We start from the raw sequence: 113285 nt of genomic DNA on the forward strand, positions 1-113285 counted from the left end.
GCATCGGTCTCGATACGCTCAGAGACTGGATCACAAACGTCCCTCAAGCAGCAGCCAAAGCGTGGGCCAAAAAGACCCACCAGAAAACACTCAAGCCCTTAACTCATGCATGAGTCGTGTACTGTGAACGGACTCACCGTCATTTCTCTATCCTTTTGATTTTACGCATTTCCGGACGCAAAACCGCTTCACACTTTTGCTGGAAATGCTCTAACGCCGGACGGCCGGCGCGACGAGCTTGCGGTAAAGATGCCAGGTCGAATGCCCGAGAACCGGCATGACGACGGCAAGGCCGGCAAAGATCGGGATCGTCCCGATCACCAGCAGCGCAGCGACAATGAGCCCCCAGAGCGCCACCGGCACCGGATTGGCGAGTGTCGCGCGAACGCTCGTGTCGATCGCCGCGGCGGCGCCTGCGTCCCGGTCGAGCAGCAAGGGAAAGGCGACGACCGTCGTTGCCAGCACGACGACGGCAAACCCGAAACCGGCGAGATTGCCCCAGAGGATCAGGCGCGTGCCTTCCGGCGTCGTCAGCACATCCGACAGGAAGGACGAGACGGAGGCCGGCACGGTTTCACCGAAATAGGCCGTATAGATCGACTGCGCGACGAGCAGCCAGGCGATGAACAGTGCGAACAGGAAGGCGCCGACGGCGACGATGGACGGCAAGGCCGGAGAATCGAGCACCGTCAGCGCATGTCGCCAGGACGTGTCCTCGCCGTTCTCGCGGCGGCGGCTGATCTCGTAAAGACCGATGGCGGCGACCGGCCCCAGCAGGGCGAATCCGGACATCAGCGGGAACAGCAGCGGAAGCAGGTTGGCGCCGGAACTCCAGACCATAAGGAAGACGCCGGCCAGCGGATACATGAGGCACAGGAAGACGTAGTGCGACGGCTTCTCGCGAAAATCGTTCAATCCGAGTCTCAGGGCATCGACGACATCGGCACTGCCGATCTTTCGGACGACCGGGCGCACAAAACCGCTGTCTGCGCCGGCCATGACATGAAATGCGGTCATAGCGTTTCTCCTCCACGACTTTGTCCATTGCCGCGTCGGCGCGCCTGGAACGCAATCGCGCGGCTTTGGCATCGATCCCTCCCTCCCCGTCAATCAGGCGGGTCGGCGGGCAAGAGCGGCCGGGGCGCGAACATGCGGCGAAAGAAGGAGCCGACACACAAGGGCAAACCGGCACGGGCGGAACTCTAGCAAATTTTGCCGCACCTGTCGCCTTTTCCCTTGACTTGGGCAACGCCGCCTCTCACATCGGCGCCATCATGAAAGCATCCGAAGCCGATATCCTGATCATACCCGGCTATACCAATTCCGGACCGAACCACTGGCAGACGCGCTGGGAGGCGAAGCTTGCGACTGCCCGGCGCGTGGAACAGGCGGAATGGTCGAAACCCGTCCGGGAGGACTGGGTGACGCGGGTCGCCGAAGAGGTGAACGCCTCCTTCCGCCCCGTGATCCTGATCGCTCATTCCCTCGGCATCCCGTCGGCGATCCACGCCATCCCGCAGTTCAGGAAGCGGGTGATCGGCGCCTTCTTCGTCGCACCACCGGAAGTGGAGAATCCGTCGATACGCCCCAAGCACCTGATGACCTTCGGGCCTTATCCGCGCGATCCCCTGCCCTTTCCCTCCCTGACGGTCGCCAGCCGCAACGATCCCTTCGGCTCATTCGAGCATGCCGACGATATCGCGTCCGCGTGGGGCTCGCTGCTTGTCGACGCGGGAGAAGCGGGCCACATCAACACGGAATCCGGACATGGCCCCTGGCCGGAAGGCACCATGGTCTTCGCGCAATTCCTGAGCCGCCTGAAACCCTGAGACGATCGGCACCCCCAAGAATGGAGAGTGCAGCAATTCGAACGGCAATTTTAAGCTGAACTTAATTGGAAATTGCTAAATTGCTTGCTCGTTTAGCAGTGAGCCAAGCCGCCCGATGCCGTCAAACGTCCTCTCACGCCCTCTTGAGCCCGGCCCCGGGAGCGACGTGGGTGTGCTGGCGGCAATCCTGGATGCGTTTCCCTTTCCGCTGGCGATCGTGGATTCCCTTGGCGCGCTTGTGCTGGCAAACGAGCCCTTTCAACGCGACTGGACCGGCAATTTTTCACTACCTGCCACTTTTTCAGCGCTGTTTCACGCCGATGACAGGAAAGAGCTCGACGGCAGGCTGCAGCGGCTGAGCAGCGGATCGTCCTCCGAACTTGCCGAATTGCGCATGACCGGCCCGGACGGGTCGGGGCGATGGGTGCTGGCCCTGCTGGCCCCGGTTGGCGGGCACGCGAAAAGCCGGACTTTCTTCTCCGCTCACCTTACCGATATCACCGGGCGGAGACGTCAATTCGAAGAATTGGCGGAGCGCGAGAGCCGCTGGAACAATGCGCTCGTCAGCTCCGTCTCCGGCGTCTGGGATCACAATTACGCGACGGGCCAGAAATACTACTCGCCGGTGTGGCGGCAAATCCGCGGGATGTCCCCCGAAGATCCGCTGGCGGCAACCACGGAAGAGTGGCTGGAGCTCGTGCACCCGGACGACCGGAACCACGTCTTTCATGCAATCGAACGGCAGAACGCCGGCGATCCCGCCTATGCCGTCTTCGAATATCGGGAGCGACACAAGCAGGGCCACTGGATCTGGATCGAGTGCCGCGGCGCCTGTGTCGAATGGGACGGAAGCGGCAAGGCGACCCGCGTCGTCGGCACGGATACCGACATCACAGCCCGCAAGGCGGCCGAGGAGGCCATGGCGAAGATGTCACGCCGTCTCGACATGGCGCTCGAAATCTCCGGCATCGGCGTCTACGAATCCGATTTCACCACGGGTGAAGTGGATTGGGACGAGCGGATGTTCCGGATCTACGGGCTGGAGAAGAGCGAAACGGTCGTCATCGGTGGCCTGTGGGAGAGTTTCCTGCATCCCGACGACGCCGAACGCGTACAGGCCAATGTGCAGACGCACATCCGGAACAGCGAGCGCTTCTCCGACGAATATCGCGTTGTCCTGCGCGACGGCTCCGAGAGGATCGTCCGCACCCGTACCATGCCTTTCGTCGACGGAAACGGTCATCAAAAGATGGTCGGCGCCAACTGGGACGTCACCGCCGACGTGATGCTGCATCGCGAACTCGAGAGAGCCAAGACGCTTGCGGAAGCGCGCAATCGCGAACTCGAAGCGGCGCGCAGCCGCATCGAGCATACCGCGATGCACGATTACCTGACCGATCTGCCGAACAGGCGTTATCTCGACGAGATGCTGGACCGGGTCGCCGCCGAGTGCGCCCGCGACGGACAGGGTATCGCGATCCTGCACATCGATCTCGACCGGTTCAAGCAGATCAACGACACGCTCGGCCACAGCGCCGGCGACATGATGCTGAAGCATGCCGCGAAAGTCCTCAGGGGCACGACCCGCAAGGACGATTTCGTGGCGCGCATCGGCGGCGACGAATTCGTCATCCTTTCAAAATTCCAGGGGGAGCCGCGGAAGCTTTCCAATCTGGCGGAGCGGATCATCAAGGAGTTGCGCAAGCCGGTTTCCTACGAGGGCCATGACTGCCGCTTCGGCGCCAGCATCGGCATCGCCTGTGCGACCGGGACAGGTCCCGACGCACGGCAGCTTCTGCTCAACGCCGATATCGCGCTCTACCGCGCCAAGAATCACGGCCGCAACCGGCACGAGTTCTTTTCGGAAGAGATCCATAACGAGATCATCAGCACCAAACGGATATCCGACGAGATCCTGCTCGGGCTGGAGCGCAGGGAGTTCGTGCCGTTCTACCAGCTGCAGTTCGATGCGCGGAGCCTCGACATCACGGGGGTGGAAACGCTCGCGCGCTGGCGGCATCCGGAACACGGCATGCTGTCCCCGGACAAATTCCTGCAGACCGCCGAGGAACTGGACGCGGTTCCGGCGATCGACGGGATGATCCTCCGCAAGGCTCTGGCCGATTTCCGGGAATGGGCCGGACAGGGCCTCCCGATCCCGAAACTCTCGGTCAACGTCTCCTACCGCCGCCTCCACGACGCGGCGCTGTTGCGCAAGCTGAAGGCCCTGAGGATCGAACCGGGCACGGTCTCCTTCGAACTTCTCGAATCGATCTTTCTCGATGACTGCGATGATCAGGTGCGGAAAAATCTCGAACGGCTCGGAAAACTCGGTATCGATATCGAAATCGACGATTTCGGCACCGGACACGCTTCCGTCGTCAGCCTTCTCAAGCTCAATCCGCGGGCGCTCAAGATCGATGGGGAACTGGTGCGTCTCGTCTCGCAATCCCGCGAACAGAGGAAGCTGGTCGGCTCCATCATCGAGATCGGCAAGACCTTGAACATCCGGGTCGTGGCCGAGGGTGTCGAAACCGTCGAACAGATCCGCATCCTGCGCGATCTCGGCTGCGACGTCCTTCAGGGCTATGCGCTGGCGAGGCCGATGCCTCCGTCCGACATTCCCGATTTCGTGCGTTCCAATGGCTGGCGCTTGCCGAACGGCGCCCGAAAGCGCCAGACGGCTACGGAATAACCAACCCGGACGCGGAAACGCGTCGCGCAAGAAGCCGGCAAACCGCCCACAAATAAGCCGTGTCCCCGGGACACGGCTCAGCTTGAGCGCGAGGGCGCGAAAATTACTGGTTTTCGATCTGATGAACCGCTTCGCCGAGCAGTTCGCCCATTTTCGCGCGGATTTCCTGGTCGGAGACCGACACGCCGGCCGCATCGAAATCGCCGCGGAGCTTGCGGAAGACATCCTCTTCGCCGGCCTCTTCGAAATCGGCGATGACGACTTCTTTCGCATAGGCTTCGGCATCCGCCTTGCCAAGCAGGCCGGCCGCCCAGAGGCCAACGAGCTTGTTGCGGCGGGCGAGCGCCTTGAACTTCAATTCCTGGTCCAGGGCGAACTTGTTTTCGAAAGCTTTTTCGCGATCGCTGATGCCGCTCATCTCGGATCTCCCAAAAGTGGACTTTGCCCGGACCCCTTAATCAAAAGCCGAGCAAAGCGCAATCCGCGCGATCTCGATTCCGACGCATAGGAAAGCGGATTCCCGACACGGAATTGACGAATGCAAAACTCCACCGAAAGACACCCGCCCGGACGGCTTCCGCAATCAAGCCGCTTCCATGTCCTCGACCACATCGATCAGCAGATCGTGCATCCTGGTCTGCAGATCCTCGTCCGAAACGGTGACGCCGGCCATGTCGAAATCATGACGCAATTTGGTGGCTATGTCGTGGGGAGCCTTGCCGTCGAGGGTGGAAAACACCAGGTCCTGTGCATAAGCGCCGGCATCGGCAATGCCGAGCAACGATGCGGCCCAGAAACCCATCAGCTTGTTGCGACGGGCTTCCATACGAAACTGGAGAGACTGGTCGTAGGCGAACTTGTCTTCGAGGGCCCGGCCCCGGTCGTGAAGAGCGTATATCATGGTTCCCTGCTTTTGTTGTTCATTACCGTCCTTTCCGTCAGGACGCAGCTATTGCTAAAACAAAAGCTTCAAGAAACCGTGTAATCTGAGGCTGAACGATTCCTGATTGCATTTCGTCAAGGAACCCCTCGCCCGGCAAAGGTTTTGGAGGCCGACATTGTGAAATCCGTTCTTTTCCGATAAGGGACCGCTCAAACATCATCCATTGCGCCTGAAAAAGGCGCCAACAACGAGACAAAAAATCATGAATCGTCGCCGCCGTATCTACGAAGGCAAGGCCAAGATCCTGTACGAAGGCCCCGAACCCGGCACGCTGATCCAGTTCTTCAAGGACGACGCAACCGCCTTCAACAAGAAGAAGCATGACGTCATCGACGGCAAGGGCGTTCTGAACAACCGCATTTCGGAATATATCTTCACCCATCTCAACAAGATCGGCATTCCGACGCATTTCATCCGCCGGCTGAACATGCGCGAGCAGCTGATCAAGGAAGTGGAGATGATTCCGCTCGAGATCGTCGTGCGCAACGTCGCCGCAGGCTCCCTGTCGGAACGCCTCGGCATCGAGGAAGGCATGGTCCTGCCGCGCTCGATCATCGAATTCTACTACAAGTCCGATGCGCTCGCCGATCCGATGGTCTCCGAGGAGCACATCACCGCCTTCGGCTGGGCGAACCCGGCCGAGCTCGACGACATCATGGCGCTCGCCATCCGCGTCAACGACTTCCTTTCCGGCCTGTTCCTCGGCGTCGGCATCCAGCTCGTGGATTTCAAGATCGAATGCGGCCGCCTGTTCGAGGGCGACATGATGCGCATCATCCTGGCCGACGAGATTTCGCCGGACAGCTGCCGCCTTTGGGATATCGAGACCAAGGAGAAGATGGACAAGGATCGTTTCCGGCGCGATATGGGCGGCCTTCTGGAAGCCTATTCGGAAGTGGCGCGCCGTCTCGGCATCATCAACGAGAACGAGCCGATCCGCGGAACCGGACCGGTTCTCGTCAAGTAATTTCGGGGGTTAGATCAGTGATCAAGGCACGCGTGACGGTCACGCTCAAGAACGGCGTTCTCGATCCTCAGGGCAAGGCGATCGAAGGCGCGCTCGGCAGCCTCGGCTTTTCCGGCGTCGGCCATGTGCGGCAAGGCAAGGTCTTCGACATCGAACTCGACGGCGCCGACAAAGCCAAGGCGGAGGCCGATCTCAAGGCGATGTGCGAGAAGCTTCTGGCAAACACGGTGATCGAGAATTATACTATCGCTCTCGACTGACGATTGCGGAGCGTGTGGTGGCTGAAGTCACGAAGGAAATGCTCTACGAAGAAATGCTGAAGCTCGATGAACGTCTTCCGTATCTCAGGAACTCATCCATGAGCTTATGCGGCGGCGCCATCGGCGGGCCGACAAGTCGGATACAGCCGGTCGTGATCTGCGAAACGAAATGAATTCGATGCGCCTGATCGTTCATGCGCACCAAAGTGCTATAAACAATCTCTATACGGTCTTGCATCAATTGGGCGAGCGTTTGGAGAGGATAGAAAATCGCCTCGAGCTGCGCGAGCTCGCCGAGGCCCAGGCAAGGTTTGAACCGCACCCATGAAATCCGCCGTCGTTCAGCTTCCCGGTCTCAATCGCGATCGCGACATGATCGCCGCACTTACCAAGATTTCCGGCAAGGCGCCGGTTACCGTCTGGCAGACGGAGACCGAAATCCCCGATGTCGACCTGATCGTCATCCCGGGCGGCTTTTCCTATGGCGATTATCTGCGATGCGGGGCCATCGCGGCCCGCATGCCGGTCATGCAGGCGATCAAGGACAAGGCCGAGAAGGGCGTGAAGGTGCTCGGCGTCTGCAACGGTTTCCAGATTCTGGTCGAAGCGGGCATGTTGCCGGGCGCACTGATGCGCAATTCCTCGCTGAAATTCGTCTGCAAGGAAGTGAAGCTCGAAGTCGTCAATGCCGAAACCGACTTCACGCGGGCATACGAAAAGGGGCAGATCATCCGCTCCCCCGTCGCCCATCACGACGGCAATTATTTCGTGGACGCCGACACACTGGCGGACATGGAGAACAATGGCCAGGTCGTCTTCCGGTATGCGGAGGGAACCAATCCGAACGGCTCCCTGAACGACATTGCCGGCGTCATGAACCGCCGCGGCAACGTCCTCGGCATGATGCCGCATCCGGAAAACCTGATCGAAGCGGCCCATGGCGGCAATGACGGGCGCGGCATCTTTGCCTCCGCGCTCGATGTCGTCGCCGTCTCCGCTTGACCCTCCGGTTATCCGCTTCCTCCATAAAGCGCCCGCAAGTCACATCAGGACGTTTTTGATGCCGTTTTCCACACGTATTCTCGCCCTCCTCTCCCTTGCCATCGGAGGCCTAGGGCTGTCTGCCTGCCAGTCGCAGCGGGAAGCGCCGGTGCAGAACCGCGCCGCCCTGCCCACGATGGAGCGCGTGGCGCTGTCAGCCAATGCCTGCTGGTTCAAGTCGGGCGAGGCGGCGTTCAAACCCTATCGTCTGGCGCCGGAACTCAACTCCTTTTCCGGGCGGCCACGCATTCTCGCAGTCCCCCGCAACAGCCCGGAATCGCGACCCGTTCTGGTCGTGCAGGCGGAAGGCAGCCCGGCACGCCTCGATGCGTTCGGCCCGCTGATGAACGGCGCTGACGGGGAGCGAATCAAGCGTGATATCCTGCGCTGGGCCGGCGGCGCGAAAGGCTGCTGATATTAACCAGCAACGTTTACGTTTGAAGAGGCGATCTGTTGCAGCTCTGCACCGAACGTTTCGGATTTTTACTTTTTTTGCCACAAGTCATAATGTCGCGTAAACGCCCGCTGGACGGACTTCAAACGCCATTGTACCAATCCCGTCCTGGAGAACGGACGACCGTCTGAGCACGGGTCGTGCTGGCCGCGAACCCCGCGGCGCTTGTGAGGACAACGGGAATGAACAAGGCGCTTTTCGGATCTTTCATCGGAGCACTCGTGGCCGCATCGGCGATGACTTCCTCGGCATTCGCCCAGGAACACCTGCTGGATGAAGTCCGTATCGGCGTTTCAGGTTCGATCCAGAGCAAGAGCACCTTCGAATCCGGCGCCTTCCCGTCCGCCACGGTTTTCTTCGACCCCTTTGACCAGCGCCACGCCCAAAGCTTCATGGACCACATGCTGCGTCCCCGCGTCCATGTCGGCGCGATCGTTTCGACCGCAGGCGAAGCAAGCCAGGTCTATGCCGGCTTTACCTGGACGGCGCCGATCACCGACCGTATCTTCGTCGATCTCGGCTTTGGCGGTGCGTTCAACAACGCCAACCTCGACAAGCCGAACGACGGCCCGCAGGTAGGCTGCCATGTCCTGTTCCATGAATCGGCGGCCCTCGGCTACAATATCACCGAGAATTGGCGCGTCCTTGCCACGGTGGAGCATTCGTCAAACGCCGATCTGTGCGACAACAACGACGGCCTCTCCTATGCAGGCATTGCGATCGGCTACAAGTTCTGAACCGTTCCCTGCTCCGCCAGATCATGAAGCGCCGGACCACCGGCGCTTTTTCGTTTGGCCTGTCCGGATGTCGCCGGACATTGCAAGGCAACATTTTCTTATCGCGCCTCGGCTCCACTTAGGTTAAAGAGCGCCAAAGCTTGGCCCTTCAATCCAGAGAAGATCATGACCATTCCGAACAGCATCGCGATCACTCCCGAACTCGTCGCTTCGCACGGCCTGAAGCCCGACGAGTATCAGAGGATTCTCGATCTGATCGGCCGCGAGCCGACCTTCACCGAACTCGGCATCTTCTCGGCCATGTGGAACGAGCATTGTTCCTACAAGTCCTCAAAGAAATGGCTGCGTACGCTGCCGACCAAGGGGCAGCGGGTCATCCAGGGGCCGGGAGAGAACGCCGGCGTCGTCGATATCGATGACGGCGATTGCGTCGTCTTCAAGATGGAGAGCCACAACCACCCCTCCTATATCGAACCCTACCAGGGTGCAGCGACAGGCGTCGGCGGCATCCTGCGCGACGTCTTCACCATGGGTGCTCGCCCGATTGCATCGATGAACGCGCTGCGCTTCGGTGCGCCGGACCATCCGAAGACCCAGCACTTGGTTTCGGGCGTCGTCGCGGGCGTCGGCGGTTACGGCAACTCCTTCGGCGTACCGACCGTCGGCGGCGAGGTGGAGTTCGATTCGCGCTACAACGGCAACATCCTCGTCAATGCCTTCGCGGCGGGATTGGCCCGCACGGATGCGATCTTCTATTCCAAGGCCGAGGGCGTCGGACTGCCGGTCGTCTATCTGGGCGCCAAGACGGGCCGCGACGGCGTCGGCGGCGCGACCATGGCGTCAGCCGAGTTCGACGAATCGATCGAGGAGAAGCGTCCGACGGTGCAGGTCGGCGATCCCTTCACGGAAAAATGCCTGCTCGAAGCATGCCTCGAACTGATGGCGACCGGGGCGGTCATCGCGATCCAGGACATGGGTGCCGCGGGCCTTACCTGTTCGGCCGTCGAAATGGGCGCCAAGGGCGACCTCGGGATCGAACTCGATCTCGACAAGGTCCCGGTCCGCGAAGACCGCATGAGCGCCTATGAGATGATGCTGTCGGAAAGCCAGGAGCGCATGCTCATGGTGCTGAAGCCGGAAAAAGAGGAAGAGGCCAAGGCGATCTTCGTCAAATGGGGCCTCGATTTCGCGATCGTCGGCAAGACCACCGACGATTTGCGCTTCCGCGTCCTGCACCAGGGCGAAGAGGTTGCCAACCTGCCGATCAAGGACCTTGGGGACCAGGCGCCGGAATATGACAGGCATTGGATACAGTCGAACGGCCGCGCTCCCCTGCCCGCCTCCCAGGTTCCGGCTCCGGCCGATTACAATGCGGCCCTGCTGAAGCTGGTCGGCTCGCCGAACCAGTCCAGCCGCCGCTGGGTGTGGGAGCAGTACGACACCCTGATCCAGGGCAACTCGCTGCAGCGCCCGGGCGGAGATGCAGGTGTCGTGCGTGTCGAGAACCACCCCAGCAAGGCTCTTGCGTTTTCCTCCGACGTGACGCCCCGTTATGTCGAGGCCGATCCTTTCGAGGGCGGCAAGCAGGCGGTTGCCGAATGCTGGCGCAACCTCGTCGCCACCGGCGCCGAGCCCCTTGCCGCGACCGACAACCTCAATTTCGGCAATCCGGAAAAGCCGGAAATCATGGGCCAGCTCGTCGGCGCCATCAAGGGAATCGGCGAGGCCTGCAAGGCGCTCGATTTCCCGATCGTGTCCGGCAACGTCTCCCTCTATAACGAGACCAACGGCGTGGCGATCCTGCCTACGCCCACCATCGCGGGTGTCGGCCTGCTGCCCGACTGGCAGAAGATGGCGAAGATCGGTTCCGCGAAGGAAGGCGACAAGCTGATCATGATCGGCACCGACGGCAGCCATCTCGGCTCGTCCATCTACCTGCGCGACATTCTCGATACGATCGATGGCCCGCCGCCGGAGGTCGACCTTGCCGCCGAGCGCCGCAATGGCGATTTCGTCCGCTCGATCATCCGCAGCGGCCAGGTGACCGCCTGCCACGATATCTCCTCCGGTGGCCTTGCCCTCTCGCTGGCGGAAATGTCGATGGCTTCCGGCAAGGGCATGAAGGTCAGCCTTGCGGATCAGCGCGGGCCGGCCCATGCGCTGCTGTTCGGCGAAGACCAGGCCCGCTATGTGATCGCCGTCCCCGCCGATCTCGCCAATTTCGTGCAGGCGAGCGCGGAAAGCGCCGGCGTGCCCTTCCGCCCCCTCGGCACGGTCTCGGGCGACAAGCTTGTGATCGGCGATCTTGTGGACGTGCCGGTCGCCGAACTCGTGAAAACTCACGAAGAGTGGTTCCCCGCCTTCATGGCGTGACTTCAAAACGGACGAGGATAATTCTCCGGCGAGCGCGCCGCACCGAGACAGGTTCCTGCGGCGCGTCCTGAGTTTCTGCCTTCCGGAGCGTTTCACGCACCCGTTTTATACTTTCAAGACTTGAAATCTGGACGCGGGCCTTCGGCTTCCGCGATGCACAGCCTTGCATATTTCCATTGCCGGGGGATTGATGGACTCAGCCAGCCTGCGTATGGATTAAAGTTTACTGAAACAGGAAACTACAAGCGCAAATGCTCACACCGATACTGACCTGGCTGAGGTCATCGGGGCCGACCTGGCATTACAAGCGCATCTGGCTGGATGCGCTCATCATCACCGTTTGCCTGAACGTCCTCGCCTGGATGATCTTTTCAAAAGTGGGCATGACCACCTTGGAAATCTTCGCCGAGGATGGCCCCATAGAGGACCTTCAGTCGCTGTCGCTCGCCATTACCGCGCTGCTTGCCGTGATGGCTGCATCGAGGACGCGGATACTGGCACGTTTCGTCGCGATCACGACAGCCTGCATCTCGATCATCTTCTTTGCCCGCGAGATGCCTATATGCCGCGGAAGTATGACGGTTTATTGCGTGTCGAAGACGTGGCTGCCAATTATTATCGGGATTGCTGCCCTTATTCTTCTGATTGCGACGATCGTTTTCGAATATCGCCACAGAGGCGGGCTTTCGCGCGCCATCCATCCCCGCCTTTCCTGGCCTCTTGGTTTCGTTGCGGCCGTGCTCGCCCTTAGTCAGCTGGCAGAGCATTTCGATATCGTCGTGCTCGAAGAAGGCCTTGAATCCTATGGCTTCATGATCCTGACGCTGAGCGCGATCTGGCTCTACCGGTTTTCCCGGACACAGCAGGTCGCCCCCCTCAGGACGCGCGCGAAGGCAAGTTTCTACAGGCTCAGGCAGACGCTTCTACATCACTGAGGAGCCTGTAGACGCCGGAATATCCCTCTTTGACCCGGCAGCCGCTTTGAGGCACTCTATCCGGACAAAATTATCCGCGGCTGAGTCCGCGGAGGAGAAAAGGGAAGACATCATGGCTATGAGACCGGGTGAAATCGAAGATCTGATCAAGGCCGGTATTCCCGGAGCCAAGGTCACCATCCGGGATCTGGCAGGGGACGGCGACCATTACGCCGCCGAGGTGGTCGCGGAACAGTTCCGCGGCAAGAGCCGGGTGCAGCAGCACCAGATGGTCTATGAGGCCCTGAAGGGCAATATGGGCGGTGTTCTGCATGCACTGGCGCTGCAGACGTCCGCACCGGCCGATTGAGGCGGTGTTTCGCGCCGGCCTGACCGGAGCTTTGTCGCCAACATCGTCGAATAAGCGCGGCCCCGACAGTTTATTCCGCTGGAAATCCTGCAATCACATTGCTATTTAGAACCAATGAAACAAGCGCAGCGGCCCTTGAAACCGCATGTGAAAGGATATGACATGAGCGGAGTTCACGAATTCATCGACAACGAAGTGAAGACGAACGATGTGGTTCTCTTCATGAAGGGCACTCCCCAGTTTCCCCAGTGTGGTTTCTCCGGCCAGGTCGTGCAGATTCTCGATTATCTGGGCCTCGATTACAAGGGCGTGAATGTGCTCGCCGACGCGGAAATCCGCCAGGGCATCAAGGACTATTCAAACTGGCCGACCATTCCGCAGCTTTACGTCAAGGGTGAGTTCATCGGCGGTTGCGATATCGTCCGCGAGATGTTCCAATCCGGGGAACTGCAGAATCATCTGCAAGAACAGGGGATCGCCGTCCGCGGCGCTGCCTGAGTTTTTCCGGGCTTACAGGTCCGGATTTCATCGAAGACATTTTCAAGGCGCCGCTCCCAACGGCGCCTTTCACGTTGTTTAGGAAACCGCTGTGACAAAACCTTCACAAACGGCCCCCGAGCGCCTGCGCGGCATGGGCCGAGCCGAATTCATTGCGATGATGGCCATGCTGATGGCCCTGAATGCGCTGGCGATCGACATCATGCTGCCGGGCCTCGGAGAAATCGGCGCCTCCCTGGGCGTGGTCACCGAAAACCATCGCCAATATGTCGTTTCCTCCTATGTCTTCGGCCTCGGCGCCGCCCAGATCCTGTATGGCCCCCTTTCGGACCGCTTCGGTCGCCGGAAACCCATGATCTTCGGCATCGCGGTCTATATTGTCTGTGCAATCGGCATCGTCGTCGTGCCGTCCTTCGGCGCCATGCTGGCGTTGCGCTTCATTCAGGGAGCCGGCGCGGCGGCGACGCGCGTCATCACCATTTCGGTCGTCCGGGACGTCTTCGGCGGCCGGGCCATGGCCGAGGTCATGTCGCTGATCATGATGGTCTTCATGATCGTGCCCATCATTGCGCCGGGCACCGGGCAGCTCATCATGTTCTTCGGCAACTGGCATCTGATCTTCGTGTTCATCGCCGTCGTTTCGCTCGCCATCGGCTTCTGGATGTATGCCCGCCTGCCTGAAACGCTCGATCCCGCCGACGTCCGCCCCTTCACGGTATCCTCCATCCTGGACGGCTTCCGGATCGTGCTCACCAACCGGATCGCGCTCTGTTACACGATCTCCAGCACCTTCATCTTCGGCGCGCTGTTCGGCTTCATCAATTCGGCGCAGCAGATCTATGGCGGCATCTATCAGCTCGGCGTCTGGTTTCCCGTCGCCTTCGCCGCGGTCGCCGTTTTCATGTCGACCGCCTCGTTCCTGAATGCCCGCTTCGTCGGCCGCTTCGGCATGCGCCGCCTGTCGCATGGCTCATTGATGGGGTTCATCGCCATTACCTTCCTCTGGATGCTGGTGCAGGTTTTCGGGCCGCAGCCCATGCCGATCCTGCTCTTCCTGGTTTTCTTCTCGCTCGCCATGTTCCAGTTCGGCTGGATCGGCTCGAACTTCAACTCGCTCGCCATGGAACCGCTCGGCCATGTGGCGGGGACGGCGTCTTCGGTGCTCGGTTTCATGAGCACCGTCGGAGGATCGGTGATCGGGGTCATCATCGGCCAGGCCTTCGACGGCACCGCACTGCCGCTGGTCGCGGGCTTCTTCACGGTGTCCATCATCGGCCTGGTCTTCGTGCTGATCGGCGAAAAGGGGCAGCTCTTCCAGCCGCACAATCCGCGGATCTGAGCATCCCGAAGAAGATGGAAGCTCCCCTGTGCGACAGAGATCGAAAGCTGCCGCAAGGGGGAGTGGCGTCGGCCGGCGCAACCGTTCCCCCTCCGCCGGTGGCCCGGCGAATGGACTGGCGGGTTTTGTCCTGCCGAGAGGTGGCTGTGCTAACCGATGATCTCGCGGCGCAGCATCTGCCAGCTTTCCTTGTCGGGCGCGAGCAGCAATCCGCCATCGACATGGTGCGGCAGATAGGCGGAACCGTCGAAGCGCGCCACATGGCCACCCGCTTCCGCGGCAATCAGGGTGCCGGCCAGGTGATCCCAGGGCATCAGCTTGTTATAGAGAACGAACTGCACATGACCGCCCGCGAAGGTGCGGTATTCGTGCGCCGAGCAGCGATAATTGGCGAAGAAGCGGACCTTCGCGAGATTGCCGAGGATGCGTTCGCGCGTCTCGCCAAAGAAATACCCGGGCGATGCCATGCCCACCATGGCATCCAGCGGCCGGGACTGCGCGACCGAGAGGCGGATCGCCTCCCCGTCCGGCCGCCTGAGAAAGGCTCCCGCCCCCTTCTCGGCCATGACCCAGTCATCGCCCATCGGATCGTAGATGATGCCGGCGACCACCTCTCCCTTCCAGACGACGGATGCCATGACGCCGAAAGCCGGGATGCCGGAGGCGAAGTTGAACGTGCCGTCCACCGGATCGACGACTATGGCGAAATCCGTATCGGCCAGCTTGCCGAGCAGAGATGGATCGGCGGCAACCGATTCCTCGCCGACGAACAGCGCGCCCGGCGCGATCGCTTCGACCTCGCGGCGGATCAACCGCTCGGCGGCCTCATCCGCTTCGGTAACCAGATCGGACGGCTCGCTTTTCGAGCGTATGTCGCCATTTCCGAGCCTGCGGAAACGGGGCAGGATCTCGGACTTGGCGGCAAGGCGCAAGAGGTCGGCGAGCTTCGTAACGTCGAGCGGAAGGGTCATCTCTGGATCTCGGATTCTAGGTAGGAAAATCAAAGGGTCGGGTCGGGTTGGCCTGCAGGCCGGCGAAATCGAAAAGCTTCGGATCGAGAAGATGCGACGGGTTCACATGGGCGAGCGCGCGCAGCATCGCATCCTTGCGGCCAGGCATGCGCGCCTCGATATCGGCAAGCATCTGCTTCATCATGTTGCGCTGCAGCCCGTCCTGCGATCCGCAGAGATCACAGGGAATGATCGGGAACTGCATGGCGGACGCGAATTTCGCCAGGTCCTCCTCGGCGCAGTAGGCGAGCGGGCGCAGCACCATCAGGTCCCCCTCGTCATTCAGCAGCTTGGCCGGCATGCCCGCAAGCCGCCCGCCATGGAAGAAGTTCATGAAGAAGGTTTCCAGGATATCCTCCCGGTGGTGACCGAGCACCAGCGCGTCGCACCCCTCTTCACGCGCAACCCGGTAGAGATTGCCGCGCCTCAGCCTCGAACAGAGCGAGCAATAGGTGGCGCCCTCCGGCACCTTTTCCTTCACGATCGAATAGGTGTCGCGGTATTCGATCCGGTGCCTGACGCCGATCGACGTCAGGTAATCCGGCAATATGTGCTTCGGAAAATTCGGCTGGCCCTGATCGAGATTGCAGGCGATCAATTCCACCGGCAAGAGGCCGCGCCATTGCAGGTCGAGCAGAACGGCGAGCAGCGAATAGGAGTCCTTGCCGCCCGAAAGACCGACGAGCCAGCGCTTCTGGTCCCTCAGCATGCCGAAATCGTCAAAGGCCTGACGGACCCGACGCAGCAGGCGCTTGCGCAGCTTGTTGAAGGAGACGGAACCCGGCGCATTGCGGAACAGCACCGGCGCAAGGCCATCGACAACCTCGTCCAGTTCATCCCCGATCATGGCGTTCACGCCCATTCGTCATCCTCTGAAACGGAAAGCGGGCCAGGCCCATCTTGCCGATTGTTCGTCAGCCCCCAAGCGCGGCCGCCACCGCCTCCAGCGCCTCGCCTGCCTTGGCTCCATCCGGACCACCGGCCTGGGCCATGTCCGGACGACCGCCGCCGCCCTTGCCGCCCAGCGCCGCGGAGGCGACACGGACCAGGTCCACGGCGCTGAACCGGTCGGTGAGATCAGGCGTCACGGCCACGACCGCGCTCGCCTTGCCGTCCTCGGCAACGCCGATCAGCGTCACCACGCCGGAGCCGAGGCTTGCCTTGCCCTCGTCGGCAAGGCCCTTCAGGTCCTTCGCGTCGATGCCGGACAGCGCCTTGCCCATGAACTTCACGCCGCCGACCTCGCGGACATCGCCGGCCGGGCCACCCTGGCCTCCGCCCATGGCAAGCCGGCGTCTGGCATCCGACAATTCCCTCTCCAGCTTCCGGCGCTCGTCGATCAGCGCCTCGACGCGAACGATCACCTCCGAAGGCTGCACCTTCAATGCGCCGGCAAGCGTCTTCACACGCTCGTCCTGTTCCGCGAGATAGGCGCGGGCAGCCTCGCCCGTCACCGCTTCCAGACGGCGGACGCCTGCGCCGACCGCGCTTTCGCCAAGAATGCGCACCAGACCGATATCGCCCGTCGCATTCACATGGGTGCCGCCGCAGAGCTCGACCGAATAGGGCTTGCCGGCTTGCGGCCCCTCGATCGACCTGCCCATCGAAACGACGCGCACTTCGTCGCCGTATTTCTCGCCGAACAGGGCCATCGCACCTTCCGCGATCGCATCGTCGACGCTCATCAGCCGCGTCGTCACCGGTGCGTTCTGCAGGATGATGGCATTCGCCATGTCCTCGACCTTCTGCAACTCATCCGTCGTCATCGGCTTCGGATGCGAGACGTCGAAACGCAGGCGTTCCGGAGCGACGAGAGAGCCCTTCTGCGCCACATGCGTGCCGAGCACTTCACGCAACGCCTCGTGCAGCAGATGCGTGGCGGAGTGGTTCGAGCGCAGCCGCGAACGCCGGTCATGATCGACGGTCAGCACCACCGAATCGCCCACTTTCAGCGTACCTTCGGCCACGGTCGCCGCATGGACGAACAGGCCCTCGCCCTTCTTCTGCGTATCGGTGACATCGAGCCTGGCATTGTCGGTGGCGATGATGCCCGTATCGCCCATCTGGCCACCGGATTCGCCATAGAACGGCGTCTGGTTCAAGACAACCTGCACCTCGTCGCCGGCAGAGGCGCTGTCGACCGCCTTGCCGTCACGGACGATCGCCTGAACGACGCCTTCCGCCGCCTCGGTGTCGTAACCCAGGAATTCCGTCGCCCCGAACTTTTCCTTCAGCTCGAACCAGATCGTCTCGGTCGCCTTGTCGCCGGAACCGGCCCAATGCGAACGGGCCTCGGCCTTCTGTCGTTCCATGGCGTCCGTGAAACCGGAGAGGTCCACGCCGATGCCGCGGGTGCGCAGGGCGTCCTGTGTCAGATCGAGCGGGAAACCGTAGGTGTCATAAAGCCTGAAGGCCGTCTCGCCGTCGAGCATGTCGCCCTTGCCGAGCGTGCCGGTCGCATCCGAGAGCAGCGACAGGCCCCGCTCCAGCGTCTTGCGGAACCGGGTTTCCTCCAGCTTCAGCGTTTCGGAGATCAGTGCCTCCGCGCGCACCAGTTCCGGATAGGCGCGGCCCATCTGCTGGACGAGCGCCGGCAGCAGCTTCCACAGCAGCGGCTCCCTGGCGCCAAGGAGCTGCGCATGGCGCATGGCGCGACGCATGATGCGCCGGAGCACGTAACCGCGGCCTTCATTCGACGGCAGGACGCCGTCGGCGATCAGGAAGGCGGACGAACGCAGGTGGTCGGCGATGACACGATGGCTTGCGCGGCGATCACCCTCCGCCGGAACACCCGTGGCATCGACGGAAGCCGCAATCAGCGCCCTGAACAGGTCGATATCGTAGTTGTCGTGCTCGCCCTGCAGGACGGCGGCGACGCGCTCCAGCCCCATGCCGGTATCGATCGACGGCCGCGGCAGGTCGATGCGCTCTTCCTTCGTCACCTGCTCGTACTGCATGAAGACGAGGTTCCATATCTCGATGAACCGATCGCCGTCCTCTTCCGGCGAACCGGGCGGGCCGCCCCAGATATGCTCGCCGTGGTCATAGAATATCTCGGAGCACGGGCCGCACGGGCCGGTATCGCCCATCGCCCAGAAATTGTCGCTGGTCGGGATGCGGATGATCTTCTCATCCGGCAGACCCGCGATCCGCTTCCACAGGTTAAAGGCATCGTCGTCCGTGTGATAGACGGTGACCAGAAGGCGGTTGCGGTCAAGACCGAATTCCTTCGTGATCAGGTTCCAGGCAAGCTCGATCGCACGCTCCTTGAAATAGTCGCCAAAGGAGAAATTGCCGAGCATTTCGAAGAAGGTATGGTGGCGCGCCGTGTAGCCGACATTGTCGAGATCGTTGTGCTTGCCGCCGGCGCGCACGCATTTCTGGGCAGTCGCCGCGGTCGAATAGGGACGCGTCTCAAGGCCGGTAAAGACGTTCTTGAACTGCACCATGCCCGCATTGGTGAACATCAGGGTCGGGTCGTTGCGCGGAACCAGCGGACTGGAGGCCACGACCTCGTGTCCGTTCTTTCGGAAATAGTCGAGGAAAGTCGACCGGATTTCATTCACGCCGCTCATGCTACGCCCTTTTTCCCGCGGATGCGGTGCTGTTATTCGAAAACCAAAGGCTTGTATCGTCCACGCCCACAACTGTCCAGCCGCCCGCCGCCCCGCCAAACGAGAAACCGGCCGCGCATCTTTCGATCGCGGCCGGCTCGAAGGTCCATGGCCAGGAAAACCTGAATGCGGCGGAACCGCTTACATTTCTGCGGCTCCATCGCCGTCGTCGGCCTCCGGGCCGCCATTCTGCAGGAAGCGGTCGGCGATCAGGCCTGCATTCTGGCGAAGCGCCATCTCGATCTCGCGGGCGAGTTCCGGATTATCGCGCAGGAAAAGCTTCGCGTTCTCACGGCCCTGACCGAGGCGTTGGCTGTTGTAGGAGAACCATGCGCCGGACTTCTCCACGATTCCCGCCTTCACGCCGAGATCGATCAGCTCGCCCGTCTTGGACACGCCTTCCCCGTACATGATGTCGAATTCGACCTGCTTGAAGGGCGGCGCCATCTTGTTCTTGACGACCTTCACGCGGGTCTGGTTGCCGACCACTTCCTCGCGCTCCTTGACCTGGCCGATACGGCGGATGTCGAGGCGAACCGATGCGTAGAACTTCAGGGCGTTGCCGCCGGTGGTGGTTTCCGGCGAACCGAACATGACGCCGATCTTCATGCGGATCTGGTTGATGAAGATCACCATGGTGTTCGACTTCGAGATCGAGGCCGTCAGCTTGCGCAGCGCCTGGCTCATCAGGCGGGCCTGCAGGCCCGGCAGATTGTCGCCCATCTCGCCCTCGATTTCGGCGCGGGGCGTCAATGCCGCGACCGAGTCGACCACGAGAACGTCGACGGCACCGGAACGAACCAGCGTGTCGGTGATCTCGAGCGCCTGCTCACCCGTATCCGGCTGCGAGATCAGCAGGTTCTGGAGATCGACGCCGAGCTTGCGGGCATAGACCGGATCGAGCGCATGTTCGGCATCGACGAAGGCGCAGATACCGCCCTTCTTCTGGGCTTCGGCGATCGTCTGCAGCGCGAGCGTCGTCTTGCCGGAGCTTTCCGGACCGTAGATCTCGATGATGCGGCCCTTTGGCAGGCCGCCGATGCCGAGCGCGATGTCGAGGCTGAGAGAGCCGGTGGAAACCGTCTCGATCTCAACGATATTCTCGTTCGAACCGAGCTTCATGATCGATCCCTTGCCGAAAGACCGTTCGATTTGAGACAGTGCCGCTTCCAGCGCCTTGCTCTTGTCCACCGCTTTATCCTCTACGAGCCGCAAACTATTCTGTGCCATGTGATCCCACCTTTAGGTTATTGCCGCCGCGCAAGCAATGAAGCAGCCGATAAAGGTGATGTACCTATTTTGTTCTCATTTGGCAATAGGCATTCAACGGATTGACTTCAAATAGCTATTTCAAATCCGTTCTCATGATGTTCACGCCCGCCGCCATGTGGAGAATTCATCTTTGAAAACAAGGCCTCACCGCAATTGCGGGACGAATCGCGACGGCCGGTTTTCTTCGCAGCCGGGGAATATCCCCTCACTCCGAATCGAGCATTTCCCGGACCGCCACCGCGAGCTGTTTCAGCGAGAAAGGCTTCGGCAGGAAACCAAACTTCGCATCGGCCGGAAGGTTGCGGGCAAACGCGTCCTCGGCATAACCGGAAACGAAGATGAACTTCAGGTCCGGATAGGATTTGCGCAGTTCGGCAAGCAATGTCGGACCGTCCATCTCGGGCATGACGACGTCGGAGACGACGATGTCGACCTTTCCCTCCAGCTCTTCCATGATATCGAGAGCCTCGGTGCCCGACCCGGCCTCATGGACCGTATAACCGCGCGTCTCCAGCATGCGCTTGCCGCCGCGCCGGACCGCTTCCTCATCCTCGACCAGCAGCACGACCGCCGAATTGCCGGTAAGATCCAGGTCTTCCGCGGGCGGCTTCGATACGACCGGCGCCGCAACCGCCTGGCCGCCCGTCCCGCCGGCATTGTCGACCCGCGCGGTCTCCTGCGTGGAAGCCGGAGCCTCGGCGACATGACGCGGCAGGAAAATCCTGAAGCTCGTGCCGCGGCCGACCTCGGATTCCGGATAGATGTATCCTCCGGACTGCTTGACGATCCCGTACACCATGGAAAGGCCGAGGCCTGTCCCCTTGCCCACCTCCTTGGTGGTGAAGAAAGGCTCGAAGATCTTGTCCATGATCTCGGAGGAAATCCCCGTGCCTGTGTCGGAGACCTCCACCATCACGAAATCCTCCGCAGGCAGGTCCGCCTGATGGAAGCCCGCGGCCTCCTGTGCGGAAACGTTGCGGGTCTTGATCAGGATCGTGCCGCCCTGGGGCATGGCATCGCGGGCATTGACGCAGAGATTGATCAATACCTGCTCGAACTGCGAGAGATCCGTGCGCACCGGCCAGAGATCCCGCCCGTAATCCACCTCCAGCTTCACATTCGTGCCGGAAATCAGCCGGTCGACCAGCATGCGCAGGTCTCCGACGACATCGGTGAGGTTCAGCACCGCCGGCCGCATGGTCTGCTTGCGCGAGAAGGCCAGAAGCTGGCGGACCAGAACGGCCGCGCGGTTGGCGTTGCGCTTGATCTCCATCAGGTCCGCGAAACTCGCGTCGGAGGGGCGCGCCTGGAGAAGAAGATGATCGGAGGAGAGCAGGATCGCGGTGAGCACGTTGTTGAAATCGTGCGCGATGCCGCCCGCCAGCGTGCCCACCGCATTGAGCTTCTGGGTCTGCGCCATCTGGGTCTCGAGCGCCTTCTGCTCGGTGGTCTCGACGGCGTAGACGATCGCCGCCTCTTCAGGCGCCTCGTCGCTCTCGTCGACTACCGCGTTCACATAGAAACGCATGTAGCGGTTCTCATCGCCCGGATGGCGCGAATCGATCGGCGCGATGTCGCCCTGCCTGTCCTTGGCCTCGGCCAGCGCCTGCATGAGCTGCTGGCGCGAATTCTCATGCACGATGCGCTCCAGTTCCACGCCCGTCTCGACGTCATCGCGCGAAACCACGCCGGCAAACAGTTTCAGGAACGGCGCGTTGATGCGCAGGATCTTGCCTTCGCCATCCACCGAGGCGATCGCCATGGGCGTATTGTTGAAGAACCGCGTGAAGCGCATGGCCGAAGCCGACTGGTCGCCCTCGCCGCCCTTCGGGCGCGCCAGCACGATCGTGCGGCTTTCGCCCGGCGCCCCGTCGCGGGTGGCGCTGACGCTATGAACCAGGCGCACCGGCAGGCTCTGGCCGTTGGTGCGGCGCAGGTCGAGATCGAGCGTCTCGGTGCGCTGCAGGCCCGGTGCGGCCTGCACCGACTGGATCAGCGCCATGCCCTCGCCCGCCACGAGATCCGAGATCGTCGTCGAGCGCGGCACGAACTTGGTGAGATCGATGCCCAGCCATTCGGCCAGCGTGGCGTTGAGATAGAAGATCTCGCCCTTCTTGCCGGCGGAAAAGAAGCCGGCCGGAGCATGGTCGAGATAATCGATGGCGTTCTGCAATTCACGGAAGAAGCGCTCCTGGTCCTCGCGCTCGGAGGTTATGTCGGTGATCTGCCAGATATCGAGCTGATCCTTGCCGGCAGGTCCGAGCAGCCGCGCCTTCAGGCGATACCAGTGCGCGCCGGAGCCGTTGCCGGTCGCGCGGCCGATCGGCTGCAGGAGCCGGAACTCCTCGTGGCCTTCGCGTCCCTCGCGCAGGGCGGTGGTAAGCCGGTAAAGCGCTTCCGTCGATTCGCGGGTCTTGGAAAGCAACGCTTCGAGGGACTGCACGTTGCTCGCCTTGGTCGCTCCCGTCATCCTGCCATAGGCCGCATTGGCATAAAGGATGCGCCCCTTCGGATCGGTGATCAGGATTCCATCCGGATGGCTGGCGAGAAACCCGCGCGCCAGTTCGTCGGACCGCGACTGCGGCATGACCTCGACAAGGCCGATCAGCGAAGACACCAGAAAGAATATGCCGACCATGGCGAGAATGCCGAGCAGACCAAGCACGACCTCGTTGGTCAGCGCATGCTGGAACAGCACGAAACCGGCGGCCACGCCGCAGAGAACGAGCGCCAGAAGAACGATCCGGATGATGGTGCCGCCGCGCGCCCCGCGCTCCACCAGAGGCGCCTCGTAGTTGCCGCCTTGCTGCAACTTCGTCATCAATTCCTCGCATTTCGGCCGGTGCCGCGGCCATGGACATCCACGGGAAAATCCCGCGATTCCTTCTTAGCAAGTTGCAGGTAAAGCAAAAAGCTCCGCAAGGCCACAAAACCCGGGACAGTTTCGCAGAGCGACCTATCTTTGTCATCCAATCCCGCTTTTCGAGGCGGGACAATGGCCGCAGGCGCTTGCTTCGGCAGGAAAAAAGTCGTCTTTTACGGCGGCGTTCACATGAGGAGTGGCAAGAGATGTTCGAAGACCTGTTGGGCGCCTATAGCAGCCGCCTCGTGATCGCGGTCCTTGGTGTCGGCGTCGCTCTTCTCCTGCTCGTCGCCGCGCTCTGGATGATCCGCGGCCGCAATGGCCCCTCGCCCTTCGTGCGCGGCGGCAAGAATCGCCAGCCGCGGCTGCAGGTGCTGGATGCGGCAGCCGTCGACACGCGCCGACGGCTGGTTCTCGTCCGGCGCGACAACGTCGAGCATCTGATCATGATCGGCGGACCGACCGATATCGTCATCGAAAGCGGCATTTCGCCTGTCGCGCCCGGCGCAGCCGTAGCAATCCCTTCCGCCCCTTCCGCCTTGGACCGCCCGGTTCCCAGAGAGAGCGCGGTTGCCGTTGCTCCGGCTGCCGAACCGCGAGCCGCCGCGATCCAGCGGCCTGCGGCACCGGAACCGCGTATCGAACCGGCCAGAGAAAATCCTGTCGCCCGCGAAGCATTGCGGCCCGCGCCCGCCGTGACGCCTTCCGCCCCTGCGCAGGTCTCCGGACAGGTCCCGGCAGGCGCGACCGCGCCTCCGCGGCCCGCATCACCTGTCGCCGTCGCAGCGGCAGCCGAGCCGCCAGTCCGCCAGGCGCCGGACGTGAAACCGGAACCCTTGCGGCCCATCGCAGCGCTCGCCGCCGCCGCAACAGCCGCTCATTCCCTGGACAATGCCGCCAACGTGCTGGACGCAGCCCGTGGACGCGTTCTGCAGGATGCGCCGGAGCCGCGCGTCGTGCCCGTCAACGCCGCAGCGGTCAATCCCGCAACGGCCCCCCCCGCGCTCCAGCCGGCGGCCGAAAAACCGAAACAGCTCGGCGGCGATTTCGAACGTATCCTCGAACAGGAAATGGCCAGCAACCTCGCAGCCCGCGAGACGGCGGCCCTCCCGCAGCCGAACCGCCAGCTGCCGCCGCGCGATCCGACCGTGCCTGCCGTCACCGGGGCTTCGCCGGAACCTTCCCTGCAGGCGGAAGTCGCCCGCATCTTCGGCGAAATGTCCGTCAGCCGCGACAAATAGGCGGTGCCCGGCGCGCCGGTCCTGCGCCAGCAAAGCAAGTCTTCCGCCAACAAAAAAGGCACGGGGGACCGTGCCTTGAAGTCTTTATTTCAGATGAATCCCGAAATTATTCGTCCCGGTAAACCTTTTCGCGGCGCTCGTGACGTTCCTGCGCCTCGATCGACAAGGTGGCGATCGGACGCGCGTCAAGACGCTTGAGGCCGATCGGCTCGCCGGTTTCCTCGCAATATCCGTAGGTGCCGTCTTCGATACGCTGAAGGGCTGCATCGATCTTGGCAATCAGCTTGCGCTGGCGGTCGCGGGCGCGAAGTTCGATGGCCCTGTCGGTTTCGGAGGAGGCCCGGTCGGCAAGATCGGGATGGTTCGCGCTTTCTTCCGCCAGATGGTCCAGCGTTTCGCGCGCTTCTCTCAGGATGTCATTCTTCCAAGCAATCAGCTTCGCCCGGAAATACGCTTTCTGATTTGCATTCATGAACTCGTCGTCTTCCGAGAGCACATAATTGCTAAGATCGATCTTCTCACTCAACGCGATTCTCCTGAAGAACATCTCATGCGGCGCCTCTATATCCCATTCGCCCATGCCGATTCAAGCCTTGCCGCCTAGCATCAAGGCATTTTTAAAACTGTCACAAAAATCGGCTAAACGGCTATTTTTTAAGCTTTTATTTCCGATCATCAGTATTCCCGCTCCAAGTTCCTCCAAACGGCACGGCATCATCCGGAAGCATTTCGGGTAGTTGACGAGCATCCCGTCGAAAGGCTACCCATCCATTCGAATTTCCGAAATCCTGGCGCCGGGCATGACGACGATCAATCCTCCTCCTTCCCGCATCTACCTCCTGCGCCATGCCAAGTCGGGCTGGGCGGAGCCGGGACAGCACGATTTCGATCGCGCGCTCGACAACCAGGGCTTTGCCGAGGCGGAAATCGTCGCTGACAAGGCGGCCGACAGGAACTACGCGCCCGATATTGTCATCAGCTCGACCGCCGTGCGCTGCCGCCAGACGGCCGAGGCGATCCGTCGCGCGATCAACGAGGCGATCGAGCCGGTCTATGTCGATGAGCTCTACAATGGCTCGCTCGGCACCTATCTCGCCGTCCTCGAAGGCCAGAAGGACAGTACCTCGGTCATGCTGATCGGCCACAATCCGACCATGGAAGAAGTGCTGGAAGCGTTGATCGGCGCCGACCAGATGATGGCTGCCATTCCGAGCGGCTATCCGCCCGCCGGCCTTGCCGTACTCGACTATCGCGGCGTCGTCTCCGGTTCGGAGGCCGGCTGGGTGCTGGTCGATTTCATAACCGCCTGAGATGCGCCTCGCCTTTTCAGTGCCGACGGCGCTTCCTATATAGGCGAAAAACCTGGACCCGGAACGACGCCTTGCCGCCTTCGCTCACCAGCCTCACCGACGACGCACGCATTGCGCTCGACAATATCGCCGACCGGGCTTCCGGTCTTGTGAATCCCACCATCAGGCTCGGCGTCACGGGCCTGTCGCGCGCCGGCAAGACGGTCTTCATCTCGTCGCTCGTCCATAACCTTTTGAACGGCGGACGGCTGCCGCTCCTGGAGGCGGTGCGCTCCGGCCGGGTCTCGGCCGCGCGGCTCGAGCCGCAGCCGGACGATGCGATCCCGCGGTTTCAGTACGAGGACCATATCCAGGCGCTGGTGCGCGACCGGATCTGGCCGGATTCGACCCGCGCCATCTCGGAACTGCGCGTCACCCTGGATTATCAGAGCGCCAGCGGCTGGAACCGCATGTTCTCGCGCGGCCAGCTTTCGATCGACATCGTCGACTACCCCGGCGAATGGTTGCTCGACCTGCCGCTGCTTGCACAGGATTTCCGCGAATTCAGCGAAAATACCGCAACCCTTGCGGAGACCGGCATCCGCAAGGAATTGTCGCGGGAATGGCTGGCGCTGGCTGCGAGCATCGACATGGACGCGCCGGCGGACGAGATGACGGCGCGGCGTCTTTCGGAAGCGTTTGCCGCCTATCTGAAGGCCTGCAAGTCGGATGAACGTTCGCTCTCCACGCTGCCGCCCGGCCGTTTCCTGATGCCCGGCGACCTGGAAGGATCGCCCGCGCTCACATTTGCCCCCCTGCCGAACGTTCCGGCGACCAAGGCCCCGAAGGGGTCGCTCCGCGCCATGATGGAGCGGCGCTACGACGCCTACAGGAACATCGTGGTGAAACCCTTCTTCCGCGAGCATTTCGCCCGGCTCGACCGTCAGATCGTGCTGATCGACGCGCTGCAGGCGCTCAATCGCGGTCCGGAAGCCGTGCAGGATCTCGAAAGGGCGCTGACCGATGTGCTCGCCTGTTTCCGCCCCGGCCGCAACAGCCTCTTCTCGTCGCTCGTCGGCCGGAGGATCGACAAGGTCCTCGTCGCCGCCACCAAGGCCGACCACCTGCATCACGAAAGCCATGACCGGCTGGAAAGGCTGACGGCCCGGCTGGTCGATCGCGCCATCCGGCGGATCGGCATGGCCGGCGCGGGCATCGAGGTGATGGCGATCGCTTCCGTGCGCGCCACGCGGGAAGCCACGGTCAAGGAAGGCAACCACGTTCTGCCGGTCATCGTCGGCACGCCGATGGCCGGCGAAACCATCAACGGTGAAAGCTTCGATGGAAACCGGAAAACTGCGATATTTCCCGGTGACTTGCCGGAAAATCCCGAAGCACTGTTTCAACATCTCGATTCTCCCGACGCCGAACTTCCGGAGATCAATATCGTTCGTTTCCGCCCTCCCGCGCTCGAAGAGGCCAATGGCGGCCTGAAACTTTCGGTGCCGCATATCCGGCTCGACCGCGCCATGCAGTTCCTGTTCGGAGACCGCCTCGCATGAGACCTCCCGAAACCTCCCAGAACGGCAAGCGCCGCCCCGCCTCGTTCTCTGTCGAGGAGGAACCGGCCCCGGCGACCGGGCGAGCCGTTGCGGCGCGCCGCAGCCCGCGCAGTTTCGAGGACGGCGTCGTCATCACCCCGGATGCGGAGGACCCGTTCCTGACGTCGTCCGAGCTTGCCGCCGACACGATCCCGATTGCCTCGCCCCGGGCGCGCAGGAAGTTCTCCTTCGTGAACCTGGCGATCGCGGCCTTCGGCACATTCCTCTCGCTTGCCTTCGGCCTGTGGGCCGACCGCGTCATCCGCGATCTCTTCTCCCGTGCCGACTGGCTCGGTTATGCGGCCCTGATCGCGCTCGGGCTCGGATTGCTTGCTGTCGTGGTGATCGTCGGCCGCGAGATCTTCGGCCTGATGCGCCTTTCCGCCGTCCAGACCCTGAAGGCCGAAGCGGAGGGCGCCATTCTCTCCCCTCACCCGGACGGCGCGCGCGCGGTCGTCGCCAAACTGGTGAAGCTCCTCAGCCACCGCGCGGAGACGGCCAGGGGCCGCGCCGAACTCGATGCCACGAAGGATGACATCATCGACGGCCCGCAGCTGATCGAGCTTGCCGAGCGCGAGCTTCTGGCACCTCTCGACCGCAAGGCCCGCGCTCTCATTCTCGGCTCCTCCAAGCGCGTTTCGATCGTCACGGCGGTCAGTCCGCGCGCAATCGTCGACCTTGCCTATGTGCTCTTCGAGGTGACCCGGCTGATCCGCGCCATGGCCGAACTCTATGGCGGCCGGCCCGGCACGCTCGGCCTCGCCCGCCTGATGCGCGATGTGATCGCCCATCTCGCCGTGACGGGATCGATCGCCGTCGGCGACGGGCTTGCCCAGCAGGTGCTCGGCCAGGGACTTGCCTCCAAACTGTCGAAGCGATTGGGCGAAGGCGTGATCAACGGATTGCTTACAGCCCGAATCGGCATCGCAGCCATGGACCTCTGCCGGCCGTTGCCGTTCCGCGCCGTCAAACGCCCCGGAATCGGCGATTTCATCTCGGATATCGCGGCTGTCGGCGGACGGAAAGAGGACGAATAGGCAGGTCGCGGACCACCGCCAACCGGCCTTGGATACCAGTCGTTAACCATTCCCGCCTAAATTACGGGGCACTTAAAGTTGCTGCCTGACAAGGGAAAGTTCATGTATCCGCGCTTCTTTTCGCTTCTCGGCGGCCTCGCCGCCCTGACTGTTGCAGCCACATCGGCCATGACCCCGCAAGCAGAAGCCGCTCCTCGCGACAAGGCCTTCTTCCAGTCGGTCGCGGGGATATGGAAAGGCCCGGGCGAAATCGTCGCCGGCAAATACAAGGGCACCAAGTTCAACTGCAACCTGACCGGCGCCCCGTCTCCCGACGGCGATGTCGGCATCAAGCTCGACGGCACATGCCGCGTCGGCGTCTTCCAGCAGCCCATGTCGGCGGTCATCACCCAGACCGGACGCGGTTATACCGGCAAGTTCCTCGACGGCGCCGAAGGCAAAGGGCTGGACATCGTTTCCGGCTCCGTCAACGGCGACAAGGTCGTGATGGGCATCAACCGCAATCAGCTCAACGGCGCGATGGTTGCGAGCCTGCGGGGCGAAAACAAGATGAACATCACCATTTCCGTCAAGGTCGAGGACCAGATGGTTCCGGTGATCGGGCTCTCCCTCGACCGGGATCTGGATTCCATCGCCGTCGGATCGATCGACCAGTAACAGGCAGAAGCGGGGCGTTCAGGCGCTCCGCCACCAATCCCTGTCGGCCTGCGCAACCTTGATGCCGGCCGTATCGATACTCTGCAGCCAATCACTTACCTTGCGCCCCTTCACGGCAAGTTCCGGCGCGATATCGGCAAGGGGCTGCAGGACAAAGCCGCGTTCGGTCATGCGCGGGTGCGGCACTTCCAGTTTTTCCGTCTTCCGCTCGTGCGCCCCGTAGATCAGGATATCGATGTCAATGGTGCGCGGCCCCCAGCGCTCCAGCCGAATTCGCTTCATGCCGCGCTCGATCGACAGGCAGACGTCGAGAAGTTCCCCGGGCTCCAGGGAGGTTTCCACCAGAGCGCAGCAATTGAAGAAATCCGCCTGATCCGTCTTTCCCCACGGCGGCGTCGAATAGAGTTTCGAGACGGCGAGAACGCGGCAGTCCTCGCGTTGATCGAGCAGCCGGAGGGCTTCTCCCATGGCCGCCGGCGGGTCGCCGATATTGCCACCGAGCCCCAGCGCGGCGACCTCGAAAACCTTGTCAGGCGAAATGCTCAACGCGCACCTCCGCATAGTCCAGGATGCCCGGGATGGGTACGCTCGGCTTGCGCACGGTGATGTCGGCCCGCCTGATCTGCGGCGACCAGGCACAGAGCGCCTTGGCGATATCCTTCGCAAGGGTCTCGATCAGGTTGCGGCGGCTCTGCGTCACGACCTTCTCGACGATCCCATAGGCGATGCCGTAATGGACCGTGCTCTCGACATCGTCCTTCTCGAGCGCTTCGTCCGCCTCCACATGCATCACCACATCGACGAAGAACCGCTGGCCGAGCGTCGCTTCCTGCTCGAAGGCGCCGTGCTTCGCATAGAAGCCGCAATTCTTCAGCGTGATCGTATAGGTGCCCATCAACCGTCCCCCTTCTTTTCGCAGGCATTGACGACGGCCAGCACGGCATCCGCCATCAGAAGCGCATCGCGATTGGCCGCGACATTGTGGACGCGGAAGATCGCCGCCCCCGCAAGCCGCAGGATGGCCGTCGTCGCGGCGGTCGCGACATCGCGCTCATCCGGCCTTTCTCGCCCCGTGACGGCGCCGATGAAGCGCTTTCGGGACGTGCCGGCAAGCAGCGGGAAGCCCAGCCGGTGCAATTCCGCGAAACGCGCCATCAGTTCCATGTCGTCGCCGCGGTCCTTGGCAAAGCCGAAGCCGGGATCGAGCATGATCGCATCGTCCGCAATTCCGGCGGAGCGGGCCAGCCCGAGCGACCGGGTGAGGAAAAACGCCTGGTCGTCGATCCGGTCGGCGCGCTTTTCCTCTTCGCGTCCGCGGCCCGTATGCATGATGCAGATACCCGCTCCGGTCGCGGCGACAACGGCGGCGATCGCCGGCTCGCGCTGCAGACCGTGCACGTCGTTGACGATATGGGCGCCCGCTTCCACGGCGAGCCTCGCCGTCTCGGCGCGGTAGGTGTCGATGGAAATCAGGGCATCCGTCGCCGCCGAGAGTTTTTCGATGACCGGCAGGACACGGTCCTGCTCTTCCAAGGCGGTCACCTCCGCGGCGCCCGGCCGTGTCGACTCGCCGCCGATGTCGAGAATCACAGCCCCTTCCCGGACACAGGCAAGCGCATGGGCCACGGCGGCGTCGACGCCCGCGTGGCGACCGCCGTCGGAAAAGGAATCGGGCGTGACGTTGACGATCGCCATGATGTGGCCATGCGGGCCGAGTTCGAGGGCACGACCCCGCCCGACGCGCCATGTGCTGTTGCGCCGCGATATCACCGGCCGTCCATCTGTCACAGGGTAACGCAAAATTTCATGCCTTTCTGTTGCGCTCCGGTTGGCTATGCCCCAAGGTCCCCATAAGTTCAACGTCGCAGGCCATAGAATGTTTTCAATGCGCGGAGTCCGCCGGCTTTTCGGTGCAATTCTTCTCCTCTGCGTGATCCCGGCGACGGCCTCGGCCGAGCCTGTCATCAGCAAGACCTATTCCTATTTCCGGATCGGCGGGCGCACCGCCGAAGATCTCGACAAGGAACTCGAGAAACGGGGGCCGACCACCCGCACGACCGGGCATCGCCATCCGGGCGCGACCGAGATCAAGTTCGGCGGCGACGTCACCTATGTGGAAAAAGGCGGCCGCTGCTCGATCGGCGGCGCGCGCGTGACATTGCGCACCCGCATCATCCTGCCTCGCTGGGGCAACCGCAGCCGTGCCAGCGCCGACCTCGGCTTCATCTGGGACACGCTGTCGACCGATATAAAACGGCATGAGGAACGGCACGCGGAGATCGCCCGCAACCACGCCCGCCAGCTCGAACGGGAACTGCTGGCGCTCCCCTCGAACAGGAACTGCGACGCCCTGGAGAAACAGGTGGCGGAAACCACGCGCCAGATCCTCGAGGCCCATGACCGGGAGCAATTGCGCTTCGACCGGGTCGAGGCGACGAATTTCGATGCGCGGATGATGCGCCTTCTGCAATACAACATGCAGCGCAAGGGCAAATAAGCCCGCCTCACCGCTGGATCGTCGCGCCACCCCAAGGCTTTTGCGAGACTTGCGTCGCATCTCGTCAATGACGGGTGATTTATCGTGATGGCCTAAAACACGAATCTCGTATACAAGGTAAGTCATGGCTGATCCATTCCGGCCCCGAACGACGAAACGGACGGGATGGATCACAACGAGATCAGCGTGCTTTTCCGGCCCGGCCGATGTGTTCCACGCAGTTGCTTCAGGCGTTCCCGAGTCACGGTCCCTGTTTCAGTTCTCCTGGCGCGTCTTCAAGCCGCAGGTGTTTCCTCCCTCGCCTGCGGTGATGCGCCCGCCTCGCCTCGCTTGCCGCTTATGCGCAGCGAGGCTTCTTTTTGAACCGTGGCCTGGAAACGGGAAATCAGCCCTGCCGCTCGGGCACGTTGACCACGAGCCCGTCAAGTTCGGGCTTCACCTTGATCTGACAGGAAAGCCGGGAATTCGGCTTCACGTCGAAGGCGAAGTCGAGCATGTCCTCCTCCATCGGGGCCGGAGGTCCCACCTTCTCCGTCCAGTCTTCGTCGACATAGACATGACAGGTGGCACAGGCACAGGCGCCGCCGCATTCCGCTTCGATGCCGGGAACGGAATTGCGAACCGCATTCTCCATAACGGTGGAGCCGGGCTCGGCGTCGATATCGAAGCGCGTTCCGTCGTAGGCAACGATCGTCAGTTTCGTCATGATGTTGGAAATCCGGAATGTTGAAGGGTTGCAGCTCTTATCTAAGCGCGCTGTCTTCCGATAAAACCCCGGCGCAGTCAACTTTTTCGGGCGCCACGGGCTGTTCCAGAGGCGCCCCCAGCAGAAAATCAATGCCCTTAGCGGCAGAGCTTATTAATGAAGTTCTCGACTTCCACCACGGCCGCGCCGACTGCGGCTTTCAGGGCCGCATCCGCGCCGTTGTTTTCAAGCTTCTCGGCCGCGGCGGAAACCTGGAAGGCGCCGACGGCGCCGGCGGCGCCCTTCAGGCGATGAGCGAGTGCCACGGTCGCCGCTGCATCGGCGCCGGCCATGTCCTGCAGCGCGTGCCGCGCCTGGCGGGCGAACATCTGCAGCACTTCCACTTCGAGCGCCTTGTCGCCCATGGTCTGGGTCGCCAGGTGGACGAGGTCGATCGGGCGCTGGTGCGAAGGGCAAGCGCCCTGGTGGTTTTCAGGTGCTTCGAACGCGATACGAACGGCTGCCATTGCCATGGACCTATTTTTCCCTATTGTTCTTCCGGAATGTCCCGAATTGTGCGGGGCATGCGCCGCTATCCCGTTAAATTTCGGCACAATCTGGGCCGGAATCTTCCCATATGGTTAATTTCTGCTAAGCTCCCGGGATTTTAGGGCTTTTGCATCTTCTCATGGTTTAAATTCTGTTAACAACTTTTGGCGCCCCCGGTCGCGGGAGGGCGTTTTAATTGTGCCAGATGGATGAATGTGCCACTACAGTACGACTAGGGTGGCGGGGAATATTCTCCCCTTGCCCCGGATGGCAGATTGGTAAGCTTTCGTTATCATCCGTTTGAAAGAACGGCCGTCCGACATGAGAGTGAACAGGAAATCCGGGTTCCATGAGGGGATGCGGGATTTCCGGCAGGCAATATCCCGTCTTTCGGCCTGCAGGCGGCAGGACGTCGGATGGGGTGGCCGGGCGAGTATGTAACGAGGCGTAACCGCATGGCAAAGAAAACCAGCAGCGAGTCGATCGATGAGACGGCGTTCCAGGCGTTGGAAGATGCTCTGAAGATCAATTTCAACGACGAGACGCCGCGCCCCAAATCAGCGCCCCATGCCTCGGAGGCCAGAGTGTCAGACACATCCAAGCCGCGTCAGGCTTCCTCGCAAGATCAGGATGACGCGCCCGATTCCTTCAAGGCGGCCGTCTCCGAGGCCGCCGCCAGGTCTCCGACTTTCCAGCCCGCCAATGATGCCGGCCGGCGCAGCACCACCGCCATCCTCAGGACGCTCGAAGGCGGCGCGATGCGCTCGGCCATCCGCAATGCCGTGATCCTGTCCATCCTGTGGGCGGTCGCCGGCATCGGCCTCGGCCAGCTCATCTACGGCAACCAGCTCTGGCAGATCACCTCCGTCGAAGGCGTGCTTGCCGCACCCGGCATCGTCGCGCTGGCCGTCGGCATCCTCATTCCGATCATGCTCTTCTTCGCCTTCGCCATCATGATGGCGCGCGCGCAGGACCTGCGGAACGCCGCCCGCTCCATGGCCGAGGTGGCGCTTCGCCTTTCCGAGCCGGAGACCGTCGCTTCCGAACGCATCATGAGCGTCGGCCAGGCCGTTCGCCGTGAAGTCTCGGCGATGAACGAAGGCATCGAACGCACCATCGCGCGCGCCGCCGAGCTTGAAACGCTCGTCCATTCGGAAGTCAACGCGCTGGAGCGCAGCTTCACCGACAACGAATTGCGCGTGCGCGGGCTCGTGCATGAACTCGGCGCCGAACGCGACGCGATCGTCAATCATGCCGAGCGCATCCGCTCCTCGATCGTCGGCGCGCACGACCAGCTCAAGGAAGAACTGTCGCTGGCGACCGAGGAGATTTCCATCCGCCTCGCGACCTCGGGCGAGGCCTTCGCCTCGATGATCGACACGCGCGCAGCCACGCTGATGGAGAAATCCAATACCGCGGGCGAAGCTCTCGGCACGCTGCTCAGCAACAAGGCGGAGAGCCTGCTGCAGACCCTGAACTCCTCGGGCTTTGCGCTGGCCCACGAGTTCGACGAGCGGATGGAGCAGATCACGTCCGTGCTTTCGCAGCGCGGCCAGGCGCTGCTGAACGAGTTCCAGACCCGGGCCTCCACGCTCGACGCCAATACGGAAAAGCTGAACGCGGCGCTTGCCGACCGCACCCGCCAGCTCAACGAAACCCTGCTTGCCCGCACCCGCGAGATCACCGAGGGCCTGACCGACAGCGAAAGGACGCTCACCGGCTCCCTCGACGGCATCCTCGCCGCGCTCAACAGCTCGCTCGACGAGAAGAGCTCTTCGTTCCGCCAGAGCCTCCAGAGCACCGTCGACGACGTGGTCATGGATCTCGACATGCGTTCCGGCTTCTTCGAGGAACGGCTGCAGGCCACGGTCGGCCAGCTCAGCACGACTTTCGATGAGAGCATCTCGCAGTTCACGTCGGCGTTCGACCAGCGGGCCGGCACGCTCGACAGCAAGCTCATGGACAGCCTTGCCCGCATCAACGAGACCGTGGCGAGCGGCTCGGAATCGATCGAGAACATCCTCGGCTCCAGCATCGAGCGCATCAGTTCCTCGCTGACCGACCAGTCGCTCGCGCTGGCGACGACGCTGGGAACCGGCCAGGAAGTGCTCGATTCCATGCTCGAAAGCCGCTCTCGCGAACTTTCGGACGCTCTGACGGCACGCAGCGGCGAAATCCAGGACACCCTCGCCTCCCGCGCCGCCGAGATTCACACCGTTCTCGGATCGCGCGTCGGCGAGCTTCAGGATACGTTCGCGAACGCCCATCAGGCGATCGACGGCGCGCTCGCATCCCATGCCGCCGGCATCCAGAGCACATTTGCGTCGCGTACCGGCGAGATTCAGGATTCGCTTGCAAGCGCGCACCAGACCATCGATGGCACGCTCGCATCCCATGCGGCTGGAATCCAGAACGTGCTCGGATCGCGCGTCGGGGAGATCCGGGACTCGCTTGCAACCGCCCATCAGGCGATCGACGGCACGCTCTCATCCCATGCCGCCGGCATCCAGAGCACGCTCGGATCAGGCGTCGGCGAGCTTCAAGAAGGGCTTGCGAATGCACGGCAGGCGATCGACGGCCTGTTCAGCGAAAGCGGCAGCAACCTTCTCAACACGCTTTCGGAAAACCAGACCAGGTTCGAGCAGGGGCTGGCGATCCGTTCGGGTGCGATCATCGCGGCCCTTTCCGGCAGCCACGACCATCTGACCGAGGTGCTGGGCCAGAAGACCGCGGCGCTCGACGCGCTGATGTCCAATGCGCCGGAGCGCCTGGCCGGCATGTTCGACGAACGGGCGGAGCACATTGCCCGCACGCTCACCGAAAGCGAACAGCGGATCAGCGGCGATCTCGGCCGCCATGCCTTGGAGATGCAGGCGTCGCTCGACACCAATCGCGAGCGGATTTCCGAAATCCTTCAGGACAAGTCGATGGAAATCGCCACGTCCTTCGCGCTCGGCGAGGATCGCCTCACCGGCACGCTCGATGAGAAGGCGGAAGCCCTCGCCCGCACGCTCTCGGATACGGAACAGCGGATCGGCAGCGATCTCGGCCGCCGGACGTCCGAAATCCATGAGGCGCTGAATACCAACCGCGACAAGCTCGCCGAAATCCTCGACGACAAGTCGATGGAGATCGCGACCGCCTTCGCGCTTGGCGAGGACCGTCTCACCGGCATGCTCGATGAGAAGGCAACGGCATTCGCGGGCGCGCTCGCCGACGCGGACGGCCGCATCGAGCAATCCTTCGCCGCGCGGACGGAAGCCATTCGCAACGCCTATGCGGACAATCAGCTCAACCTCGACCTGGCGCTCGAGAACCGCACCGCGGAGCTGTCGCGTCTCCTGGAAACGGGTGGGGAACGCCTCGAACACGCCGTGGGAGGCGCCGCCAACCGCATCGAAAATGCGCTGGCAGATGGAGCACACCGCTTCGAAACCGGCATGACCGACGGACTGGAGCGCATGGAGGCCGTGCTCGGCTCCACGCAGGAACGTATCGCCGCCACGATCGGCCTTGGGCATCAGCAGATGGAAGCGACGCTGGGTTCCGGCCACGATCAGCTCCGCGAGACGCTCGATGAGCGCACCGGCATGATCGCCTCGACGCTCGGCGAGGCGCAGAACCAGATCGGCAGCCTGATGAACGACCAGGCGACGTCTCTCAGCACGTCGATCGCCGCCAGCGCCGGCATGCTGGAAATGTCGCTGGAAGGCCATCAGAGTGCCTTGAAGGGCGCCATCGACACGGCCGGTCAGTCGCTGGAAGAACGCCTGCGCGACAATGTCGGCACGCTCGCCACCCGGCTTTCCGATGCCGCCGGCGAGATCGGCCGGTCGGCGGACGCCTTCTCCAACCGCATCCGCCAGACCGTGGGCGGAGTTCAGGAAGCGCTCGAAGAAACCGGCGGGCGCATCGAATCCACCTTCGGCGGCCTGGAAGGCCGCATCCGCGACGAGATCCTCAGCGCGACCCAGCTTGTCGACACCGCCGGGAGCACGCTTTCCGAAGCGCTCGGCAGCCGTGCCGCCGAATTCGGCCGTGTGGCCGGGGAAGCGACGGACCGGATCGAAGAAACCATGGACAGCCGCACCGCCCGCATCGAAGAACGGCTCGGCACGATCGACCGTGCGCTGACCATCGGTCTCGACAACGTGACCAAGACGATCGAAGGTAAAGCCGTCGGTCTCGCCTCGACGTTGCGCGAGGCCGTCAGCGCCGCCGCCCAGAGCATGGATGCGGAAGCCACCCGCTCGGCCGAAGTGCTTGCCCGCGCCGGCGCGGAATTCACCGAGGAGCTGACCACCCGCAACAGCGAGTTCACCAAGGCGATCGAGGAACGCTCCACGCAGATCGTCGGACGGATATCGGAAACGCAGAACCGGCTCGCCGGTCAGGCCGCAACCGTGGCCCATGCCTTCTCCGAGGCCGGCAACGCGATCGTCAACAAGGTGGCGGAAGCCGACAGCCTGGTGAAACGCCAGGTCACGGCGATTTCCGAAGCGCTCGATGACGCGCAGAAGGCGCTCGGCTCACGCGGCGACGATATCCGCACCGCGCTGACCGAGACGGCAACCCAGCTCGACACCGCGATGGACGCCGTCGACCGGGCGCTTGCCGCACGCGGCGACGCCATCCGCTCGGCCCTCGATACCCGCGCCCGCGATCTGAACTCCATGCTCGCAAGCCGATCGGCCGAACTGGCGCGTCTTCTCGACGAAAAGGCGAAGCCGATCGTCGAGGAATATGCCGAAACCGGTCGCGCCGCCGTCGAACAGATCACGACCGCCGCCCAGCAGGGCGCCGAGCGCCTGACCTCGGCTGCGGAAGAGACGACCGCGCGGATTCGCGACGAGAACTCGGCGCTGATCGACGCGATCGCCGCCAGGACGAACGATACGCTCGCGGCAATCAGCCAGCGCACGGAAAATGCCGCAGGCACCATGCGCTACGTCGAACAGGGCCTTTCCGTCGCGGTCAACGGCCTCATCGACAAGCTGGCGGACAGCAATGCCAGCATCAGCGCACTGGTTCAGCAGGCGACGCAGGAGATCGGCACCAGCGCCGATACCGTCGTGGAACAGCTCGCGGAAGCCGACCGCAGGCTTGGCGCCACCGCCAGCCGCTTCACGCAGTCGGCCAGCCATGCCTCCGACATCGTTTCCAGCTCGACCCGCATGCTCGAAACCAATATCGAGCGCATGTCGGAAGTCTTCGGCCAGACGCTCGATCAGGTCGGCGGCATCGTCGGCCGCTTCGACGAGCATTCACGGGTTCTTTCCGAGGCGTCCGATCTCCTCGGCGCCGCCCAGTCCAACCTCGTAAGCACGCTCGACGAGCGCCAGAGCGCGTTGCGCAGCCTGGCAGGCGGCCTCGTCAAGCGTTCCGAAGAGATCGAAGGGACGATGCGCAGCCTGACGAACCTCGTCGACAGCGCGTTCGAGAAAGCGGAAGAGCGTTCCCTCCAGGTCGGTTCCCGCCTGCGCGAGAGCCTGCACGCCTCGTTCGCGGATATCGGCCGTACGCTGGGGGAAACCCAGCACCGCGCCGAAATCACCGCCGACGCGATGCGGGAGGCTCTGGTCAATGCCGGCGGAGAAGCCAACCGCTCCATCGAAGCGACCCTCTCCGACGCCGAAAAGCGCACCCGCGACCTGTCCGAACGGATGCGCGGAAGCATCGCGGCCTCGCTCGGTGACGTCGAGCGGCTGCTGTCGGACGCGACCAGCCGGTCCGGCAGCGCGGCCGAGCAGCTTCGCGACACACTGCGGGAATCGGTCGAGGAAGCAATCGGCCGCTTCTCCGGCGCGACGGAGGAAATCCGCCGTTCGGCACAGGATATCCGCCGCGAACTGGACGTCACCCGCTCGGAACTGAAGCGCGGCGCCTTCGATCTTCCCGAGGAAGCCAAGGAAAGTGCTGCCGCCATGCGCCGCGCGGTCGCCGAACAGATCAAGGCCCTGCAGGACATTTCCGCACTGGTCGGCCGTTCGACGCAGAATTTCGAAGTCTCCGAGGCATCGGCAGCCCGCCCGGCTCCGGCACCGCAGCCGGCGCGTCCGCAGCCCTCCGCTGCCGCGGCGATCCCGCAGCCCGCTCCGGCCGCACCACGCAACGATCCCTACGCCTCCGGTTCGTTGCGCGGGTCGCTCCCGCTCGACCGTCCGGCCTCCTCGCCGGCCCCGCGCGCGCAGGAACCGGCGCCCCGCGGCGGCAACGCGGGCGACGACGGATGGATCAGCAACCTGCTGCGCGGCGCCTCCCGCGATGAGGCCGCGCAGCAGGCTCCTGCCGCGCGCCAGCAGCAACCGACGCCGCGTGCGGCTGAACCGGCTCCAGCGCCGGCACCGCGCAGCAACGGCGACAACCGCAATCCGCGTCATATGGTCGAATCGCTGAATTCGCTTTCGGTCGATATCGCCCGCGCCATCGATCACGATGCTTCGGTCGACCTGTGGCGGCGCTACCAGCGTGGCGAACGCGACGTCTTCACCCGCCGCCTCTACACGCTGAAAGGCCAGCAGACCTTTGACGAGATCAAGCGCAAGTACGAACGGGAGCCGGAATTCCGCACCGCCGTCGATCGCTATATCGCCGATTTCGAGAAGCTGCTCGCAGACGTCGCCCGCACCGATCGCGACAAGACGGTGACGCAGAGCTACCTTACCTCGGATACGGGCAAGGTCTACACGATGCTCGCCCACGCCGCCGGCCGGTTCAGCTAAAAACCGGCCCAGGCCCGAGCCGAAACAGGCAAACGAAAAGGCCGCCCTTCGGGGCGGCCTTTTCGTTTCGATGAAAGAACTTGATCCGATGAAAGAATTTGGAAAGAGCCCGGCGTTCGAGGCTTGAACGCCCCCGGCGGGATCACATCGACTTCAGGGCCCAATCGACGATCTCGGCGCCGACCCTGGCAAAGGCCTTGTCCAGCGCCGTGATGAAATTGCGGTTCTCGGAGCCTGCAACGGGTACGGTCGCCCGGAAGACGCTCTGGGCGCGCACCGTGCCGTTGCGGTCGTTGAGAAGCTTTGCGGAAATCTCCACGTTCGCCACCCGCGGGCTGCCCGCCGTCACCTCGAAAGCGCGAATGTCGGTGACGACCTGATAGTCGATCGCCAGTCCCTGCCCCGGCTTGCCGACGCCGCCGAGCCGGCCGGAATTCTCGAAGGCTTCCACGAGCTTCGACTGGACGAGCGCCGGCAGGCGGTCTCCCCAGCGGGAATCGGCGAGATACTGGATTTCGGACGACGACACGCGCACGACCACCTGCTCGCTGTTCAGCAGCTTCAATGCCGTCGGCTCGGGGATGAGGACCTGCCTGTTGCGTGCGGAAGGCCCCTGCGCGGAGGGCGTTATCGACAGGTCGAACGTGTCGTTGTTCGCGCTGCTGCCGCAGCCGGTCACCAGCACCGCCATGAGCGGCAGTGCCGCGAGCAGAAACGGACGGCGGATCGCACGTCGCCGCAGGAACTCCGAACCGGTCATCAAACCCCCATTCTCCAGCACTGAACGCCCCATTTACCGCCGCGTCCTGCCATCATACTGCTTTACCGTCTCGCCACCGAAGATCAGCCGCTGCGGATTCTGATCGAAATTGTTGATCGTCTGGTCGAGCGACTGCACGGTCCGGCGCGCGTCGTTCACCAGCGTCTGGATGTCCCGCAGGCCGCTGGACGAGAAGCGCGACAGGTTGTCGGCAATCGGCCCGACACGGGCGTTGATATTGTCCGCAACGGTCCGGAAGGATTCGAGCGTCTTGCGAACCTCGACGAAAAGCCCCTGGGAATCGTCGCTCGATACCAAGCCATCCACCTTGGCGAGGATGCCGTCGACCCGGCTGGAGGCGTCGTTCAGCTTCCTGGCGAGTTCGGTGAAGTCGCCGATGGCCCGGTCGATATCTTCCTTGCGGTGAGCGAAATTATCCACGACGCTGCGCGCGGAGTTGACCGTCTGGCGGGCATCCTCGGAGGCGGCCGTGATGTTGCCGATGGTTGTCCGGACCTGATCCGGGTTGACGGAGCTCAAGACCGTATCCGCGCGCCTCAAGAGGGTCTGGGCGTCGGTTCCCGCCTGCTGGAAGCTGGCGGCGGCGTCCTTCACATTCGCCACCAGATCCCCGAAATTGTCTGAGGCGTTGGCGATATTGCGGGTGGCGCGCTCCGTGTTGGAAACGACGGCATTGATCTTTTCCGCGTCGATCGCGCTCACCAGCCGTTCGGCGGCCTCAAGCGTCGAGTTCAACGTTCCCGACACCCGGTCGATGGTGACCGAAAGCGTCGAGAGGCTGTTGAGGAACTTGTCGATACTGTCCGAATTCTGGGCGAGCGAGGACGTGAACGTCTCCACGTTGCGGATCGTCTGGGTGAGCGGCCCGCGCGCATCCGCCACGAACCCCTGGATATCCCCGATCGCCTGGTCCGCGCGCTGCAGGATCTTGTCGGCGGTCGCAAGCAGGTTCGTCACGCTCGACTGTTCGGCGATCAGTACGGCCGGCCGGCCGTTTTCCAGCGCCTTCTGGAGGATGTTCTCCTCCCCCTTGGCGCCGCCGGAAAGCTCGATATAGGCGGCGCCCGTCAGGCCCTGCACCTCAAGCCTCGCCTGGGTGGACTGATAGACCGGCGCGTCGGCCCTCACTTCCGTGAACGCGATCGAATAACGCGGGTCATCCGGGTCGATGCTGAGGCCGCGCACGGAACCCACCGCAATGCCGTTGAAGCGCACCGGAGACCCGATGGACAGGCCGTTCGCGGAGCCCGGAATGCGGATCGCCAGTTCGGCCGTCGGCCCGCCGCGGCCGGACTGGGCCATCCAGTAGACAAAGCCGAAGGCGGCTGCGATCACCAGCAGCGTGAAGAATCCGACAAGGGCGTAGTTGGCTCTGGTTTCCATGGATTACGTCACTTCTCTACTTCTGCAGCCGGCTGCTTTTCATGAATTACGACCGACCGCGCCCGCTTGCCTCGGAAATAGGACTGAACCCATGGATCGTCGCAGGCAAACATATCCTCAAGCGTACCTTCCACCAATACCCGTTTCTGGCCAAGCACAGCAATACGGTCGCAAACCGAAAAAAGGCTGTCGAGATCATGTGTTACCATGTAGACCGTGAGGCCCAGCGTATCGCGCAGCTTGGCAATCAGCGCGTCGAAATCGGCCGCTCCGATCGGGTCGAGACCGGAGGTCGGCTCATCGAGAAAAACCAGGGCCGGGTCGAGCGCCAGAGCGCGCGCGAGCGCAGCGCGCTTGATCATGCCGCCCGAAAGTTCCGACGGATACTTGTCGGCCGCATCCGGCGGCAGGCCGACCATCTCGACCTTCAGATAGGCGAGCTCATCCATCAGTTCCTGCGGCAGGTCGAGATATTCGCGCATCGGCAGTTGGATGTTCTCCTTCACCGTCAGCGCCGAAAAGAGCGCGCCGTGCTGAAAGAGGACGCCGAGTTGCATATCCACCATCATGCGCCCGTCTTCCGTGGCGTTGTCGTAGTCGACGCCCAGGATTTCGATCGTGCCGGACCGGTGCGGCAGCAGGCCGAGCACAGTCCGCATCAGCACGGATTTGCCGGTGCCGGAAGCCCCGACGAAACCGAGGATCTCGCCCCGGTAAACGTCGAGATCGAGCTTTTCGAGCACCAGCTTGTCGCCGAAGCCGACGGTCACGTCGCGCACCGACAGCACGATCTTCCGACCGTCCGGCTGATCCTTCGCATCGTTCAGAGGCATTTCTTCCAAGCCGCTCTCCATCAGAAATCGATCGCGGAATAGAAGATGGCGAAAAGCGCATCCATGAGGATGACGGCGAAGATCGCTTTCACCACCGACGTGGTGACATGCTGGCCGAGCGATTCGGCGCTGCCACCCACCTTCATGCCTTCGACGGCTGCGACGATGCCGATCGCCAGGGCCATGAACGGCGCCTTGATCATGCCGGAAGCCACCGACGTGTGGTCGATCGCCTCGTGCAGGCGCGACAGATAGGTATCGAACGTGATGCCGGAATAGGCCCAGGCCACGACAGCCGCCCCGACGAGGGCTGCGAAATTGGCAATGATCGTGAGAAGCGGCAAAGCCACCGTCAGCGCCACCAGCCGGGGAAAGATCAGCACCCCGACCGGATTGAGGCCGATGACGGTCAGCGCGTCGATCTCCTCGCGCATCTTCATCGAACCGATCTCGGCGGTGATCGCGCTTCCCGAACGGCCGGCGATCATGATCGCGGTCAGCAGCACGCCGATCTCACGCAATTGCAGGATGCCGACGAGGTCGACCACGAAGATTTCCGCGCCGAAATAGCGGAGCTGGAAGGCGCCCTGCTGGGCAATGATCGCACCGATCAGAAACGACATCAGCACGATGATCGGCACGGCGCGCACGCCCATGCGGTCGATATGGGTGACGACCGAGGCGGGCGACACGCCGGCGCCACGGCCGAGCTTCATCTGCGCGCCGCGAACCGCGGAGCCGAGAATGTGCATGGCGGCGTAGAAATCGCCGCCGAGACCGACCATGGCTTCTCCGGTCGGTGAAAAAAGGCGTTCGAACAACGTGCCTTTCTTGCTCCCGTCGGCCGGGGGGACCGGCGCTTTTTCCGGCAATACGCCGATCAGTTCCTGGATGGGGCCTTCGCCGCCGACCAGCACGGCCTCGCGGCCCTGTTCGCCCTTGGCCGTCAGAAGCCGGCGGACCAGCCATGCGCCGGCCGTGTCGATTCCGGCAATGCCGCTCAGGTCGATCTCCAGCCTGCCCTGCCCGCCGGCCTTTTCAAGCTTTTCGATATCCTTCAGGATTCCGGAAATCGTGGTGCCTCGCCAGTCGCCGCTCAGCGCATACCGTTCGCCGCCGCCGCCCATCATCTCCTCCGCTCTGATTTCGGCTGCCTTCGACGTCACGGCTGTCTTTCACGCTTGCAGGTCATGTGGAGTTCCAACGCCATGCGATTGATCGCATTTGCGAGACGCGCAATATAGCCGCCTCATAAGGATTTGCCACAACGGGACGCGTAAAACCATGGGCCGTCACCTCGAAGCCACAATCGAAACCTTCCCGATCGCCGGCAAGTTCACGATTTCACGCGGCTCCAAGACGCAAGCCGAGGTCATCACCTGCACGATCCACGAAGGCGGCGTCTCCGGGCGCGGCGAATGCGTTCCCTACAAGCGTTATGGCGAAAGCATGGAAGGGGTGATGGCGGATATACGATCGGTCGCCGACGCGATTCGCGACGGTTTGACGCGGGAAGAACTGCAGTCCCGGATGCAGCCGGGAGCGGCACGCAATGCGGTCGATTGCGCCCTCTGGGACCTTGACGCCAAACGGACAGGCAGGCGAGTCGCCGACGTGATCGGCGCGTCGCATACCAAACCGTTCGTCACGGCATTCACTCTGTCGCTCGGCGAACCGGAAGCCATGGCCGCCGAGGCCCGGAAGAACGCGGCGCGCCCGCTTCTCAAGATCAAACTCGGAACGGACAACGACGAGGCCCGGCTTCGCGCCGTCCGCGAGGCCGCGCCGGATTCGCGCATCATCGTCGATGCGAACGAGGGATGGACCGAGGACAACCTTGCCCATCATATGGCAATCGCTGCGGAAACCGGCGTATCGCTGATCGAACAGCCGCTGCCCGCCGGCAAGGACGGCGCGCTCTCGGGAATCCGCCGGCTGGTCTCCGTTTGCGCCGATGAGAGCGTGCATGCCACCAAGGACCTGCAAAACCTTCGGGACTGCTACGACGCCGTCAATATCAAGCTCGACAAGACCGGCGGCCTGACCGAGGCGCTCGCCATGAAGGCGGAGGCGCAGCGGCTCGGGTTCGCGGTGATGATCGGCTGCATGGTCGGCTCATCGCTCGCCATGGCGCCGGCCGTCCTGCTCGCCCAGGACGCCGACTATGCCGATCTCGACGGGCCGCTTCTGCTGGCCCGCGACCGCCCCGGCGGGCTCCTTTACGAAGGCTCGCTCGTCCACCCGCCGGAAGCCGGTCTCTGGGGCTGAAGCTGAAGCCTTGCCGCAAGCGCGATGATCGCAAGACCGGTCAGCGCAAGAACCGACATCGCGAGATAGCTCATCAGCCCGAATTGCCGATACAGCACGCCGGAGAGCAGGGTCGAAAGCGCCAGGAACAGGCCGTTGTAGAAGACATAGGCGCCCTGCATCGAGGACTCCTGGTCCTCGCGCACGGATTCCACCAGCCTGTGCTGCAGACCGATATGCACGAAGGCGAAACTGAAAGCATGCATGGCCTGTAGAACCACATAGCCCCAGAAGCCGAGCGGCATCGGAAACAGCGCCCAGCGGAGAACCGAAACCGCGCAGCCGATCCGCATCAGCGTCCAGGGCGCAATACGGCTCGCCAGCCAGCCGGTGGCAAAGAAGACCAGAATTTCCGAAACGACCGCGGCACTCCAGAGGATGCCGGTCGAGCCGCTCGAAAGCCCGATCTGCTGCCACTGGATGGTGCCGAACGCATACAGCATGCCATGGCTCGACTGGGCCACCGAGGCGCCGATCATCAGGACGTGCAGATCGAGCCGCTTCAGAGAACTCGGCTGCAGCGTCTTTTCGGTCCCCGGGCGCACCGCCGCCCGCCCCAGTCTTGGCGCCGCGAAGGCAGCCGCGACCGTCAGCAGGAAACCGGCCGCCATGGTCAACGGAACGACATGAAAGCCCCAGATGCCGAGCAGTTCGCCGGCGACGAGCGTCACCGCCACGAAGCCGATGGAACCCCAGACACGCATCGATCCGTATGGAAAGCCCCAGCGGCGCACGCCGGTCACCGCAATCGATTCGACGATCGGCGCATAAGGGGCGAAGACCGCCGACTGGATGCCGATAACCAGCAGAACGGACCAGAAGTCGCGGGTGAGAACCATGGCCAGGGCCGTCAGCAGCGAAAACGCGCCGGACCAGGCAAGTATCAGGGTCCGCTCGTTCAGGCGGTCGGCAAAAAAGCCGGCGACAGGCGCTGCGAGAACGCGCAGCAGGAGCTGCATCGCCAGGACGATGCCGATCTCGTATTCCGTAAAGGCAAGCCCGGCGAGCCAGACGGGCAGATAGGGCAGAATGACGCCATTCACCCCTAGCGGCGCTCCGTAGGCAAGGGCGCAGCGCAACTGAAAGAACGGAGACGCGCCAGGCGTCTTATTTGCGGGAATCACGATTTCACGGGTAGGTTGCTGAAACTGTCAGCTTACCTAACACAGCCTCCCGGCCCTGCCTATGGCAAGAAATGGCAGTCCGGTACGCTTTCCGCAGCAGCCGCCTCAGGCTGCCTGCATGTCCTCGACGGACTGCGGCTTCGGCAGCGCCTTGATCTCGGCGGTCGTACCGATCTGCTGCCAGGAGATCATTTCGAGCGTTCCGTCGTGGTTCTCGGCAATCGCCGTGCAGCTCTCCACCCAGTCGCCCGTATTGACGTAGTGGATGCCTTCGATGTCCTCCATCACCGCGTGATGGATATGGCCGCAGATGACGCCGTCGACGTTGTTGCGGCGGGCCTCGTCGGCCACGACGCGCTGGAACTCGCCGATGAAGTTGACTGCGTGCTTGACCTGCAGCTTCGCCCAGGCGGAGAAGGACCAGTATGGCATGCCGAGACGGCGGCGGATCGCCGCCAGACCGATATTGATGACGATCGCCGCGTCATAGGCCCAGTCGCCGAGATAGGCGAGCAATCGGGCATTGCGCACCACGACGTCGAATTCGTCGCCATGGAGGATCAGGTATTTCTTGCCGTCGGCCATTTCGTAGATTGCACGTTCCGCCACCTCGATGCCGCCGAAATGGGTGCCCGGGAAGGAGCGCAGGAATTCGTCGTGATTGCCGGGGATGTAGACGATGCGGGTGCCCTTGCGCGCCTTGCGCAGAAGCTTCTGCACCACATCATTGCAGCCCTGCGGCCAGTACCAGTTCCGCTTCAGGCGCCAGCCGTCGATGATATCGCCGACCAGGAAGATCGTATCGGCTTCATGATAACGCAGGAAGTCGATCAGGAAATCCGTTCGGGCGGCCTTGGAACCCAGATGCACGTCCGAAATGAAGAGCGTTCTGAAATGCCTTGTATCCACTTGACCGGTCACGAAGTCATCCTTTCGCCGCCGCTTTTGGGATTTTCAAAATCAGACTCGTGTTTCAGGATGATGACAGGGCACTGGAAAAGCCCGCCCCGGCGCCGCTTCCGCAGCGTTCCGATTTCTGCCGCGGGCGCAAATTAGCTGCTGTCGCGCCCGGCCGATTGATGTATGGAGAACACTCCGCCTTTGGCCCATCAAGACACAAAAGACACGCCAGGAGACATCATGAACGCGCAGGACAAACCGAAACCGCAGACCCTGCCGGTCAGCGGCGATCTCGACGAGCAGGCGCTGTTCTTCCACCGCTATCCCCGGCCCGGCAAGCTGGAGATCCAGGCGACCAAGCCGCTCGGCAACCAGCGCGACCTGGCGCTCGCCTATTCGCCGGGCGTCGCGGCTCCCTGCCTCGCCATCCGCGACAATCCGGATGCGGCCGCCGACTTCACGGCCCGCTCCAATCTCGTCGCCGTCATCTCCAACGGCACGGCGGTGCTCGGCCTCGGCAATATCGGGCCGCTCGCCTCCAAGCCGGTCATGGAAGGCAAGGCCGTCCTCTTCAAGAAATTCGCCGGTATCGACGTCTTCGACATCGAGATCGACGCCGAAACGATCGAAGCCATGGTCTCGACCGTCTCGGCGCTCGAACCGACCTTCGGCGGGATCAACCTCGAAGATATCAAGGCGCCGGAATGTTTCGAGGTCGAGCGCCGCCTGCGCGCCAAGATGAACATCCCGGTCTTTCACGACGACCAGCATGGCACGGCGATCATCGTCGCCGCCGCGATCCTGAACGGGCTGGAGCTTGCGGGCAAGAACATCGCCGATGTGAAGATCGTCACGTCCGGCGCCGGCGCCGCCGCGCTCGCCTGCCTGCATCTCCTCGTCTCGCTCGGCGCGAAGAAGGAGAATATCTGGGTCCACGACATCGAAGGCCTCGTCTATGACGGCCGGAACACGTTGATGGACGAGTGGAAGGAAATCTACGCCCAGAAGACCGACAAGCGCGTGCTGGCCGACAGCATCGACGATGCCGACGTCTTCCTCGGCCTCTCGGCCGCCGGCGTGCTGAAGCCCGAACTGCTGGCCCGCATGGCGCCGAAACCGCTCATCATGGCGCTTGCCAACCCGACGCCGGAAATCATGCCGGAGCTGGCCCGCGCCGCCCGCCCGGACGCGATGATCTGCACCGGACGCTCGGACTTCCCGAACCAGGTCAACAACGTCCTGTGTTTCCCCTACATCTTCCGCGGCGCGCTCGATTGCGGCGCCCGGACGATCAACGAGGACATGAAGATGGCGGCGGTCAAGGCGATCGCAGCCCTTGCCCGCGAGGAAGTCTCGGATGTGGCGGCAAAAGCCTATTCCGGCGACACGCCCGTCTTCGGCCCGGACTACCTCATCCCCTCGCCGTTCGATCCGCGCCTCATCCTGCGCATCGCGCCGGCCGTGGCCAAGGCCGCCGCCGAAAGCGGCGTGGCGGCGCGGCCCATCCAGGATTTCGACGCCTATCTCGACCAGCTGAACCGCTTCGTCTGGCGCTCCGGCTTCATCATGAAGCCGATCTTCACCGCCGCCAAATCGGCCGAGAAGAAGCGGGTCATCTTCGCGGAAGGCGAAGACGAGCGCGTGCTGCGCGCCGCCCAGGTCCTGCTCGAGGAAAAGACCGCAACCCCGATCCTGATCGGCCGCCCCTCCGTCATCGAGGCCCGGCTCAAGCGTTTCGGCATCCGCATCCGGCCGGATGTCGATTTCGCCGTGGTCAACCCGGAAGACGATCCGCGCTACCGCGACTATGTCGACGACTACTTCGCGCTGGTCGGCCGCAGGGGCATCAACCCGGAAACGGCCCGCACCATCGTGCGTACCAACAACACGGTGATCGGCGCGCTTTCCGTCAAGCGCGGCGAGGCCGATGCGCTGATCTGCGGCGTCGAGGGGGGCTACGACAGGCACCTGCGCGACGTCGACCAGATCATCGGCCGCCGTCCGGGCGTCTGCGCGTTCTCGGGCCTCAGCCTCGTGATCTCGCAGCGTGGCGCGCTCTTCCTGGCGGACACGTTCGTCAACTACAATCCGTCCGTCCAGGAAATCGCCGAGATCACCGTCCTGGCGGCCGAGGAAGTCCGTCGCTTCGGCATCGTCCCGAAGGCGGCGCTGATCTGCCATTCGAACTTCGGTTCACGCGATTCCGAAAGCGCGCAGAAGATGCGCAGCGCCCTCAAACTGGTGCGCGAGCGCGCCCCCGATCTTATAGTGGACGGCGAAATGCAGGCAGGTTCGGCCCTTTCCGAAGCCGTGCGCAAGCGGGCCATGCCGAACAGTTCACTGACCGGCGACGCCAACCTGCTGATCTTCCCGAACCTCGACGCCGCCAACATCTCGCTCGGCATCGTGCGGAACATGACCGATGCCCTGCATGTCGGCCCGGTCCTGCTCGGCGCGGCCATGCCGGTGCACATTCTCTCTCCGTCGGTGACGTCGCGCGGCGTCGTAAACATGGCGGCGCTCGCCGTCGTGGAAGCATCGCAGCCCAATCTTGATGTTAATTCTTAAATCCTGACAACAGGCATCTGAAAATAAACGGTAATTTACACCAATATCTATCGCAGAACTGAAGCAGCTGCGATAGTCCGTGGTGACTGCCTTTATCATATTGTCAACCGGCCTCGTCCATGATGCGATCTGCCAATCGGAGAGAAAGCCGGATCATGCCTGTGCTTCGCGGCCTGTTGATCGCCCCGCTTCTGCTTGTCCCCGCCGCAGCCGCCGCACGGGATATCGCCACCTGCGCGGCCCTTTACCGGCAGCTCAACAATGCGCCGCAGATCATCGGCAATACCGGCGAGATGCGGCGTTTCGCGCAGGAACTCAGCCAGCAGAACAGCGATATCCGCATGCTCAGGATCGAGATGCGCCGGGCCGGCTGCAGTACGGGCAGCGTCGTTACCCTCGGCAATGCGAATAGCGAGGTCTGCGAGGAAATGCGGCAGGCCCTCGACACGCTGGAGCAAAGCCGCGACGCGCTGACGGCCGAGCGAAACAACGCCCGGCAAATCACGAGGCCTTCGGAGGAGCGCAACGCCATCCTGACGGCGATCCGCGCCAACAACTGCATTCCATCCGACGTGGAGGAGGACCACAAGGAAAGGCTGAAGGTGCAGGGCCTCGAACTGCCGGGCAAAGAGCCCTATTCCGGCATCACCCACCTGCATACCGGCGAACCGCAGCGGCAGCAGGCGGCGCCGGCAGCCGAGCCTTCTCCTCCTCCGGAACGTCCCTACGATCCCAACAGGAAGGTGCGCATGGTCGGCCCGACATTCCTGCCCGAGGAAAACATCGATCTGGCCCATCCGAAATCGAGCGGGCCTCAGCCGCAGCAATGAAGCGCGAAGGCGGGGCGCGATCTTGCCGGTCTGCGCCTTACGCTTTCGGCCCTCGTTTCATGATGTCGCCGGCGCAAGATCGCTGCGCATTCCTGTGCGCCATGCTTCAGCGCGCCTGCCACCGATCATGGAAGACCAGATCTTCGAGCGGCAGGCGCTGACGCCAGCCTTTGAGCGCGAGTTCCGGTTCGGCGTAAAGCCGGTCGACGTAACCGAGGCAGAGCCAGGCGACGATCTCGACGCGCTCCGGGATGCCGAGCAGGGCCCGCACGTCCCGGTCGTGAAAGATGCTGACCCAGCCGACGCCGACGCCTTCCGCCCGCGCCGCGAGCCAGAGGTTCTGCACGGCGCAGACGGCCGAGTAGACATCCATGCGCGGATTGTGGGTGCGGCCGAGCACCACCGGCCCCGCCCGGTCCGGATCGCAGGTGACGCAGATCGACAGCGGCGCCTTGCGGATGCCTTCGAGCTTGAGGCTGCGGTAGAGATCGCGCCGTTCCTGCGGAAACATCTCCGCCGCTTCGTCATTGGCGCGAGAGAATGCCGCCCAGGCGGCCTCCCGCACCGCCGCGTCGCGGATCAGAATGAAATTCCAGGGCTGCATGAAGCCCACCGACGGCGCCGCATGCGCCGCGCGGAGCAGCCGCATCACCAGGTCGTCCGGCAACGGATCGGGAAAAAACTGATCGCGCACGTCGCGACGCGTCTCTATCGCCCTGTAGACCGCGTTCCGCTCGGAGGTTGAAAATTCGCCCGCAGGCGCAAGGGCGTGTGCAGAAGGGTCCGGTCGCATCGTCTATCCCCAACAATGCAGCGCTCGCGCTCGCCCGTCCGGGGGTGAGGCACGAACTCCAAAACCTTCCGCCGTCCGCGCGGTCGGTCCATCTCGTCAGGCCGGTCTTCTGACTTGGCTTCGTCCACTTCCGCCGCAGCCTTCCCGGGCAAGCCCAGTGGCATCGATTTGCGGCCAAGCATCCGCCTTACAGCGTTGGGCACGTTCCGGCTTTCCACCGGATTCCCGATTCTCCTGCGATAGGCAGGCACCTGACCGGGCGTTTATGCCTCCGCGGCGCGCAGGATTCAAGCCGCCGATACGACGGGGAAATAGCGCACATAGGCGAATTCGTCACCGGACGGCGACCAGTTGGGCGAATTCATCGTGCCCTGCCCGCCGAAGAGATCGAACAGGGTCTCGACATTGCCGCCGTCCATGTCCATCAGCCGGACACGCACCTGCCTGTCGCGGGGGTGATCGAAGACATCGGCGTCGTAGGAGATGAAGACGATCTTGTCACCCTTCGGTGATGGATGAGGAAACCAGTCGCCATAATCGCTTTCGGTGATGCGCTCGGCCGTCCCCCCGGCGGCCGGCACGCGCCAGACCTGCATGAGGCCCATGCGGCTGGAATTGAAATAGATCCATCTGCCGTCCGGCGAATAATCCGGCCCGTCGTTGCGCCCCTCCCCGAAGGTCATCCGCTTCTCCTCGCCTCCCTCGACACCGACCGTATAGATATCGAAGACGTCGTTGCGGATGCCGCAATAGGCAAACCTCTTTCCGTCCGGCGACCAGCCATGCCAGTAGGACGGCAGGTTTTTCGTGACCAGCTTCGGCGAACCGCCTTCGGCCGGCAGGACATAGATGGCCGACTTGCCGAACCCCGCCTTGTCGGAAATCGCGATCAGCGAACCGTCCGGCGCGATGCCGTGATCGTTGTTGCACTGCCGGGCAAAGCCGGTATCGACGGGTACGGGACCATTGCCTCCATCCGGTGACAGGCGATAGATCAGGCCCTCGCTGTTGAGCATCAGGTAGCGACCGTCCGGGGACCAGTTCGGCGCCTCGAACAGCGCCCCGGTCTGCCAGACGACCCGGCTTTCGCGGGTACGGATGTTGAATATCTCGACCGAGCTGCGCAGCGCCATGGGTTTCCTCCCTATCGGTCCCGGAACCGGTTGGTGATCGGATAGCGCCGGTCGCGGCCGAAGTTCTTCCGGGTTATCTTCACGCCCGGCGGCGCCTGACGTCGCTTGTATTCGGCCAGATAAAGCAGATGCTCGACGCGGTGCGCCGTCGCCAGGTCATGGCCCCGCGCGACGATCTCCTCAATGCCCATTTCCATCTCGACCAGACATTCGAGGATGTCGTCGAGAACGGGATAGGACGGCAGCGAATCCTGGTCGGTCTGGTTCGGCCGGAGTTCCGCCGACGGGGCCTTGGAGAGGATATTTTTCGGGATCACCTCGCCCGCCGGCCCGAGCGCCCCTTCCGGCAGATGTTCGTTGCGCCATGCGGCAAGCGCGTAGACCTGCATCTTGTAGAGGTCCTTGATGGGGTTGAACCCGCCGTTCATGTCTCCGTAAAGCGTCGCATAGCCAACCGACATTTCCGACTTGTTGCCGGTCGTCACCACCATGGAGCCGAATTTGTTGGAGATCGCCATCAGCATCACGCCGCGTGTCCGGCTCTGCAGGTTTTCTTCGGTTATGCCCTCGTCCGCACCATCGAAAAGTTCGGAAAGCGCCGACGAAAAACCCTCGACCGGCTCGGCAATGGGCACGATGTCGTAACGGCAGCCGAGCGCCCTGGCGCAATCCGCGGCATCCCTGAGCGACGTTCCGGAGGTAAAGCGGTAGGGCAGCATGACGGTTCGCACCCGTTCCGCCCCGAGCGCATCGACGGCGATCGCCGCGCAAAGCGCGGAGTCGATGCCGCCGGACAGGCCAAGGACCACCGCCTTGAAGCCGTTCTTGTTGACGTAGTCGCGGAAACCGAGCAGGCACGCCCGATAGTCAGCCTCCTCCCTTTCCGGAATGACGGCGACCGCCCCGTCGACGCAGCGCCAGGTATCGTGGATCTTCGTCCACTCGCTCATCGTGACCGCCGGTTCGAACTGTCCCATCTGGAAGGCGAGCGTCCTGTCCGCATTGAAGGCAAAGCTCGCTCCGTCGAAGACAAGTTCGTCCTGGCCGCCAAGCTGCGCCGCATAGATCATCGGCAGGCCGGTCTCGATGACCTGTTTCAACACCACCTGATGGCGGATATCCACCTTGCCCCGATAATAGGGCGAGCCGTTCGGCACGAGCAGGATTTCGGCGCCACTTTCTGACAGAGTATCACAAACACCGAACTCGCCCCAGATATCCTCGCAGATGGGAATGCCGAGGCGGACGCCGCGAAAACTCACCGGCCCCGGCATGTCTCCGGCGACGAAGACGCGCTTCTCGTCGAATTCGCCGTAGTTCGGCAGGTCGACCTTGTCGCGGATGGCGACGATCCGCCCACCGTCGGCCACCGCGACCGAATTGTGCCGGCCTTCCTTGCCCTGGCGGGGAAAACCCACGATCACCCCCGGCCCGCCATCGGCGGTGTCTCCTGTAAGCTGTTCCACGGCCGACAGACAGGTTTTCAGGAAGGCCGGCTTCAGGACGAGGTCTTCGGGCGGATAGCCGGAGATGAAAAGTTCGGTGAAGAGAATGACATCCGCCCCCTGGCGGGCGGCATCCCGGCGCGCCTCGCGGGCAAGCGCCAGATTGCCGGCAACATCGCCGACGGTCGGGTTGAGCTGGGCGACGGCGATGCGGAACGTCTGGCTGATGTCCTGGGTCATGGCCACGATTTAGCGCCGGGTACCAGACGCGGCAACGTGCGCCCCGGAATTTTTATGGTGTTATTTTTACGGTGTTTCAGACGGATGCCGGGCGATCACCCGGATAATGCGGCACGCCATCCTCGGGAATGTCGTAGAAATCCCCCTTGTCGGCGCAATAGATATGCTCCCCCATGACAAGCCCGCTCGGCTGGTCGAATGCGCCGGCCATGATCGAGATCTGCTCGGTTCCATCGGCATACCAGAACAGGGCGGAACCGCATTCGGAACAGAAGCCGCGCCGGGCCATATCACTCGCCCGATACCATGAAAGCTTCTCCTCCCCTTCGAGGCGCAGGTTCTGGAGCGGCACGGCCGTCGCGACATAGAAAAGCCCCGTCTGCCGGCGGCATTGCGAACAATGACAAGCCGTCACCGTCCGCAAAGGCCCCGTCGTCTCGAACCTGATGGAGCCGCACAGGCACCGGCCGCTGTTCTTCCGCTTCACGGAACTCCTCCCTCTCAAAAGCCCGCATGCAGTCTTGCGGGTGCCGCAGCGGAGGTCAAATCGATTTCTCTCATCCCAGCTTTCAGCGGCGGCCCATAAACGAAAAGGCCGGCAGCGATGCCGGCCTTTTCTTCGATCACGAATGCGAAACGGCTCAGCCGTTCACGACGAGACGCTTTTCGTCGCGGCCGCTCTTCATCCGCTCGGCCAGCAGGAACGCAAGTTCCAGCGCCTGGTCGGCATTGAGCCGCGGGTCGCAATGGGTGTGGTAGCGGTCCTGCAGATCGCCCGCAGTCACCGCCCGGGCACCGCCGGTGCATTCGGTCACGTCCTTGCCGGTCATTTCCACATGGATGCCGCCCGGATGCGTGCCTTCGGCGCGATGGATCTGGAAGAAGCTTTCCACCTCCGACAGGACACGGTCGAAAGGCCGGGTCTTGTAGCCGTTCAGCGTGATCGTATTGCCGTGCATCGGATCGCAGGACCAGACGACCTTCTTGCCTTCCCGCTCGACGGCGCGGATCAGCTTCGGCAGGCTTTCCGCGACCTTGTCGTGGCCGAAACGGCAGATCAGCGTCAGCCGGCCCGCTTCATTGGTCGGGTTCAGGGCGTCGATCAGCTCGATCAGATTGTCCGGCTGCAGCGACGGACCGCATTTGAGGCCGATCGGGTTCTTGATGCCACGGAAATATTCCACATGCGCATGGTCGATCTGGCGCGTGCGGTCGCCGATCCAGATCATGTGGCCCGACGTCGCGTACCAGTCGCCCGATGTGGAATCGACGCGGGTCAGCGCCTCTTCATAACCAAGCAGCAGTGCCTCATGGCTGGTGAAGAAGTCGGTTTCGCGAAGGCTCGGATTGTTTTCCGAGGTGATTCCGATCGCGCGCATGAAATCCATGGTCTCGCTGATGCGATCGGCGAGCTTACGGTAACGCTCGCCCTGCGGGCTGTCCTTCACGAAGCCCAGCATCCACTTGTGCACGTTTTCGAGGTTGGCGTAGCCGCCCATCGCGAATGCGCGCAGCAGGTTCAGCGTCGCGGCCGACTGGCGATAGGCGTCGAGCTGCCGCTCCGGGCTGGGCGTGCGGGCCTCCGGCGTGAACTCGATGCCGTTGATGATGTCGCCGCGGTAGGACGGCAGTTCCAGATCGCCCTGCTTCTCGAAATTGGACGACCGCGGCTTGGCGAACTGACCGGCAATGCGGCCGACCTTGACGACCGGCAACTGCGCGCCATAGGTCAGGACGACCGCCATCTGCAGGAACGAACGGAAGAAGTCGCGGATATTGTCCGCGCCGTGCTCCACGAAGCTTTCGGCGCAATCGCCGCCCTGCAGCAGGAAGGCATCACCTTCCGCCACCTTGGCAAGCTGGCTCTTCAGGCGGCGGGCCTCGCCGGCGAAGACGAGCGGCGGAAAGGTGGAAAGTTGAGCTTCCGTTGCTGCCAGCGCGGCCTGGTCCGGGTAGTCCGGAACCTGCTGGATCGGTTTCTGCCGCCAACTGTTCGGGGTCCAATTCTGTGCCATCTCACTCACCTGTTCTTGCCGCGGCGATCGTCTGCCGGGCAACCTTTCTCGAAATTGGGGCGGCTTATAAACCTTAACGCCGGCCTTGCATAGCCGCCCGGTCCGCTTTGATACCGCAGGTCCCTGCCCGAGGGACGGTTCCGGCATGGGCCGCAGTATAGCAGCCCTGCCCACCCGCATGCAGCACGGATTCGCCGTATCGCAGCCTTCAGCGCCGTCCGATGGCGCAGGCCTCAGACGCGCTCGCCATTCCTGACGCGATAGCTCGGATTGTACATGGTGACGAGTTCCTCGGCCGCCGTCGGATGAACCGCCATGGTACGGTCGAAATCATCCTTGGTGACGCCGGCCTTCAGCGAGATTCCCAGAAGCTGCGCCATCTCGCCGGCGTCGTGGCCGAGCACATGCGCGCCCACGACCTTGCGGCTTGCCGCGTCGACGACCAGCTTCATGATCATCTTCTCGGCGCGACCGGACAGCGTCGCCTTCATGGGGCGGAATTCCGCCCGGTAGATCTCGAGTTCCGGATAGCGCCTGGCGGCCTCCTCCTCGGACAGGCCGACCGTGCCGATCTCCGGCTGCGAAAAGACGGCCGTCGGGATCAATTGATGGTCGGGCGCGGTCGGGTTATTCCTGTACTCGGTCTCGATGAAGCACATCGCCTCATGGATCGCGACCGGCGTCAGCTGCACCCGGTCGGTGACATCGCCCAGCGCATAGATGTTCGGAACGCTCGTCCGCGAATACTCGTCGACGACGATCGCACCGCGTTCGTTCACCGCGACGCCCGCAGCCTCCAGGCCCAGGCCACGGGTATTCGGATCGCGACCGAGCGCCAGCATGACCGTGTCGACGGCAATGGTCTCGCCGTTCAGGGTCTTCGCCACAAGCCCGCCGGCTGCCGCCCTGGTCACCTCCTCGATCACGTCGGTGAGAACGATGCGGATACCCTTTTCCACCATCGCCCTGTGCAGGCCCTGCCGCAGGTCATGATCGAAACGCGACAGGATCTCCTTGCCGCGATAGATCAGCGTCGTGTCGACGCCGAGACCATGGAAGATGTTGGCGAACTCGACCGCGATGTAGCCGCCGCCGGCGATCAGGATGGAGCGCGGCAGTTCCGGCAGATCGAAAGCCTCGTTGGAGGAGATGCAGAACTCGTGCCCCGGCAGCGCCGCATGCGGATTGGGCCAGCCGCCGGTCGCGATGACGATCTTCTCCGCCGTCACGGTCTTGCCGGTCTTCGTGAGCCGGACCGTATGGGCATCGACCAGTTCCGCGCGGGTTTCCAGAATTTCCGCACCGTTGTTCTCCAGGCCGCGGCGATAGAGGCCTTCGAGACGGGCGATCTCCTTGTCCTTGGCGGCGATCAGCTTCTTCCAGTCGAAGGTGCTTTCGCCGACATCCCAGCCGTAACCGGCGGCATCCTCGAAATGCTCGGCATATTGGGAGGCATAGACGAAAAGCTTCTTCGGCACGCATCCCCGAATGACGCAGGTGCCGCCGAAACGGTATTCTTCGGCGATCGCCACCCGCTTGCCGAGCGAAGCGGCAACGCGGCCCGCACGCACGCCGCCCGAACCGCCGCCAATCACAAAGAGATCGTAGTCATAGGCGGTCATGGAACTTCTCCTTCAGGCAGGCGGCGGGACTTGGCCCTCATATAGTGTTTCGGGCCGGCAAAGGAAAAGCCCGGATCGCTCCGGGCTTTCACAAAATTGTTGACCTGTATCGCGATCAGGGCTTCGGCGCAGGGGCCGGAGCCGGCTTCGCTGCCGGAGCAGCCGGCTTGGCAGGCGCCGCAGGCTTGGGAGCCGCCGCGGGCTTCGCCGGCGCTGGCGCCGGAGCGGCCGGGGCCGCGGTCTGCGCTTCAGCCGGGGCGGGATCGACGACGGGCGCCTGGATCGGGGTCGCATCGATGATGCCGCGCAGCTTTTCGCTGCTCTGGTTGGTCAGGTCGCGGGAAATGCCGTTCGCCCAGATCTCTGCGGCCTTCACAAGCTCGCGCGTGACAAGCGGCTGGTTGTTGAGCAGCTTCTTGCCGGTCTCGGTGTTGAAGAAGGTCGAGATCGCCTTCAATTCGTCGATCGAGAAAGTCTTGGCGTAGATGGTCGCAGCTTCCTTCTCCAGGTCGGCGCGGCGCGGCGCAAGCGTGAGCGCCTGCTCGTCGACGACGCCCGAAATCTGCTCCTGGAAATTCGGGGAGGCCTGGATGAACTGCGCCTTCAGGCGTTCCGCCAGGTTGGGCAGGATATTGTCGTAGCGATCCGTGACGTTCAGCGCAGCGATCGCCTCCCGTGCAGCGGCGATTTGGGCGTCCGAAACCTCCTGCGCACGCGCCGACATCGTGCAAGCGCCAGAGAAGAGGATCGCCAGAGCGGCGGCACGGCCGAGAACCGCGAATCTGATCATGGGTAGGTTGCTCCTAATTTATTTCGCCTTGAAGCGTTTATGCTTTCGCCTTGAGCGTTTGCGCTCCAGCCGGGCCGGCAATGATCGCAAGGGACGCCATATGGATGAACAGCCCGTGTTCGACGACACCGGGAATGGAATTCAGCTCCCCGGAGAGAGCCTCTGCATCAGGAATGCGGCCAAAAGATGCGTCGAAAATATGGTGGCCGCCATCCGTCATGAAGACATCGGCGCCGGATTTCCGCAGCTTCAGCTCACCGCCCAGACCCAGGCGCGCGGCAGCCTTTTCGATCGCGATGCGGGTCGCCGCCTGGCCGAAGGGATTGATTTCGATCGGCAGCGGAAAGGCCCCGAGCGTGGCGACCAGCTTGCTTTCGTCCGCAATAACGATCATTCGGCTCGACGCCGCGGCAACGATCTTCTCGCGCAGGAGCGCGCCGCCGCCGCCCTTGATCAGGGTCAGACCGGCATCCACCTCGTCGGCGCCGTCGATGGTCAGGTCGAGCTCGGGAAGTTCGTCGAGCGACTTCAGCGGAATGCCGAGTTCGACGCAAAGCCTCGCCGTGCGTTCGGACGTCGGGACGCCTTCGACCCGAAGCCCCCCATGAACCTTTTCGGCCAGGAGCCTTACGAATTCCTCCGCGGTCGAGCCGGTGCCGATGCCGAGCCGCATACCATCCTCGACATATGCCAGCGCCGCCTCAGCCGCCTTGACCTTCATTTCCCGGGCGTCCATCCGCCAAAAGCTCCCCGCTGTTTCGCCGAACCGCTGTTTACACGCCTCCTCCCGCAAACGAAAGTCCCCTTCACCGGTTTTGGGACGGGGTTTTGCTCAGGGCGCGAATCTCGCATATTTGCATTTGGCGGCCGGATTGCTTAAGCCGGGTCCGTATTCCGACAGAGCTTGCGAGGTTTCATTGACCACTCCCCTCGTCATTTTCGATCTCGACGGCACGCTGATCGACACCGCGCCGGACCTCATCGACAGCCTCAACCACACGATCGCGGCAGCCGGCCTTGCGCCCGTCACGTTCGAGGACCTGACCTATCTCGTAGGCCAGGGCGTGCGCGTGATGATCCACCGCGCGTTCGAACTGCGGAAGGTGCCGCTGGACGAGCCGACGGCCGAGCGGCTGTTCGACCGCTATATAGAGCACTACAGAGCTCACATGCCCGGCAGGAGCCGCCCTTATGACGGCGTCGTCGAATGCCTCGACCGGCTGGAGACCGCCGGCATGCGGCTCGCGATCTGCACCAACAAGATCGGCCAGCTCGCCATCCCGCTTCTTGAGAAACTCGGCCTCGCCGACCGGTTCGCGACGATAACCTGCGGCGACACCTTCGCGGTCCGCAAGCCGGACGCGCGCCATATCCTCGGCACGGTCGACCGGGCCGGATGCGACCCTACGCGGAGCCTGATGATCGGCGACAGCGTCAACGACATCCTCGCGGCCCAGAATGCCCGCGTTCCCTCGGTCGCCGTGACATTCGGATATTCCGACGTTTCGGTCGACACGCTGAACCCGGACCATGTCATCAGCGGCTACGACCAGTTGACCGTGGAACTGGTGCAGTCATTGATCGGCCTCGACGCCAAACAGGCCGCAACGGCGAAATAATCGAGAGCGCCGCCGGACCCGGCCCTGCCGGAGCCCGAGTCCCGTTCGGATGCAAAAAAGGCGGCCCCCGGCCGCCTTTTCCTTTGATCTTGCGCCTGCGTCAGCTTTGGGCGGAGCGGACCTTCGTCGTCGCCTGGAAAGCCTTCGCCATCGCGGCGTCGCGGCCGTAGACATCGTCGAAATATTCGACCTTCCCGTCCTTGTCCGGCCAGGCGGTGAAATAGGAGACATAGACCGGGATCTTGACCGGCACCTTGGCCGCGACGTTCTGGCCGTCGGCGATACGGGCGTTCACGTCGTCGATCGTCGTGCCAAGCACCGCGGCCGCCATCTTGCGGGGCTCGGCAAGCCGCACGCAGCCGTGGCTCAGCGCGCGCATGTCGCGCTGGAAGAAATTCTTCGACGGAGTGTCGTGCATGTAGATCGCATGGCTGTTCGGGAAGAGGATCTTCAGATCGCCGAGAGCGTTGTCGCTCGACGGCGGCTGGCGCACCGAAACGTTCTGGGTCGAACCGTACCAGTTGACGCTGCTCGACGAAACGGCGCGGCCGTTGACCGAAACCTCGTAGCCCAGCCGGTCGAGATAGCTCGGGTCCTGGCGCAGGCGCGGCAGCATCTCGTTGATGATGATCGACTGGGGCACGCCCCAGTAGGGATTGAACTCGACGGTTTCGATCTCGTCCTGGAAGAAATAGGTCTGGTTCGACTTGGAGCCGACGACCACGCGCATGGAGAACTGCTCCGCGCCGTGATCGTGATAATAGACGGTGAAGGCCGGCTGGTTGATGAAGACGTAGCGGTTTCCGAGATCGTCCGGCAGCCAGCGCGCCTGCTCCATGGCGATGACCAGCTTCTCGATCTTGTCCTGCGACGTGTGGCCGACCATCTTGCGGACGGTGGCGGCGCCGATCACGCCGTCAGGCTTGAGGCCGACCTCGGCCTGGAAGGATTTCACCACCTCGACGAGGTCCGGCGTATAATCCGGCGTCTGCTGGTAGGCCGCGAACGTGGCCGCATGCCTGGTCTTCAATGCTTCCGAACCGACATGCTGGATCGCGCCGATGACATTGGCCATGTCCGGGCTGCTCTTGCCGGGCTTCAATAGAAGATCGCCCGGCAGGGAGACCTGCGGCCCATTGTCGACGGCTTCGGCGCGCAGCTTCGCAAGCTCAGCCTTCAGCGCCTGGAACTGCGCGCTCTTCGGGGCGAGGCCCTCCAGATAGGCGGCGGCATCCGGCCCGTCCTTGGCGAATGGCAGGACCAGGGAAAGCTTGACGTCCTTGCGCTTGAAATCGTGGTAGCCGGAAACGCCGTTCGGATCGATGCGGCCGCGCATCATGTCCGCCGAGAACATCAGCACCTTTCCGGACAGCGCCAGCTCGAACTGCATCAGGTCGCGGTCATGGGAATCCGCCGGGGAGGACGAAGCAGCGGTCGCGGCGGAACCGGCCTCCACCGGCGCGGCAGGATCGGCAGGCGGCACGACGCTTGCGGTCGTCAGCGACGGAACGGGAAGCAGGTAGTCCGCGGGGTCGAGGCCGTATTCGCCAGCCCGTTCGAAGAGCGCCAGCACGCCCCTCGCCTTCTCGTTGACATCGCCATCGGAAACCCAGACGGGTTCGGCCGACTTGTTGTAGAAGGCTTCCAGAGCGGCGGCGACCTCCGCCGGCGCGGAAACCTTCGCCCCGGCCAGAAGCCTTGCGCCGTCCGTCGCGGACGCCGCCGCGAAGCCCGCCGTCTTCACGACGCGCCCGGCGTCGGGCTTGTATGTATAGTATCGGGGGCCGGAGACCTTCGGCAGCGGCTCCGGATCGGCAAGACTCCGCTCGCTCGGCGCACCGCCGCGGCCAGTCTCCACGCCCGGAAGGCCGTTATCGGCCTGCCGGGGCTTGCCGGCGCCGGGGCCGCCGCGCAGGATGTCCAGAAGGGTGATCGCATGGGCGGGAACCGCCGCTCCGGTGAAGATCGAAATGCCCGACACCAACGCCAGTGCGATCGAAATTTTCTTGTGTTTGTGCTGCAATGTCGTCCCCGTCACCTGCATCCCGCCTCTTCATTCGCGGGCTCGAAAATATACCACGCCATCTAACCGATCGCGTAAGGGATGGAAAGAAACGCCTGACTATTCCGCCCGGTTTACGCCCGCTGGAAAAGACTGTCGAAGCGCGCGTGGAAGGTTAAGAAATTATTGGTTAAATTTTTACTGACGCCGCGCCCTGCCCGCAAAGTCATCTCATGGGGCATTGCGAACAAATCTCCGGCCCGTGTCATAAAAGGCACGCCCAAAGTCGCATCGAAAGCGCGACACGCCGTCTTGCGGACGCAGGACAATCGTATAGTAATGCCGCCGGCCGGCATTTGCGCGAAAAACGCGCCGTCGGCCGCCTGACCGGCAGCGACCAAGATGAGACAGAGGCAGCGAAAATGGCAACGACCCGCACCGAAACCGATACGTTTGGCCCGATCGAAGTGGCGAGCGACCGTTATTGGGGCGCCCAGGCGCAGCGCTCGCTCGGCAATTTCAAGATCGGCTGGGAAAAGCAGCCGCTCGCCATCGTCCGTGCGCTGGGCATCGTCAAGCAGGCCGCGGCCCGCGCCAACATGGAACTCGGCGGCCTCGATCCGGCTCTCGGCAAGGTGATCGTCGAAGCGGCGCAGGAAGTCATCGACGGCAAGCTCAACGACCATTTCCCGCTCGTCGTCTGGCAGACCGGCTCCGGCACCCAGTCGAACATGAACGCCAACGAGGTGATCTCCAACCGGGCGATCGAAATGCTCGGCGGCGTCATGGGCTCCAAGAAGCCGGTGCATCCGAACGATCACGTCAACATGAGCCAGTCGTCGAACGACACCTATCCGACGGCCATGCACATCGCCTGCGTCGAACAGATCGTCCGCCATCTCATCCCCTCGCTGAAGCACCTGCACGAAGCGCTGGAGGTGAAGGTCAAGGCATTTGCCCACATCATCAAGATCGGCCGCACGCACACCCAGGATGCGACCCCGCTGACGCTCGGCCAGGAGTTTTCCGGCTATGCGGCGCAGGTCGGCTCGGCGATCGCCAATATCGAACTGACGCTGCCGGCGCTTTCGAAGCTCGCCCAGGGCGGCACCGCCGTCGGCACGGGCCTCAACGCGCCGGTCGGCTTTGCGGAAAAGGTCGCCGCGGAAATCTCGAAGATCACCGGCCTGCCCTTCGTGACCGCCCCGAACAAGTTCGAGGCGCTCGCCTCGCACGACTCAATGGTCTTCGCCCACGGCGCGGTCAACGCAGCCGCAGCCGCCCTCTTCAAGATCGCCAACGACATCCGCTTCCTCGGCTCGGGTCCGCGCGCCGGCCTCGGCGAACTCTCCCTGCCGGAAAACGAGCCGGGCTCGTCGATCATGCCGGGCAAGGTGAACCCGACCCAGTCGGAGGCCCTCACCCAGGTCTGCGCCCATATCTTCGGCAACCATGCGGCACTGACCTTCGCCGGCAGCCAGGGCCATTTCGAGCTCAACGTCTACAATCCGATGATGGCCTACAACTTCCTGCAGTCGGTCCAGCTTCTCGGCGACGCCGCCGTCTCCTTCACCGACAATTGCGTGGTCGGCATCGAGGCGCGCGAGGACAACATCAAGCACGGCGTCGAGAATTCGCTGATGCTGGTTACCGCGCTCAACACGAAGCTCGGCTACGACATCTGCGCCAAGATCGCCAAGACCGCCCACAAGAACGGCACGACGCTCCGCGAGGAAGCGGTCGGCGGCGGATACCTGACGAATGAAGAATTCGACCGGTACGTCCGCCCGGAGAACATGATCGGCCCGAAATAAACAGGCCGCTTCCGGAAGAGAACAGAAAAGCCCCGTCCTCAAAAAGCGGGGCTTTTCTTATTCGCATACATAAAATGCCATTAATTCCGGTAACTTCATACCTGCCCCGCCAGCTTTCCGGCCTGCCGGACCAGTCTCGGGAAACCCATTATTTTTGAGGGAAATCAGTTATTTCCCGGATACAAAATAAAATTGAGAACAAGCTCCCCACCGTCCACCCCTTAATTCTTTTCCAATATTTTTCACATACTAATTCACTTAATTACATTATGGGCGGGATTGAGTGGGGATCGTCGATGACGACGGCAGCGGCGCCGAAGGCGCAACCTAGCGATCTGATCAGTCAGATCATCTATGCGGTGCGATTGATGGGCGTCGCGCCGATCCCGCGCAACTATCAACTCTTCTACGAAGCCTATATCGGCTCCAATCCGGACCTGACCCGGGATCTGGCGGCGCTCGGAAACCGGGCGAACCAGGAAGAACTGGACGAACTCTCCCATCGGCACGTGGGAACCGGCCAGGCAACGGTCATCGAGAATGCGCATACCAGAATCCTGGGCGAGCTCGATTCGCTTCTCAAGATCCTGCGCCAGGAGCAGAATTCGCTGCAGAGCTACAGCAAGCTGCTCGGAGAGACCGCACAGAGGATCAACTCCAAGAGCAATTTCTCGTCCGAGCTTCTGAGCAACGCCATTTCGCTCCTCAGCGAGGCGACGGGCACGACCCTTGCCCATGGCGAGAAGACCGCCGGCGGCGTCGAGCAGCGATCTCAGGAAATGGATCAGGTCCGCAGGGAACTCGACGAATACAAGCGCATCGCCAACACGGACTCGCTGACGCGCATCGCCAACCGGCGTGCTTTCGACGAGCGGCTGGCGGGGGTCTACAACAATTCCGCCGTCCTGCCGCTGACCGCCCTGGTGCTGGCGGATATCGACAATTTCAAGAAGATCAACGACAGCTTCGGCCATCCGGTCGGCGACAAGATCCTCGCCACCGTCGCCTCCGTGATCCGCTCGAACGTCCGCAAGGAGATCTTCGTCGCACGCTCCGGCGGCGAGGAATTCGCGATGATCGTCGAAGGCAATACGCCCGAAGAGGTACTGATCATCTGCGAGCGGGTCCGCCGCGCACTGGAAACCCGCACCTTCCGCAATTCGCGCTCCGGCATCGAATATGGTCCGATCACCATTTCGCTCGGCTTCGCCATGGGATCGCAGGCGGAGGACCCGGGTGAACTCTACGCCAATTCCGATACCGCGCTCTATCACGCCAAGAATGCCGGCCGCAATCGAACGGTCTTCTTCGAGGACGGCATGCGGAAGGACTATATCGGCAAGGGCTGGCTGATCTACCAGAAATAAGGCGCCATCCGGATGCCGGTTCGACGCCGCCTGGTTCACCACATGGTTCTGGCGGCGCGGTCCGGCCATTCGCGGTCGTAGGATTCCTTGTCGAAATCGGCCTTGGCCGCCTTCAGAAGCGTCCCGGGGGTCGGCAGGCTCTTCGGATCGACGAACCGCTCGGGATTCCAGAGTTCGGCGCGCATCAGCGCCCGGGCGCACTGGAAGTAGACCTCGCCGATGGTGATGACGGTCACGCTGCGCGGATGTTTTCCGTCCATCTCGAAGCTTTCCAGCAGCGTCGGTTCGACGGAGACCACGGCGCGGCCGTTGATGCGCATGGCCGTATTCGAGCCGGGGACCAGGAACATCAGCGCCACACGCGGGTCGCGGACGATGTTGAGAAGCGAATCGATCCGGTTGTTGCCGCGCCAGTCCGGCAGGAGCAGCGTCGCTTCGTCCCGGATGCGCACCGCTCCGCCCAGGTCGCCACGTGGTGAACAATCCAGCCCCTCCGGCCCGACGGTCGCAAGCGCCACGAAGGGCGAGGCCTCGATCATCTGCCGGTATTCCGGCGTCAGCACCCTGGTCACCTTGACGAGCGATGCCTCGGATACGCCATCGTAGATGGCCTTCAGTTCCTCGACGGATGTGATGATGGTCATGGCTCGTCCCCGCAAATCGGCCCGGTGCGGCGACACCGGCCCGAAAATCGCCATCGACTTTCGGAAAGCGCGATGCGCAGCGTCAACAGGCCAGTGTCCTTGTGCGTCCGTTCGGACGCACGGCGCTAACCGGTGCGGGTGACAGTATGATGACGGGTTTCGCCGATCAAGCGGCCGCGTCGCCGTCCGATACCCCGTGGGCCGGCCGGGCCTCCTCCCCCAGGAAAGCGGCGATCGTTTCGATCACGCCGCGGTCGCTGACGATGCGGCGATGACCAAGCCCGTTCGCCCAGTGCAGACGCGCGGTTTCCAGGCCGTCGAAACGACGGGCATGGTCGGCCGCGACCTCCTTGTCGTCCTCCGCATGCACGACCAGCACGGGTGTTCCGGTCTGCGCTGCGCTGCGGACCGTATCGAAATCGTCGAGCGATGCGCCGGTCACCTGCTCGGCCAGCCGGATCAATCGCGCCTTGACGCGCGGCGAGAGGCCGACCATCCGCGAAAAATCGTCGAAAAGCCAATGGATATGGCTCGGCGAGCCGATGATCACCAGCTTGTCCGGCGTGATCGCGCCCGTCCCCTTCATGACGCCGCCGGCCGCCAGCATCATGGTCGCTCCGCCGAAGGAATGGCCTATCGCCGCATCGAACCGGCCGAAGCGCCGTTCCGCCTCCACCACCGCTTCCACCGCCTGGCGCATGTTGAGGCTGCGGCCGCTGGAAAGCCCGTGGCCGGGAAGGTCGAGCACCACGACCTCGGCTCCCGCCTCGGCAAGCCCTGCCGGCAGCGCGGAAACATAGGCGGCGCTGGAACCCCAGCCATGCACCACCAGATATCTCGGCCGTCCCGGCTTTCCATCGCCATTGAAGCGATAGGCCATGACCGTCGACCGGCCGGCCTGAAACGGCACCCTTTCGGCCGCGGCGAGCCGTTTTCGGCCTTCCGCTTCAGCCACCCTCGCCTTCTCGCCCCTGGGCCGGCGCGACGGCGTGCGGCAGAAGAGCGCGAAGGCAAGCTTCGCGGAGGTTGCGGGAAAGGGCCCGCCCATGGAGGCAAAGGCGAAACGGATGACGTTGCGTGCAAAGGATGGCATAGTGGGGAAATCCCATAATGTTCAATATTGAACAATAAAGTACAACTATGAACAAAAATCAATCCCTCCCCTGGGATCATCCACGTTTTCGAAGCTGGATCGCCGTGGCGCGCGCCTGCCAGCTCATGCAGACCGTGCTGACGCGCGAGCTCGCGGAGCTGGACATCAAGCCGCCGCATCTCGACATTCTCGTCAACCTCTATCGTTTCGAAGGCATTTCGCAGCAGGAACTGGCGCGCAAGCTGCTCGTCGGCCGCTCCAACATGAGCATGACGCTGCCGCAGATGGAAAAACGTGGCCTGATCGAAAGGCGCGGCGACGCGAAGGACAAGCGCGTGCTGCGCCTCCACCTGACGCCGGAGGGCCGGACAATCGCCGAGGACGCAATGTCGATCCAGACCGCGCTCATCGAACGGACGCTCTCCTCGACCCCGATCGAGCAATGCCATGCGCTGGCCGAGTCCATGGAAAAGATCATCCTCGCCCTGCAGGCGGAGAATGTCGAGGAAAGCGAATCGGCCTGACGCGGTTGCCGGACCTATCTCGCCCGTTGCGGCGGATCGCGGCTCAGGCCTTTTTCCCGAAGCTCCCGCTCATAATCGGCAAGCAGCTCCCCGCCGCGTTCGCCCAGTTCGCGCAGATAGGACCAGGTGAAGATGCCGCTGTCATGGCCGTCGTCGAAAGCGATCCGCACCGCATAGTTGCCGGTCGGCGTGATCGCCCGGATGCCGACATTCCGCTTGCCGGCCACGGTCACCTTCTGGCCGGGACCGTGGCCCTGCACTTCCGCGGACGGCGAAAGAACCCGCATGATCTCGGCAGGCAGCGAGAAGGCCTTGCCGTCAGTGAAGGTGACGTCGAGCGTGCGGCGGTCCCTGGAGACCCTGAGTTCCGTCGGCCAGATATCGCTCATGATGAAGCCTCCGCATTGTCGCATACCCAGTCATATGCCCAGCCGAGGATTATGGGCTTCGACGATTTGCCGCAAGCTGTTTTGCGCCGGTCCCTGTTCTTGCTGGACAGACTGTCATACACTTGACCGAAAAGCTCGGAATCCCCATTTTCGGGTAAAGGGAGATCACGACGTGAACGGTTTCGCAGGACTGGTTGGAGGTGCAGCCCCATTGGTCGCCGGCAAGGCGCCGATGATCGATCCGTTCGGCCGTTCCGTCTCCTATCTGCGCGTATCCGTCACCGACCGGTGCGATTTCCGCTGCACCTATTGCATGGCGGAAAACATGACCTTCCTGCCGAAGAAGGACCTGCTCACGCTGGAAGAGCTCAACCGGCTCTGTTCCGCCTTCATTTCCAAGGGCGTCCGCAAGATCCGCCTGACGGGCGGCGAACCGCTGGTGCGCAAGAACATCATGTTCCTCGTGCGCGAGCTCGGCCGGCATATCCAGTCCGGCGCGCTGGACGAACTCACGGTCACCACCAACGGCTCGCAGCTTGCACGCTATGCCGGCGAGCTCCACGATTGCGGCGTCCGGCGCATCAACGTCTCGCTCGACACGCTCGACCCTGCGAAATTCAAGGCGATCACCCGCTGGGGCGATTTCGACAAGGTCATGCAGGGCATTGACGCCGCCCAGAAGGCAGGCCTGAAGATCAAGCTCAACGCCGTGGCCCTCAAGGACATCAACGCGGCGGAAATCCCGGACATGATCCGCTTCGCACACGGCCGGGGCATGGACCTGACGGTGATCGAGACCATGCCGATGGGCGAGATCGAAGAGGACCGCACCGACCAGTATCTGCCGCTTTCCAGGCTGCGGGCCGATCTCGAGGAGCGGTTCACGCTCGTCGACATCCCCTACAAGACCGGCGGCCCGGCCCGCTATGTCGAGGTCAAGGAGACCGACGGACGGCTCGGCTTCATCACGCCGATGACACATAATTTCTGCGAGAGCTGCAACCGGGTGCGGCTCACCTGCACCGGCACGCTCTACATGTGCCTCGGCCAGAACGACGCCGCCGACCTGCGCACGGCGCTGCGCGCCTCCGAAAGCGACGACTACCTCCATGCCGCGATCGACGAGGCCATCCTGCGCAAGCCGAAGGGGCACGACTTCATCATCGACCGTACTCACAAGAAACCTGCCGTCGCCCGCCACATGAGCGTCACGGGCGGCTGAACGCCATCGCTGCGGGTCCCCATCACTGCGGGTCGCAGACCGTCCGCCGGAGCGGGTTCGCTCCACAGAACGTTTCAATTCGCCTCTGAAAGGCCCTAAGCCGCGTCGCTGCGACGCCGGTCCGCGCGGCGCTCGCCGGCGCCGGCGTGGAACGAGACGCGGGGGTCGCGCGTCTTGAAGCGCTCGATCTTCTCCGACAGGGTCTCGACACGCCGCCGCAGGCCATGGATCTCGGCATTGTTCTCCTCGACCATGGCCGCGTTGCGCTGGGTGATGAGTTCCACTTCCTGCACGGCGCGGGTCACCTCGTTGATGCCCGTCGACTGCTCTCCGGTGGCGGCGGAAATCTCGGCGACCAGTTTGCGGACATCGGTGATGTGCGAGATGATCGCGGTCAGCGCCGAACCGGTCTCTTCTACGAGATGCACGCCGCTGCTGACCTGCGTCGAGCTGACTGAAATGAGCCCCTTGATCTCGCGCGCCGCGCCGGCGCAGCGCTGCGCCAGTTCGCGGACTTCCTGGGCGACGACCGCGAAGCCGCGCCCCGCCTCGCCCGCGCGCGCCGCCTCGACACCGGCATTCAGCGCCAGCAGGTTGGTCTGGAAGGCGATTTCGTCGATCACGCCGATGATCGTCGCGATCTTCTCGGACGAACGGCTGATTTCGCCCATGGCGTCGACCGCGCGGGCCACGACATCACCGGAACGGACCGCGAATTCCTCCGTCTCGTTGACGGAGATCGAGGTCTGCCTCGCGCTTTCGGCCGTCGAACGGACGATCTCGCCGAGATGCCGCAGCGCCCGCGAGCTTTCCTCAAGCGCCGCGGCCTGCTGCTCGGTGCGGCGGGCCAGATCGTCCGCCGAGGATGCGAGATTGCCCGTGCCGCCGTCGATCTCGTCCGCCGTGGAGCGGACATCGGCCAGGGTCGCGCGAAGGGTCTCCACGGCCTGATTGTAGGTGCGCGCCATTTCGACGAAATCCTCCGGCATGTTCTCGTCCATGCCGCGTTCGAGGTCGCCCTCGGCCAGCTTGCCGAGCACCTCGGAAAGCGCGGTGAGCGCCTGGCGCTGTTCGGCGGCGATGCGGGCGCGCTCGGCAGCGCGACGTTCCGCCTCGGCGCCTGAAAGCTCGCGGGCCGCGGCGGCTTCCTCCTCCAGGCGGACATTCTCCAGCGCCGCATCGCGGAAGACGGTCACCGACCGGACCATGTCGCCGATTTCGTCACCCCGTTCGCGGCCTTCGATCTTCACCTCCAGATCGCCGGCGGCGAGCCGCTTCATGACCTCGGTGACGCGGCGCAACGGGCCGCGCAGGGTTTCGACCAGCATCAGGCCGCCGACGATGGCGAGCAGCGTGCCGGCCACCATGGCGACGATCGAAAACCGGGCGGAGCGTTCGCTGTCTTCCTTGCCGACTTCCTGGGCCTGGGCGACGAAGTTCTTCAGCCCCGCCATGCCGGCCGTCAGGGTTTCGGCGGCGGTTGCGCGCGCCTTCCTCCACTCGTCGGCGATCGCCAGGAGCTGGGCCGTCTCCTTCTCCATGGATGCCAGTCGCGGCTGCAGTTGCGGCGCGAATTCACGCATGGCCGGGTTGCGGGCAAGTTCGGAAACCTCCGCGCTCGCCTGGCCGAGCTTTGCCATCGCCTCCAGAACGACCTTGCGCGCCTCTTCCGTCTGGGTGGCGCGCAGGCGCTCGACATGGAGCTGTATGGCGTCGATGAGACGCAGCGATTCCGCGCTGCGGTCGAGGAGCGTGCGCAGCGTGGTCACCTCGCTCTCGATATTTGCGAAACGCGACGCCGCATTGCCCGCCTTGTTGGTGACTTCCTTCTCCATATCGGCCTGGTATTTCATGAAACCGCTGGCGGCGATCCTGATCGCCTGCGCCTTCTGGGGCACGGGCTGGTCGCTCTTCAGAAGAGCGGCCAGTCCATCGATCGCATCGTGGATCGGCACGAGCTGCTTGGCCCCGCTCGGCGTCAGGAAGGACTGCACCTCCTCGAAGGTCTTCGCCAGTATGCCGAGATACATGTCCGCGGTGCTGATGGCCCCGTCGTCCGTACCGGTCGCGCGGACGGAATTGCGAAGCTCGCCGATCTGTTCGGCGATCGCCTTGTAGGCATAGGCTTCGAGCACCATGCCCTTGGCGAATTTCTCCTTGCCTTCGAACTGCTTGCGGACGTTGGCGACCTGGTCGGAAACGCCGGTTGCAACGGCGCGGATATCGTCGATGTTTCGATCCAGCGCCGAGGCGTTCCGGTCGCGCTTCTGCTTGACGGCCCAGAGCGTGTCGACGTCCGCGCCGAGCTTTGGCGCGAGGCCGGCAACCGCCGCGATGCGCTCGCGATCGCCATCGCCGACGAGCAGCCCTTCAAGCGTCTTCACGCCGTTCCGCTGCCTGTCGATGCCGGCCCTCAAGGCGGCGAGCGACGTCTCGTCCGGCCTGTCCGTGAATTCCTGCAGCCCCGCCTGGAGATTCTCGAAATCGCCGATGTTCTCGATCGTCGCGCGCGTCACGGTCATGTGGCCGTTCAGCATGCTCGCAGTGTAGTAGCCGGCAAGGCCGACGCCCGCGATCAGGAGGACCAGCGGAACGACGAAAAGAAGGACCTTGGTGACAATCCTGCGGCTTTGAAGAAGACGATCTATGAACGACATTTTTCCCCCACGGCAAACCATGCGCCGGATTCGCGTCTCAAGACATTCGCGATGGCAACGGCACGATTCCGGCCTCATGCGGGAACTGATGCAACGCAGAGTCGTCAAATTCGGTTGAACAAGGGTTAATCCGGGACCCTTATAATTCACCCCGTCACATCTTTTTGCATGCAGGGCACCCACGGCCTCTACCCAAAAGAGTACCGCGAGGAACGCAAACGGACTGGCGACGGGTAAGCCGTTGCTTTAAGAGACTTACGGTATTGGAGGAATCGCAATGGCATCGACGGAGAATTCGCGCGGCGCGCTCTTCATGTCGCTCGCCATGGCGGCTTTCACCTGCAACGATGCACTCATCAAATCCATCACGTCCGAACTCGGCATCGCCCAGATCATGGCGGTGCGCGGCGTCATCGCCACGATCCTGATCTATGGCGTGGCGCGTTATCTCGGCGTCGCGATGTCGCTCAAGGCCGTCATGCAGCCGCTGGTCCTGCTGCGCACCTTCTTCGAGATCGGCGCCACGCTTACCTTCCTCTCGGCCCTCGCCCATATCGAATTCGCCTCTGCGTCCTCGATCATGCAATCGCTGCCGCTCGCGGTGACGCTGGGCGCCGCGCTTTTCCTCGGGGAGCCGGTCGGCTGGCGTCGCTGGACGGCGATCGCCGTCGGTTTCCTCGGCGTCATCATCATCATCCGGCCGGGGCCGGAGGGTTTTACGCCGGCCGCCCTGTTCGCCGTCGCCGCCTGCTTCTTCACGGCAAGCCGCGACATCACGACGAAGCGGATCGCGGACGACATCCCGACGCTGACCGTGACGCTCTTCACATCGCTCGCCAATACCTTCGTCGGAGCGATCCTGATCGCGCCCATGGGCGGCTGGCAGCCGGTCAGCTCCAATGCGCTCATGCACCTGACACTCGCCTCCGTCCTGGTCTTTGCCGGTTATCAGGCAATCATCAAGTCGATGCGCATCGGGGAGATTTCCTTCGTCGCGCCCTTCCGCTACACGGGCCTTCTCTGGGCTCTTACAATCAGCGTCTTCCTGTTCGGCGAACGGCCCAACGCCTATATGCTCACGGGCGCCGCCATTGTCATCGGCTCCGGCCTCTACACCTTCTATCGCGAACGCAAGCGGCAAAGCGTCGTGGGTGAAAAGGCCAGCACCGCACCGCCGGCCTGACGGGAGCGGCGGCAGGCGTGAAAGAGAGGCAGGACGACGTGCAGCAGAGCCGGTTTCTGGACAGACGAACCCCACCGCATATCCTGACGCTCGTCGTCTGCGCCGGGCTGGCGGCCCTTTCGCTCAACGTCTTCCTGCCGTCGCTATCGGCGATGGCGGTTCATTTCGGCACCGATTATGCCGTCATGCAGCTCGCCGTCTCCGGCTATATCGCCGGCACCGCCCTCCTCCAGCTCGTGCTCGGCCCGCTTTCCGATATCTTCGGCCGGCGCCGGGTGATGATCTGCAGCATCCTCATCCTCCTCGTCGGCACGCTGATCTGCCTCACCGCGTCGAATGTCACCGTCTTCATGATCGGCCGGCTGCTGCAGACGGCAGTGGTGGCGGGTTTCGTGCTGCCGCGCGCCATCATCCGGGACACCGTGCCGATGGAAGGGGCGGCCTCGATGATCGCCTATGTCACCATGGGCATGTCGCTGGTGCCGATGATCGCGCCGACGGTCGGCGGCACGCTCAGCGATCTCTTCGGATGGGAGGCGAATTTCGTCCTGATCCTGGGGCTCGGCCTGCTGACCCTGACGCTCGTCTCCATCGATCTCGGCGAAACGAACCGCACGCCCGCCGCGAGCTTCACCGCCCAGTTCCTGAGCTGGCCGGACCTGTTCCGGTCGCGCCGCTTCTGGGGCTATACGCTCACCTCGACCTTTTCGTCCGGCGTTTTCTTCGCCTTCCTCGGCGGCGCGCCCTTCATCGGCACGGCGATCTACCACCTGACGCCCACCATGCTCGGCGTGCAATTCTTCCTGATCGCCACCGGCTACATGGTCGGCAATTTCATCTCGGGACGGTATACGCGCCGCCTCGGCACGATGACCATGATGATCTCGGGCAGCGTCGTCAGCCTGATCGGCGTCGGCATCACCACTGCGCTGCTCTTCGGCGAGGTCGCATCCGCCACCGCCTTCTTCGCGCCTCTGGCGCTGACCGGCGTCGGCAACGGATTGACGCTGCCGAGCTCGAACGCGGGGATCGTCAGCGTGAGGCCGCATCTTGCCGGCTCCGCCTCCGGGCTTGGCGGCGCGATCACCGTCGGCGGCGGCGCGGCGATGTCGACGATCGCGGCGGCCGTTCTGAAGGAGGACGGCGGCGCGATGCCGCTGCTCCTGGTGATGGGCCTTTCGACCGTGCTCGCCCTGGCCGCCACCGAATACGTCCGCCAGATCGACCGTCGCGAAGGCGCGATCGAAACGAGGAGCGACGACTGATGGCCACCATTCACCGCCCCCCGGGCCTGATCCTTGCCGGCGGCAGATCGAGCCGCATGGGCGCCATCAAGGCATTCCTCGACATCGGCGGCGTCACCATCCTCTCGCACATCGTGCGGCGGCTCGCTCCCCAGGTTTCGGCAATCACACTCAATGCGCCGGAGGACTTTCCCAATCCGCTGGGTTTCGGCCTCCTGCCCGACCGGATCGGAAACCACATCGGTCCGCTTGCCGGCGTGCTTTCCGGCCTGCGCGACATCGAGGCCCGCGGCGCGGCCGCCACCCATCTCCTGACCGTTCCATCCGACAGCCCTTTCGTGCCGGCCGATCTTGCCGAGCGCCTGCGGGCGGCAACCGATAATCCGGATGCGGTCGTCATCGCCGCCTCGGACGGACGCAGCCATCCGGTCTTCGGGCTCTGGCCGGTTTCAGTCGCCGACGATCTCGAGGCCTGGCTCGGCGATCCCGACAACCGGCGCATCAAGGCCTTCCTCCGGCGTCACCCCATGGTGACCGTCGAATTCCCGCTGATCGACACGGCGCGCGGCCCGCTCGACCCCTTCTTCAACATCAACACGCCCGAGGACCTCGAAGAGGCCCGCAATTTCGCGAAGGAGCTTGCGTGACACCTCCCCGCGTCTTCGGCATTTCCGGCTGGAAGAATTCCGGCAAGACAGGCCTTGCCGAACGGCTGGTCGCGGAACTGACCCGCCGGGGCTACCGGATCTCGACGATCAAGCACGCCCATCACGACTTCGACATCGACAAGCCGGGCGCGGATTCTTTCCGGCACCGCGAGGCCGGCGCGCATGAGGTGGCGATCGTGTCGGGCGCCCGCTTCGCCATCATGCACGAGCTGCGCGACGAGCCCGAGCCCCGTCTCGACGATATCCTGGCGCGCCTCGCCCCTTGCGATCTCGTGCTGATCGAAGGCTACAAGCGCGAGCCGGTGCCGAAGATCGAGGCCCGGCGGCTGGACGCCCGGAGCAGGGAGCCGCTCGCGCCGAACGACCCGCACATCGTCGCCATCGCAGCCGACCATCCGGTCATGGAAAACGCGCTGCCCGTCTTCGGCCTCGACGACACGGCGGCGATCGCCGATTTCATCGTGACAGCGACGGGACTTGCTCGCTAGACCTTGCCCCGGTGCTCGACGAGATAGCGCGTCGCCAGCGCCACATGCCGGGGGATCGGCTTGTCCTTGCGGTAATCGGCGACAAGACGGCGCGAGATTTCAAGCGCGGAGGCCATGCCTTCCAGGCTCATGCCAAGCGTGTCCATTGCATCCCGAAAATCACTGTTGCGAATGTGACGGGCGGAAGCGCCGCAAGCCGCACAGCTGAAAATTCGAGGTCCTCGCCAGGCCACTGCAGACAATTACGATCTTCGCTGACGATCATCCGGCGGAACAGCTCGTCATCCTGACGAAGCGGAATGTAGATACGCCGGCTCTCCAGCGCGGGTGCGAGGTCGACGACGCTCGCCTCTCCACCATCCCAGACAATCCGTACCCTGCGCCCGTCAAGCGGAACGGCCTCGGCAATCCGAGGCAAAGGGTTTCCAACCGCGATGATATCGTCATCTTACATTGAGACGTTGCCAGGCATCCTCCAACACCTCCCGGTTTTCGGTCACCCAGGCCATGGCTGTCCCGAGGCTGCGCCGATCGATCGAACCCGCCGGGATTTCCAGCTTGGCAAGCCCTATCAGAACTTCATGATCCGGCGTGACGACATGAAAATGAGGCGGATGATGATCATCGGCAAAAATCTGGATCTTCAGGTTTCCTAAGCTTTACGATGGTCGGCATCATCCATCCCCGCGAGATTCCAAATATTGCGCATGACGCACTATTTCAATGCAAAAAGCCGCCGGATCGCTCCGGCGGCCTTGTCTTTCGGTGAACGGCGATCCTACCGGTTCGAGGCGACCGGCTTCACCAGCGGGGTGATGCGGCGGATCGTGACGCGGCGGTTCTCCTGGTTCGGGCCATCGGTCTGAACCTTGAGATACCGTTCGCCGTAACCCTGGGTCGTCAGGTTTTCCGGCGGAATGCCGAAGGCGTCCGTCAGAACCCGGGCCACCGATTCCGCCCGCTCGTCGGAAAGGATCAGGTTGTCGTTGTCGGAACCCACCGCATCCGTATGGCCCTCGATGAGGAAGGTTTCAGACGGGTCCTTGCCCAGCACCTTGTTGATCGCATCGGCAACCCGGCGCAGCGAGCTTGCCTGGTTCATCGGGATCTCGGCGCTGCCTGTCGCAAAGGTGATCGTGTCGAGGTCGATGCGCGGCACCTTGTCACGGATGCGGGCCGAATAGCGGACCTCGTCGAGCGTGTAGACGCGCTCCACGCGCTCCACCGGCGGCTGCTCCAGGAATTCGTAATAATCCCTGTCCGGCTCGCTCGACGTGTCGATGATATAGTTGTCGATCGGCACGCTGAGACGCATCGGCGGCAGGTCATAACCGGGATCACGCCAGACATGGTCCGAGCCGCGGCGTTCATCCGCAAGTTCCGGCGCATAGTAGAGGACATATTCGTCCCCGCCCCGCAGGACGCGGCTGCGCTGGATGATCTCGCCATAACGGTTGCGGACGGTGACGATGCGGGTGCCGTCATCCCGCACAATCACTTCGCGGACCTGTCCGTCACGAAGCCGCTCGTAGACCGGAGCGCGGCCGCGCTCGTCGTAGAAGCGGCGGCTGTCGTCGTGGCGCACGAAGGTCTGGTCGTCGATCGAGATGATGGTGCGGGCGCCGTCGCGATCCCGCTCGCGGTCCCGGTCCCGGCCGATTTCCTCGCGGAACTCCCAGCCCCGGGGCCGCTCGAATTGCGGGCGCCGGTCGAGGCGTTCGCCGCGCTCCTGGATCATCGCGCGGACCTGCTCCTCCTGCTCGCGGCTGAGCGGGGCGCCCGCCTGCGCTTCGGCATCGGATCTCGGCGGCGCGACCTGCTGCTGGTCGGCCTGTTCCGCCGGCCTGCGGCGCGGGCGGTCGCCGTCACGCGGCGGACGCGGACGCTCCTTGGCGCTGTCGAGCACGGCGGCACCGTTCTCGACCGGCAGCACGACCTGTTCCCCCTCGCGGGCGGAAGCGGGGTCGCGGGCGATCTGGCGCGCCCGCTCGATCTGCTCGGGCGTGCGCGGCGGCTGGGGCCGCGTCTGCGGCTGATCGCCCGCCTGCCGGCCACCATCGGCGGGTTGCCCCGCATTCCGCTCTGCGTCCGGCTGCGCGGGCTGTTCCGACTGGGTGCGCTGCGGCTGGCCCGGCAAGGGCCGGGGACGCTGGCCGTCCGTCGTCTGTTCGCGCGGCTGATCCGCAGGCGGCTGGGGACGCTGGCCTTCGGTCGTCTGACGGCGCGGCTGTTCGGTAGCAGGCTGCTGAGGCTGCTGGCCCTCCGTCGTCTGACGGCGTGGCTGGTCCGCAGGCGGCTGGGGCTGCTGGCCTTCCGTCGTCTGGCGGCGTGGCTGCTCGCGCGGCGGCTGTCCCTCGGCGTTCTCCCGGGCCGGATTTCCGGGCGCGGTTTCCTGCGTGCTTTCCGGCGTTGCGGCACGGTCGTTCACGCGCGGACGCGGCGGCGTCACGGCCTGGCCGTCTGCCGGCGCCGTGTTGCGCTCCTGGGCATTCCGGCGCGGCGGCTGACGGTCGGTGCCTTCCGGCGCCGGCTGCTGCTGCGTTTGCCTCGATGCGGGCTGTTCGGCCTGGGGCGCGGCCTGATCGCGCTGGCGATCGCGGCGCGGCGGAGCCACGTCGCCGCCCTGCCCCTCAGCCGCGTTGTCCTGCTGACGACGTTGCGGACGTTCGCCGCCGCCCTGGTCCTGACCCGACTGCTGCTGTTGCTGGCGGCGCAGCAGGCGTTCGGCATCGCCCTGCCCCTGGTCGGCCTGCTGCTGGCGGCGCTGCGGACGTTCCGCCGGCGCTTCCGCGGCCGGACGTTCGGCCTGCGGAGCCTGGCGCGGGGCGGCCTCACGCGGGGCTGCTTCACGGGGCGCCGCTTCCGGAGCGGCCTCGCGCTGGCGCCGCGGCTGCTCTTCCTGCTGGGCCCGGGGAGACGGCGCCTGCTGCCGCTGGCGGTCGCCCTGCCCCCGATCGCCGCCCTGATCGCGCCGGGGCCGCTGCTGCTCTTCGCCGCCTGCCTCGCCTTCCTGCGCCCGCCGCTTCTTCAACTGCAGCGGGTCTTCGTCCTGGACCTTGACGATGCCGGGCATCTGACCGGCTTCGATGGTGGGGTTCGGGGGAAGGGCCAGGGCCGGCTGCATCATCAGCGGCAGCGAGATAAACGGCGCTGCGGCGCTGGCGAACAGTCTGAATTTCCTCGACATCGACATTTCCTCTTTTCGGGTGAATCCCTTTCGTGCGCGTCCTTTATTGCCAGCCAGGGCGGACTTACGCGGCGGCTGAAACGGAATCAGCCGGAAATCGTTCCTTCATACCATCTTCCCGGCGGCATGAACCGCGTGTGAATGCCCCGTTCATGTTCCGGAATTCATGCCCCGGCTCCGCGCCCGCTCCGGCGCCCGCCGCGGGAAGACGGGGCGGCTTCAAATCCGCGACGCCACGCAGACGTGCACGTAAAATGCCGTTGCAATTTTGTCCGAGGCGGTATCTATAAATTGCAGACGGGGCGAGAGTGCCCCGCTTCCTCGCGGCGAAACAAAGGTCAATACGCCGCCGAGGCCGCCAACAGAGAGGATCATCATGAACATCTCCACCCGATTCCTCGCCGCTGCTTCCGTCGCGGCGCTGTCGCTTTTCGCCGGTTCGGCGAATGCCCAGGAAAAGCTCGTGATCGGTACGGAAGGGGCCTATCCGCCCTTCAACAACCTCGAGGCCAACGGCGAGCTGACCGGCTTCGACATCGATATCGCAAAGGCGCTCTGCGAGGAGATGAAGGTCACCTGCACATTCGTGACCAATGACTGGGACGGCATCATTCCGGCGCTGCAGTCGAAGAAGTTCGACGCGATCGTCGCCTCCATGTCGATCACCCCGGAACGCAAGGAGCAGGTCACCTTCTCCAAGAAGTACTACAACACCCCGCCGGCAATCGCCGTGCCGAAGGATTCGCCGATCACCGCAGCCACGGCGGCGGGCCTCAAGGGCAAGACGATCGGCGCCCAGGGTTCGACCACCCATTCCAACTACGCCGAAAAGCACATGCCGGATTCCGAGCTGAAGCTCTATCCGACCGCCGATGAATACAAGCTCGACATCGCCAACGGCCGCATCGACGCCGTCATCGACGATGTCGTCGTGCTTTCCGAATGGGTGAAGTCGGACGCGGGCAAGTGCTGCAAGATCCTCGCCCCCCTGCCGCTCGATCCCGAGATCAACGGCGAAGGCGCCGGCATTGCCGTCCGCAAGGGGGAAACCGCGCTTGCCGACAAGTTCTCCGCCGCGGTCGCCGCGATCCGCGCCAACGGCAAGTACAAGGCCATCAACGACAAATATTTCGATTTCGACGTCTACGGCGACAAGTAAGCGCCACGGGACCCCGATAATCCGGCGGGAGGCTTGCCCTTCCGCCGTTTTTCTTTTTAATGAAGCCAAGACAAGAGCGGCACGACAGAAGCCGCAGGGGAAAACGACCTTATGAGCGGATTCTTTTCCGCCCTCTCCACGACACTCGATCCGCTTTGCGGACCTGTTGGCATTTTCTCGCTGTTCGGCGCGGGATCGCTGGTCGCCTGCGGCGACGCGGGATGGGGAGATGAAATCGCCGCGGGCGTCCGGATGACGATCTCGCTGGCCATCGTGACGCTGCCCGTGGGATTGATCATCGGTTTCCTGATCGCGCTTGCGGCACAGTCGGAGGACAAGCTGTTGAGGCTTGCCGCCGGCATCTACACGACGATCTTCCGGGGCCTGCCGGAACTGCTGACGCTTTTCCTCATCTATTACGGCCTGCAGATTCTCATTCAGGCGCTTCTCTCCTGGATGGGCTACGAGGAGCGGATCGAGATCAATGCCTTCGTGGCGGGTGTCACGGCACTGTCGGTGGTCTTCTCCTCCTATTCGTCGGAAGTGCTGCTTTCCGCCTTCAGGGCCATTCCGCGCGGCCAGTACGAAGCCGGCGACGCGCTCGGCCTTCGTCGCTGGCGGACCATGCGCCTTGTCGTCATGCCGCAGTTGATCCGCATCGCGCTGCCGGGCCTCACCAATCTCTGGCTGATCCTGCTCAAGGATACGTCCTACGCCTCCGCGATCGGGCTTGCCGAAATCCTCCGCCAGACGGGCATCGCCGCCCGCGTCAGCAAGGAAGCCTTCTTCTTCTACGGCATCGCCTGCCTGCTCTACCTCATACTGGCCACCCTCTCCTCGGTCGGCCTCGGATTCCTGGAGCGCAACGTCAGGCGTTCGGAGGGCCGCCGATGACGGTCGTGACGGAACTCATCCCGCCGCGTCCGGCGCCGCCCCTCGCCAGGCGCAAGATCACCGGCGCGCGCATTGCCGCGATCGCGGTCCTGGCGCTCTGGGCGCTGCTTGCCGGCGCGCTCGTCCTGACCGTCATCACCGGTTGGGACGAGGCCAAATTCCTGCGTTACGGGCCGCGTTACCTCAACGGCCTCTGGACGACGATTTCGCTGGTCACCCTGGGGATCATCTTCGGGGCCGTGCTCTCGCTGCCGATCGCATTCGCGCGCATGTCGGACAACCGCGTGCTGAACACGATCGCCTATGTCTATGTCTATGTCTTCCGCAGCACCCCGCTGCTCGCCCAGCTTTTCCTGATCTATTACGGCCTCGGCAGCTTCAGGACGGGGCTCGAAACCGTCGGGCTGTGGTGGTTCTTCCGCGACGCCTGGTTCTGCGGCCTGCTGTCCTTCGTTCTGAACACCGCCGCATATCAGGCCGAAATCCTGCGCGGCGCCATACAGAGCGTGCCGCGCGGCCAGCACGAGGGAGCCGCGGCGCTCGGCATTTCCAAGTACATCGCCTTTCGCAAGATCATCCTGCCGCAGGCCCTGATCGTCGCGCTGCGGCCCTATGGCAACGAAATCATCCTGATGATCAAGGGCTCCGCGGTCGTGGCGATCGTCACGGTCTACGACCTGATGGGCGAGACGCGCTATGCCTTCTCGCGCACCTTCGACTACCAGACCTATCTCTGGGCGGCGATATTCTATCTTGCCATCGTCGAAACGCTGAGGCACGTCTGGGCCTTCCTCGAAGCCCGCCTCACGCGCCATCTGAAACGTTAGCAGCACTCAATCCAAATCGCTGCTAACATATTGTAAAATTTCACGAATACGCCTTTATAGAGCAATTGTAAAGCCTCAGTTAACCGTGGCATGCTCACCTTGTCGGGTGACGTTGAAACGTCATCCGAAAACAAGAAGTGGGAACTGCCGATGTCTGAAATGGAAATGATGCTGAAGGGCTACGGCCTGACGACAGCCCAGATCTTCTACCACCTGCCCGATCATCCCGTGCTGCTGCAGAGCTATATCTGGCAGGACTACGACCTCGCTCCGGACTTTCCGGAGATGAAGGGGTTCCTGAAGTTCTGGCAGGAGAAGCTCGACGGACCGCTGCATTCGGTCCGCTACGTTCACCGCAAGCTGATCTCGGCGAGCGAATGGCGCGCCGTGAAGGGAGAAATCATCCTGCATTGAGGAAAGCTGCTCGATTCCGAATGGATCGTCACGCCCCGCGGTGATTGCCAAAAGGCGATCGTCGGCTTAAAGCCCTCCCGAAACGAAGGACAAGCCGATGAAGAAGATCGACGAGGAAGCGCTGGCCGAAGCCTATAACCGGGCTCTGGCACTGGAGAAGGCGGGCGATATCGACGCGGCCGTGAAGGCCTACGAGGACGTGCTGGCGATCGATCCGGAAGATCATGGCGGCGCCGCCGTGCGGATCGCGTCCATGGGGCGCGGCGAAACGCCGCCCAAGGCGCCGGACGCCTATGTCGAAACCCTCTTCGACCAGCACGCCGAAAGCTTCGAGGACATCCTGGTCGAGCAGCTCGGTTATGCCGTGCCGGTCATGGTGCGCCAGCGCCTGCAGGAACTGGAGCTCGGGCCGTTCAAGCGCATGCTGGACCTCGGCTGCGGCACCGGCCTCACGGGCGGCACGCTGCGCGACATGGCCGACGACATCACCGGCATCGACATTTCCGAGAACATGGTCGAGATCGCCCACGAAAAGGACCTCTACGAGACGCTTTACGTCGCGGAGGCCGAGGATTTCCTGGAAGACAACGACGAGGAGCCGTTCGACCTGGTGACCGCCACGGACGTGCTGCCCTATCTCGGCGCGCTGGAACCGCTCTTCTTCGGCGCAGCGGAAAACATGGTCGCCGGCGGCGTCTTCGTCTTTTCGTCGGAAACATTGCCGGAAGGGGATGCCGATGGCCGCCCCTATATCGTCGGACCGCACCAGCGCTTCCTTCACACGGAGGCCTATATCCGCGCCCGGCTTGCCGACACCGGTTTCGACGTGGTCGAAATGTCGCAGATCAACGTGCGCATGCAGGACGGGCATCCGAGCCCTGGCCATCTGGTCATCGTCCGGCTGAAAGGCTAAACCTCCTCCGCATGGAGGATTCTGCATGACGCCCCAGCGCTATCTTCTCGCCCAGGCCTATAACAACGCCTGGGCCAACCACCGGCTGCTCAAGGCCTGCGGCCGGCTTTCGCCGGAAGAGCTTGCGGCGACGCGCGTCGGCTTCTTCCCGTCGATCGTCCATACGCTGAACCATATCCTGACGGTCGACTGGCTCTATGTCAGCGCGCTCGAAGGCGATTGCGTGGGGGCTGCCGCCTTCGAGCCGGAAATTCCCTTTCCCGTCCTTGCCGACCTCGAACGCGAGCAGCGCGCGGCCGACCGGCGTCTTATCCATCACTGTCGCAGCATCGATGCGGAGACACTCGCCCAGGAAGTCCGCCTCCCGCGCGCGGACCATGTGCAGGTGGAAACCGCCGATCGCGTGCTGCTGCACCTCTTCCAGCACCAGATCCACCACCGCGGCCAGGTTCACGCCATGCTGTCGGGAACCTCCGTGGCCCCGCCGCAGCTCGACGAATTCTTCGCCGCGGACGAGGAAGAATTGCGCAGACAGGATTTTGCCGAACTCGGCTTCACCGAAGCCATGATCTGGAGTTGATTTGAACCATGACATATTTCACCATCAAGGCCCTGCATCTCCTTTCCGACTTCCTGCTGATCGGCGGCATGCTGATCAACGCCTTCGTCATCGGCATGGTGCCGCCGGCGATCCGCGTTGGCGTGATCTCGGCGCTCCGGAAATACGACCGGACGGTGACCACCGCCGCGCTGGGCGGCGTATGGGTCTTCGGTCTCTGGCTCGCCTTCGGTTACGGCTTCTACACGACCGGCTGGTTCGGCTTCAAATTCCTGATCGTCCTCATGCTGTCAGCACTGCACGGGATGCAGGGCGGCTGGATGCGCCGGATGGAGGCCGATCCGAAGCTCGATCCGCCTGCCTTCGTGCGCGCCGGCATGCCGATCATCCTCGTATCGCTCGTGCTGATCGTGGCGCTTGCGGTCATCAAGCCGTTCTGACCGGCCCGATGACGACGACGCCTCCGCGTCATGCGATCAGGACGGACCGTCTCGTCCTGCGGCCGAGCGACGGCGCCGATGCGGACCGCGCATTCGAAATCCAGTCGGACTGGGAGGTCACGCGCATGCTGCGCATGGCCTCCTTCCCGGCCGACAGGCAGGCGATCCATGCGTGGTTTTCCGACCACCGGCGCGAATGGCTCGCCGGCGAGGCCTTCCGCTTCGCCGTGGAGACCGACGGTCGGATGATCGGCCTTACCGATCTCGACGAGATCAGCGGACCCGAGGGGGAAATCGGCTACTGGCTGGAACGCGCCGCCTGGGGCCACGGCTACGCTTTCGAGGCAGCCGGCGCCCTGACCCGCTTCGCGTTCGAAACCGCCGGACTTTCGACCCTGAAATCCGGGCATGCCGAGGACAACCCCGCCTCCGGGCGCATTCTCGCGAAGCTCGGCTTCGCCCCGATCGACACGGTCGAACGCTTTTCCCGTCCGCGCGGCGAAATGATCCGGCAATGCCGCTACACGCTCGCCGCCTGAGGCTCGGGCCGGCCGACGAAATCGATGCAATTCGTCCGATGCGGCTTTTCCGGGCAGCGGCTTTGCTCCCCGGCCCTTTGGGTCGGCTGAAGCGGGCCGCCTGATCGACCGGCCGGCTTGGCTGTCGAGCTTGGCCACGACCTGCGCCGGCCGGTCGACCATCCGACTCCGTTTGAGCCAACAGGACACTTCAATTTAGTCCTGAAAGGCTCTAATCCTCGGACAACGAAATTCCGGAGGTTCAGCATGGCGAAAGTGGCATTCATCGGTCTCGGGGTCATGGGGTTTCCCATGGCGGGGCATCTCAAGGAGAAAGGCGGCCACGACCTCACGGTCTATAACCGCACCGCGTCCAAGGCTTCCGACTGGGTCGCGAAATTCTGTGGCAGGACCGGCGCCACGCCGGCGGAGGCCGCAAGCGGTGCCGATTTCGTGTTCACCTGCGTCGGCAACGACGACGACCTGCGCTCGGTGACGATCGCAGAGACCGGCGTGCTCGCCGGCATGAAACCCGGCTCGATCCTGATCGACAATACGACCGCAAGCGCCGAAGTCGCCCGCGAGCTGGAGGCCGCCGCCAGGGCCAGGGGCATCGGGTTCATCGACGCGCCGGTTTCCGGCGGCCAGGCGGGGGCGGAAAACGGCGTCCTCACCGTCATGTGCGGCGGCGACCAGGCGACCTTCGACAAGGCGAAGCCGGTCATCGACGCCTATGCCCGCATGGTCGGCCTGATGGGCCCGGCAGGCGCCGGACAGCTCACCAAGATGATGAACCAGATCTGCATCGCCGGCGTCGTCCAGGGCCTTGCCGAAGCCATCCATTTCGGCAAGCAGTCCGGCCTCGACATCGAGAAGGTCATCGAGGTGATCTCCAAGGGCGCCGCCGGCTCCTGGCAAATGGAGAACCGCTACAAGACGATGAATGCCGGCACGTACGATTTCGGCTTCGCGGTCGACTGGATGCGCAAGGACCTGGACATCGTGCTGACGGAAGCCCGCCGCAACGGCGCCAAACTGCCGCTGACCGCGCTGGTCGACCAGTTCTACGGCGACGTGCAGGCGATGGGCGGCAACCGCTGGGACACGTCCTCGCTTCTCGCCCGGCTCGACAGGAAATAGGCGGCGGGATGATCGGCTCGCCCTCCTCCGTCGCGGAGATCGTCGCGCATCTTCAATCGCTGCGCTCGCAGGAGAATATCGCAGGCATGGCGCGCTACGGCATCGCGACCGACGGGGCGATCGGCATTTCCAACCCGGACCTGCAGAAGATCGCCCGGCGCGTCGGACGCAACCACGGCCGGGCGCTCGATCTGTGGCGCACCGGCATCCGCGAGGCGCGGATGCTGGCGATCTACACCGCCGATCCGGCAGCGCTGACGCCGGCGGAAGTCCGCGCCTGGTCGGCGGATTTCGCCTCCTGGGAAATCGTCGACGCCGCCGCCGACCTTCTCACGGAGACGCCGTTCTGGCGGGAGCTCATCGCGGAATTCTCCGGAGACGACCGGGAATTCGTCCGCCGCGCGGCCTTTTCAATGATCGCCGGCGCGACGGTGCACAACAAGCGGGAGCCGGACGAAACCTTCATCGCCTACCTGCCGCTGATCGAGGCCCATGCCGACGACCCGCGCAATTTCGTGAAGAAGGCGGTCAACTGGGCGCTGCGCAACATCGGCAAGCGCAGCCGCAACTGCCACGGGCCGGCGCTCGCGCTTTCGCAGAAGCTTGCCACTTCGGTCGACAAGACCGCCCGCTGGATCGGCAAGGATGCGGTGAAGGAGCTTTCGGGCGAGAAGGTTCTGGCGCGCCTCAAGGGTTAGGCCGCAGGCCCGGAGCCGGCATTGGCGGCAATCCGGACAGGTCCTTATCCGGCGGCATGCACGCCGGGCTTCATGACGAAGAAATGGGAGTGCAGAAGCTGAGGGCCATCAGGCTCCTCTTCCGCAACGCCGTCTCCCATGGATGGATCGGCATGACAGGACGAAACGTTGTCCTGCCGCGCCCCGGAGCGATCGCGAGGGGCGATCGTCCCGATCAGGTCCTTCATCCTGCGCAGTGCCTCGATCATCCGCATGGGCCAACCTCCGGTCATGCCCAGTATAGCGGGTAATCAGGCAAAATCCACGCAGACCTACTCCTCTCCCGACTTCTGGTTATCGAGCATCATGTAGTCGAGCGGCAGTTCGGTCGTGTACTTGATCTGCTCCATCGCAAAGGCCGAGGAGACGTCGCGGATCTCGATCTTGGAGATCAGCCGCTTGTAGAACGCGTCATAGGCGCCGATATCCGGCACGACGACGCGCAGGAGATAGTCCACGTCCCCGCTCATGCGATAGAATTCCACGACTTCGGGAAAATCCACGACGACTTCCGAAAAACGCTTCAGCCATTCGATCGAGTGGCTTGCGGTGCGGATCGATACGAAAACCGTGACCTTGGTATTGACCTTGCCCGGATCGAGCAGCGCCACGCGGCGGCGGATGACGCCGTCCTCCTCCATCTTCTGGATGCGCCGCCAGCAGGGCGTGGTGGACAGGCCCACCTTCTTCGCGAGGTCCGCGACGGCGAGAGTGGAGTCTTCCTGCAGAATGCGCAGGATCTTGCGGTCAAGGCGGTCCATCCAGAGTCCTTTCGAAATGATTTTTCGTTATACACCTAATTCATAGCAGTTAACCGAATTTTGTTTCAACGGATCAGGCTATCCACATTCTGTCGCAGGACCGGCAACACGTCGGCCTCGAACCAGGGATTTTTCTTCAGCCAGCCGGTATTGCGCCAGCTCGGATGCGGCAGCGGCAGGACGCGCGGCCCCTCGTTGGCAAAGAAATAGTCGCGCCAGTTCTCCACCGTTTCCGTCATGCTCTTCTTGCGCCTTGCGCCCAGATGCCAGGCATGCGCATAGCCCCCGACCGCCAGAACGAGTTCGATCTGCGGCATGGCGGCCAGCACCCTCGCCCGCCAGAACGGAGCGCATTCCCGCCGCGGCGGCAGGTCGCCGCCCTTGTCGTCATAGCCCGGGAAACAGAAACCCATGGGCACGATCGCAAAACGATCCGCGTCGTAGAATTCCTCCCGGCTGACCGACATCCAGTCCCGCAACCTGTTGCCCGAGGCATCGTTGAAAGGCAGCCCGCTTTCATGCACGCGCAATCCCGGCGCCTGGCCGGCGATCAGCACCCGCGCCGTCTGGGAAAGCACCGCCACCGGCCGGGGCTCGTGCGGCAGGCGGTCGCCCTCGCCCCTTGCAGGTGTGTCGCGGCAGATACGACAGGCCTTGATGGCCTGTCGCAGGGTTTCAAGCTCGCGGTGCCGTCCGGCGATCCCATCCATGCTCATCCCCGACCGGCCATCTGCTTCATCCAGCCCACGACCGTCTCCAGGAGGTTCGGGGCCTCCATCATGCCCCGGCTCGCCCGCCAGTCGCGCGGGCTCTCGAAATGTCCGGCCCAGAGCCCCTGCCGCTCCCGCCGGGCCGCCGCCTGCTCCTCGGCATAGAGGCCGGAGGCGATTGCCAGTCCCTGCCGCACCAGCGCGGCATTGATGCCGGCGGCGCCCGCGCGGCAGCGCACGAGAAGCCTGCGGTAACGGTCCCGCTCGCGGCCGAGGCATTCCGTCTGCGGGTCCGTGACGAGCTGCGCCAGCAGCCGTCTCGCCTCCCTTCCGCAGGCCCAGGCCATGCCGCGGTCATCCTCACAGGTCTGGTCGATCTCCGGCGCGTCGATGCCCTGCAGCCGCAGGCGCTCGCCGCCCGCCGAAAGCGTGTCGCCATCGATCGCGTAGAACGGCCCGGACATGACGGTGTCGGCCGTCCCGTCCAGTTTTGCCGCGATCAGCGCCAGAAGGATGAAAAAGGCGGCCAGAACCACGCCGCCCCGCAAGATCCTGAATATACGAGCCACAATCTCGCCTTATTGAAAAACGGAAGCTTCAGAGAAATGGCAAACAAAACCTTTCCCGGCAGGACTCTCTTAAGGTTTTGCACCTAGTCTCTCAACCACCCGGGCAAGCAATCCAGCAATCATGAGTAACGGCGTCAGCACTTCGACCGACAAGATCATCGTGGATCGATCGCGCAGCCACCGCAACAAGGCTGTATCGAAGGCTGTCCGCGCGACCCGCGAACGGCTCCAGTCCAGCGCCAAGGGCAATCAGGTCTTCGACCGCGACATGCTGGGCCTGCACGTCAACGCCGTGCTGCAGGGCGCCTCTATCATGCCGCTCTTCATCGTTCTCGTGACGGTGATCGGCGTCTATCTCAACCCGGAAACCGGGCTTTTCGCCTGGGCGCTGCTGATGCTGAGCGTCCATGCGATCAACGTGCTTCTGGCAAGGCGGGCGAGCCGCAAGGAAATCTCGGCGATCGAGACCCGCAAATGGCGCGGCAGGCTGCTTGCCGCCCAGGTGCTGATCGGTTTCGGCTGGGCGATCTTCTCCTTGCAGAGCTGCAGCGCCTGTTCCGGCGACAGCTACTATTTCTACAAGGGCGCGGTGCTGCTCGTGGCGATCTCGATCACCGCGATGGGCAGCTTCATGCTGCGGCTCGGCGTGCTGTTCGGCTTCCTGCCGACGATCACGGCCATGCTCGTCACGGCCGTCCTGTCCCGGCACCTGCTCGATATCGGCCTGACGGCGATGTGCGCCACCGCCGTCGTCTTCTTCCACTACATCGCCGACCGGCTCTACCGTTCCAACCTCACGCTGATGTCCTACCAGTCGGAAAAGGACGACCTGATCGCCGAACTCGAAGTGGCGAAATCCATGTCCGACGAGGCGCGCCGGCGGGCGGAAGAGGCGAACCTCGCGAAATCCCGCTTTCTGGCGTCCATGTCGCACGAGCTGCGCACGCCGCTCAACGCCATCCTCGGCTTCTCGGAGGTGATGAACTCGGAAGTCCTCGGCCCTCTCGCCAACCCCACCTACAAGGAATATGCCGGAGACATCCACCGTTCCGGCCAGCACCTGCTGAACCTCATCAACGAGATCCTCGACCTTTCGCGCATCGAGGCGGGCCGCTACGACTTGAGCGAGGAGGCGCTTTCGCTCTTGGAAATCGCCGAGGACTGCATCGGCATGGTGCAGCTTCGCGCCCGCGCCAAGAACATCACGATCCGCGAACAGTTCGAACCGGATCTGCCGCAGGTCTGGGCGGACGAGAAATCGATGCGCCAGGTGCTGCTGAACCTGCTCTCCAATGCCGTGAAGTTCACCCCCCAGGGCGGCGAGGTCACCGTCAAGGTGGGCTGGACGGCCGGCGGCGGCCAGTATGTGGCGATCAAGGACAACGGCCCGGGCATTCCCGAAGAGGAAATCCCCGTCGTGCTTTCGGCCTTCGGCCAGGGATCGATCGCCATCAAGAGCGCCGAACAGGGCACCGGCCTCGGCCTGCCGATCGTTCAGGCGATCCTCGCCAAGCACGACGGCCAGTTCATCCTGCGCTCGAAGCTGCGCGAGGGCACCGAAGCGATCGCCATACTGCCCGCCACCCGCGTCCTGCAGAGCGTGCCGGCGGTCGCCGACGCTCCGGCCATCGAGCGCCGCCGCAGAAGCTTCGCGTGACCGGCACGCCCGGCTTCCGTGGACGGGCATTTGCTTGCATAATGCGCCCATGACAAAACTCCTCGACCGCGCCATCGCAGCAGCAAGGGAACTTCCCGCCGAAATGCAGGACGAGATTGCCGGCATTCTGTTGAGTTTCATGGGCGAAGACGACGGAAACGTCCACCAGCTCACACCTGAAGAAGAGGCCGACCGGGAAATCGAACGGGGAGAAATCGCGACCGAAGAGGACGTTCGGGCGATGTGGGCCAAGTACGGCCTGTGAAACTCCGTTATACGGTTCGAGCCCTTCGAGAAATCGACAGCGCCATCTCCTATATCGGCGAGCGTTCTCCGGATTGAGCGTCGAAGGTGGCGGTACGCTTTCGAAAGATATTGGCCTTCCTCCGGGAGCGGCCGCATGCCGGAGCGGCAACCGGCAGAAGGAACACGCGCCGCTTCTTCCGCAAGCCCTATCCTTACGTCATCTATTATCGCATCGGAGCGGATGAAATCATCGTCCAGCGGTTTCGCCACACGCCCCGCAAAGGCGTCTAGTTCCAAATCCGCGGCACCACGACCCATAAGGCAAAGAACCCATTCGCGCAGAGCAGGCAGAAGACGGCGAAGGAACCGAGATCCTTGGCATGCCGTCCGACGGTGGAAATCTCCGGCGAGATGCGGTCGACCAGTTCCTCGATCGCCGTGTTGAGCGCCTCGACGCTGAACAGGACGAGCATCAGGATCAGGAAGACGAAATAATCCGGCGGCGCGGCGCCCACGACCGCAAAGAGGACGAGGCCGGCGGCGAAGGCGTAGACCTCCTGCCGGAAGGCCGGCTCCTGCCAGAGGCGCTTCAGCCCCTGCATGGAATAGCGTGTCGCCGCGATCACCCTGCGGATGCCGCCCGCCTTTTCGATATTGCTGTCGGGCGGCGTCTTTTCCATGACGCTCAATTGCTCTTGTTGCTGACGCCGGCCTGCTCGAACGTGGCCATGCCGGAATGGCAGGCGGCGGCGGCCTTGACGATGCCCGCCGCAAGCGCCGCCCCGGTTCCCTCGCCAAGCCGCATGCCGAGCGCCAGAAGCGGCGTCTTGCCGAGCTTCTCGATCGCCCTCAGGTGGCCCGGCTCGCCGGAAACATGACCGACCAGGCAATGATCGAGCGCGGAGGGATTGGCGGATTTCAGGATCGACGCAGCCGCCGTCACCACGTAGCCGTCCAGCAGGACCGGGATCTTTTCCACCCGGGCGGCGAGGATCGCGCCGGCGATCGCGGCGATCTCGCGGCCCCCGAGCCGGCGCAGCACTTCCAGCGGATCGGAAAGATGGTCCCTGTGGAATTCCACGGCCTGTTTCACCACGGCGACCTTGCGCGCCAGCAATTCGCCGTGGGAGCCGGTGCCGGGACCGACCCAGTCCTCCGCGTCGCCACCGTAGAGTGCGAGGTTGATGGCGGCGGCGACTGTCGTGTTGCCGATGCCCATCTCGCCGATGCACAGGAGATCGGTGCCGCCGGCGATCGCCTCCATGCCGAAAGCCATGGTCGCGGCGCAATCGCGCTCGGAAAGCGCCGCCTCGGTCGCGATGTCACCGGTCGGGTAGTCGAGCGCCAGGTCGAAGATCTTCAGGCCAAGGTCATGGGTGACGCAGATCTGGTTGATCGCTGCGCCTCCGGCCGCGAAATTCTCGACCATCTGCTGTGTCACCGAGGAGGGATAAGGCGTGATGCCATGGCGCGTCACGCCGTGATTGCCCGCGAAGATCGCCACGAGCGGCCGGTTGACGGCGGGCGCCCTGCCCGTCCAGGCGGCAAGCCAGAACGCGATCTCCTCCAGCCGCCCCAGCGAGCCGGCCGGCTTGGTGAGCTGCGCGTCGCGCTCGCGCGCCGCGACCAGCGCCCGCGCATCCGGCCCGGGAAGGTTCTGCAACAGGACACGGAAATCGTCGAAAGGCAGGCCGGTCACGCTCATCTGAAGTCTCTCTTGTCTTGGAACCGGGTCCGCTTGTCTTTCCCGGCAAATCGCGCTTCTGTGCGCCTCTCATAGTCGGGGACTCATGGAGGAACAACTGCCAAACGCAAGCGAATTCGTCGCAGACCTTGCCCGTTCGGTGGGTTTCCTCAGCCGTCTGCCGGTGCCGGACCGCTTTTTTCAGGGCCATGACGGCTCGGTCTCGCGCGCCGTGCGCGCGTTCCCGGTCGCCGGCCTTCTCATCGCCGCCCTGCCCGCGCTCGCCCTGCTGCTGCTTGCGTCCGGCGACGCGCTGCTCTCCGCGCTGATCGCGCTGGCGCTGCTCGCCCTGCTGACCGGGGCCTTGCACGAAGACGGTCTCGCGGACACCGCCGATGGCCTCGGCGGCGGGCGGGACGCGGAGCACGCGCTGTCGATCATGAAGGACAGCCGCACCGGCAGCTACGGCGTGGTCGCGCTTGTCCTGTCGTTCGGCCTGCGTGCGGCCGCGCTCGCCGCGCTCGCACGCCACGAACCCGCGCTCGCCGCCCTGTCGCTGCTTGCCGCCGCCGCCGCCAGCCGCGCCGTCATGGTCGCCCACTGGCACGCGCTTCCATCCGCCCGCAAGAGCGGCGTCGCGGCCGGCGCCGGCCTGCCGGACGAGGCGGCCCGCAACCTCGCGCTGTTCATCGGCGCGGCCGTGCCGCTCCTGCTGCTGGTTCCTTTGCTGGGATTGCCCAGGACGCTGCTGCCGCTCATCGCCGCCGCGGCCGCGGGTTTCGGCTTCACCCGCTTCGTTCGCGGCAGGCTCGGCGGCCATACGGGCGACACGATCGGCGCCACGCAGCAGATCAGCGAGATCGTGATGCTCTGCGCCCTTGCTCTCATCGCGTGAAGCCCCGATATATTCTCCCATGATTTCGCCCTGCATCCTCGTCTGTTCGATCGACATGAAGACCGGCTACTGTTTCGGCTGCGGACGGACACGCGACGAGATTGCCGGCTGGATCGACTATACCGACACGGAGCGCCTCCGGATCATGGACATCCTGCCTGCCCGCCTCGAAACCGTGGAACGCCGGCCGCGGCGGGAAACGCGCCGCCGACGCCTGGCGAGGGAGCGCGACGACGCATGAACGGCCTGACCTTCGTCCTCCTCGTCCTCGGCATCGGCCTCGCGCTGCTGATCTTCAACCACGACACCGGCCAGACCTTCGGCATCGCCAACGAGGATTTCGGCCAGATGGTCTATCTCGTGCCGATCGCGGGCCTGCTTTCGGTCGGCATCCTCGCGGGACGCCGCGGCGACATGGGACAGGTGCTGCGCAACATTGCGATCTGGCTTCTGATCGTGCTCGGACTGGTCGCCGCCTATCTCTACCGCGACGACGCCCGCAATGTCGGCGCACGCATGGTCGCGGGCCTGCTTCCCGGCACCGCCGTCGTCGTCACCACGAGCGAAGGCAGCAACGAGGTGATCATCCACAAGACGCGCGGCAACCATTTCCAGACCAATGTGCGGGTCGAGGGCAAGGTGCTGCCGATGCTCGTCGACACGGGAGCCAGCACGGTCGTGCTCTCCTACGACGATGCCCGCGCCATCGGGCTCGACCCGCAGGACCTCAGCTACACCATCAGCGTCATGACGGCGAACGGAAGGGCCATGGCAGCCCCCGTCCGCCTCGATGAGATCGCCATCGGCCCGATCGTGCGGCAGAACGTCCGCGCCATGGTGGCGGAAGACGGGCGGCTCGACGAAAGCCTGCTCGGGATGAGTTTCCTCTCGACGCTCGGCTCGCTGCAGATGCAGACGGATGAATTGAGGCTGAGGGACTGAGCAGCTCGCCTCCGAACGGCCCTTTTTCCGCACGGCTCGGCAGTCGAGCCCGCTTACTATTCGTCCGGAAAGGGCCATCGGAACAGCTCTCCGACGGGAGCGATCACGGCATCGTCCGTGCGGCAAAGACAGACAAAGCCGCCGGCGGGATTGAAGACGGGACGTTGGGGAAACGTCCCGGGGACGAGCGCAACCGGCGCAAGCGTGTCGGCGGACACAAAAAGGTGTGCGTCCCGGGATGAGAAGGCAATCCACAGCCCATCCGGAGACCAGACGGGCTGGGCGAAGGCGGGAGGTGGCGTGACAATGCGCTCGCACAGGCCGGCGCCGGTCATCGTGTCCTTCACGACCCATTTCGACGGCCGCGCGCGAAGCTCGCCGGCCGGATCGGTCACAAGGTAGCGGCACAGGATCTTCCGGCCGTCCGGCGATACGTACATTCCGCTGGTGAAGGTGTTGCCCATCAGCTCGCGCATCGCCATCGTGCCGATGTCCAGGCCGCACAGCACCTCGCCAACCGGGTCCCGGCTGGATATGGCCGGGATCAGGCGGACGACCGTCAGCAGGTCCTTTCCACGCGTCAGGTGAAGTTTGCGCAGTTGCGATCCCGCCTGAAAAAGCCCGGAAACCTCGCGGCCGTCGCGAGGGTCGAGACGCTGAAGCAGGCCATGCCAGGTCGCGAAGAGAAAGGTTCCATCGGCGAGCAGCACGCCCCGGTCGCCTTCTCCGACCGGCGCGGTCTGCCAGAGAATGCCGCCGCTGGCGTTGCAGAGGCCGAAATGGCGGCCGGATGTGTCCGTGGCGATGATCGTGCCCTGTTGCGGCGCCTCGACCAGGGCCGAGCAGTATCTGATCCTGGCCGTCCAGAGTCTCTTCGGGACAAGGTTCCCGTCGGCCGCGCGTTGCAGGACGTGTTTTTCGACACGGTTGCCGGCGATCGTGACGATCGCCGCTCCGTCATCGACAAACAGGGCGCGATCGACGGTCTTCATCCGCCGAAATCCCGCACCGGTTCGTCGCCATCGCCCTTCCCGCGGAACTGGCTGGGCGGCGCTCCGATGATCCGCTTGAAGGCGCGGCTGAAGGATGCCTCGGCATCGTAACCCAGCCGCTCCGCCACAACGGCGACCCGCATTCCGTCCTTCAGCCATTGCCGCGCCTGGTGCATGCGCACCCGCGCGACGTAGCGCGCCGGCGTTTCGCCCACCACCCGCAGGAACCGTTCGGCAAAACCCGACCTGGAAACGCCCATGATCCGCGCCAGCGCCACAACGCTCCAGTCCCTGTCTGGCTGCAGGTGGATGGCCGCCAGCACGCGGCCGACATCGGGATTGCGCACGGCGGCGATCCAGCCGGTCGTATCCCCGCAGCCATGCTCGACCCAGGTGCGGATGAGGGTGGCGGTCAGGACGTCGGCAAGCCGGGCGAGAATGCCGCCCGCGCCCACCCGGTCCATCTCCACCTCGCGCGCCATCGCGTCGAGAAGATGCGGGATCGCCGGCTCGTTCCTGGCGAGCGCACTGGTCAGCATCGCCTCCGGCATCATCTGCAGAAGCGGATGCAGCCTGTCGATGTTGAAGCGCATGGAGCCGGTGAAGGCCAGCGTGCCGCCGCCCGCATCCGCGCATTGCATGTCGAAGACGCCCTGGCACACTTCCTTGCGTCCGAACCGCTCGAACGGCAGGGGCGCCACGCCCGGCGTGCTGGCCAGCACATGCCCGTCGCCACGCGGCAGGAGCACCGCATCGCCGGCCTGCAGGGGCAGCCATTCGCCGGATGGCACCTGAACCCAGCAACTGCCGCAGGCAATGAAATGGAACCGCGCCGCTTCCTGCGCCGGAAAGAAGGTCGCCCAGGGCTCGGCAAGCCGGCAGCGGCCATATTCAACCCCGTCGAGCCTCAGCCCACGCAGCATCTCGCTCAGCGGATCGGGATAATCTTCGGGCTCTTTTTTGGACGAATTGTCAAGCATATCGGATTTTCTAGCATAGAAACGACAGCCTGTCACGCTTAAGCCTATGCCGACCACAATATAGGAAACGATCATGACAGATTGCACCTTCGACCAGGAAAATCCGTCCTGCGATACGCGCGGCAAGGCCGCGTGGGACGCCGTCATTTCTCTGTCGCTCGGCGTTTTCGGTCTCGTCACGGCGGAATTCCTGCCGGCGAGCCTGCTTACGCCGATCTCCGCCGACCTCGGCATCAGTTCGGGCACGGCCGGGCAGACCGTCACCGTGACGGCCGTGGTCGGCGCCTTGGCAGGCCCCGGCGTGGTCATCGGCACCCGCAGCCTCAACCGGCGCTGGACGCTGTTCGGGCTCACGGCGCTGCTCATCGTCTCCAGCGTGCTCGCGGCCATCGCCAACGGCCTGCCGCTGCTGCTGCTGTCGCGCGTCCTGCTCGGCATCGGGCTTGGCGGCTTCTGGGCCATGTCGGCGGCGCTCGCCATGCGGCTCGTGCCCATGCACCTGCTGCCACGGGCGATGGCGGTGATCTTCACCGGCGTATCGGTGGCGACCGTGTGCGCCGCGCCTCTCGGCGCCTATATCGGCTCGACGCTCGGCTGGCGGGCCGCCTTCATGCTCACGGCCGCCGTCGGCCTGCTGACGCTTCTTGTGCAGGTGGTCACCATACCGTCCCTGCCGCCGACCGGAAGCGCCGGGCTCGGCACCATGGCCGCCGTGCTGAAAAGACCGAAGGTCCGCATCGGCCTCTTCGCGACGCTTCTGATCGTCGCGGGCCACTTCGCGGGCTTCACCTATATCCGGCCCTATCTGGAGACCATTCCGCACCTGAACGTCGAGATGATTTCGCTCGTGCTGCTCGCCTACGGCATCGGCGGCTTTTTCGGCAACATCGTCGGCGGCATGATCGCCGAACGCAGTTCCCGCCTGGGCGTCGCCTCCGCCGCCAGCCTGGTTGTCGTCGCGGCAGTGATCCTCGTCTCCGCGGGCGCCTCGCCGATCGCCTCCGCCGCGGCCGTCACGCTCTGGGGATTTGCCTTCGGCGCGCTGCCGGTCAGCATCCAGAGCTATGTGACGCGGGCGGCTTCGGACGAGGCGGAAAGCGTAGGCGCCCTGCTTCTGACGACCTTCCAGGTGGCGATCTCCAGCGGCGCCGTGCTCGGCGGCGTGCTGATCGACCTCCAGGGGCCGCTCGGCGTCATGTCCTTCGTCGGCGTCGCCGCCATGCTCGGCACGTCGGTCATGCTCGTCCGGGGCGGCAGGCGGGTGCAGCTGAGCGAGGGCTGAGCGCACGGCCCGCAAAGCAGACCGGTACCGGCTGCGGTCAGTTCCGCAGCCGGTATCCCGTCCGGAAGATCCAGCCGAGGACGGCAAGGCACAGCGCCAGGAAGAAGCCGATCATGGCAAGGCTGATCAGGGGATTGACGTCGGCGATCTCATAGAAGCTCCAGCGGAAACCGCTGACGAGATAAAGCACCGGATTGGCATGGCTCACCGCCTGCCAGAAGGGCGGCAGCATGTCGATCGAATAGAAGCTTCCGCCCAGGAAGGTCAGCGGCGGCACGACCAGCATCGGCACGATGTTGAGCTGTTCGAAATTCTTCGCCCAGATGCCGATGATGAAGCCGAACAGGCTGAAGGTCACCGCCGTCAGCACCAGGAAGACGATCATCATGAACGGATGCGCGATCCTGATGTCGACGAAGAAGGACGCGGTCGCCAGAATGATCAGGCCGATGATCAGCCCCTTGCTCGCGGCGGCTCCAACGTAACCGACCAGGATCTCCGTCATGGCGATCGGCGCCGACAGGATTTCGTAGATCGTCCCGGTGAATTTCGGGAAATAGATGCCGATCGAGCCGTTGCCGATGCACTGGGTCAGCAGCGTCAGCATGATCAGCCCCGGCGTGATGAACGATCCGTAGGAAACGCCCCCAACCTCCTGGATGCGCGAGCCTATCGCCGTCCCGAACACGATGAAATAGAGCGAGGTGGTGATGACCGGCGAGATGACGCTCTGCAGGAGCGTGCGCCGCATGCGGGCCATCTCGAAGAAATAGATCGACTTGATCGCCTCGAAATTCATGCCTTTTCTCCCGCTTTTTCCCCGACGAGCGCGACGAAGATGTCCTCAAGCGAGCTCTGCCGTGTGGAAAGATCGCGAAAATGGATATTCTCCGTCGCGAGCGCCGCGAGAAGCGAGGCGATGCTGCCCTGCCCCTCCTCGCCCTGGTATTCGTGGATGAGCGCCGCCCCGTCGTCGGAAAGCGCAAGGTTGTAGAGCGCCAGGCTTTCCGGCAGGGCCTTCAGGGGCTCGGAAAGTTCAAGGCGAAGCTGCTTGCGGCCGAGCTTCTGCATGAGCGCCGTCTTCTCCTCGACGAGAAGCAGCTTGCCGCCGTCGATGACACCCACCCGGTCGGCGATCTCCTCCGCCTCCTCGATATAGTGGGTGGTGAGGATGATGGTGACGCCGTTCGCGCGCAGCTTCTCCACCACCTGCCACATCTCGCGGCGCAGGTTGACGTCGACGCCTGCCGTCGGCTCGTCCAGGAAGAGGATCTTCGGTTCGTGCGCCAGCGCCTTGGCGATCAGCACGCGCCGCTTCATGCCGCCGGAAAGCTCGCGCAGCATGTTGTCCTTCTTCGGCCAGAGCGACAGGTCCTTCAGGATGCTCTCGATCAGGGCCGGATCGGGTTTCCTGCCGTGAACGCCGCGGGAAAAACTGACCGTATTCCACACCGTCTCGAACATGTCGGTCGTCAGTTCCTGCGGCACGAGGCCGATCATCGCCCGCGTCTTGCGGAATTCCCTGATCACGTCATGGCCGCCGACCAGCACCTTGCCGGCGCTCGGATTCACCAGTCCGCAGACGATCGAGATGAGGGTCGTCTTGCCGGCGCCGTTCGGGCCGAGCAGCGCCAGGATTTCGCCCTCCTCGATATCGAGGTCGACACCCTTCAGGGCCTCGAACCCGTTTTCGTAGGTCTTGGTAAGCTTTTCTATGGAAACGACGGGGGTCATCGGAAAACAGGTCTTTGCGGATTCGAATTGCGGAATTCGCCGCCAATATAGGCAAGGTTGCCCGCCAAACCATCCCGCACGGAAGAATATTGCGTTCGCTTTTCCTGACCAATCCGCCCCGCAACCGAAGGGATCGCCGGAAATGAAGAAAGAGCGTGCGGCAGCATGCCTTCACCAGCGGTTGTCATTTTTCCGTGACGTTCATGCAGCATTGTTCCGGCCAGGCAAGCAATGGTCCCGCCCCCTACGCCGCACGTAACCTCGCGCGACCATCATGACCAAAGCTATTTCAGGCCATTCCGTTTCCGCTTGCCTCGCATGTGCAGTTTTTGAGTATGAGTTCTCGTTTTCGGAGGTTCTGGCTTCTCCCCGCGAGCCCGTCTCCGCTCTCGCCGGCCTCCGTGCCGGCTTTCTTTTTGAACGGACGTCCCGGAAGGACAGGGCTTCGAGAGGGCACCGGCCTGACGCGCTACTCCTTCGGCACGCGAACCGGTCCGAAGGAATAGTGCGTCAGGATGTACACCCTTTGCGTCTCTTGCCGCATCCCGTGCTTTTTGTTTTCCTTTTCCGTGAGGCGGTGTCGTCCCTGACCCCCACGATCGCCCCCACGACGATACGGCTTCAGCGGCCGGGCCACGGGCCCGGCCGTTCCGTTTCCAGCTCCCGGAGCGGGCTGCCGGAACGGGCCAGCGGCTATCGGCCGGCATCCTTCCGGCTTTCCGATGGAAATCCGCATCCCCGTCTAGCGAAGGGCGTTCACCAGCCCGACGCGGCTGGAAACCGCAAGCTTCCTGTAGACCGATTTCAGCTGGCTGCGCACCGTCTCCGGCGAGACGCCGCGAAGGCGGGCGATCTCGTTGACGGTCCCGCCCTCGATCACGGCTTTCGCAACCTCGGCCTCGCTTCGCGACAGGGCGCCGAGATTGGCTCCCTGCGCCCGCGTCTCCTTCCTGATCAGGATCGCCACCGAAGGCCCGGACAGGAACTCGCGCATCGGATCGGAGGTCATCCGGACGAAGGTCAGCTCCCAGTCGCCCTCGGCATGGACGCGGTGCCGGCTGACGGCGGCCCCGAAAAAGCTCCGGCGCAGGAGACGCTCGAGGTCGTCCTGGACCTCGGAAACGATGCAGAACAGGCGTCCCGTCGGCGCATGGCAGAGACCGCAGCCCTTCTCGATATAATCCTGCGCCGACGTGTTGAACGATCTCGGATAACCGCCCTCGCCGACGATCACCATGCCGATATGGCTGACGTCGAGGAGCACGCCTTCCCGGCCCACCGCCGGGCTTTCCGTCGACGTGTTTCGGTAGAACGCAAAGGCCCGTTTCAGATGGGGCGCAAGCTCCGTGAAGAGATGCGCGTAAGCCTGGCTGTTGCGGTGATCCTCCCGCGACATCAGCGAGGTCAGGATGAACGACTGCCCCTTCTCGCGGAAGATCGTGATGCCCGCCCCGCCCTCCATGCCGGTCCCGACGAGGTATTCGTTGTAGAACTGCGTCTTCCTCAGCTTGACCGGGTCGTACATGGCATCCGACGTCACGCCCAGCCCGACGGGACGTATCGCCGCCCTGGCCATCCACGGATTGAGGGAACTGTAGGTCCGGTTGTAGGCCTGTATCTCGCCGTCTTCGTAACCCGCCGTCAGCGACATCGCGCCGGAGTTCGCAACGGCGTCATGGAACATCAGCGTCGTCTTGCCATAGGCCATGCCGGCGTTCAGCCTGTCGAGGAACTGCTGCCACGACGTCTCGCCGACGACCGCGCCATAGATCATCTCGATGAGATCGGACTGGTAACGTTCATCCCGGACAGAATAGCGCATAGGCAACACCTGGATATAGGCGGTCCATCACTCCGACTGGAAAATGAAAGTATTGCCATGGAATGGACAATGTCAATTTCATCGGCGACAGCGCCGGTTCATTCGCGACAGCGCCGTTCGGTGCAGCCTATCGTTTCCGCGACGACCCGGCCTTCGGCAGCGCCTGCCTCCATGCCGCCTCCAGCGCGGCACGCAGGTCGGTTTCGGCAAGCTCCGAGAGGATGCCGGTCGTCCATCCCTGACGCCCCCAGGCATTGGCGACGGGCGAGAAGGCAGCGGGGGCCAGCATGCACCTGAACTGCTGCTCGTCGGGCGTGAACCGGAAATTCGCCGTCAGGCCGTCGGCGGCGAGCGTGACGTAGTTGCGCTTCACCCTGAAGGCCGTCCGGTCGAAATGCGGCGCCTCCACGGTCCCCTCAAGCGACAGGGCCAGACGGCGCAGCATCTCGCCCGTCGCCATCGGCCGAACTCAGTTGCAGTAGCGGCCGCCGGTCTTACGGCTCCGCAGGTCGAAATGGAAGTGGTTCCAGTGCTCGGCATTGCTGCCGGGGCCGAGTACGGTACTGAAATACTTGCAGCTGTCGCTGCGCACCGTCTTCAGCAGACTTCCCTCTCGCAGCGAGAAGAGACCCTTCTTCCGCACGTCGATCTCGTGGCCGTCCTTCAGCACGATCTGGCCGATATCGATGGCGTTGCCGCGCGCGTGCTCGGACATCGGGTTATAGCGCTGACGGCTGTTGTTCATGCGGCGGCAGGAATAGCCGCCCATGGGCACGATCTTGCGGACGCCGACGAGATAACGGGTGCGGGCCGCCGGGGCAAGTTCGTTCTTGACCCATCTGGCGAAGGCGAGCGTCGTCTGGCAGTTGAGCGTGACGGCCGGCCTGACGTCGATATTGCCGGAAAGCCCGGCGAGTTTCACCGGATAGTCGATGCCGCAGCTCGGCCCCTGGGAAATGCGCGGCCGATCCTCGAATTCGACGCCGAGGCGGCGCAGTTCGGCGCGGCAGCTCACCTCCGACTGGGGCATGGCGCCGCGCAGCCAGGGCTGGTCGCGCTGGCTCATGGGGCCGCCGTCGCTCATCACCTCCCCGTCGTTCACCGGATTGTTCGGACGCAGCATGGCGACCTGTTGCGTGCCGGCCGGAGGCGTGCGGCTCGGCTGGACGACGCGGGACCCGTCGCCCCACACCATGCCGCCGTTCGCCATATCACCGCGGACCATGCCGCCCTGAAGGCCGGCGCCCTGGCGCTTCGGGGGAACGGTCACCCGATCGTCCGAGATCGGCTGGCGACGCGGCTGCAGCGCCACGGGATTGTCCGTGCCGATGCCGTCGATCACCGGCTGGTCGCCGACGCCTTCCGCAATGTTGGAATCCTCTTCCTCCGCCAGCCCCGTGATGTCGCTCTCGTCCGGCGCGAAGCCGAATTCCGCGTCCATGTTGACGCCCTCGTCGGGAATGGTCGACGGGCCTGCGCCCGGCGCGGCATGCCCGCCGGCGGAACCCTGCCGCATCGCCTCGTCGCTGTCGATCATCGGCAGGCGGCCCTGCCGGGTGGACTGCGCCGGTTGCGGCGCATGGGCATCGAGCGGCGCCGACTGCACGGGCGCCCGCAGATAATGCCCTCCGTCACCGGCCGTGTTGGCGTAGTCGACCGCGCTCGCCTGCGAAACCGGCGCCGGGTTCGCCTGATACGCCTGCCGTGAGACCGGCTCACGCGTCCGGGAGCGGACAGGCTCGATCGCACCCACATGCGTGCCATTGTCGATCGGAGCCGGCGGCACCAGATCCCCCGAGGAACAGGCGGTCAGCATTGTCGATATCATCAGCCAGGCCATCGCCCGCCGGGAAAGGGAAGCATACGCCATACCAGTCGCCACTCTTCCGGTGCCGAAATGACACACACGGAAATTCTAGGAAAAGCCGGTAAACGAAAGCTTGAGGAAACAAGGCGCTTTCGTGGTCTTTTCGCCCATCGGGCGCCGCAAAAGCACCCTCCGTCACACCGCGCCGTCCCGCATCGGCACGGAAAAACCCGCCGGACGACGATCCGGCGGGCCGTTCGGAAAGTCTCGGTCGCGTCAGGCGGCGCGGGAGCCGGATGCGGCCGCGTAGGCCGATCCCCTGCCGCCATCGCCGAGCCTGAAGGCGGAAAGAAGGGCCTGCAGGTGCAGGCTCTGGTCGGCGAGCGTCTGGCTCGCCGCCGTGGTCTCCTCCACCATGGCCGCGTTCTGCTGGGTCATCTGGTCCATCTGGTTCACGGAGGCGTTGATCTCCTGGAGGCCAGTCGCCTGCTCGCGGGCGGCGATGGCGATCGTCTCCACATGGGCGTTCACCCGCTCGACCAGAGCGGCGATCTCCACCAGCGCATCGCCCGTGGCGCGCACGAGCGAGACGCCGCCTTCCACCTCGCGGGCGGAATTGCCGATCAGCGCCTTGATCTCCTTGGCTGCGTTGGCGGAGCGCTGCGCGAGCTCGCGCACCTCCTGCGCCACGACTGCAAAGCCCCTGCCCGCCTCGCCGGCGCGCGCCGCCTCGACGCCGGCATTCAGCGCCAGAAGGTTGGTCTGGAAGGCGATCTCGTCGATAACCGAAATGATCTGGTTGATGCGGTTGGACGAGTCCTCGATGCGGCCCATGGCGTCGATCGCGTTGCGGACGATCTCGCCCGAGCGGCTGGCGCTCTCCTTGGTCTCGCTGACCATCTCGCGCGCCTGATGCGCCCGTTCCGATGCCGTGCGGACCGTGGCGGTGATCTCGTCGAGCGCGGCTGCGGTCTCTTCGAGCGAAGCCGCCTGCTGCTCGGTGCGCCTGGAGAGATTGCCCGTCGCGCCGGAAATGTCGGCGGCGCTGTCGCGGACCACCAGACCCGTCTCGGCGATCGCCTCGACCGCCCGGTGCAGCGCTCCGACGGCGGCGTTGAAGTCGCCGCGCAGCTTGGCGTAGTCCTCGCCGATATCCACCAGGGAAACGGAGAGATCGCCCCCGGCCAGCGCTTCCAGCACCCGCCCAAGCTCGCCCATCGCCCGCGCATGGCGCTCCGCGGCGGATGCCAGCGTCCGCTCGTTGCCCGAGCGCTCCTCCGCCAGCGCGCGGGCCTGCTCGGCCTCGCGGCTCTGCAGTTCGGAACGTTCCTCGACCGAGTCACGCAGCACCACCAGCGCGCGGGCGATGTCGCCGATCTCGTTCCTCTCCTCCGTGCAGGGAACGGCAACGCCCGTTTCCCCGGCGGCGATCGATTGCAGCACCTGCTTGACGCGGCCGATCGGCCCCGTGACGCTCCTCACCACGAAAGCGGCGCCGCCGATCAGCACCAGCGCGCCGACGCCGAAGATCGATGCGAAATTGATCGCATTGCTGCGGAACATGGCATGCAGATCGTCCACGTAGACGCCCGTGCCGACGATCCAGCCCCAGGGCTCGAAACCGGCAACGTGCGAATATTTCTCGACCGGCTCCTCGAAGCCGGGCTTCGGCCAGTAATAGTCGACGAAACCCTTGCCCTGCGCCTTGACCGTATTGGCGAACTCGACGAACAGGAGCTTGCCGTTCGGGTCCTTGTCGCCGGACAGATCCTTGCCGTTCATCTCCGGCTTGATGGGATGCATGACCATGCGCGGGGTCATGTCGTTGATCCAGAAATAGCCGGTCCCGTTGCCATAACGCATGACGGAGATGACGGCCTTGGCTTCCGCCTGCGCCTGGTCGCGGGTCATGGAGCCGGAGGCTTCGAGCGCCTGGTACTTCTTCAGCACCGTCAGCGCGACGTCGTTCATCTGCGCCAGGCCCGCCTTGCGCTCGTGCTCGGAGGCCCGGTAACTCTGGAACAGACTGAAGGTCATGGCACCGCCGAGAATGGCGAGCGACAGAAGCACAAGGCAGCAAAGCCGCCAGGAGATGGTAAGACGCTGCATGGAGCCCCCTTGTCCGTCATTTTCCGGGAAATTCTAACGGACGATGGTTACCAGGTAGTGAAATGCCATTCCGTCGCGCCATGCGCGAATTAGAATCCGCTAATTTCTTGATCGAGCGACGATTTCCGGCGTCAAGGCATGAAATTCCCACATAGGAGCTTGACGAGAAGGGCATGGGCTTTTTCCGGCTTTGGCTCTAGTTTCCAGGCCGGGAGGATTCGAAATCCCCGACACAAAGGAACCATGCCATGACGGAAGATACCAGGCCGACCGGTGAATTGACGCTGCGCACCCTCGCCATGCCGGCGGACGCCAATGCCGCCGGCGACATCTTCGGCGGCTGGGTCATGGCGCAGATGGACCTCGCCAGCGGCATCCGCGCCGCCGAGCGCGCCCGTGGCCGCGTGGTGACCGCGGCCGTCAAGGAAATGGCCTTCCAGCTTCCGGTGAAGATCGGCGACACGCTGAACGTCTATACCGAGATCACCCATGTCGGGCGCACCTCGATCACGCTCGGCGTCGAAGCCTGGGCACACCGCGCCCGCCACCGGAAGCTGGAAAAGGTCACGGCCGCGACCTTCATCATGGTGGCGCTCGACGAGGACGGCAAGCCGACGCCCGTTCCGGCAGAGGAGTAAGCTCCCGTGGATGCTGTCACCACCGCCGAAACCTTCGCGCATATCCGCATCGTGATGGGCATGGTGATCAGCCTTGGCCTCGCCCGGCTCCTGAACGGTCTCGCCGGCATCGTCCAGCATCCTCAATCGGTCCGCATCTACGCCGTCCATCTCGGCTGGGTGGCGTTCATGTTCCTGTTTCTCGTGCATTTCTGGTGGTGGGAGCACCGGCTGCACGCCATGCCCGTCATCGAGTTCGCGGCCTTCCTGTTCCTGATCGTCTTCTGCGCGCAGTTCTTCTTCCTCTGCGCGCTGCTCTTCCCGACCTCGATGCAGGATTATAACGGCTACGAGCATTACTTCCTGTCGCGCCGGTCTTGGTTCTTCGGCTTTCTCGCCGGCCTGCTGGTCACCGACATCGCCGACACGATGCTGAAGGGCTGGGACTATTTCCTGTCGCTCGGCCGGGAATATCCGATCCGCACCGCGATCTACATCCTGCTCAGCCTGATCGCCATGGCGACGGCGAACCGGCGCTATCACGCGGCCTTTGTCATCTTCGCGCTCCTCTACCAGATCTACTGGATCTTCCGCGTCTACGACATCCTGACATAGACGCCCGACCGGACGGGCGCCGGATCAGCCTCTCAGGAAGACCGACGACGTATCGAAGCCGAGCCCCGGGAAAACCTTGGCGGTCAGGTTGTCGGGGCTGACGCCGAATTGCCGGTGGAGCATGGCGGCGGCGACCTCGCGCACGTCGCCGGTCGGCATCAGATCGCGCCGGTCGAGCAGCCTGTCCCCGGTAAGGCCCGGCCATTGCCCGAGAACCTTGCCGCCGGGGATGGCGCCGCCGGCCAGGACCGCGAGCCCGCCGGTGCCGTGATCCGTGCCGTTGGTGCCGTTCTCGCGCGCGGTGCGGCCGAATTCCGTCATGGCCAGCACCACCGTCTTCTTCCAGGCCTCCTCGCCGAGCGCATCCTTCAGCGTGACGATGGCGGTCGCGAGATCGCCGACGGCCTTCCTGAACTGCGCCTGCTGGCCCACATGCGTATCCCAGCCGTTGATCGAGAAGCTGGCGATCCGGTATTCCTCGCGCAGCATGCCGCCGGCAAGCCGCGCCATGTCGGCGATCCCGGCCCCGCGCCTGGCATCACCATAGAGGGAATCGGCCGCCATGTCCGTCTTCCTGGCTTCCTCCATCGCCTTGGCGAAAGCCTCGTCGCCGGCATAGAGACGGTCGAGAAAGGCGATCTCGTCCTCGGCAAGCGCGAAATTGCTCTGGCTGGACCAGGAATCCGCTTCGTTCGGGCCGGTGAGGATCAGCTCCATCGACGTGTTGATGTCGATCGCCTTGCGGCCGGCCGAGCGCGGGATGACCGACAGCGCCCGGTTGAGCCAGCCGGTACGCTGGCTTTTGTCGCCGCCGCCCGTCTCCAGTATGTCCTGCCCGTCGAAATGGCTGCGCTGGTTGCGGTAGGGCGTCGAGACGGCATGCACGAAGGACAGTTCGCCCGCCTGCCACAGCGGCATCAGCGCGGACGCCGCCGGGTTGAGGCCGAAGAACCCGTCAAGGTCGAGAAGCCCGGTGTCGGGCGTCAGCCCCAGCCTGGGCCGGAGCGCCGCATAGGCGGGATCGCCGTAGGGCTGCACGAAATCGAGCCCGTCCATGGCGCCGCGCAGGATGATCGTCGCGAAGCGGTTGTCGCCCGGCATGGCGGCAAAGGTGACCGGGGTCAGCACCGGCGCGGCGGCCGCGCAACAGGCGCCCGCCAGAAAGCCGCGCCGCGACAACAGGATGCTCTGCTCAAGGGTCATCGGTCACCTCCTGTTGAATTCGGGGGATGCCAGCACCATGGTGATGCCGTGCACCTTGCTGGGCGCCTGGGAAACGATCTGCCGGGTTTCGGGCCGCGCGGCGTCGCCGAGCGCCGCCTCGACAAAGACGGACGGCTCCATCTTCTGCCCGAAGGTGCGGGCCACGAGCCGCGACCAGGCGATCCGCTCGCTGAGCTGGCTCGGCGCCAGCCAGACGCTTGCCTCGTCGGCGAAACCCGCCGGGCTCGGCGGCTGCCAGACCGGCTGGCCCATCCGCTGCAGGGCGCCGAGCGTCAGGGCGTTCGCCCGTCCCGCCCTGCGCCTGGCGTCTTCCCGCGCGGCCGCTCCCGTGGCCATTTCCATGGCCTTTCCGATCGGGCTCTCGTCATCGCCGTCCATGTCGCCGAGCAGGCTTGCGAAGCTTTTCTCCGGCAGGTCGAGAGCCCTGAAGCCGGAGACGACGAATTCGAACGGCTGCTTGATCTTCCGGCCTGGGTCCGACCAGGCGCGCGGATGCCGCAGCATGGCGCGGTAGACATCCGGCAGATTGCCCCCGCTCCTCGCCCACGCATCGGTCATCGCCCCGACGACCTCCTCCGGCGGGTCGTCGGCGATGAAATGCCGGACGAGCTTGCGCGAGATGTGACGGGCGGTCCTCGGATCGGCGGCGAGATCCTCCAGCATCAGGACATGGTCCTGGCCGTCGCCTTCGTCGTCCTGGTAGGTCCGCCCGAGCACGGTGATCGGGCCAGCTTCCGCCAGCCGCGGATTGTACACGACCTCGAAGACCCGGTTGTCGACGGAAAGGCCGGTCAGCACAAGCGCCGCGGCGCGCACGTCGTCCTGGGTGTAGCCGCTTCCCGCGCCGAGGGTGTGGAGTTCCAGCAGTTCCCTGCCGAGGTTTTCGTTGAGGCCGCGACCGTTCCTGCGGGCGGCAGCCGAATCCGGGCCGACGCTCTGGTCCTGGTCGAGATAGATCAGCATGGCGGGATGCAGGATCGCCGCCGACAGGAGTTTCGAGAAGGAGCCACCGATATTCGGGCGGATCGCCTGGGCCTCGTAGAGCGGCACGATCATGCGCATGGACAACGCCTTGAGCGTGCTGGTCGAAAAATGATCGCCCCAGAAGCTTGCCAGCCTTTCGTAAAAGCCGAGCGGAGAATGCAGGGCCTGAGCCAGACGCGCCGCGGCGTCCTGGCGATAGATGCGCTGCGCCTCGCGCTGCACTTCCTTGCGAATGTCCTCGTTGGGATTTCCCGCCTGCCGCGCCTTGGCCTCCGCGGCGAGCACCGACTGGATTCGGCTCGCCGTCTCGATACGGCCGGCCGCTCCCTCGCGCGGGAAACGCGGTTTTTCCGACACGCCCTTCTGGATCTGGGCCAGCAGCGCGTCGGCATCGCCCAGAGCCTCCTCGCCGGGGCGAAGACCATATCCGAAGCGGATCGCGGCCAAGGTCGGGGTGGAAGGAGCCATGCGTTCGTTCCTCGTTGGACCGTCCTCAAGCGTCCTCGACAATTGTGGTGGAAACGGTCGCAAATTGCGGCCATTTCGCGACATGGACAATTTGTAATCGCGGGCCGCGGAACACGCTCCCGATCGCGGAAGCCGGACGCGGCGGCCGTTCATCTCCGCAGGCGGCGGCGGTTCCGCGCGGGCACCCGCCTCTTCGGCCGGCACCAGTTATGGGCGAGGTCTTAAGGGAATTTTATAGGAGATTGCATCATCGTTGGCCGTCTGATCATCCTCTGACCGAACGGCGCTTATGGAAGCGGATCTGAAAACCGGCAAAACAGACCCCGCGCTTGAGATCGACGTCAAGCGCGCCCAGGCTTCCAGCATGCTCGAACGGATTCCGTCGACGCTTTTCACCAATGCCGGCGTGTCCGCCTCCGCGCTCTTCGTGACGACGCTCGGCCGTGGCCTGACCTTTTCCGCGACCATCTGGTTCGTCGCCGTCATCGCCAGCATCCTGCTGCGCGTCGTGCTGGCCTCGCTCCTGAAGCGCTGGGAAACCGCGGAGCACGATCCGCAGCAGGCCCTGAACGCGATGACCGTCGGCGCCCTGCTCAGCGGCGCCGCATGGGCGGTCCTTCCCCTGTCCGTGCCCGGCTTCGACGCGCTCGGCGGCGACAGCGGGCTCTATCTCATCATGTGCGGCATGGCGACGGGCGCGATCCTGATGGGCGTCGGCCACAGCCATCTGTCGCTCGCCTTCGCGCTGCCGCCGCTCGCCTCCGTGATGCTCTCGCTCGCCTCCAGCGGCCATGTCAGCGGCTGGCTGCTCGCCCTCAACGTCGTCGCGCTGACGCTCGTGCTGATCCGGTGCAGCCGCACGAGCGAGGCGATCTTCGTCAGCAACGTGCTCGGCAAGCTCCAGGCGACGGCGCTCGCCGATTCCCTTTCCTTCGCCAATTCCAACATCCTGCAGGCCAACTACCGGCTGGAAACGCTCGCCAATTGCGACCCGCTGACCGGCCTCGCCAACCGCGCCGCCTTTAACGCGGCGCTTTCCGGAGGCATCGCCACGGCCCTTGCCGGGGAGGAACAGCTCGCGCTCCTCATCCTCGACCTCGACCGCTTCAAGTCCGTCAACGACACGCTCGGCCACAGCGCCGGCGACGCGCTGCTCGTAGAGGTCAGCGACCGGCTCCGCGCCGTGGTCGACGGCAAGGGCGTCATCGCCCGGCTCGGCGGCGACGAGTTCGCCGTGATCTTCGGCGGCCCCGACGCGCCCGGGCTCGCCCGCGAACAGGCCGAGCGCATCCTCGAGCGCAGCCGCCAGCCGGTCATGCTCCAGGGGCACCCCGCCACCATCGGCACGTCGATCGGCATCGCCGTCTTTCCGGACCATGCCGGCACCGCCGAGGACCTGTTCATCTGCGCCGACATGGCGCTCTATCGCGCCAAGGACGGCGGCCGCCGGCAATGGTGCGCGTTCGAACCCGCCTTCCGCTCCCAGGCCGACCGCCGGCACCAGATCGAGCAGGAACTCGGCGACGCGCTTGCCGCCGGCGAGGTCGAGGCCTGGTTCCAGCCGCAAGTCGACCTCGCATCCCGGCAGATCATGGGCTTCGAGGCCCTGGTGCGCTGGCACCACCCCTATCTCGGCCCGATCTCCCCGCCGGAGATCGTCGCCGCCGCGCAGGCCGCCAACCTCGCCGACCGGCTGACCGCGACCATCGCCGAGGCCGCCTGCCGGCTGCTCACCCGCCTGCCCTCGCTCGGCCTGCCGCGCGCGACGGTGGCGATCAACGTCTCGCCGCGGGAATTCGACCTCTATTCCGTCACCGACGTGCTCGACCGCATTACCGGCGCCCACGATATCGATCCCGGCCTGTTCGAGATCGAGATCACCGAGGAGGCGATCCTCGACACGCTGGTCGCCGGCGAGCAGCTCAAGCGCATCGAGCGCTCCGGCTACAAGCTGGCGGTCGACGATTTCGGCGCCGGCCATTCCTCGCTCGCCTATCTCGTGCAGCTCAAGGTCGATCGCCTGAAGCTCGACCGCCGCTTCATCACCGGCGTGCAGCAGAGCCGGCAGAACCAGGAGATCGTCGGCGCCATGGCGGGCCTCGGCCGGGCGCTCTCCATGGAAGTGGTGGTCGAGGGCGTCGAGAGCGAGGAGGAAGCCGACGCGCTGAAAGCCCTCGGCTGCGAGATCGCCCAGGGCTATTTCTTCGGCCGGCCGATGCCCGCCGAACGCATCGCCGGCTGGATCGAAAGCCGCCGCAACCTGACGCAGCGGCAGGTGGCGTGACCGGCCCGGGAGCCGGCCGGCCCCGATCCGCACGACGAAAATCCGTTTCCCTTTTGTACTCATTTCTGCCCGCGCCCCTCTTCCCTTTCGGCATGACTCCCTCCATATTCGGCGCATGGCCAGATCACCGAGAAAATCCTCCTCTTCACGTCTCGAAAAGCCCTCGAATTCCGAAAACCACGGCTTCGGGGAAGCTCCGCAATCGTCTTTCGAAGGCGCGCCGCTTTCGGGCAGCGTCGCCGACTGGGTGAAGCAGCTGGAGGCGGAGGCGGAAGCCTCGTCGGTCGAGACGCAGCGCGAGATCGCTTCCAAGGCCGGCAAGCACCGCAAGAAGATCGAGATCGCGGCGCGCGAGCAGGCCATCAAGGAAGCGGCGAAGACGGCCCATAAAACGGCCAGGAACACCACCGCGTCGAAGACCGCCCGCGGCGTGTCGATCGGCGCCTCCTCCGACCCGAAGACGCGCGCCCGCGCGGGCCTCAACCCGGTCGCCGGCCTCGACGTGTCGCTGGAAGACGCGCAGTCGCTCGCCCCTTCCCTGGCCCCGGGCGCCGTCACCGCCACGGTCGAGGCCCTGTCGAAGCTGATCGAGAGCGGCAATCCGCTGTTCAAGGACGGCAAGATGTGGACGCCGCACCGGCCGGAGCGCCCGCAGAAATCCGAGGGCGGCATCGCCATCGAGATGGTCACCGACTACAAGCCCTCCGGCGACCAGCCGACGGCCATCGCCGACCTCGTGGACGGCATCAATTCCGGCGACCGGTCCCAGGTCCTGCTCGGCGTCACCGGCTCGGGCAAGACCTTCACCATGGCGCAGGTGATCGCCCGCACCCAGCGCCCCGCCGTGATCCTCGCCCCCAACAAGACGCTCGCCGCCCAGCTCTATTCCGAGTTCAAGAACTTCTTTCCGAACAACGCGGTCGAGTATTTCGTCTCCTATTACGACTATTACCAGCCGGAAGCCTACGTCCCCCGCTCCGACACCTATATCGAGAAGGAATCCTCGATCAACGAGCAGATCGACCGGATGCGCCATGCCGCCACCCGCGCCATCCTGGAGCGCGACGACTGCATCATCGTCGCCTCGGTCTCCTGCATCTACGGTATCGGCTCGGTCGAGACCTATACGGCGATGACCTTCCAGATGACGGTCGGCGACCGGCTGGACCAGCGCCAGCTGCTGGCCGACCTCGTTGCCCAGCAATACAAGCGCCAGGACATCAATTTCGTGCGCGGCTCTTTTCGCGTCCGGGGCGATACGATCGAGATCTTCCCGGCCCACCTGGAGGATGCGGCCTGGCGCATCAGCATGTTCGGCGACGAGATCGATGCGATCACCGAGTTCGACCCGCTCACCGGCCAGAAGACCGGCGACCTGAAAAGCGTGAAAATCTACGCCAACTCGCACTATGTGACGCCGCGCCCCACCCTCAACGCCGCGATCAAGGCGATCAAGGAGGAGCTGAAGGCCCGCCTCGCCGAGCTGGAAAAGGCAGGCCGCCTGCTGGAAGCCCAGCGTCTCGAACAGCGCACCCGCTACGACCTCGAAATGATGGAAGCGACCGGCTCCTGCGCCGGCATCGAGAACTATTCGCGCTACCTCACCGGCCGCAGGCCCGGCGAGCCGCCGCCGACGCTGTTCGAGTACATTCCGGACAACGCGCTGATCTTCATCGACGAAAGCCACGTCACCGTGCCGCAGATCGGCGGCATGTATCGCGGCGACTTCCGCCGCAAGGCGACGCTCGCCGAATACGGTTTCCGCCTGCCGTCCTGCATGGACAACCGGCCACTGCGCTTCGAGGAGTGGGACGCGATGCGGCCGCAGACGATCTCCGTCTCCGCCACGCCCGGCGGCTGGGAGATGGAAGAGTCCGGCGGCGTCTTCGCCGAGCAGGTGATCCGCCCGACCGGCCTGATCGACCCGCCCGTCGAGGTCCGCCCCGCCCGCAGCCAGGTGGACGACGTGCTCGGCGAGATCCGCGACACCGCCCGGAAAGGCTACCGCACCCTCGTCACCGTGCTCACCAAGCGCATGGCGGAAGACCTCACCGAATACCTGCACGAACAGGGTGTTCGCGTGCGGTACATGCATAGCGATATCGACACGCTGGAACGCATCGAGATCATCCGCGACCTGCGGCTCGGCGCCTTCGACGTGCTGGTCGGCATCAACCTCCTGCGCGAAGGCCTCGACATTCCCGAATGCGGCTTCGTCGCCATTCTCGACGCCGACAAGGAAGGCTTCCTGCGTTCCGAAACCTCGCTCATCCAGACGATCGGCCGCGCGGCGCGAAACGTCGACGGCAAGGTCATCCTCTATGCCGACACCGTCACCGGCTCGATGCAGCGCGCCATGGACGAGACCGCGCGGCGCCGCGAGAAGCAGATGGAATACAACACCGCCAACGGCATCACGCCGGAATCGGTGAAGGCGAAGATCTCCGACATCCTCGACAGCGTCTACGAGCGCGACCACGTCCGCGCCGATATTTCCGGCGTCTCCGGCAAGGGTTTCGCCGATGGCGGCCACCTTGTCGGCAACAATCTCCAGGCCCATCTCAACGCGCTGGAGAAATCCATGCGCGACGCCGCCGCCGATCTCGACTTCGAAAAGGCCGCCCGCCTGCGCGACGAGATCAAGCGCCTCAAGGCGGTGGAACTCGCCAGCATGGACGATCCCATGGCCAGGGAAGAGGCGCGGGATCAGGAAGGCGGAAGCGGCAAGGCCGGAGCAAAGACCGGCCGCCCCTCCCTTCTCCCCGACGGGGAGAAGGTGCCCGGCAGGGCGGATGAGGGGGCCGCCACCTCCCCGACCTCGCTTTTCCAGAAACCCTCGCTCGACGACATGGGGCCGGGCACCGACACCGCGACGCCGCTCTTCCGCAAGCCGCAAGGGGATAGTGAGGAGCGGACCGCGCAGCGGAGCAATCCATCCAGCGAATCGATTGCTGCGACGAACGCCCGGAGCGAAAGCGAA

Annotated in this window: 108 protein-coding genes and 1 riboswitch (1 of these 109 running past the window's edge); of the genes, 53 read left to right on the plus strand and 55 right to left on the minus strand. The window is 64.0% G+C overall.

Translation table 11 applies throughout. The features are described 5' to 3' along the window. Window positions 1-210: 210 nt before the first annotated feature. Window positions 211-1017 carry a DUF2189 domain-containing protein gene (locus ACFFP0_RS27270; RefSeq protein WP_377265369.1) on the minus strand — a complete coding sequence of 269 codons (807 nt, stop codon included), beginning with the start codon at window positions 1015-1017 and terminating at the stop codon, window positions 211-213. Between the two features lie 257 nt (window positions 1018-1274). On the opposite strand from ACFFP0_RS27270, the gene ACFFP0_RS27275 reads away from it, so the two are divergent. After that, window positions 1275-1829: an RBBP9/YdeN family alpha/beta hydrolase gene (locus tag ACFFP0_RS27275; protein ID WP_377265370.1), complete on the plus strand. Its 555-nt coding sequence runs from the start codon at window positions 1275-1277 to the stop codon at window positions 1827-1829. Between the two features lie 115 nt (window positions 1830-1944). Further along, the gene (locus ACFFP0_RS27280; protein ID WP_377265371.1) at window positions 1945-4524 is read left to right on the plus strand and encodes a sensor domain-containing protein; all 2580 of its coding nucleotides are present in this window, start codon (window positions 1945-1947) and stop codon (window positions 4522-4524) included. A 103-nt stretch (window positions 4525-4627) separates the two neighbouring features. Here ACFFP0_RS27280 and ACFFP0_RS27285 read toward each other — a convergent pair whose 3' ends face one another. After that, window positions 4628-4942 (minus strand): DUF1476 domain-containing protein, encoded by a 315-nt coding sequence (locus ACFFP0_RS27285; RefSeq protein ID WP_377265372.1) that lies wholly within the window; start codon window positions 4940-4942, stop codon window positions 4628-4630. 165 nt (window positions 4943-5107) lie between these two features. Next, window positions 5108-5425 (minus strand): DUF1476 domain-containing protein, encoded by a 318-nt coding sequence (locus ACFFP0_RS27290; RefSeq protein WP_377265373.1) that lies wholly within the window; start codon window positions 5423-5425, stop codon window positions 5108-5110. Window positions 5426-5669: 244 nt separating this feature from the next. Between ACFFP0_RS27290 and purC the strand changes: the two genes are divergently transcribed. From purC to ACFFP0_RS27345, 11 genes are all read left to right on the plus strand, one after another. Then, a complete protein-coding gene (gene purC / locus ACFFP0_RS27295; RefSeq protein ID WP_377265374.1) occupies window positions 5670-6434 on the plus strand; it encodes a phosphoribosylaminoimidazolesuccinocarboxamide synthase in 765 nt (254 codons plus the stop codon). 17 nt (window positions 6435-6451) lie between these two features. Continuing rightward, window positions 6452-6694 (plus strand): phosphoribosylformylglycinamidine synthase subunit PurS, encoded by a 243-nt coding sequence (purS, locus tag ACFFP0_RS27300; protein WP_377265375.1) that lies wholly within the window; start codon window positions 6452-6454, stop codon window positions 6692-6694. Window positions 6695-6711: 17 nt separating this feature from the next. Next, window positions 6712-6867, plus strand: a complete 156-nt coding sequence (locus ACFFP0_RS27305; RefSeq protein ID WP_377265376.1) for a hypothetical protein — start codon at window positions 6712-6714, stop codon at window positions 6865-6867. A gap of 151 nt (window positions 6868-7018) precedes the next feature. Further along, window positions 7019-7696, plus strand: a complete 678-nt coding sequence (purQ, locus tag ACFFP0_RS27310) for a phosphoribosylformylglycinamidine synthase subunit PurQ (RefSeq protein WP_377265377.1) — start codon at window positions 7019-7021, stop codon at window positions 7694-7696. A 58-nt stretch (window positions 7697-7754) separates the two neighbouring features. Then, window positions 7755-8150 (plus strand): hypothetical protein, encoded by a 396-nt coding sequence (locus ACFFP0_RS27315; protein ID WP_377265378.1) that lies wholly within the window; start codon window positions 7755-7757, stop codon window positions 8148-8150. 221 nt (window positions 8151-8371) lie between these two features. After that, window positions 8372-8926 (plus strand): acyloxyacyl hydrolase, encoded by a 555-nt coding sequence (locus ACFFP0_RS27320; protein WP_377265379.1) that lies wholly within the window; start codon window positions 8372-8374, stop codon window positions 8924-8926. Between the two features lie 165 nt (window positions 8927-9091). After that, window positions 9092-11299 carry a phosphoribosylformylglycinamidine synthase subunit PurL gene (gene purL, locus ACFFP0_RS27325; RefSeq protein WP_377265380.1) on the plus strand — a complete coding sequence of 736 codons (2208 nt, stop codon included), beginning with the start codon at window positions 9092-9094 and terminating at the stop codon, window positions 11297-11299. Window positions 11300-11550: 251 nt separating this feature from the next. Next, the gene (locus tag ACFFP0_RS27330; protein WP_377265381.1) at window positions 11551-12234 is read left to right on the plus strand and encodes a hypothetical protein; all 684 of its coding nucleotides are present in this window, start codon (window positions 11551-11553) and stop codon (window positions 12232-12234) included. 112 nt (window positions 12235-12346) lie between these two features. Then, the gene (locus ACFFP0_RS27335; protein ID WP_377265382.1) at window positions 12347-12583 is read left to right on the plus strand and encodes a BolA/IbaG family iron-sulfur metabolism protein; all 237 of its coding nucleotides are present in this window, start codon (window positions 12347-12349) and stop codon (window positions 12581-12583) included. A gap of 162 nt (window positions 12584-12745) precedes the next feature. Continuing rightward, window positions 12746-13081, plus strand: a complete 336-nt coding sequence (gene grxD, locus ACFFP0_RS27340; protein ID WP_377265383.1) for a Grx4 family monothiol glutaredoxin — start codon at window positions 12746-12748, stop codon at window positions 13079-13081. 91 nt (window positions 13082-13172) lie between these two features. Further along, window positions 13173-14420: a multidrug effflux MFS transporter gene (locus ACFFP0_RS27345; protein ID WP_377265384.1), complete on the plus strand. Its 1248-nt coding sequence runs from the start codon at window positions 13173-13175 to the stop codon at window positions 14418-14420. Window positions 14421-14569: 149 nt separating this feature from the next. Here ACFFP0_RS27345 and ACFFP0_RS27350 read toward each other — a convergent pair whose 3' ends face one another. The 5 genes from ACFFP0_RS27350 to cckA form a co-directional block, all read right to left on the minus strand. Beyond that, window positions 14570-15391, minus strand: a complete 822-nt coding sequence (locus tag ACFFP0_RS27350; protein WP_377265385.1) for an inositol monophosphatase family protein — start codon at window positions 15389-15391, stop codon at window positions 14570-14572. Between the two features lie 16 nt (window positions 15392-15407). Continuing rightward, a complete protein-coding gene (gene ttcA, locus ACFFP0_RS27355) occupies window positions 15408-16292 on the minus strand; it encodes a tRNA 2-thiocytidine(32) synthetase TtcA (RefSeq protein WP_377265386.1) in 885 nt (294 codons plus the stop codon). Window positions 16293-16344: 52 nt separating this feature from the next. Next, the gene (alaS, locus tag ACFFP0_RS27360) at window positions 16345-19005 is read right to left on the minus strand and encodes an alanine--tRNA ligase (RefSeq protein WP_377265387.1); all 2661 of its coding nucleotides are present in this window, start codon (window positions 19003-19005) and stop codon (window positions 16345-16347) included. Between the two features lie 180 nt (window positions 19006-19185). Continuing rightward, entirely contained in the window at window positions 19186-20274 is a 1089-nt protein-coding gene (recA, locus tag ACFFP0_RS27365; protein ID WP_377265388.1) for a recombinase RecA, read from the minus strand. A gap of 247 nt (window positions 20275-20521) precedes the next feature. Continuing rightward, window positions 20522-23137 carry a cell cycle histidine kinase CckA gene (gene cckA, locus ACFFP0_RS27370; protein WP_377265389.1) on the minus strand — a complete coding sequence of 872 codons (2616 nt, stop codon included), beginning with the start codon at window positions 23135-23137 and terminating at the stop codon, window positions 20522-20524. Window positions 23138-23385: 248 nt separating this feature from the next. Between cckA and ACFFP0_RS27375 the strand changes: the two genes are divergently transcribed. Then, entirely contained in the window at window positions 23386-24420 is a 1035-nt protein-coding gene (locus ACFFP0_RS27375; protein WP_377265390.1) for a flagellar biosynthesis protein FliO, read from the plus strand. A 106-nt stretch (window positions 24421-24526) separates the two neighbouring features. On the opposite strand, the gene dksA is transcribed toward ACFFP0_RS27375, so the two are convergent. Further along, complete coding sequence (gene dksA / locus ACFFP0_RS27380; protein ID WP_085424344.1) at window positions 24527-24946, minus strand: RNA polymerase-binding protein DksA; 420 nt, start codon at window positions 24944-24946, stop codon at window positions 24527-24529. Between the two features lie 274 nt (window positions 24947-25220). Here dksA and ACFFP0_RS27385 point away from each other — a divergent pair, with 274 nt between their 5' ends. The 4 genes from ACFFP0_RS27385 (at window position 25221) to ACFFP0_RS27400 (ending at window position 29004) form a co-directional block, all read left to right on the plus strand. Continuing rightward, complete coding sequence (locus ACFFP0_RS27385) at window positions 25221-25730, plus strand: SixA phosphatase family protein (protein WP_377265391.1); 510 nt, start codon at window positions 25221-25223, stop codon at window positions 25728-25730. A gap of 71 nt (window positions 25731-25801) precedes the next feature. After that, window positions 25802-27271 carry a YcjX family GTP-binding protein gene (locus ACFFP0_RS27390; protein WP_377265392.1) on the plus strand — a complete coding sequence of 490 codons (1470 nt, stop codon included), beginning with the start codon at window positions 25802-25804 and terminating at the stop codon, window positions 27269-27271. Further along, window positions 27268-28347, plus strand: coding sequence for a YcjF family protein (locus ACFFP0_RS27395; RefSeq protein ID WP_377265393.1), 1080 nt, complete (start codon window positions 27268-27270; stop codon window positions 28345-28347). The genes ACFFP0_RS27390 and ACFFP0_RS27395 overlap by 4 nt, the downstream gene beginning before the upstream one ends. A 102-nt stretch (window positions 28348-28449) precedes the next feature. After that, the gene (locus ACFFP0_RS27400; RefSeq protein ID WP_377265394.1) at window positions 28450-29004 is read left to right on the plus strand and encodes a hypothetical protein; all 555 of its coding nucleotides are present in this window, start codon (window positions 28450-28452) and stop codon (window positions 29002-29004) included. Between the two features lie 18 nt (window positions 29005-29022). Here ACFFP0_RS27400 and folK read toward each other — a convergent pair whose 3' ends face one another. Genes folK through folP form a run of 3 tightly spaced genes read right to left on the minus strand, consistent with a single transcriptional unit; the run spans window position 29023 to window position 30774 of the window. After that, entirely contained in the window at window positions 29023-29550 is a 528-nt protein-coding gene (gene folK / locus ACFFP0_RS27405) for a 2-amino-4-hydroxy-6-hydroxymethyldihydropteridine diphosphokinase (RefSeq protein ID WP_377265395.1), read from the minus strand. Beyond that, a complete protein-coding gene (folB, locus tag ACFFP0_RS27410; protein WP_377265396.1) occupies window positions 29534-29899 on the minus strand; it encodes a dihydroneopterin aldolase in 366 nt (121 codons plus the stop codon). Before folB ends, folK begins: the two co-directional genes overlap by 17 nt. Next, window positions 29899-30774: a dihydropteroate synthase gene (gene folP / locus ACFFP0_RS27415; protein WP_377265397.1), complete on the minus strand. Its 876-nt coding sequence runs from the start codon at window positions 30772-30774 to the stop codon at window positions 29899-29901. Before folP ends, folB begins: the two co-directional genes overlap by 1 nt. A gap of 106 nt (window positions 30775-30880) precedes the next feature. Between folP and ACFFP0_RS27420 the strand changes: the two genes are divergently transcribed. Next, window positions 30881-31501 carry a DUF922 domain-containing Zn-dependent protease gene (locus ACFFP0_RS27420; protein WP_377265398.1) on the plus strand — a complete coding sequence of 207 codons (621 nt, stop codon included), beginning with the start codon at window positions 30881-30883 and terminating at the stop codon, window positions 31499-31501. Window positions 31502-31886: 385 nt separating this feature from the next. Here ACFFP0_RS27420 and ACFFP0_RS27425 read toward each other — a convergent pair whose 3' ends face one another. Together ACFFP0_RS27425 and ACFFP0_RS27430 are read right to left on the minus strand one after the other, a co-directional pair. Beyond that, complete coding sequence (locus ACFFP0_RS27425; RefSeq protein WP_377265399.1) at window positions 31887-32207, minus strand: 2Fe-2S iron-sulfur cluster-binding protein; 321 nt, start codon at window positions 32205-32207, stop codon at window positions 31887-31889. Window positions 32208-32344: 137 nt separating this feature from the next. Further along, entirely contained in the window at window positions 32345-32713 is a 369-nt protein-coding gene (locus tag ACFFP0_RS27430) for an Hpt domain-containing protein (RefSeq protein ID WP_377265500.1), read from the minus strand. Window positions 32714-33190: 477 nt separating this feature from the next. On the opposite strand from ACFFP0_RS27430, the gene ACFFP0_RS27435 reads away from it, so the two are divergent. Next, window positions 33191-39457: an apolipoprotein A-IV repeat region-like domain-containing protein gene (locus tag ACFFP0_RS27435; protein ID WP_377265400.1), complete on the plus strand. Its 6267-nt coding sequence runs from the start codon at window positions 33191-33193 to the stop codon at window positions 39455-39457. 142 nt (window positions 39458-39599) lie between these two features. Here the strand turns inward: ACFFP0_RS27435 and ACFFP0_RS27440 are convergent, their stop codons facing one another. From ACFFP0_RS27440 to ACFFP0_RS27455, 4 genes are read right to left on the minus strand one after another with little or no spacing between them, the layout of a single operon-like run. Further along, window positions 39600-40217 carry an ABC-type transport auxiliary lipoprotein family protein gene (locus ACFFP0_RS27440; RefSeq protein ID WP_377265401.1) on the minus strand — a complete coding sequence of 206 codons (618 nt, stop codon included), beginning with the start codon at window positions 40215-40217 and terminating at the stop codon, window positions 39600-39602. Between the two features lie 33 nt (window positions 40218-40250). After that, window positions 40251-41621 (minus strand): MlaD family protein, encoded by a 1371-nt coding sequence (locus ACFFP0_RS27445; RefSeq protein ID WP_377265402.1) that lies wholly within the window; start codon window positions 41619-41621, stop codon window positions 40251-40253. A gap of 8 nt (window positions 41622-41629) precedes the next feature. Beyond that, on the minus strand, window positions 41630-42454 hold the full coding sequence (locus ACFFP0_RS27450) for an ABC transporter ATP-binding protein (protein WP_377265501.1): 825 nt from the start codon (window positions 42452-42454) through the stop codon (window positions 41630-41632). Window positions 42455-42474: 20 nt separating this feature from the next. Next, the gene (locus ACFFP0_RS27455; protein ID WP_377265502.1) at window positions 42475-43584 is read right to left on the minus strand and encodes an ABC transporter permease; all 1110 of its coding nucleotides are present in this window, start codon (window positions 43582-43584) and stop codon (window positions 42475-42477) included. Between the two features lie 154 nt (window positions 43585-43738). Here ACFFP0_RS27455 and dgcA point away from each other — a divergent pair, with 154 nt between their 5' ends. Beyond that, the gene (dgcA, locus tag ACFFP0_RS27460; protein WP_377265403.1) at window positions 43739-44722 is read left to right on the plus strand and encodes an N-acetyl-D-Glu racemase DgcA; all 984 of its coding nucleotides are present in this window, start codon (window positions 43739-43741) and stop codon (window positions 44720-44722) included. Here the strand turns inward: dgcA and ACFFP0_RS27465 are convergent. Continuing rightward, window positions 44674-45885, minus strand: a complete 1212-nt coding sequence (locus ACFFP0_RS27465) for an MFS transporter (RefSeq protein ID WP_377265404.1) — start codon at window positions 45883-45885, stop codon at window positions 44674-44676. The genes dgcA and ACFFP0_RS27465 overlap by 49 nt on opposite strands. Window positions 45886-45990: 105 nt before the next feature. Beyond that, window positions 45991-46806 (minus strand): UDP-2,3-diacylglucosamine diphosphatase, encoded by an 816-nt coding sequence (locus ACFFP0_RS27470; protein WP_377265405.1) that lies wholly within the window; start codon window positions 46804-46806, stop codon window positions 45991-45993. A gap of 219 nt (window positions 46807-47025) precedes the next feature. On the opposite strand from ACFFP0_RS27470, the gene ACFFP0_RS27475 reads away from it, so the two are divergent. Both ACFFP0_RS27475 and ACFFP0_RS27480 read left to right on the plus strand, forming a co-directional pair. Next, window positions 47026-49353, plus strand: a complete 2328-nt coding sequence (locus ACFFP0_RS27475) for an NADP-dependent malic enzyme (protein WP_377265406.1) — start codon at window positions 47026-47028, stop codon at window positions 49351-49353. Window positions 49354-49508: 155 nt separating this feature from the next. Further along, window positions 49509-50183, plus strand: a complete 675-nt coding sequence (locus ACFFP0_RS27480) for a hypothetical protein (RefSeq protein ID WP_377265407.1) — start codon at window positions 49509-49511, stop codon at window positions 50181-50183. Between the two features lie 106 nt (window positions 50184-50289). Here the strand turns inward: ACFFP0_RS27480 and bluB are convergent, their stop codons facing one another. The 8 genes from bluB to rpiA form a co-directional block, all read right to left on the minus strand. After that, window positions 50290-50976 carry a 5,6-dimethylbenzimidazole synthase gene (gene bluB, locus ACFFP0_RS27485; RefSeq protein ID WP_377265408.1) on the minus strand — a complete coding sequence of 229 codons (687 nt, stop codon included), beginning with the start codon at window positions 50974-50976 and terminating at the stop codon, window positions 50290-50292. 82 nt (window positions 50977-51058) lie between these two features. Next, window positions 51059-51246: riboswitch (cobalamin riboswitch) on the minus strand. Window positions 51247-51263: 17 nt separating this feature from the next. Beyond that, entirely contained in the window at window positions 51264-52103 is an 840-nt protein-coding gene (locus ACFFP0_RS27490) for a TolB family protein (RefSeq protein WP_377265503.1), read from the minus strand. 17 nt (window positions 52104-52120) lie between these two features. Further along, window positions 52121-53794, minus strand: coding sequence for an NAD+ synthase (locus ACFFP0_RS27495; RefSeq protein ID WP_377265504.1), 1674 nt, complete (start codon window positions 53792-53794; stop codon window positions 52121-52123). Between the two features lie 76 nt (window positions 53795-53870). After that, entirely contained in the window at window positions 53871-54281 is a 411-nt protein-coding gene (locus ACFFP0_RS27500) for a GFA family protein (protein ID WP_377265409.1), read from the minus strand. A 154-nt stretch (window positions 54282-54435) separates the two neighbouring features. Then, window positions 54436-55809 (minus strand): class II 3-deoxy-7-phosphoheptulonate synthase, encoded by a 1374-nt coding sequence (locus ACFFP0_RS27505; protein WP_377265410.1) that lies wholly within the window; start codon window positions 55807-55809, stop codon window positions 54436-54438. Between the two features lie 233 nt (window positions 55810-56042). After that, the gene (gene gor, locus ACFFP0_RS27510) at window positions 56043-57431 is read right to left on the minus strand and encodes a glutathione-disulfide reductase (protein ID WP_377265411.1); all 1389 of its coding nucleotides are present in this window, start codon (window positions 57429-57431) and stop codon (window positions 56043-56045) included. 115 nt (window positions 57432-57546) lie between these two features. Further along, a complete protein-coding gene (locus ACFFP0_RS27515) occupies window positions 57547-58221 on the minus strand; it encodes a DUF2059 domain-containing protein (protein ID WP_377265412.1) in 675 nt (224 codons plus the stop codon). A 37-nt stretch (window positions 58222-58258) separates the two neighbouring features. Then, the gene (rpiA, locus tag ACFFP0_RS27520; protein WP_377265413.1) at window positions 58259-58957 is read right to left on the minus strand and encodes a ribose-5-phosphate isomerase RpiA; all 699 of its coding nucleotides are present in this window, start codon (window positions 58955-58957) and stop codon (window positions 58259-58261) included. Window positions 58958-59138: 181 nt separating this feature from the next. Between rpiA and ACFFP0_RS27525 the strand changes: the two genes are divergently transcribed. Beyond that, complete coding sequence (locus ACFFP0_RS27525) at window positions 59139-59840, plus strand: HAD family hydrolase (protein ID WP_377265414.1); 702 nt, start codon at window positions 59139-59141, stop codon at window positions 59838-59840. A 100-nt stretch (window positions 59841-59940) separates the two neighbouring features. Here the strand turns inward: ACFFP0_RS27525 and ACFFP0_RS27530 are convergent, their stop codons facing one another. Then, window positions 59941-61884, minus strand: a complete 1944-nt coding sequence (locus ACFFP0_RS27530; RefSeq protein ID WP_377265415.1) for a L,D-transpeptidase family protein — start codon at window positions 61882-61884, stop codon at window positions 59941-59943. A gap of 380 nt (window positions 61885-62264) precedes the next feature. On the opposite strand from ACFFP0_RS27530, the gene fumC reads away from it, so the two are divergent. Then, the gene (gene fumC, locus ACFFP0_RS27535) at window positions 62265-63656 is read left to right on the plus strand and encodes a class II fumarate hydratase (protein WP_377265416.1); all 1392 of its coding nucleotides are present in this window, start codon (window positions 62265-62267) and stop codon (window positions 63654-63656) included. Window positions 63657-63952: 296 nt separating this feature from the next. Next, a complete protein-coding gene (locus tag ACFFP0_RS27540) occupies window positions 63953-65023 on the plus strand; it encodes a GGDEF domain-containing protein (RefSeq protein ID WP_377265417.1) in 1071 nt (356 codons plus the stop codon). A 35-nt stretch (window positions 65024-65058) separates the two neighbouring features. Here the strand turns inward: ACFFP0_RS27540 and ACFFP0_RS27545 are convergent, their stop codons facing one another. Both ACFFP0_RS27545 and ACFFP0_RS27550 read right to left on the minus strand, forming a co-directional pair. Then, window positions 65059-65667, minus strand: a complete 609-nt coding sequence (locus ACFFP0_RS27545; RefSeq protein WP_377265418.1) for a pyridoxamine 5'-phosphate oxidase family protein — start codon at window positions 65665-65667, stop codon at window positions 65059-65061. A 166-nt stretch (window positions 65668-65833) separates the two neighbouring features. After that, window positions 65834-66760: an alpha/beta hydrolase gene (locus ACFFP0_RS27550; RefSeq protein WP_377265419.1), complete on the minus strand. Its 927-nt coding sequence runs from the start codon at window positions 66758-66760 to the stop codon at window positions 65834-65836. A gap of 47 nt (window positions 66761-66807) precedes the next feature. Between ACFFP0_RS27550 and ACFFP0_RS27555 the strand changes: the two genes are divergently transcribed. Beyond that, window positions 66808-67284, plus strand: a complete 477-nt coding sequence (locus tag ACFFP0_RS27555; protein WP_377265420.1) for a MarR family winged helix-turn-helix transcriptional regulator — start codon at window positions 66808-66810, stop codon at window positions 67282-67284. A 14-nt stretch (window positions 67285-67298) separates the two neighbouring features. On the opposite strand, the gene ACFFP0_RS27560 is transcribed toward ACFFP0_RS27555, so the two are convergent. Then, entirely contained in the window at window positions 67299-67673 is a 375-nt protein-coding gene (locus ACFFP0_RS27560; RefSeq protein WP_377265421.1) for a gamma-butyrobetaine hydroxylase family protein, read from the minus strand. Window positions 67674-67905: 232 nt separating this feature from the next. On the opposite strand from ACFFP0_RS27560, the gene moaA reads away from it, so the two are divergent. Continuing rightward, window positions 67906-68895 carry a GTP 3',8-cyclase MoaA gene (gene moaA / locus ACFFP0_RS27565; RefSeq protein WP_377265505.1) on the plus strand — a complete coding sequence of 330 codons (990 nt, stop codon included), beginning with the start codon at window positions 67906-67908 and terminating at the stop codon, window positions 68893-68895. A 95-nt stretch (window positions 68896-68990) separates the two neighbouring features. On the opposite strand, the gene ACFFP0_RS27570 is transcribed toward moaA, so the two are convergent. Further along, window positions 68991-71552, minus strand: a complete 2562-nt coding sequence (locus ACFFP0_RS27570; protein ID WP_377265422.1) for a methyl-accepting chemotaxis protein — start codon at window positions 71550-71552, stop codon at window positions 68991-68993. A gap of 277 nt (window positions 71553-71829) precedes the next feature. On the opposite strand from ACFFP0_RS27570, the gene ACFFP0_RS27575 reads away from it, so the two are divergent. The 4 genes from ACFFP0_RS27575 to mobB are packed head-to-tail and all read left to right on the plus strand — an operon-like array spanning window position 71830 to window position 75135. Further along, window positions 71830-72735: a DMT family transporter gene (locus ACFFP0_RS27575; protein ID WP_377265423.1), complete on the plus strand. Its 906-nt coding sequence runs from the start codon at window positions 71830-71832 to the stop codon at window positions 72733-72735. A 38-nt stretch (window positions 72736-72773) separates the two neighbouring features. Next, window positions 72774-74000, plus strand: coding sequence for a multidrug effflux MFS transporter (locus tag ACFFP0_RS27580; RefSeq protein WP_377265506.1), 1227 nt, complete (start codon window positions 72774-72776; stop codon window positions 73998-74000). Further along, window positions 74000-74626, plus strand: coding sequence for a molybdenum cofactor guanylyltransferase MobA (gene mobA, locus ACFFP0_RS27585; RefSeq protein WP_377265424.1), 627 nt, complete (start codon window positions 74000-74002; stop codon window positions 74624-74626). Before ACFFP0_RS27580 ends, mobA begins: the two co-directional genes overlap by 1 nt. Continuing rightward, window positions 74623-75135, plus strand: a complete 513-nt coding sequence (gene mobB, locus ACFFP0_RS27590; RefSeq protein WP_377265425.1) for a molybdopterin-guanine dinucleotide biosynthesis protein B — start codon at window positions 74623-74625, stop codon at window positions 75133-75135. The genes mobA and mobB overlap by 4 nt, the downstream gene beginning before the upstream one ends. On the opposite strand, the gene ACFFP0_RS27595 is transcribed toward mobB, so the two are convergent. The 5 genes from ACFFP0_RS27595 to ACFFP0_RS27615 all read right to left on the minus strand — a co-directional run bounded on the left by ACFFP0_RS27595 (window position 75132) and on the right by ACFFP0_RS27615 (window position 78706). After that, window positions 75132-75266 carry a hypothetical protein gene (locus tag ACFFP0_RS27595; RefSeq protein ID WP_377265426.1) on the minus strand — a complete coding sequence of 45 codons (135 nt, stop codon included), beginning with the start codon at window positions 75264-75266 and terminating at the stop codon, window positions 75132-75134. The genes mobB and ACFFP0_RS27595 overlap by 4 nt on opposite strands. Then, entirely contained in the window at window positions 75263-75553 is a 291-nt protein-coding gene (locus tag ACFFP0_RS27600) for a DUF2442 domain-containing protein (RefSeq protein ID WP_377265427.1), read from the minus strand. The genes ACFFP0_RS27595 and ACFFP0_RS27600 overlap by 4 nt, the downstream gene beginning before the upstream one ends. A 25-nt stretch (window positions 75554-75578) precedes the next feature. Then, on the minus strand, window positions 75579-75782 hold the full coding sequence (locus ACFFP0_RS27605) for a DUF4160 domain-containing protein (RefSeq protein ID WP_377265507.1): 204 nt from the start codon (window positions 75780-75782) through the stop codon (window positions 75579-75581). A 131-nt stretch (window positions 75783-75913) separates the two neighbouring features. Beyond that, the gene (locus ACFFP0_RS27610) at window positions 75914-78322 is read right to left on the minus strand and encodes an OmpA family protein (protein ID WP_377265428.1); all 2409 of its coding nucleotides are present in this window, start codon (window positions 78320-78322) and stop codon (window positions 75914-75916) included. Window positions 78323-78541: 219 nt separating this feature from the next. Then, on the minus strand, window positions 78542-78706 hold the full coding sequence (locus ACFFP0_RS27615) for a hypothetical protein (RefSeq protein ID WP_377265429.1): 165 nt from the start codon (window positions 78704-78706) through the stop codon (window positions 78542-78544). Between ACFFP0_RS27615 and ACFFP0_RS27620 the strand changes: the two genes are divergently transcribed. The 10 genes from ACFFP0_RS27620 (at window position 78699) to ACFFP0_RS27665 (ending at window position 85884) form a co-directional block, all read left to right on the plus strand. Next, window positions 78699-79481: an ABC transporter substrate-binding protein gene (locus ACFFP0_RS27620; RefSeq protein WP_377265430.1), complete on the plus strand. Its 783-nt coding sequence runs from the start codon at window positions 78699-78701 to the stop codon at window positions 79479-79481. The two genes, ACFFP0_RS27615 and ACFFP0_RS27620, sit on opposite strands and share 8 nt — an antisense overlap. A gap of 111 nt (window positions 79482-79592) precedes the next feature. Then, entirely contained in the window at window positions 79593-80375 is a 783-nt protein-coding gene (locus tag ACFFP0_RS27625) for an ABC transporter permease (protein ID WP_377265431.1), read from the plus strand. Then, window positions 80372-81202 carry an ABC transporter permease gene (locus ACFFP0_RS27630; protein WP_377265432.1) on the plus strand — a complete coding sequence of 277 codons (831 nt, stop codon included), beginning with the start codon at window positions 80372-80374 and terminating at the stop codon, window positions 81200-81202. Before ACFFP0_RS27625 ends, ACFFP0_RS27630 begins: the two co-directional genes overlap by 4 nt. A 150-nt stretch (window positions 81203-81352) precedes the next feature. After that, complete coding sequence (locus tag ACFFP0_RS27635) at window positions 81353-81616, plus strand: usg protein (protein WP_377265433.1); 264 nt, start codon at window positions 81353-81355, stop codon at window positions 81614-81616. A 97-nt stretch (window positions 81617-81713) separates the two neighbouring features. Continuing rightward, window positions 81714-82529: a class I SAM-dependent methyltransferase gene (locus ACFFP0_RS27640; protein ID WP_377265434.1), complete on the plus strand. Its 816-nt coding sequence runs from the start codon at window positions 81714-81716 to the stop codon at window positions 82527-82529. 25 nt (window positions 82530-82554) lie between these two features. Next, window positions 82555-83109, plus strand: coding sequence for a DinB family protein (locus tag ACFFP0_RS27645; RefSeq protein WP_377265435.1), 555 nt, complete (start codon window positions 82555-82557; stop codon window positions 83107-83109). Between the two features lie 8 nt (window positions 83110-83117). Beyond that, the gene (locus tag ACFFP0_RS27650; protein ID WP_377265436.1) at window positions 83118-83528 is read left to right on the plus strand and encodes a CopD family protein; all 411 of its coding nucleotides are present in this window, start codon (window positions 83118-83120) and stop codon (window positions 83526-83528) included. Window positions 83529-83536: 8 nt separating this feature from the next. After that, on the plus strand, window positions 83537-84067 hold the full coding sequence (locus tag ACFFP0_RS27655) for a GNAT family N-acetyltransferase (protein WP_377265437.1): 531 nt from the start codon (window positions 83537-83539) through the stop codon (window positions 84065-84067). A gap of 201 nt (window positions 84068-84268) precedes the next feature. Next, window positions 84269-85186: an NAD(P)-dependent oxidoreductase gene (locus ACFFP0_RS27660; protein ID WP_377265508.1), complete on the plus strand. Its 918-nt coding sequence runs from the start codon at window positions 84269-84271 to the stop codon at window positions 85184-85186. 8 nt (window positions 85187-85194) lie between these two features. Next, window positions 85195-85884 (plus strand): DNA alkylation repair protein, encoded by a 690-nt coding sequence (locus ACFFP0_RS27665; protein ID WP_377265438.1) that lies wholly within the window; start codon window positions 85195-85197, stop codon window positions 85882-85884. Window positions 85885-85928: 44 nt separating this feature from the next. Here ACFFP0_RS27665 and ACFFP0_RS27670 read toward each other — a convergent pair whose 3' ends face one another. From ACFFP0_RS27670 to ACFFP0_RS27685, 4 genes are all read right to left on the minus strand, one after another. Then, window positions 85929-86138, minus strand: coding sequence for a hypothetical protein (locus tag ACFFP0_RS27670; protein WP_377265439.1), 210 nt, complete (start codon window positions 86136-86138; stop codon window positions 85929-85931). Window positions 86139-86195: 57 nt separating this feature from the next. Further along, on the minus strand, window positions 86196-86684 hold the full coding sequence (locus ACFFP0_RS27675) for an Lrp/AsnC family transcriptional regulator (protein WP_377265440.1): 489 nt from the start codon (window positions 86682-86684) through the stop codon (window positions 86196-86198). A gap of 65 nt (window positions 86685-86749) precedes the next feature. Then, a complete protein-coding gene (locus ACFFP0_RS27680) occupies window positions 86750-87394 on the minus strand; it encodes a uracil-DNA glycosylase family protein (protein ID WP_377265441.1) in 645 nt (214 codons plus the stop codon). 2 nt (window positions 87395-87396) lie between these two features. Beyond that, window positions 87397-87963, minus strand: coding sequence for a thermonuclease family protein (locus ACFFP0_RS27685; RefSeq protein ID WP_377265442.1), 567 nt, complete (start codon window positions 87961-87963; stop codon window positions 87397-87399). Between the two features lie 121 nt (window positions 87964-88084). Here ACFFP0_RS27685 and ACFFP0_RS27690 point away from each other — a divergent pair, with 121 nt between their 5' ends. From ACFFP0_RS27690 to ACFFP0_RS27700, 3 genes are all read left to right on the plus strand, one after another. Beyond that, entirely contained in the window at window positions 88085-89620 is a 1536-nt protein-coding gene (locus ACFFP0_RS27690; RefSeq protein ID WP_377265443.1) for a sensor histidine kinase, read from the plus strand. Between the two features lie 49 nt (window positions 89621-89669). Further along, complete coding sequence (locus ACFFP0_RS27695; RefSeq protein WP_377265444.1) at window positions 89670-89885, plus strand: hypothetical protein; 216 nt, start codon at window positions 89670-89672, stop codon at window positions 89883-89885. Between the two features lie 86 nt (window positions 89886-89971). Continuing rightward, a complete protein-coding gene (locus ACFFP0_RS27700) occupies window positions 89972-90157 on the plus strand; it encodes a type II toxin-antitoxin system RelE/ParE family toxin (RefSeq protein WP_377265445.1) in 186 nt (61 codons plus the stop codon). Here the strand turns inward: ACFFP0_RS27700 and ACFFP0_RS27705 are convergent. Together ACFFP0_RS27705 and cobT are read right to left on the minus strand one after the other, a co-directional pair. After that, the gene (locus ACFFP0_RS27705; RefSeq protein WP_377265446.1) at window positions 90154-90546 is read right to left on the minus strand and encodes a diacylglycerol kinase; all 393 of its coding nucleotides are present in this window, start codon (window positions 90544-90546) and stop codon (window positions 90154-90156) included. The two genes, ACFFP0_RS27700 and ACFFP0_RS27705, sit on opposite strands and share 4 nt — an antisense overlap. 5 nt (window positions 90547-90551) lie before the next feature. Continuing rightward, window positions 90552-91571 carry a nicotinate-nucleotide--dimethylbenzimidazole phosphoribosyltransferase gene (cobT, locus tag ACFFP0_RS27710; RefSeq protein ID WP_377265447.1) on the minus strand — a complete coding sequence of 340 codons (1020 nt, stop codon included), beginning with the start codon at window positions 91569-91571 and terminating at the stop codon, window positions 90552-90554. 85 nt (window positions 91572-91656) lie between these two features. Between cobT and ACFFP0_RS27715 the strand changes: the two genes are divergently transcribed. Genes ACFFP0_RS27715 through ACFFP0_RS27725 form a run of 3 tightly spaced genes read left to right on the plus strand, consistent with a single transcriptional unit; the run spans window position 91657 to window position 93387 of the window. Continuing rightward, window positions 91657-92445, plus strand: a complete 789-nt coding sequence (locus tag ACFFP0_RS27715) for an adenosylcobinamide-GDP ribazoletransferase (protein WP_377265448.1) — start codon at window positions 91657-91659, stop codon at window positions 92443-92445. A gap of 19 nt (window positions 92446-92464) precedes the next feature. After that, on the plus strand, window positions 92465-92686 hold the full coding sequence (locus tag ACFFP0_RS27720) for a DUF1289 domain-containing protein (protein ID WP_377265449.1): 222 nt from the start codon (window positions 92465-92467) through the stop codon (window positions 92684-92686). Next, the gene (locus ACFFP0_RS27725) at window positions 92683-93387 is read left to right on the plus strand and encodes a TIGR02281 family clan AA aspartic protease (protein WP_377265450.1); all 705 of its coding nucleotides are present in this window, start codon (window positions 92683-92685) and stop codon (window positions 93385-93387) included. The genes ACFFP0_RS27720 and ACFFP0_RS27725 overlap by 4 nt, the downstream gene beginning before the upstream one ends. A 56-nt stretch (window positions 93388-93443) precedes the next feature. On the opposite strand, the gene ACFFP0_RS27730 is transcribed toward ACFFP0_RS27725, so the two are convergent. Further along, window positions 93444-94379 (minus strand): TolB family protein, encoded by a 936-nt coding sequence (locus ACFFP0_RS27730; RefSeq protein WP_377265451.1) that lies wholly within the window; start codon window positions 94377-94379, stop codon window positions 93444-93446. After that, entirely contained in the window at window positions 94376-95359 is a 984-nt protein-coding gene (locus ACFFP0_RS27735) for an AraC family transcriptional regulator (protein ID WP_377265452.1), read from the minus strand. Before ACFFP0_RS27735 ends, ACFFP0_RS27730 begins: the two co-directional genes overlap by 4 nt. A 73-nt stretch (window positions 95360-95432) precedes the next feature. Here ACFFP0_RS27735 and ACFFP0_RS27740 point away from each other — a divergent pair, with 73 nt between their 5' ends. After that, a complete protein-coding gene (locus tag ACFFP0_RS27740; protein WP_377265453.1) occupies window positions 95433-96641 on the plus strand; it encodes an MFS transporter in 1209 nt (402 codons plus the stop codon). A gap of 37 nt (window positions 96642-96678) precedes the next feature. Here the strand turns inward: ACFFP0_RS27740 and ACFFP0_RS27745 are convergent, their stop codons facing one another. From ACFFP0_RS27745 to ACFFP0_RS27775, 7 genes are all read right to left on the minus strand, one after another. Then, a complete protein-coding gene (locus ACFFP0_RS27745) occupies window positions 96679-97440 on the minus strand; it encodes an ABC transporter permease (RefSeq protein ID WP_377265454.1) in 762 nt (253 codons plus the stop codon). Further along, window positions 97437-98375, minus strand: coding sequence for an ABC transporter ATP-binding protein (locus tag ACFFP0_RS27750; protein ID WP_377265455.1), 939 nt, complete (start codon window positions 98373-98375; stop codon window positions 97437-97439). Before ACFFP0_RS27750 ends, ACFFP0_RS27745 begins: the two co-directional genes overlap by 4 nt. After that, entirely contained in the window at window positions 98372-98587 is a 216-nt protein-coding gene (locus tag ACFFP0_RS27755; protein WP_377265456.1) for a hypothetical protein, read from the minus strand. Before ACFFP0_RS27755 ends, ACFFP0_RS27750 begins: the two co-directional genes overlap by 4 nt. Window positions 98588-99117: 530 nt before the next feature. After that, window positions 99118-100197, minus strand: a complete 1080-nt coding sequence (locus ACFFP0_RS27760; RefSeq protein ID WP_377265457.1) for a helix-turn-helix transcriptional regulator — start codon at window positions 100195-100197, stop codon at window positions 99118-99120. Window positions 100198-100324: 127 nt separating this feature from the next. After that, window positions 100325-100657, minus strand: a complete 333-nt coding sequence (locus ACFFP0_RS27765) for an MmcQ/YjbR family DNA-binding protein (protein WP_377265458.1) — start codon at window positions 100655-100657, stop codon at window positions 100325-100327. A gap of 9 nt (window positions 100658-100666) precedes the next feature. Continuing rightward, window positions 100667-102067, minus strand: coding sequence for an extensin-like domain-containing protein (locus ACFFP0_RS27770; protein ID WP_377265459.1), 1401 nt, complete (start codon window positions 102065-102067; stop codon window positions 100667-100669). A 213-nt stretch (window positions 102068-102280) separates the two neighbouring features. Next, window positions 102281-104113 (minus strand): methyl-accepting chemotaxis protein, encoded by a 1833-nt coding sequence (locus ACFFP0_RS27775; protein ID WP_377265460.1) that lies wholly within the window; start codon window positions 104111-104113, stop codon window positions 102281-102283. A 248-nt stretch (window positions 104114-104361) separates the two neighbouring features. On the opposite strand from ACFFP0_RS27775, the gene ACFFP0_RS27780 reads away from it, so the two are divergent. Both ACFFP0_RS27780 and ACFFP0_RS27785 read left to right on the plus strand, forming a co-directional pair. Next, on the plus strand, window positions 104362-104751 hold the full coding sequence (locus ACFFP0_RS27780) for an acyl-CoA thioesterase (protein WP_377265461.1): 390 nt from the start codon (window positions 104362-104364) through the stop codon (window positions 104749-104751). 6 nt (window positions 104752-104757) lie between these two features. Then, a complete protein-coding gene (locus ACFFP0_RS27785; protein WP_377265462.1) occupies window positions 104758-105345 on the plus strand; it encodes a hypothetical protein in 588 nt (195 codons plus the stop codon). Between the two features lie 24 nt (window positions 105346-105369). Here ACFFP0_RS27785 and ACFFP0_RS27790 read toward each other — a convergent pair whose 3' ends face one another. Together ACFFP0_RS27790 and ACFFP0_RS27795 are read right to left on the minus strand one after the other, a co-directional pair. Beyond that, complete coding sequence (locus tag ACFFP0_RS27790; protein ID WP_377265463.1) at window positions 105370-106548, minus strand: DUF1501 domain-containing protein; 1179 nt, start codon at window positions 106546-106548, stop codon at window positions 105370-105372. A gap of 3 nt (window positions 106549-106551) precedes the next feature. After that, complete coding sequence (locus ACFFP0_RS27795; RefSeq protein ID WP_377265464.1) at window positions 106552-108021, minus strand: DUF1800 domain-containing protein; 1470 nt, start codon at window positions 108019-108021, stop codon at window positions 106552-106554. A gap of 289 nt (window positions 108022-108310) precedes the next feature. Between ACFFP0_RS27795 and ACFFP0_RS27800 the strand changes: the two genes are divergently transcribed. Both ACFFP0_RS27800 and uvrB read left to right on the plus strand, forming a co-directional pair. Further along, window positions 108311-110305, plus strand: a complete 1995-nt coding sequence (locus ACFFP0_RS27800; RefSeq protein WP_377265465.1) for a putative bifunctional diguanylate cyclase/phosphodiesterase — start codon at window positions 108311-108313, stop codon at window positions 110303-110305. A 115-nt stretch (window positions 110306-110420) separates the two neighbouring features. Next, a protein-coding gene (gene uvrB, locus ACFFP0_RS27805) for an excinuclease ABC subunit UvrB (RefSeq protein ID WP_377265466.1) crosses the window boundary here: on the plus strand, window positions 110421-113285 show its 5' portion. The gene runs 279 nt beyond the window's last position; the window shows 2865 of its 3144 coding nt (coding positions 1-2865); the start codon lies at window positions 110421-110423; its stop codon lies beyond the right edge, outside the window.

Source organism: Neorhizobium puerariae (assembly GCF_042429745.1).
Taxonomy (GTDB): domain Bacteria; phylum Pseudomonadota; class Alphaproteobacteria; order Rhizobiales; family Rhizobiaceae; genus Neorhizobium; species Neorhizobium puerariae.

Bases quoted from the DNA above. Each gene is read 5' to 3' on its own strand.
- purQ (WP_377265377.1), top strand. From the start codon at position 7,019: ATGAAATCCGCCGTCGTTCAGCTTCCCGGTCTCAATCGCGATCGCGAC.
- ACFFP0_RS27455 (WP_377265502.1), bottom strand. From the start codon at position 43,584: ATGATGGGCGGCGGCGGCGAACGGTATGCGCTGAGCGGCGACTGGCGA.
- ACFFP0_RS27690 (WP_377265443.1), top strand. From the start codon at position 88,085: ATGAGTAACGGCGTCAGCACTTCGACCGACAAGATCATCGTGGATCGA.
- ACFFP0_RS27550 (WP_377265419.1), bottom strand. From the start codon at position 66,760: ATGCCATCCTTTGCACGCAACGTCATCCGTTTCGCCTTTGCCTCCATG.
- folB (WP_377265396.1), bottom strand. From the start codon at position 29,899: ATGGGCACCTATACGATCACGCTGAAGAATTGCGGCTTCTATGCGAAG.
- ACFFP0_RS27515 (WP_377265412.1), bottom strand. From the start codon at position 58,221: ATGATCAGATTCGCGGTTCTCGGCCGTGCCGCCGCTCTGGCGATCCTC.
- ACFFP0_RS27675 (WP_377265440.1), bottom strand. From the start codon at position 86,684: ATGGACCGCCTTGACCGCAAGATCCTGCGCATTCTGCAGGAAGACTCC.
- ACFFP0_RS27725 (WP_377265450.1), top strand. From the start codon at position 92,683: ATGAACGGCCTGACCTTCGTCCTCCTCGTCCTCGGCATCGGCCTCGCG.
- purL (WP_377265380.1), top strand. From the start codon at position 9,092: ATGACCATTCCGAACAGCATCGCGATCACTCCCGAACTCGTCGCTTCG.
- ACFFP0_RS27395 (WP_377265393.1), top strand. From the start codon at position 27,268: ATGAGACCTCCCGAAACCTCCCAGAACGGCAAGCGCCGCCCCGCCTCG.
- ACFFP0_RS27800 (WP_377265465.1), top strand. From the start codon at position 108,311: ATGGAAGCGGATCTGAAAACCGGCAAAACAGACCCCGCGCTTGAGATC.
- grxD (WP_377265383.1), top strand. From the start codon at position 12,746: ATGAGCGGAGTTCACGAATTCATCGACAACGAAGTGAAGACGAACGAT.
- ACFFP0_RS27720 (WP_377265449.1), top strand. From the start codon at position 92,465: ATGATTTCGCCCTGCATCCTCGTCTGTTCGATCGACATGAAGACCGGC.
- ACFFP0_RS27740 (WP_377265453.1), top strand. From the start codon at position 95,433: ATGACAGATTGCACCTTCGACCAGGAAAATCCGTCCTGCGATACGCGC.
- ACFFP0_RS27435 (WP_377265400.1), top strand. From the start codon at position 33,191: ATGGCAAAGAAAACCAGCAGCGAGTCGATCGATGAGACGGCGTTCCAG.
- ACFFP0_RS27780 (WP_377265461.1), top strand. From the start codon at position 104,362: ATGACGGAAGATACCAGGCCGACCGGTGAATTGACGCTGCGCACCCTC.
- ACFFP0_RS27630 (WP_377265432.1), top strand. From the start codon at position 80,372: ATGACGGTCGTGACGGAACTCATCCCGCCGCGTCCGGCGCCGCCCCTC.
- bluB (WP_377265408.1), bottom strand. From the start codon at position 50,976: ATGCGACCGGACCCTTCTGCACACGCCCTTGCGCCTGCGGGCGAATTT.
- ACFFP0_RS27595 (WP_377265426.1), bottom strand. From the start codon at position 75,266: ATGAGCCTGGAAGGCATGGCCTCCGCGCTTGAAATCTCGCGCCGTCTT.
- ACFFP0_RS27620 (WP_377265430.1), top strand. From the start codon at position 78,699: ATGAACATCTCCACCCGATTCCTCGCCGCTGCTTCCGTCGCGGCGCTG.
- ACFFP0_RS27770 (WP_377265459.1), bottom strand. From the start codon at position 102,067: ATGGCGTATGCTTCCCTTTCCCGGCGGGCGATGGCCTGGCTGATGATA.
- ACFFP0_RS27450 (WP_377265501.1), bottom strand. From the start codon at position 42,454: ATGCCTCTGAACGATGCGAAGGATCAGCCGGACGGTCGGAAGATCGTG.
- ACFFP0_RS27615 (WP_377265429.1), bottom strand. From the start codon at position 78,706: ATGTTCATGATGATCCTCTCTGTTGGCGGCCTCGGCGGCGTATTGACC.
- ACFFP0_RS27730 (WP_377265451.1), bottom strand. From the start codon at position 94,379: ATGAAGACCGTCGATCGCGCCCTGTTTGTCGATGACGGAGCGGCGATC.
- ACFFP0_RS27705 (WP_377265446.1), bottom strand. From the start codon at position 90,546: ATGGAAAAGACGCCGCCCGACAGCAATATCGAAAAGGCGGGCGGCATC.
- ACFFP0_RS27445 (WP_377265402.1), bottom strand. From the start codon at position 41,621: ATGGAAACCAGAGCCAACTACGCCCTTGTCGGATTCTTCACGCTGCTG.
- ACFFP0_RS27755 (WP_377265456.1), bottom strand. From the start codon at position 98,587: ATGCTGCATGAACGTCACGGAAAAATGACAACCGCTGGTGAAGGCATG.
- fumC (WP_377265416.1), top strand. From the start codon at position 62,265: ATGGCAACGACCCGCACCGAAACCGATACGTTTGGCCCGATCGAAGTG.
- ACFFP0_RS27795 (WP_377265464.1), bottom strand. From the start codon at position 108,021: ATGGCTCCTTCCACCCCGACCTTGGCCGCGATCCGCTTCGGATATGGT.
- ACFFP0_RS27560 (WP_377265421.1), bottom strand. From the start codon at position 67,673: ATGAGCGATATCTGGCCGACGGAACTCAGGGTCTCCAGGGACCGCCGC.
- ACFFP0_RS27570 (WP_377265422.1), bottom strand. From the start codon at position 71,552: ATGTCGTTCATAGATCGTCTTCTTCAAAGCCGCAGGATTGTCACCAAG.
- ACFFP0_RS27650 (WP_377265436.1), top strand. From the start codon at position 83,118: ATGACATATTTCACCATCAAGGCCCTGCATCTCCTTTCCGACTTCCTG.
- ACFFP0_RS27315 (WP_377265378.1), top strand. From the start codon at position 7,755: ATGCCGTTTTCCACACGTATTCTCGCCCTCCTCTCCCTTGCCATCGGA.
- ACFFP0_RS27480 (WP_377265407.1), top strand. From the start codon at position 49,509: ATGCCTGTGCTTCGCGGCCTGTTGATCGCCCCGCTTCTGCTTGTCCCC.
- ACFFP0_RS27440 (WP_377265401.1), bottom strand. From the start codon at position 40,217: ATGACCGGTTCGGAGTTCCTGCGGCGACGTGCGATCCGCCGTCCGTTT.
- ACFFP0_RS27665 (WP_377265438.1), top strand. From the start codon at position 85,195: ATGATCGGCTCGCCCTCCTCCGTCGCGGAGATCGTCGCGCATCTTCAA.
- ACFFP0_RS27555 (WP_377265420.1), top strand. From the start codon at position 66,808: ATGAACAAAAATCAATCCCTCCCCTGGGATCATCCACGTTTTCGAAGC.
- mobA (WP_377265424.1), top strand. From the start codon at position 74,000: ATGGCCACCATTCACCGCCCCCCGGGCCTGATCCTTGCCGGCGGCAGA.
- ACFFP0_RS27425 (WP_377265399.1), bottom strand. From the start codon at position 32,207: ATGACGAAACTGACGATCGTTGCCTACGACGGAACGCGCTTCGATATC.
- ACFFP0_RS27385 (WP_377265391.1), top strand. From the start codon at position 25,221: ATGACGACGATCAATCCTCCTCCTTCCCGCATCTACCTCCTGCGCCAT.
- ACFFP0_RS27320 (WP_377265379.1), top strand. From the start codon at position 8,372: ATGAACAAGGCGCTTTTCGGATCTTTCATCGGAGCACTCGTGGCCGCA.
- ACFFP0_RS27680 (WP_377265441.1), bottom strand. From the start codon at position 87,394: ATGGATGGGATCGCCGGACGGCACCGCGAGCTTGAAACCCTGCGACAG.
- ACFFP0_RS27540 (WP_377265417.1), top strand. From the start codon at position 63,953: ATGACGACGGCAGCGGCGCCGAAGGCGCAACCTAGCGATCTGATCAGT.
- ACFFP0_RS27760 (WP_377265457.1), bottom strand. From the start codon at position 100,197: ATGCGCTATTCTGTCCGGGATGAACGTTACCAGTCCGATCTCATCGAG.
- dgcA (WP_377265403.1), top strand. From the start codon at position 43,739: ATGGGCCGTCACCTCGAAGCCACAATCGAAACCTTCCCGATCGCCGGC.
- ACFFP0_RS27790 (WP_377265463.1), bottom strand. From the start codon at position 106,548: ATGACCCTTGAGCAGAGCATCCTGTTGTCGCGGCGCGGCTTTCTGGCG.
- ACFFP0_RS27765 (WP_377265458.1), bottom strand. From the start codon at position 100,657: ATGGCGACGGGCGAGATGCTGCGCCGTCTGGCCCTGTCGCTTGAGGGG.
- ACFFP0_RS27695 (WP_377265444.1), top strand. From the start codon at position 89,670: ATGACAAAACTCCTCGACCGCGCCATCGCAGCAGCAAGGGAACTTCCC.
- ACFFP0_RS27575 (WP_377265423.1), top strand. From the start codon at position 71,830: ATGGCATCGACGGAGAATTCGCGCGGCGCGCTCTTCATGTCGCTCGCC.
- ACFFP0_RS27505 (WP_377265410.1), bottom strand. From the start codon at position 55,809: ATGGCACAGAATTGGACCCCGAACAGTTGGCGGCAGAAACCGATCCAG.
- cckA (WP_377265389.1), bottom strand. From the start codon at position 23,137: ATGACGAAGTTGCAGCAAGGCGGCAACTACGAGGCGCCTCTGGTGGAG.
- ACFFP0_RS27430 (WP_377265500.1), bottom strand. From the start codon at position 32,713: ATGGCAGCCGTTCGTATCGCGTTCGAAGCACCTGAAAACCACCAGGGC.
- ACFFP0_RS27335 (WP_377265382.1), top strand. From the start codon at position 12,347: ATGGCTATGAGACCGGGTGAAATCGAAGATCTGATCAAGGCCGGTATT.
- rpiA (WP_377265413.1), bottom strand. From the start codon at position 58,957: ATGGACGCCCGGGAAATGAAGGTCAAGGCGGCTGAGGCGGCGCTGGCA.
- ACFFP0_RS27420 (WP_377265398.1), top strand. From the start codon at position 30,881: ATGTTTTCAATGCGCGGAGTCCGCCGGCTTTTCGGTGCAATTCTTCTC.
- ACFFP0_RS27280 (WP_377265371.1), top strand. From the start codon at position 1,945: ATGCCGTCAAACGTCCTCTCACGCCCTCTTGAGCCCGGCCCCGGGAGC.
- ACFFP0_RS27275 (WP_377265370.1), top strand. From the start codon at position 1,275: ATGAAAGCATCCGAAGCCGATATCCTGATCATACCCGGCTATACCAAT.
- ACFFP0_RS27545 (WP_377265418.1), bottom strand. From the start codon at position 65,667: ATGACCATCATCACATCCGTCGAGGAACTGAAGGCCATCTACGATGGC.
- recA (WP_377265388.1), bottom strand. From the start codon at position 20,274: ATGGCACAGAATAGTTTGCGGCTCGTAGAGGATAAAGCGGTGGACAAG.
- ACFFP0_RS27735 (WP_377265452.1), bottom strand. From the start codon at position 95,359: ATGCTTGACAATTCGTCCAAAAAAGAGCCCGAAGATTATCCCGATCCG.
- ACFFP0_RS27745 (WP_377265454.1), bottom strand. From the start codon at position 97,440: ATGAATTTCGAGGCGATCAAGTCGATCTATTTCTTCGAGATGGCCCGC.
- ACFFP0_RS27290 (WP_377265373.1), bottom strand. From the start codon at position 5,425: ATGATATACGCTCTTCACGACCGGGGCCGGGCCCTCGAAGACAAGTTC.
- ACFFP0_RS27330 (WP_377265381.1), top strand. From the start codon at position 11,551: ATGCTCACACCGATACTGACCTGGCTGAGGTCATCGGGGCCGACCTGG.
- ACFFP0_RS27670 (WP_377265439.1), bottom strand. From the start codon at position 86,138: ATGCGGATGATCGAGGCACTGCGCAGGATGAAGGACCTGATCGGGACG.
- ACFFP0_RS27400 (WP_377265394.1), top strand. From the start codon at position 28,450: ATGTATCCGCGCTTCTTTTCGCTTCTCGGCGGCCTCGCCGCCCTGACT.
- gor (WP_377265411.1), bottom strand. From the start codon at position 57,431: ATGACCGCCTATGACTACGATCTCTTTGTGATTGGCGGCGGTTCGGGC.
- purC (WP_377265374.1), top strand. From the start codon at position 5,670: ATGAATCGTCGCCGCCGTATCTACGAAGGCAAGGCCAAGATCCTGTAC.
- ACFFP0_RS27715 (WP_377265448.1), top strand. From the start codon at position 91,657: ATGGAGGAACAACTGCCAAACGCAAGCGAATTCGTCGCAGACCTTGCC.
- ACFFP0_RS27270 (WP_377265369.1), bottom strand. From the start codon at position 1,017: ATGACCGCATTTCATGTCATGGCCGGCGCAGACAGCGGTTTTGTGCGC.
- moaA (WP_377265505.1), top strand. From the start codon at position 67,906: ATGATCGATCCGTTCGGCCGTTCCGTCTCCTATCTGCGCGTATCCGTC.
- ACFFP0_RS27655 (WP_377265437.1), top strand. From the start codon at position 83,537: ATGACGACGACGCCTCCGCGTCATGCGATCAGGACGGACCGTCTCGTC.
- ACFFP0_RS27635 (WP_377265433.1), top strand. From the start codon at position 81,353: ATGTCTGAAATGGAAATGATGCTGAAGGGCTACGGCCTGACGACAGCC.
- ACFFP0_RS27285 (WP_377265372.1), bottom strand. From the start codon at position 4,942: ATGAGCGGCATCAGCGATCGCGAAAAAGCTTTCGAAAACAAGTTCGCC.
- ACFFP0_RS27640 (WP_377265434.1), top strand. From the start codon at position 81,714: ATGAAGAAGATCGACGAGGAAGCGCTGGCCGAAGCCTATAACCGGGCT.
- cobT (WP_377265447.1), bottom strand. From the start codon at position 91,571: ATGAGCGTGACCGGCCTGCCTTTCGACGATTTCCGTGTCCTGTTGCAG.
- ACFFP0_RS27475 (WP_377265406.1), top strand. From the start codon at position 47,026: ATGAACGCGCAGGACAAACCGAAACCGCAGACCCTGCCGGTCAGCGGC.
- alaS (WP_377265387.1), bottom strand. From the start codon at position 19,005: ATGAGCGGCGTGAATGAAATCCGGTCGACTTTCCTCGACTATTTCCGA.
- ttcA (WP_377265386.1), bottom strand. From the start codon at position 16,292: ATGGGCGTGAACGCCATGATCGGGGATGAACTGGACGAGGTTGTCGAT.
- ACFFP0_RS27645 (WP_377265435.1), top strand. From the start codon at position 82,555: ATGACGCCCCAGCGCTATCTTCTCGCCCAGGCCTATAACAACGCCTGG.
- ACFFP0_RS27775 (WP_377265460.1), bottom strand. From the start codon at position 104,113: ATGCAGCGTCTTACCATCTCCTGGCGGCTTTGCTGCCTTGTGCTTCTG.
- ACFFP0_RS27350 (WP_377265385.1), bottom strand. From the start codon at position 15,391: ATGACCCTTCCGCTCGACGTTACGAAGCTCGCCGACCTCTTGCGCCTT.
- ACFFP0_RS27750 (WP_377265455.1), bottom strand. From the start codon at position 98,375: ATGACCCCCGTCGTTTCCATAGAAAAGCTTACCAAGACCTACGAAAAC.
- ACFFP0_RS27625 (WP_377265431.1), top strand. From the start codon at position 79,593: ATGAGCGGATTCTTTTCCGCCCTCTCCACGACACTCGATCCGCTTTGC.
- ACFFP0_RS27375 (WP_377265390.1), top strand. From the start codon at position 23,386: ATGTTCGAAGACCTGTTGGGCGCCTATAGCAGCCGCCTCGTGATCGCG.
- ACFFP0_RS27610 (WP_377265428.1), bottom strand. From the start codon at position 78,322: ATGTCGAGGAAATTCAGACTGTTCGCCAGCGCCGCAGCGCCGTTTATC.
- ACFFP0_RS27530 (WP_377265415.1), bottom strand. From the start codon at position 61,884: ATGCAGGTGACGGGGACGACATTGCAGCACAAACACAAGAAAATTTCG.
- ACFFP0_RS27495 (WP_377265504.1), bottom strand. From the start codon at position 53,794: ATGACCCAGGACATCAGCCAGACGTTCCGCATCGCCGTCGCCCAGCTC.